Source organism: Zavarzinella sp., from assembly GCA_041399155.1.
In the GTDB taxonomy this organism is placed as follows: Bacteria; Planctomycetota; Planctomycetia; order Gemmatales; family Gemmataceae; genus JAWKTI01.
Genome location: JAWKTI010000004.1, coordinates 57,672 through 173,014, shown reverse-complemented (window position 1 = coordinate 173,014; position 115,343 = coordinate 57,672). Strand labels below are relative to the sequence as shown.

The following is a 115,343-nucleotide window of genomic DNA, read 5'->3' as shown; positions in this document are numbered from 1 at the left end:
ACCAGGCAAGCTTGCCCTGGTTGAAGCACACCAAGTTCTACGACGAGAAGAAAAAGAACGATCAGGTTGCCAGTGGAATGATGTACGACGGCACACCCACTAAAAAGGATGGGCCAGTGACCTTCCCGGAACTCACCCCACCGTGCATCTGGTTTCCGTATGGCCGCATGGGGCAATCAGTTACTGAACCACGCTGGGATACCACGGGTGGCAAGTTTGGGCCCTTTAGTGGCCAATGCCTGGTGGGCGACCAGACCAAATCGATGATCATGCGGGTCGACCTGCAAAAGATCGGCGATACCTATCAGGGCGCCTGTTTCCCATTCCGCAGTGGCTTCCAGTGTGGGGTAAACCGACTGGTGTTTGCACCCGATGGCAGCCTGTTTGCAGGCCAGACCAACCGTGGCTGGGGATCTCTAGGAGGTAAGCCATTTGGTTTGCAACGCCTGGAATATACGGGCGAACTGCCTTTCGAAATCCTGACGATGAAACTGACCAAAACTGGCTATGCACTGCGGTTTACCAAGCCGATTGACCCAACAATTGCCAAAGAACTGAAAGCCTACAGCATGCAGTCATACACGTACAAGTATTTCAGCAATTATGGTTGTCCCGAAATGGATCGCCGTGCGGAAAAGGTGACTGCTGTTACGGTGGATGCCGACAATCTGGGTGTGCAGATTACCGTGCCGGATCTGCACAAGGGCCGTGTACGAAATGCGTCTCGAAGGCATTACTACCAAAGAAGGAGAGCCACTGTTGCACGCAGAAGGTTACTACACCCTGAATGAGTTTGTGAAGTGACCTTCGATCTTGTTTCGGCGATGCAGGAATTGTTCACTCAGCCCGATCATCCCATCCATCGGTATGGGATGTCGATGGCACTGGAAGCAGCCCGCACGGCTTATGATCGCGACGAAGTCCCTGTGGGTGCAGCAATTATTTCCGGTGAACAGGGCCTGATCGCCACTGCCTACAATCAGCGGGAGGAATTACAGGACCCCACGGCACATGCGGAAATGATTGCTCTGACCCAGGCTTCGGCGGCACTGCATTCGTGGAGGCTGGAAAATTGCATTCTCTACGTAACGCTGGAACCATGCCCCATGTGTGCGGGTGCTATTGTGCAGGCACGCATTCCTTTTGTGGTGTATGGCACCACCGATTCGAAAGCAGGTGCGTGCCACACGCTTTACCAGATTACCAATGATGAACGCCTGAACCATCGCTGCACCGTGCTGGGTGGTGTCATGGCCGAAGAATCCAAATTTCTGCTTAGTTCATTCTTTCAGGCGAAACGCCGCATGGGCAAAAAGTAGCTTTCAATTCCATTTGGCAGTACTTTTTGCACCCACGTACAGTCGGGGTGATATCTATTTTGGAATTTTTCACAAAAAAGTTTTTGATGCCGTAAGTAATTAATTTGTAATAGTTTACGCAGATTCAATTTCTGGAATTCTTGCAGTTTTGTAAACAAAATTTCACTTTTGAAAAAGCACGTGGATATATTAATATATGTGAACTTAAAAACAGTATTTCTGTTCAGGGGAAATGTTCATGCGTATATACAATGAGCTGCTTTGGCAAAAACGTCCAAAACGACCATCTTTTCCGTTGAGCAGTTGTTACCAAACGATTCCGTGCTGCTGTTCGTCTTACGTCCATGCCCCACCACGAGCAAAAAATGGCTTTGCCAGGTACTGGGCGCGAACTTTGCCGCACCACCTGGGCGTAACTGCTTTACGGGAAACCACTTGAAGGGAAATGCATAGTCAGGTTAGGTGGTGTTTTCATAGGATAGCCATTGTTCTGTTGCATTGATGGGGAAACCAGATGGATCAGCCTGCGATTCGTGTCAGCCAGCTTTGCAAGTCGTACGGACAAGTGATGGCGGTGGACAATATTTCGTTTGAAATCCCCCACGGTCAGTTGGTGGGGTTTCTCGGCCCGAACGGTGCCGGCAAAACCACCACCATGCGGATGATCACCACCTTGCTGCCCGCCACTAGTGGCTATGCCTACGTCTGTGGGCACGATGTGATGATGGAATCGATGGCGGTTCGCAATCATATCGGTTATCTGCCGGAAAGTGTGCCACTGTACCCGGAAATGAAGGTCGAAGAATATCTGTCGTACCGTGCGAAGCTGAAAGGCGTTGAACGCAGCAAGCGTCCGGCACGCCTGGACTATTGCATTGAACTGTGCCGCGTGCAGGGTGTCCGCAGGCGACTGCTGGCCACACTATCGAAAGGTTATCGCCAACGTGTGGGCCTGGCAGATGCACTTCTGGCAGATCCCAAGGTGCTGATTCTGGATGAACCCACCAGCGGGCTGGATCCTATTCAGATTCGGGAAACCCTGTCGGCAATTAAACAACTCGCCGGGCAGCACACCATCATGCTTTCCACCCACATTCTGAGCGAAGTGGAAGCAGTTTGCGAGCGGGTGCTGATTATCAATCGCGGTCGCATCCGGTGGGATGCGACCATGAAGCAGGCAGCAGAAGACTTGTATTATGCTCTGCATGTGCGTGGGCCGGTCGATGCTATTCTGGAACACTTACAGCGGATCGATGGGATTCAAAGTGCCCGTGTACTGGAATCGAAAGACGATATCCATTCGATCGATCTGGTTCCCCACAACAAGCAGGATGTGCGAGAAGTGATTTCCCGCACCATTCTGGAACGGGGCTGGGGCCTGCTGGAACTTGCCAGCAAACGCCGCACCGTGGAAGCAGTGTATATGGACGTGGTAATGAGCGAAGAACCAGAACAGGCGGTTGCGTGAGGTACTATGGCTACTGAAATTCAACCACTACCGGATCAGGCACCTTCCCGTTTGCAGGAAGACGCGATGTCGTTCACCCGCACGGTGGGGCTGACTGGTTTTGTAATGACTGTTGTGGGTGTGGCGGTGCTGGTCTTTGCCCTGCGTGGCGTGTTCAGCCTCGATCCCCACATCGGCCTGATGGCGACGGTGTTAGGCACCGTGATGATGCTGTTCCATGCATCCCGCGATACTGATCCCACGGTAACAACGCTTTATGGTTACGGTGGCGGGATGGGCCTGCCTATTGTTGGCCTCGGCCTGGCAATTGCCTTCAGTATGATCAAGGCCAAGCCGGATGATATTGCGGCCGCCACACGAATCGAATCGGTGCGTTACCTTTATAGCTGGTTCGCCATCCTGCTGGGCCTGTTGTTCCTGGTGATATATTGCCGCAACGAACAGGATGCTGATTCCCGCAAAAACGGCCTGATGATGCTGGGTGGCTCCGGCATGATTCTGTTTCTGGTGGCAGTATTTGGTTCCCACTTTCGCCCAGCGTATTCGTTGGGCTTCGGCTTACCACTGGGCCTGCTGGGAGTAGGTTATCTTGCTGCGTTCCTGGTACAGTCGGGTGAAGATACCAAACTTGGTTACCGTGGTGCCTGGTTTGTGACACTACTGGGACTGGCAACAATGTCAAGCGCCATGTTGCGAGCGATCATTCCCCATACACTGCCCTTTTTTGTGCCTGCAGGTATGTTGGTGCTGGGAATTGGTTTGCTTGCGGCGTTGGTGGGGCTGTTTATGGCATCCGACCTGCAGGTTGTTGTGCTGGCACGACGCGAACTACTAACTTACTTTTATTCACCCATTGCCTATGCGGTGCTGCTGTTAATGGCGGTGATTGGCTGGCTGGCGTTTTACCTGTTTGCCCAACAACTGTTTCAGGAAGTACCAGAACCAATCGTCATGTATTACTTGGGCGATTACTTTGGTGTTGTTCCAGTACTGTTTATCATTCCCGCAATCACGATGCGATTGATCAGTGAAGAAAAACGCACGGGCACATTCGACATGATGATGTCCGCACCTGTCAAAGAATGGAATGTGGTACTTTCAAAACTGTTTGCCAGCTTTATTTTCTTCATGCTGACCATGTCGATCTATGCGATTTACCTTGTCGCGCTGGTGGCAGAAACCGGCACCGCATTTGAATTTCGCACCCTATTGAGCTTCTACCTGGCCGTGGCCGTAACTGGCCTGGCATTTTTATCGCTGGGACTGTTTCTATCATCGCTGACGAACAATCAGATGGTGGCCGCGGTATTAACATTTGGTGCAATGCTTTTTCTGTTTGCGATATTCTTCCTGGAAAGGCTGGTGCCACCCACATCGCCATTTAAGAACGTTTTCCTGCACACCAGTTATGTCCATTTCTGGTGGAGTAGTTTGCGGGGCCACCTGCATGTGCGGGACCTTTTGATTCAATTGACCCTGGCTGGGTTTTGGACATTTCTTTCGGTGCGTGTGTTAGAAGCACGCCGCTGGTGGTAAGGAGCCTCTGATGAATTCGGAAACCGTATCCCCCACCTCGTTGCTGGAAACAGTAGCCAAATTGATCATTCGCAACCGCACCTACGTGGGGATTGTGCTGTTGCTGTCCAGCCTGGGCTTGATTGCGCTGGGTGGAAACTACCTGGTAAAATCGTTCAAAAGCGATGCTGTCAAAGCGAAAGGGCCATTGGCAGAACAGCCCACAGCAGATGAGAAGCAGGTTGATGTGAAGGACCTGAAAGAGAACACCAACCACCAGCTTCCAGTGGGGGTATGTTGCGTGCTGCTTTCCCTGACGATGGGTGCCGCTGGTCTGACGCTGGCGATGCGTGATGCCAATGCGGACCCCAAACTACAGACCGTCATGAGTGGCTTTCTCGCAGTAGCATCAACCATTGGCCTGATTGTGGCGTTAATGGGATTTTCGCTGCTGATAGTCTGGCGAGATTAACTTTTTCAATGGATTCTGGAAGATAAATCGGGTGAATCCCGCCCCGTGCTGATTGCGGGCATTGTTTTTCTGTTGGGGATGCTGTGGTCTTTCCTGGTGCTGCAATTGGGCCGCGGTCAGGAACGAAGAAATGCCGTGATTCGACGGGTGATTTACGGATTCAACTCGTTATTTGTCAGCGTGTTACTGGCATTCGTCATTTTGGTGGTGAACACGATTTTCTTTTACCAATTCCCCACGCCGTTCGTAACCAATGAGACCGCCTTCCAGGGTCTGAGCGAACCCACACAGAAGTATCTGGAAAAGCTGGAAACGCCAATCCAGATATATATGATTCTGTCTTCAAATGAAGAAGTTGAAATTCAATCTCGGTATGGGCCCTATGTATACAGCAATCTCTATTCGGATATGCGGGGATTGCTAAGTCAATGTGCAGAACTCAACAAAAACATTAAAGTAGAATATCTTTCGCCGGGTATCGATGTTACTCGTGTAAATCTCGTATTGGAAGAATTTCGCCGTAGTAACGTTGAAAACGAGAAACAGTTAGGCATTTATCTTGCTGTAGGTGAAGGCGGTGCACGTAAAAGTATTGTTTCCATCCAGGATGTGATGAGTCTGGCACAACCACGACCAGGTTCCCAACCGTTTCCGGTGTTTGTGGGAGAGACCGTCTTAATGAGCGAAATCGCCTACCTGGTTGACGGCCGTGAAAACGAAAAAATCTATTTCACCCAGGCTCATGGCGAATTAGGCATGGAAGCAAAGCAGGACGATCCTCACACGATGGCCGAGGTGATCCGCGCCCTGCGGGCTGAAAAGATCCAGGTGGAGCCACTGAGACTGGATGAGAAAGATCCGAAAGTACCAGACGATGCTGCTGTCGTGGTAGTGGCAGGCCCCAGGCAAACAATTACCAATGATTCCCCCACCTATAAGGCGCTGGAAGATTATTTGAAACGCAGAAATGGTCGTTTATTGGCTTTTCTGCCAGCAATAAAGGGAGTTGATCAACGGGTCAGTCCAACTGGCCTGGAACCACTGCTGGGTGGCTTCGGCGTGGACCTATCGCCGGATACACGCTTGATCGTTTCCCCACCAGGGTACATTCTGGGAGAACGATTCAAGTTACCTGGAAACATGATTATTGCTGAATGGGACAAGCGTTTTCGGGAACCAGTCGCAGCGATTTATAATCAGATTCCGATCTTTGGGATCGATTCCCGCCGTGTGGCACCGATGTCTACTGAAGGGCCATTCTTGGTGCAGTCTGTTTACAATACCGTACCAATCTCCCGTGGCGGTATCTGGCAGGAAGCCTCCTATGAATCTTCTATCCAGACCGTCTGGGAACAAATGTTACAACAGGGGCAACCGATTCTGGAAGCGAAGCGCTTTACGATGGAACCAGTCAGTGTGGCAGTTGCGGTATCCGATCGACCCGCCACCCAGGAAGCGAAGCCGATCCCACGCATGGTAGTGTTTGGCAGTGACCTGATGCTGCTTGATAACAGCCAGATTGGCCGCTTCGTGGGTCCTGAGAAACAGGCAGCGTTGGTATCGCAATCGATCGACTGGTTACGCCAGCGAAACATCAATCTGGGGATTCCGCTGAAAAAGCCAAACAGCTATCAGTTGCCCACAGGCACTGAAAAATCCACTTATCTGTATCTGTTGTTGCTCGCAACAGTAATCATTGGAGGTGGGGGTTTATCCGTGTGGTACCTGCGACAGAAGTAACCACCTGAATCAACAATAAAACGGTGCATTGACCTGTCAGCACCACAAGAAATACAACAGAGTTTTTGAAGAATTACACCAGAGAAGGACACCAATGAACTTTCGAACAACCTACATCCTGGCAGGCGTTGTTGGCGTGGGCCTGCTGGTCTTACTGCTGGTCCTGCTTTTCAGTGGCGGTAATGGCGATGCCCCACCGGAAGTGGAAGGGTATTTGCTGCAATCGTTCCGCGCCGCCCGCATCGAACCAGAACAAATTCAATCGGTCGAAATCGAACGCCCAGGCGGCAAGCCGGCAAAGCTCACTTTTGCCCGATCTGCCACTGGCTGGCGTATCAGCGAACCTGCCAATTCCCGCGCAGATGCTGCACGGCTGGAAAAAATAATTCAATCGCTGCTCGAAGCGAAAACTGATAACTCTGCAGATATTTCGCCCGATCTTGGCAAACACGGTCTGAGCAGCCCCGGCCTGACAATAACCTTGAAAACCAAAGATAACCTGAAAACCAGTGTATCGTTGGGCAATGTGTCTATTGGTGGGGATCGATCCGTTGTGTATGTAACGGTTGCCGATGATGCCAAAAAAGCAAAAGCAGTCCGACGCTCCGCACTGGTGGCTTTGTTTCAGGATGAACTGCCGAAAACCGCCACCACTGCTGCTGAAATTCTCGCATCGATGGATAGTTTCCGCGAGCGTGAAATGCTGGGTGCCGGCATGATTGAACCATCAGCCGAAATAAAGTCGCTGCGTATTCGTCAGGATTCCCAGGAAGTAGCAATTTTCCGGGTTGCTCCCAGTACCTGGCAGTTTCGCTTACCTGCCAATTACGGTGCTGTGGAAATTGATGCCCCACTGGATGCCCGCCGTGGGGAAGCACAGGTCAACAGTCTGCGGGTGCTCCTCAACCAGATTCGAGCCATCCGCCCAGGTGATGGCAGTGCGTTTATTGATGATATTGCCAACCTGGGCAACTACGGCCTGGCAGTGGGCAAAGATTCGATGTTGCAGATCGATCTGACACGTGAAAATGGCGATCAGGAAACTCTGTACGTGGGTAAGCAGGTGGATAAGCCTGGCACCGATCGCTTTTATGCCCGCTTCGAAGGCGATTCCGTCATCGCTGAAGTCAATGCCAGTGCGGTGCGTGCTGTCAAATCGGTGCTGAAAGAACCCAACCTGATCCGGAATCGCACCTTTATTCGAATCAATCCGCTGCAAGTGGATGCGTTGGATATTACCCTGGGTGCTGAAACTTTTTCGCTGCGTCGTCTGAACGATATCTGGAAACTATACGATGCAGCAGGCCGGTCGCTGAATGCAGACAGCAGTGCAGTAACAAAACTGATTGATCGTTTGGCAAACAAAAGTCTGATTTCGGGTTTTCCAGCAGATGGACTTCCTGATGAAAAGAAAGGTTTTGCCGCACCAGCAGCACAGGTGAAAGTGTGGGAAATGGGCATTGCGACCTTTAAGCCCGATCCAATGAAGCCTGATGTGATGCCCACAACCAGCAAAGACCCCACCGCCACGGTGTTGTTGGGTGAAATTGACACTGGCGAAGTGGTGCACGCACGCAGATTGGTGGCTGGTGCCCAGCAGGATGTTTACCTGCCTGTAGATGTGCTGCGACTTGCGACCCGCCCACGCCTGGAATATATCCAGGCAACGATCCCCACGTTGAATGTCAACGATGTGGTGGGGATGAAAGTGTTTCAGGGTGCCGTACTGCAATCGGATGTCAGCCGGCAATCAAACGGTGAAGCTGCTTCCGTTACCAAATGGACGTTGAGTTTGCCCGAGAATGTGAAAGATCGCGTAGCAGACAGTATCACCATTGCGGAAACCCTGAACGCCCTTTCGGCACTCAAGCCTGCGAAAGTAGTTGCTGACCAACAAACCGATGAATTGCTGCAACAACTCAACCTGACCGCGGATAATCCTGCCACCCGAATTGTGGTTACGATGAAAGATATGACCGAACGGGAATATCTATTTGGCAAGGAAACCACCATGCCACCTGGGAATGTGTATTTCAAAAGCAACGATGGGGTATTACTGCTGGAAGTTAGTAAGGCAGCCATTGATATTCTTGGCACCAAACCACTGGTAAATAAAACGATTCATCGTTTTGAACCTGCAAAAGCCAAATCGTTGACGATTAAGGGCTGGGCATCATTCAGCGGTACACCCATCATGCAGGAACTAGTCAAAGATGGAGCAGATTGGAAATTCAAAACTCAGGGCAATTTCACCCTGGATAATGACAAAGTGAACCAACTGGTTGATTCGATCTGTGGACTGCGGGCATTGACCTTCGAAGTAATTGGAACTGGCCCCACTCCAGAGCAAAAGCTGGATGTGCAGAAAGATGCTTTGGAGTTCACTTTGGAGCTGGAGAGTGGTCCGGTGGTATTGACAATCAGCCCACCTGTTAAAGAAGGTAAACTCTACGCAACATCAAGCACCATCCCAGGCGACGTGGTGCTGATCTCGGATCGATTTGTGGAAATTCGCAAGGCCCCCGCTGCCTTGAAGAAAGATTAGGCATTGCTCAAAAGGATTATTCAAACAGACTGTTGCCCCATAATTGGGCAAGAAAGGCGCTATGTTGGAAATTACAATTAACGATCAGGTGAAGCAGCTTGAGCAGCCACTGACACTGGCCACATTGCTACAGCAGTTAAATATCGATCCGATGAAGACTGCAGTGGAACTGAACCGCCTGGTTATCCCCAGGCGGGAACATGAGCAAGTGACTTTGCAGCACCATGACCGTCTGGAGATTGTGACGCTTGTTGGTGGGGGAGCCGTCCCAGCAGATCAACCACTGAAAGTGGGGAAGTTCACTTTCAGCAGTCGATTGTTTACTGGAACGGGCAAATACGGCACATTCGAATTGATGCAGGAATCACTTGATGCCAGTGGCTGCGAGGTGACCACTGTGGCAGTGCGTCGCGAACGCCTGATTGATCGGGATGGGCGCAATCTCCTGGATGCACTCGACCTGAATCGCTACACCATCCTGCCCAACACGGCTGGGTGTTTCAGTGCGGAAGATGCCATTCGCCACGCACGTCTGGCCAGGGAACTGCTGACCAACATGGGCAACCCAGGGGCAGACTGGGTGAAACTGGAATGTCTGGGAGATCCAAAAACGCTGTTGCCCGATCCGATTGACACACTGAAGGCAACGGAAATACTGGTGGCTGAAGGTTTTCAGGTGCTGGTATACACCACGGATGATCCGATTCTGGCCCGTCGACTGAAACAGGCAGGTGCGGTCAGTGTGATGCCTGCAGGCAGTCCCATCGGCAGTGGGCAGGGCATTCAGAACCCCACCAACATTCGGATTATTCTGGAATATCTGAAAGATGGCGATCCTGATTATCCGGTGATTGTTGATGCCGGTGTGGGCACCGCAAGCGATGTGGCTATTGCCATGGAACTGGGATGCGATGGGGTATTGTTGAATACCGCAATCGCCAGTGCGAAAGATCCCGTGCGAATGGCCTTGGCAATGAAATACGCCTGCGAAGCGGGTCGGTTTGCTTACCTTGCAGGTCGCATTCCGAAGAAACTGTACGCAAATGCCAGCAGTCCGATGGAAGGCTTAATTCATCAGAGCATCACAACGAAATGATCAGCCAACTTGAGGCATTTTTTCGCCCATTAGTGCCCACCTTGTTCGTTGTGGCGATCATTGTGGTATTGTTCATCGGTCTTCGCTGGTTGTTTTTACGTAAAAGCCTGGTGCTGGAACAGGAAAAGCGACTTCCAAGACAACTGGGTCTGGCCGGATTTGCTTTTTTTGGCATAATTGCGACGATTCTGGCTCTTCCCATCACAAGCGAGATTCGTAATCAACTCTTTACGGTACTGGGATTGCTGGCATCAGGTATTATTGCTCTGGCCTCTACTACAATCGTATCTAATGCCATGGCTGGTCTGATGCTCCGCTCAACGCGATGCTTTCGAACGGGCGACTATATTCGGGTGAAAGAACATTTTGGCCGTGTGACCCAACGTGGTTTACTGGATACCGAAATTCAGACGGAAGACCGCGAACTGACGATGTTGCCCAATCTGTTTCTGATTACCAATCCGGTAACAGTAGTACGCACGTCTGGCACGCTGGTATCGACCAGTTTAACGCTGGGGTACGATACTCATCATGAGAAATTATGTAAACTGCTGGAGGATGCCGCACACGAAGCTGAATTGACCGATCCATTTGTACGAATTATGGAATTGGGTAACTTTGCGGTAACGTACCGTGTTTCTGGTTTTCTGGATGACATCAAAAATCTGCTGACCGCTCGTTCCAACCTGTGCAAGAAAATTCTGGATGTACTGCACGCAGCCGGAGTGGAAATTATGTCTCCCACAATCATGAACCAACGACAAACCACGATGGAAACGAAGTTTGTCCCTGCAGATGCCGTCGAACATCATGCTGAATCTGGCAAAAAACAGATTGAAGAAATGATGTTTGACAAAGCAGAACAGGCAGAGAAAATTGAAGCGACGCAACAATCATTGGAAAAAGAGATCAAAGAACTGGAGGAACAGATCAAAGAAGGTAGTAACGACGATCACACCGCACTGAAGGAACGGCTGAAATCGCAAAAGGCGAAGCTGAAAATTGTGATCGATGCCAAAGAGAAAAAAGATTGAAGTAGAGTACCTATTTACCCAGTACGGCATTCCCCTGGTCACATTGAAGCTCAATTTTTGCCAGCCGTTGTGTCCTGCTCAGTGTCGGAGGAGATAATTTCATTTCCTGCCCCTGCCGAAGCATATAAATCGATGCGTTGTCTTTTACAGTCGTGCGAACTCGACGTGCTGTATCTTCCACCGTGTAGATTACCAGAACATCGGTCAAATCAAAACTACTCCGATTGGTTAAAGTGTTCGTTGCCACCGGAGCAAACAAAAAGCGATTCTGATTGCGATTATAAAAACTCACTTCAAAAGTGACCCCCACCATCTGGGCAAACTTCGGCGACGATCGCAAGTTAAACAGATCTCTCGAATCCCGCAACACTTTCACGTGGGGATACTTCGCATCTTCTATGCAGGCTTTCACTGCATCCAGTGCTTTGGCAACATCTCCAGGCTGATTTCGAGAACCCAGCATCTGGCTATACCGCAACCAGAACTCGGCATTTTTGGGAAGAAGTGCTTTCAGTGTTTCAGCCTGATCAATTGCCGCATCAATCTGTCCAGCAAGGAAATGTGCCCACGTACTGTATAACCGCAGCCGAGTAGCAAAATCAGTGATCCCAGGAATCTCCAGGATCTGTTTAGCCAGCGATGCGGCATAGCCTGCATTGGGATTGTACATTTGCGACCACGGATCATCATCTGCCTGAACTTTTGCAATCAACAGTTTTAAGAAGACCAACTCACGCAAGGCCACCAGTCGCATGACCAGTCCAAGACCCTGGTTATCGATTTTTCGGTAAATTTTCTCAAACTCACCATCAATCTGCAAAGAGAGAGAATCCAGTTTTTCCACATTTTTCTCAGCCTGGATGGTGCTTCGCATCAGATCAGAAAGTAAAAACGGATTGGCTTCTTTACCGAACGATGCATACAAATTGCGTAAAGTCAAATGATCCTGACGGGACATCGCATTACTCAAATCGGTATACAATTTTTTCTGTGCCTCTGCATCAGGGCGTTTGTAATAGAGATTGCCAAAATCCCAGAATGATCCGAATGTCGTAGTCTTCAAATGGAACATTGAACTGGTTCTGCGTTTAATTTCCGCTTCATTTTCAGATTTCAATCGGGCCAGGGCACTATCCAATTCTGCCAGTTTCTTGTCGGCATTGGCATTCATCTTCAGCATACTGCTGGCAATATCAAACTGGTCACGGGTATTATCTGCATAATACAGACCAAGCAGACCACCAAGATTGCCGATTCCTCGTAAAGAATTGATATTCGCTTTATCGTTCTTGAAAGCAAGTTCATCCCGTTGTTCCTGGCTGTATTTATCCTGAATGAATTGATCGAGTTCATTGGCGGCATCAATATAGCGAGAAAGTGTGCGGATTAATGGGGCAGTACGTGCGTCAATTCCAGCGAGACTCTCCAGTGTTTTCAGTTCCCGTTGTACCGAATCTCGATTCCAGGGATTTGCCCACATTTCCAGATACAGTCGCTCCAGATACCAGAAAGCAAGATCAGAACTCTTCAGCCCATTTGAATCAGGTGGGGTACGGATGTCAATTATCTGCTGCGGGATGACTTCCTGCACTTCTTTGCCGTTTTTGAACAGTGCGAAACCTTTGTTGTCGCGATCGAATACCCAAGTCAGTTTTTTTCCGTCCTGTGTACCTTCGATCTCCAGAATATTCGGGCGAGCTTCGATAGTTTTGGTGCCAGGTTTTCCTGCTTCGCGATAGAAAAATTTCTTAGTGGTCAACATCCACAAGGTCACTTGCTTCGTTTCTGCCGGTTGGCCATCAAAAATCACCTGTTTCAACTTCACATTCAGTGGGCCGTGCATTAACACCGTGGCACCCTGAATTTTCAGTTCCTCGCCAGTGGAAACTGAAGGAAAGGTGCATGCAGCAAGAATCATGATTGCTTGCAATAGTGGTAACTTCTGTCGAAAACGGTGCATACGATTCTCCTATTTGTCAGGCAAACTCGGTTGATCACTGAACAATTCAACCGCAATTCAACAGGATAACGCAAAAAAATGGATTTGAGGACACCTTATCGTCGGGGTGCAGCGAAAGATATGATTTCCTCATCGAATCTTCATTTTTCAAGCCAGGTGGGTAAGTCGGATTTCGCGTAACTTCTCTAACGCAGGCTTTAATGCTCCGTGGGGGTCCACCAGTCCACTATTTGGGGTGCGGTGGAAATCAACATCGGAAAAATGGTCCCAACAGATATTTTCGATGTAGCCCTTGCAAAGCATCACATTTAAAAAGCTACTGGCCCAGTCTGCTTGAGCTTCCGGTGAAATATCTTTCCAGAAACCGGAAGCGTGCACCACTTCTCCAGGGCAGATCGGATCGGTTTTTCTGGAAGATGGGTAACTGCATGCCACCGAAATTGGCACTCCCAGCATCCCAAAGTGGTCTAACATGCGGGAGGTGGATAACAAATCCTGACAATAGCTACCACGCGGGGTGGTGCCCATCAGCAGTTCCACTTCTACTCCGTGAAAAGGCAGGCCAGCCCGTAACAGGGTATCGGCAATGATCAACCCGGAATATTCATAATCGGTGGTGGTGAGATACTCACTCCAAGGTTGAGCCACCCCAATCACCAGTTCCAATTCGCTGTCAATTTGCCAGGCCGCATCCGCAGCACTTGCTGTCAATTTAATCAGTTCGTCTTCGGGAAAACTGAATAGTGGCGTTCCATTAGACCCGGTTGTAATCAACCAACGTTTAATCCGATCACGATACCGCGTAACCACGGTTTCTACATAATCACACATTAAACTTCGCAGGGTTACAGGATCGTAATCGTTTTCCTGCACCCAGGCGGGCATTGCTGCGGGGGTAAAGTCAATGACAGGCCCGGCATAGACACGCAAATTTCGTTTGGTGGCCCACTCTAAAACCCGGTCAGCATCATCCCAGAAATAGGTTGATTCATCAGGCTCAATCAGATTCCAGGACAGCGGGATGGTAATCGTATTGAACGACAGGCGGTAAATATCCTGAAGTTCCTGTGAAGGAAGCTTTGGAATGCGACAGCCAAAAGCGGTATCGAACTTCCCTTGTCGTGCGTGCCGTAAGCCAAAAACCTGCTTGGTGTAGGCACGGGTCATCGTGTCTGCTGCATCAAAAGCACAGGCCAGAGCGTCTTCACCTCGCACAGCACTTTCCGGCAGTCCTGCATCCAGAATTGCTTCCCGTAGTTGGTTAGTGCCTTGTTTCAACAGAAATTCGACTTCAGGAATCGGTGTCAGGCCACCCATCAGCCAGTCGTTGTACTGGTTCCGCACCTGATTAATTTTGCCGCGGGCCAGTTCCACCATCAGATAGTAGGGTTGCGGGCGTTCCATTAACGTGGTGGTGGGGGTCATTAACCGACCAGTATCCGGAATATCCCATGGGATTGTCATGGGACCGCTTTCATTATTTTCCCGTTGAATTGTCAGCAGGCCGTTTTCAACAGTCACAATACCAGGAAACGGCAGTCGATCATGGCTGCTGAGCATGGCAGCATGCTGCAGTTCAATACCTGGCGGTATCTTGATGTTGTCCGGTAGATGAAACTTGATCACACCCATGCATGGGATACCGATACGAAGCGAATTACTTTCAGGCCCCAAATCTTCAAGATAGAAAATTTTCGGCCTGAAGAACCTGAGAAATCGAAAAAAGTATCTCTATGCCAGAATCTTCTCCACCACATTCCCTGCCACATCGGTCAAGCGGAAATCGCGACCGTTGAACCGAAATGTTAATTTTTTGTGATCCAGTCCCAGCAGGTGGAGGATTGTGGCGTGAAAATCATTAATACTCACCCGATCGGTCACGGCTTTAAATCCCACCTCATCGGTGGCACCGTGATGAACTCCCGGCTTGACACCCCCACCTGCAAACCAGGCAGTAAATGCGTGGGGATTATGATCTCGGCCTCCACTGCCTTTCTGCACAATCGGCAAACGGCCAAACTCACCTGCCCAGATCACTAACGTGGAATCCAGCAACCCTCGGCGTTCCAGATCGGAAAGCAGGCCAGCGATTGGCTGGTCTGTTTCTGCAGCAAAGCGGCCGTGGTTCTTCGCAATATTGCTGTGGCCATCCCAGCTCAGATCGTTTTCCATCCCACCACTGTAGATCTGCACGAATCGTACACCACGTTCCACCAGCCGGCGTGCCACCAGGCACTGCTTGGCGAAGTGCGTCGCCTTGGGATTATCCAGGCCATACAGCGATTGCGTTTCTTTGGTTTCTTTGGTTAAATCCAGGGCATCCGGTGCGGCCATCTGCATGCGGTAGCCAAGCTCAAAATTTTCAATCCGTGCCGCCAGTTCTGCATCCAGATTGCCACCCAGTTGCTGATTCTGGTTCAACTGTTTCAGCAGATCCAACTGAGCACGCTGGTGCTGATCAAGCATTTCTTTGGGCCGCTGCAGATTATCAATCGGTTGTCCCTGAGGCTTGAAGGCAGTGCCCTGGAAAATACTGGGAAGAAAACCTGCGCCCCAGTTCTGGGAATGGCCTTTCGGCACGCCACGTCCAAGCGTATCGTACATCACGCAGAAAGCTGGCAGATCACGCCCTTCACTGCCCAGGCCGTAAGTCACCCATGAACCCAGGCAGGGAAAACCCATGCGGGCCATGCCAGTGTTTACCTTAAAAAGTGCCGGGGAGTGGTTGTTTGAATCTGTCCAGCAGGAGTGGATAAACGCCATCTTGTCGACATGTTTTGCCATTTCCGGGAACAGACTGCTTACCCAGGTGCCTGACTTGCCATGTTGTTTGAACTCGAACGGCGATTTCATTAACGGCCCCACCTGACCGGTGAAGAAGCCCGTGTTCTTATCGAAGCCTGGCAGCTCCTGACCATCGCGTTTGGCCAGTTCCGGCTTGTAATCCCAGGTATCGACCTGAGAAGGCCCACCGTTCATGAACAGCCAGATCACCGACTTCGCCTTACCTGCAAAGTGGGGCTGTTTTGGTGCCAGCGGATCAACCGAAGTCGCGGGTGCGGCAAAGCCACTTTCCTGCAGTAATGTGGAAAGGGCCACCACACCCAGTCCGTTGCCAGCCGTGCGAAGAAAATCTCTTCGACTATGAAACTCGGGAGCAGGTGGGGCAAAGTAATGGGGAATATTCATCGTTGTTGCTCCTTCGCAATCAATCCACGTAAATTGTTTCGTTTAAGCACCACACCACCTGGCAAAAATCTGCCAGTGCCAGCACCGCGCTATTGCCCTGATTGGTGTATGCTTTGGTCTGGCGCTCCAGAAACTGCACCGCACGCGCCTGTTCTTCGGCTGTGGGCAGGCGCGATAATGTTTCCAGATAGACCGCCGATACCATGTTCGCAGGGTCGCTCGCTTTTTTCACAATTCGATCCGCAAATGCTTTTGCCCAGGTGCGAACGTCTGGATTGTTCATCAAAAACAGAGCCTGTGGGGCAATCGTCGTTGAAATTCGCTCTCCCACACCCACGGTGCCATCAGGGGCATCAAACACGATGAGCATCGGAATCAACCTGCTCCGTTTCACCGTGTAATAGATACTTCGGCGTTTCATACTTTCCTGTAATGTGCCCGGGCCAAACATCGTCGGATCCAGCGTCCCACTGAGCTTCAGCAGAGAATCCCGAATGGCTTCCGCCTCCAGGCGACGTGGGCGAAAATGCCAGCACAGTTCATTCTGTGGGTCCTGTTTACTGCGGGCCTCATCCACTTCTGAAGTCTGCCGATAGACAGCACTCATCATGATTGCTTTGTGCATTTTCTTCAATTGCCAGCCATTCTGAATGAGTTGATTGGCCAGATAATCAAGCAGTTCTGGATGGCTTGGTGGGGCACCACGCACGCCAAAATCGCTGGGTGTCGACACAATTCCCCGCCCCAGGTGGTGCTGCCACAATCGATTAACGATCACCCGTGCCAGTAAAGAACCAGCTCCCTGCTCAACATCAGTCATCCAATTGGCAAATGCTGTCCGGCGGTACGTCAATTTGGAACCGGAAGGTGGGGCAGCCTGCCATCGATTCTGTTTCTCCGAATGGACCAGAACCTGCAGAAAACCGGCTGGTGCAACCCCTTCTTTCTGATTTGGGTCCCCACGTCGCAAGAAGTGGGTTTCTTTCAGTACGTCTTCGCCCTGAGTATGCAGCCGCACCGCAGGCAATCCTTCAGAAGAAATCAGCACCTTCACTTTTTCCGGCACTGGTTCCTGTTTCTGCTTGGCGACCACAATATTATTCAGGCGTTTCCATTCCGGATCCAGTCGTTTGAAATACGTCAACAATGCCTGGCGTTGGGCGGGAGTGCGTTTGTCTGCTGGTGTTTGGAAGGCCAGCACCGCACTTTCCGGAATCGCTTCGGCCAGCAACTTGGGCAGCGCAGTCTGATCCGTAATGCCCAGGCGTGGGCGACCCATGCCGTGCTTCACATTATTGTGGAACTTCATCGTTACCACGATGGTAACCGGTTCATTACTGCTAATAGCCTGGTCAAACTCCAGAGCTGCAGCGTGGTCGTGGCCAAACTGTGGATCAACGGCCCAACCGGAAGTGACCGGGTCGGCATCGATGGCACCTTCAATGCCCAGCCCCTTCTGGTTGAAGGTGGCGATGGGGTTCTTTAATTTGACCGGCACTGCAGGTGCCTTACCCACCTGATAAGTGACTTGCAGATCAGTCAGGCAGAAGTTCCCATTTGCCGCACGACCCGGCCCTTTTTTCACCAGGCTGGCGTGCGTCAGTGCTTCAATTTGCAGGCCCGTGATGCGTTTCAGCGATGTCTGAAAGCGAAAACTCAGTGTTTCCAGCGTGGGGTTGTTCCCGGTAATCAAATAACTGCCATCACTTTGCAGTTCAAACTTCCCACCACCTGCTGCCTTGGTGGATTCCATCGTAGGAATGATCCAACCGTTAAATAAGGCTTGCTGCTGGGGTTGCTTTTCCCACCTGGCAAAGTTTTCTGCCAGCCCCTTCGCTTCATACTGTTCTAATGCTGTCTTCAGTGGTGCCAGTTCCTGGTCGAACTTCTGTTTGGCAGCCAGATAACGTTCCGGCTTAAGTTGTAATTCCTGTTCACTCCGCACCGTGGCTGTAAAAGTGGAAAGCATTCGGTAGTAATCTGCGGCGGGAATCGGATCGTATTTATGATCGTGACAACGTGCACAGCCCACCGTCAGGCCAAGCATGGCTGTTGTCGTAGTGCTCAGCATATCATCCATTTCATCGTAACGATGCTTTTCCACTTCGTTTTTGGTGATCTGTGTGGAATGAACCCCTGCCGCCAGAAAGCCGGTGGCCATCAGCGCCAGTGGATCTTTCGGTGCCAGTTCATCACCCGCAAGCTGCCAGCGAACGAACTGGTCATAGGGCATGCCCTGGTTCAGAGCTTTAATAACAAAATCACGATAGTGGTAGGCACTGGGCCGGTCGTAGTCGTGTTCAAAGCCATGGCTTTCGGCAAAACGCGCCAGATCAAGCCAATGTCTGCCCCACCGTTCGCCGTAGTGGGGCGAATCAAGCAGGCGATCGATTAATTCTGCATATGTCTGTTCAGAGAAGTTTTTGGTGAATTCTTCCACTTCTGCAGGTGTGGGTGGCATCCCGATTAAATCGAAGTACGCACGTCGGATGAGATGACGTGGGTCGGTTTGTGGGTTAGGAGCCAGCTTTGCCTGCTGCAGTTTTTGCAGAATAAAACGATCAATCTCCGTTTTTGCCCACGGTGCGTCTTTCAGATCGGGCAACTCCACAGGCTTTAACGGTTGAAACGACCAGTGTTTACGATCGTTTGCTTCAATTTTCTTTTCTGTCCACGCAGTGGCAGACGCCCGATCCAGCAGTGGCTTGTCATACGGTGCCCCAAGGGCAATCCATTCCCGCACATGCTGCAAGTCGGCTGCGGGCAGTTTGGGCAGTTTGTACGGCATCGTGGGCTTTTTGGCGTGCGTCATCATCAGGTAAAGCAGGCTTTTGTCTGGTTCACCGGGAACAATTGCCGGACCACGATCCCCACCTTCCAGCAGGTGAGCACGTTCAATGATTTCCAGTTCACCTTCGGTTTTTTCCCCACCGTGGCAGGCCAGACAGTGCTTGATGAGAATCGCGCGGACATGCTGGTTGAATAATTTCGTGCCCTGTACCATTTTCTGAGCATGATCGGCTGGCAGTGGTTGCTGGGCCGACCCCACAGAAAACGGCAACAGAACCAACAGAGAGCAGAGATATTTCATGTTCGGTTTCATCTTCACATCTTAAAGGTAGGACTGTTATTTTACACCAAACGACACGATAAATGGCAGCAGAATATCTGCATTACCACAAAATTTCTTTGTGGAAGGTAGTTTTTGTCCTGCTCTCCTTTCCCTGCGAGGAAAGGTGGGTAAAGGAACTCATTAAGATTCATTAAAAGATTCTCACACAAAGCCGCGAAGCTTCACGCTTTGACCTCACCCCGGCTACGCCACCCCTCTCCTCGCAGGGGAAATCGGCTTTCGCACATATTCCAACATCAATATCAGCAACAGGCCTGCCAGAGTTCCAGATGCACCCACCCAGATCAGTGTGAACCACGTGCCAATCGTGGTGGGGAGCAGTTGCCAGACCAGAAAACTGCCACTGCCAGCCAGCATGGGACGAATCGCCTGTTGCAGCAGTGCTTGCCAGCGGATAGCCAGCAGGTTGCGAACCACTGAAATTAAACCAACCGAAGCGATTAGATTCACCAGAGACATCGCAATGATGGCACCCGAAAGGTGGTAGCACCAACTGCCAAGCGGAACCAGCAGTATCACGCCAATCGCTTCATACCACGTCCACCGGGTCAGTGGGTGCAGCAATTCTGCCGAATACAGGTAACGTGTGGCCACCGTTTGCAACCCCGCAACCGGCAATACCACCGCCATGATCCGTAATGGCCAGAACGAGTTCCCTTCCAGAATGGTGGGCCCCAGCCAGAGTTGCAAAAACGGTTTTCCCAGGCAGATCAGCCCTGCGGCAATGATGACCAGCAGATAAAGCGACCAGCGACAGGAAACCAGAAATAACTCCCCCACTTGCTGTGGGGACTGTTTGCCCACCGCACTGAACCGTGGCAGTAGAACGGCACTGGCACTCCGCAGCAACAGGCGGGCATAATCGATCAGTCGGAAAAGAATCGCGTACCAGGTGACTGCGGCTAGTCCAATCAGGGCACCAATGATCATCGGAATCGTTTGCACCGCCATGCGGTTGCCAATCAGGATTGCCAGCGAGTGGGATGTGTAATTTCTGATCGACCGCCAGGCGTGGCGGCGGGCGAGATTTCTGCGAATCTGCATTTCCGGCAACACCCACCGACAGAGCAGATACATTCCCACATTTTCAAAGAGCATGGTGCCGATTTGAATCGCCGCAACTGCCTGCAGATTCGGATGTTGTGGCAGAAAAATCACCAGCAGAATCGCCCGCAGGCCGATGCCCAGCAGACGCACCAGACTTTTGCTGCCAAAACGTTCGAAGCCATCCAGGATTGACGAAAACAGGGTCAGTGGCAGGCTGATCCCCAATGCCAACACCATCGACCAGCCAATCGTGGCCAGTGGCACCCCCGGAGTGGTGGGTGCTGCCAACTCGTAAATTCCTACCGCAATCGAACCGGTAAGGATGATTCCCCCACCCAGAATCAGGTAGACAAACCACGCGGTGGAGATGGTTTCGTTCAATTCTGCCCACTGTTGGGTGGTGCGGCTACGGGCAACATGGCGCACGATGAAGGCGGCAATCCCAATGTCGAAGATCATCAGGTAGGCCAGAAACGATTCCACCATGACCCAGGCACCGTATTTGTCGGAGCCCAGCTGGCGAATCAGAAATGGCATTAAAAAGAAACTACTGGCAATGGTGGCAAAAAGCACCAGCCAGTTCGATAGCACACTGACAGCAATCCTGCTGCGGGGGGTGGGATGATCGTCCTTGCTCATAATACCCGATATAGAAAAAGCGGCGGGGTGCGGACGTGTTCGACTACTTTTTCTTCAGTGCGTCGCGGATTGGATCGTGGTGGCGGGAGAGATAATAAAACGATTTGGTAATCGCTTTTTCGCCCAGAACAAAGGTGAAGCCGATCCGATAGCCCCCACGTGGCCATTGCGGGCCGTCCAGTTCCAGTGCATTGACGGTAGTACTGACTTCTTCGCCCGCTTTCAACGTAAACAGGGTGTCTGTGGCTGCCACCTTCCCACAGCCGGGGATGGTATAGACTTTATCCTGACAGATAATCAGAAGGCTTTCTTTCCACAAGGGCTTGCCATCGCGTGCAAGTAAACAAGGCACATACAATTCGTCGGCAGTAGTATTTTTCAGACTCACTTTGTAGATCCCATCGCCATCCGGATTAGCAAATTTCACTTCTCTTGGCGGTGGGACTGGTTCACATGTGAACTGAAAAGATTTTCCCAGGTAGGCAATTGGTCGGCCACTGACACTGCATGCCAGTTGCTGGTTAGGATCTTTGGGCAAGTTCCAGAAATTGGCGATACCAGCCCAGGGGGAAATCAGTTTGTCTCCGTCCAGTTTCCAGCCCACTGGCAGTGCGGTACCATTGCGGGCCTGTGCCAGCAATTTGTCGTCCGCAGTTTCAATTTTGGTCAGAACCAGTTGGCGGGCGTTGTTGCCAGCGACCACCACTTTGGTGCCTTTCACAAATTCGGGCTTGTTTCGAGTGCGGATGGAATAGTAGCCCCGTACTTCGTTCCCTTTTGGATATCCACCACGCAGGCTTTCTTCGATCTGCAACCGCAGTTGAAAGCTATATAACGGCGGGTCTGAAAGCCCCACTGGACCTGCCAGTGCTTCCGTAATGGTGGCAACGAGCACCACATCTGCGTTGCCCCACACCTGAACGGCTTCGGGGTCCAGGTCCACTTTGGGTGCCGCAGGTGGCTTTACCGGTGCAGCAGAGATCTGTCCAACAAGAAACAACAGCACAATTTGTGAAAAAACCCTCATTTATCCGCGTCTCATTGCTCTTCAGGATGATTCGTTGAGAGTATTGTACCAGAACATTCGCCCGATTGTGCAAATTTTAACGGTGGTTTGTTTTGGGGGATATTGAGGTTACTTATATCTGATTGAAAATTTTGCTACTGACACGATCAACTTGTAAAAGTCGCTCTGATTTCCATAATCCGTTATTTGACTGGCAATAATTCAAACGAGTTGAAGAATTTTGCCACATCATTTGGAATCAGCACCAGGTTTTCAGTGGTGATGCCTACATAAACAACGCACTTGTTCTCCCTGTAAGCGCTGCTGTTAAATAAGTGATGCACCATGCTCGAGATTTGTAGCTAATTCCAGTAACTACCAGTAGGGGCTTTTCACAATATTTTCTGCCACTACGGTGGGGAAGCATAAAATCATGCTGTGGGCATCACTGTGCATTCTATGCTTGCTATATAATCAATCGGTAAATAATATGATCTTGCGAATGATTCTGGTTTCTGTGGTGTTGATGCTGAGCATCGGTTGTGGTTCCTCCGATCCGAACGATAAAAACAAGCTCAAGGATGTCCCACAATCGGAACTGGAAGTGGGGGAATAACTTCTTATTCTGACATTCTTAGTAATTTCAGATAAATTATTCTGAAACTTTTCTCAGATTTGCCAATGACCCGCGAATTTGATTCTCCCTGGAAAGAGACGCTGGAAAACTTCCTGCCCGATATTTTTGAGATTCTCTTCCCACAATGGTATCCCACCTTCGACTGGGATGCGGGTTTTCGTTCGCTCGATACCGAATTACGCACCTTGCTGCCCGATTCCGATGCGGGCATGGTGCGTGCCGATGCCCTCTTCGAAGTGGGAAGCCATTTATCACCCACGGAACCCATTGTGCTGTTCATTCACTTCGAAGTGCAGGCACAAAGGGATCCCATGTTGCCTGAGAGAATGTTTGATTACTACTGTCGGATTCGACAAAAATACGGCAAAAATGTCTGTAGTTTTGCCATTCTGGCCGACGATGACCCACGTTGGCGTTCTGAACCTTTTGACGTATCGATTTGCGGCACCCGTTCGTACTTTGAATTCAATCTCGTGAAATTGCTCGACTACGCCGAAAGACTGGATGAATTAACCAACCACAGCAGCCCCGTGGGGCTGGTCGTGGCTGCCAGCATTCACAGTTTGATCACCCACGGTAACGCAATTACGCTTTCAGGACAAATGCCGCTTACTACGGCAAATGATCCAGCGAAAATTATCGTCCGATGAGGTCTGGGAAATCATGCGTCTGCTCGATTGGCTGCTAAAATTACCTGATGAACTTGAAATAGATTTTAACAAAGTCCGATTTGAATTATTGACGGAGAACCAAATGCCATACGTAACTTCATTTGAAAGAATTGCGAAACAAGAAGGCTTGAAAGAAGGGATCATTATTGGCGAAGAGCGGGGCCGAGATGAAGGCCGAGATGAAGGGAAAGTACTCGGGTTACGGATCGGCCAAATTCAAACTTTAGAAGAAGTTCTTCGCTTGCCACTCACTCCTGAAGACGAATTGCTGGTGAAACCCCTTGATGAACTGGATCGGATTATCAGCGTACTTAAAGCTAAGCTGATCCGCTGAGAGCTATAAAGACAATTTTTGAAAAAAAACATTTTTAGTGAAACTTTTTCCATTTGAGTAGCGTCTGTATATTAAGGACATGGTGAACGGAATGCCACATCTGTGTTGAAAGGAAGCTTTTTCAGAGATTTTTGGGGCAAGAATATGAAAACGATCGAATTGAACGGGTTTTTGCTGATTTGGTTTGGAATTTTTCACACGCCCACTTGAAGTTGGTTACCCAGATTCGCATAATTCTACTCTTACCTTTAGAAAGGCTCTGCACACAATTGTGGGTGGGGCTTGCGTGTACTTGTTTGAAAATGAGTAGGTTGCCATGTCGGTATTGACGTTGAACAGCGAAGTGCGTACCAAGTTGGGTTCTCGTGATTCGGCTCGGTTGCGAGCCAATGGCAAAGTGCCGGCATCGGTTTATGGCCACAAAGAAGAGCCTTTTTCCATTGTGATCAGCAAGGAAGACCTGAATGCGGTGCTGAAAAGCCATAGCCGTACAGTGAACCTGACGATCGATGGCAAAACAGAAAGTGCCCTGATTCAAAGCATGCAGCACGACCACATGGGCATGGAAATCCTGCACGTGGATTTTCGCCGTGTTTATGCGAATGAACGAGTGCAGACGACTGTCGAATTGGAATTGCGAGGTATTGCTCCCGGCACCAATTCTGGTGGGACTATTGAACAGCCACTGCACCGCCTGCACATTGAATGTTCTGCAACAGCTGTGCCAGAAGTAATTCGCGTAAAGATTGATCATCTGATGCTGGACCAGGCAATTCATGTGAAAGAGCTGGTGTTGCCGGAAGGTGTGGTGGCACTGGATGATCCAGAAGCATTTGTGGTGATGTGTCGTGTCCCGGCAGCAATGGCGACCGATCTGACGGTGAACACTGGTGCCGAACCAGAAGTGATTGCAAAGAAGAAGGCCGAAGAAGCAGCGGAGTAGTGCTTGTTGGTGGTTTTGGCACCACGTATTGATGTTGTTTCGCGCGGGGGATGCTTCCCATGAAACTGGTTGTCGGGTTAGGTAATCCTGGACCCAAGTACGAACAGACCCGCCACAACGTCGGCTTCATGGTGCTGGATTATCTGGCAGCAGCTCCGGGTGTCAGTTCCTGGAAGAATCGTTTTCAGGGAGAAACTGCGGAGGCGCTGGAAAGTGACCATCAGGTGCTATACCTGAAGCCACAGACCTTCATGAATCTGAGTGGCCGTTCGGTAAGGCAGGCGGTAGATTTTTACAAAGTCAGCCTTGATCAGGTGTTGGTGATTTGCGACGACCTGACGTTGCCACTGGGTAAGATTCGTTTGCGAACGAAAGGCACCCACGGTGGGCAAAATGGCCTGAGAAATATTCAGGAAATGCTGGCTAGCACAGAGTACCCGCGATTGCGTCTGGGTATTGGCTCGCCTGGCGAATACGAAGATGCAGCAGATTATGTGCTGGGAAGGTTCCGTTCGGCGGAAAAAGCAGCCTGCGAAGAGATGATTTCGCTGGCAGCACAGGCAGCACTGCTGTGGGTTCGGGAAGGGATTGAACCGGCCATGAATCGTTATAATGGTGGTTCGGAGCCGGATGCGAATCCGAAAAAGAAAAAACCGCGGCCAGCGAATCGAGATTCAGCGCCCGCCAAGACGGAAGACCAAGCGGATCAATAAACCTGGGTTTTTACATAGTAGTTGAAGATGGCAATTAATAGTTACGAATGTTTGTTTTGCTCGACCCATCCAAGATCGACCTGGAAACGGCCGGGAATCTGATCAATGGTTTGCTGGAAAAGCACAATTCGGAAGTTTTGTGCAGCCGCAAGTGGGACGAAAGTCGCAAGTTGGCATACCCGGTGGATACCCACAAACGGGGTTTGTACTATTTGACTTTCTTCAAACTGGATACCCAGAAGATGGCCGATCTGGAACTGGACTTCCGACTGAACGAAGAAATTCTTCGTCATCAGATTTCGGTTGTTCATCCCAAGTGGCACGATGAATTGCTGGCAGTTGCCCAGGATGATCAACGGATGGGGCTGCAGATTTATCGTGAAGATGCAGAAGGTGGCGAAGGTGCCCCACCGGAAGATTTCCGACCAGGTCGCCGTGAAGTGATTGATGATGACATCCCGGATTTGAATTGATTGTCTACCGACATTTCACACGAACCACCCATGGGGTAAACTACTAGGCTGTGGCAACCAAACGAACAGTTTACTATTGTGGTGGACTGTGATCTGGGGGCCGGAATCGGAGTTCGTGAGATGGCTAACTTGAATCGCGTGATTTTGATTGGTCGACTAACCCGCGACCCGGAAGTCCGCACATTTGCGAATGGTGGCAAGGTAGCCAAATTTAGTTTTGCTGTTTCTGGTAGAAAGAAAACTGCTAGCGGCTGGGAAGATGATCCCATGTTTATTGATGTGGAAGTGTTCTCCCGTGGGGATTACACCACATTAGTGGACACCGTAGAGCAGAAATGCCAGAAAGGTACGCAGTTATGCCTGGAAGGAAAACTGCTGCTGGATAAGTGGGACGATAAGAAAACAGGCGAAAAACGCAGCAAGCACAAAGTGGTAGCAGAGAACATTCAGTTGTTCGACCCACGCAGTGCTGGTGGTGGGGGAAGCGGAGGTGGATACCGCTCCATGGATGAAGATGCCCCACCCCGAAGTGGTTCTGGATTCAGTGGTTCGGATCATGCCGACAGTGGTGGCGATTCCGACGACGATATACCGTTTTAGTATGTGTAACTTGGCACCTGAAAAGTGCCCTGGATGATGAGTTATGGCGAAAGCAAAGCAACCGCAACTTCCCAAACCAAAAAAGAAGCTGCGTAAACGTAATCAGGTTCAGAAAGGCAAAAACGGCGGCACCCTGCTGGTGCTTGTCGAAGATGTTCTGCACGTTGGCCGCCAGGGCGACCTGGTGGAAGTGCGTCCCGGCTATGCTCGGAACTACCTACTGCCGCAAGGTCTGGCAACGATTCCCACGGCACACAACCTGCAGCAGTTGGAACGTTACAAGATCCGTGTTACCCAGATGAAAGAAGCACGCATTGCCGACTTGAAAGCAATTGCCGAGCAGATCATCCGCACACGCTCCGTTACCATCGAATCGCACGCCAACGAAAACGGCCACTTGTACGGCTCTGTCGGTGCGGTGGAAATCACCAAGGCACTGCGTGGCAAGAACCTGCTGGTCGAAGCCGATATGATTCGATTGGAAACCCCAATCAAAGAGTGCGGTATCTATTCCAGCATTCGAATTGCACTTGGCTTCGATATTGAATCGAACATTGAAGTGGTTGTCATTCCGGAAACCGCTGCCCGTCGCTAATTTTCGTTTTACTAGCGCCGGTCACCATCGAAAGGATTTTACTTCATGGCCGGTACTGATCTTCGTCTCCCACCACAGAACCTGGAAGCAGAGCGATCCGTTCTTGGTTCCATGTTACGTGATAACCTGGTAATCAACGATGTGCTGCCGATTTTGCGGCACGACAATTTCTACACAGATGCCCACCAGAAAATCTTTCAGGTGGTCAGCGATGTCTACAGCGATGGTCATCCGGTCGACCTTGTGATTTTAGCCCACCACCTGCGGGAACGGAAATTCATCGAAGATATCGGTGGGGAACGTTATCTTGCAGAACTGTGGGATGCCGCACCGACTGCTGCAAATGCGGAATACTATGCCAAAATCGTCCGGGATGCGGCGATTGCCCGCAATCTCATCCATGCCAGCACCGAAATTCTTCGCGATGCCTACGAACAATCCCAGCCCATGGAAGAACTGCTCGGTGGGGCTGAACGCAAGATTCTGGACATTTCCGAAAAAGGCGTCACCGGTAATACGTCCACGTTGTATGAAGCACTCGATGAAGCCTACACTCGGATTGATCAGCGGGCGGGACGAAAAGACCCCAACGCGATCAGCGGGATCCCCACGGGGTTTGTGGATCTGGATCAACTGACGGCTGGGATGCAAAGTTCTGAACTGGTGATCATTGCTGCCCGCCCATCTGTGGGGAAAACGGCCTTCGCTCTGAATGTGGTGCGGCACTGCATTGTGGAAGAACAGATCCCCGTGTTCTTCGTCAGTCTCGAACAGTCGAAAGTGGAACTCGCTGAGCGTCTGCTTTCTGCTCAGGCCCGCGTCGACAGTCAGCGGTTGCGGAAAGGAATGTTGACTGCAGAGGATTCCCGTCGACTGCATACTGCGGGGGATATTCTGCGAAAGGCAAAGCTGTTTATTGACGATACGCCCGCCCAGACGATGCTACGGATTGCCGCCAACGCCAGACGATTGAAACTGCGACACGATATTCGGTTAGTAGTGATTGACTACCTGCAGTTGATTGATCCGGAAAATCGTCGCGACCCACGGCAGGAACAGGTGGCACAGATCAGCCGACGTTTAAAGTTTCTGGCGCGGGAACTGAAAATCCCTGTCATTGCACTGGCACAGGTGAATCGGTCTTCGGAAGATCGGCAGGACCATCGCCCACGTCTGGCAGACTTGCGGGAATCGGGCTCGATTGAGCAGGATGCGGATACCTGTATGATCCTGCACCGACCAGGCCGATTTGATGGTGCTCAGGAAGACAACACTATTGAGGTTCTGGTTGCCAAACAGCGAAACGGCCCCACCGGGGATATCACGCTGACCTTTGTGAAATCCCACATGCGTTTTGAGAATTACGCTGGCGGCGGCTTCGGCTCTGAAATTTAGCACTATCGAATCAGATGGTGTGAATCCTGTTCATGTCGGTTCCTCACGTGCGGGACGCACGTGTTACGAAGCAAACGATCTGATACCACTCTGGGTAATTTCGTAGCATGGGCGTCCCGCCCATGTCGGTTCCTCACGTGCGGGACGCACGTGCTACAAAGAAACAGATCAATTCTCAGGTCAGAATCACTGCGTAGCATGGGCGTCCCGCCCATGTCTGTTCCTCACGTGCGGAACGCACGTGTTACAAAGCAAACGATCTGATCCCACTCTGGGTAATTTCGTAGCATGGGCATCCTGCCCATGTCGGTTCTTCACGTGCGGGACGCACGTGTTACAAAGAAAGCATCGAGAACACAATTAAGATCACTGTAAAACTCTAAAATTGTCTATCGCAATCGATTTAGCAGGTGGAATAGCAAAAATGACGTGACATAAGAGATGATGATTGATTCAAAAGCATATCCACCGGGCGACTTCAGAGAATGCATTGTAAAGTAACTTGCGATATATTGAAGTGGAAACAAAATGAGAAAGCACATGATCAAATGGAGCTTCTGATTCTTTATGTAACTCGTGTATGTGTTATAGACGATAATTGCATTAAAAACTTCAAAAATTGTAATGGTCGTTATGGCTTCTTCAGTGGTATTACTGTAATACATTTAACACAAACTCCAATCTGCAAAGAGATCCACGACAATGCGTAGTTTATCGCTTTAATACTAATTATGGTGAAGCGAATAAGTTCGATGCCCGCAGCAGAGCTGGTAAAACATCTGCTGAACGTGCCTAATTGTTCCCGGCGGTAACAGGTGGGGGCAATTGAATTGCCTGGGTGTAACCAATCACTGCCTCTATCGCTGCCTGCCACACGCGGCGGTGGTGCGTGCGTTGTGGCGTGCTCCAGGTGGGTTCAATGACTGTTGACTGCCCCTGCTGAGCGGCAATTGTAGTCGATGTCGGGCACAGTCCCTGGGCGTATCCTGCCAACATGGCGGCACCCAGAGCCGTGGTTTCATGCGAGATCGCAGGCGTAATCGGAATTCCCAACAGATCGGCCTGGCGGGTCAGGAACCAGAGATTTCTAGCCATACCACCATCGACCGAAAGCCGTTGCAAAGCCGAACCGGTATCCTGTTCGCATGCCAGGCACAGATCGGCAACCTGGTGGGCGACACCTTCCAGTGTAGCACGGGTGAAATCGGCAATTGACGTGGAGCGTGTGATCCCAAAAATGGCCCCGTTGGTGTTTGCCTGCCAATAGGGTGCACCCAGTCCCACGAAAGCGGGAACATGCACAATCGGTTCGTCTGGGTTCGATTCCTGTGCCAGATTTTCCGTTTCGTCAGAGCGGGTATACAGGTGCAACGCATCGCGCAGCCATTGAATGGCCGCACCTGCAATGTAAATGTTCCCTTCCAGCGCGTAATTCAGTTCGCCATTGGCGGTGGCTGCAACGGTGGTTAGTAAACCTGTTTTCGAAATGGGACGCTGCTTACCAGTGTGCAACAGCATAAAGGCACCAGTGCCATAAGTGCATTTGGCAAAACCGGCCTGTTCCAGCCCATGACCATACAGGGCAGCCTGCTGGTCGCCCGCAATCCCAGAAATCGGAATACCTGCGGGCAGAAAACCCAGATTGGCTGTATTGCCAAAATGCCCCGCACTGGGGTGGATTGCTGGCAGGGCCTGCAGCGGAATGCCAAAATAATCGGCCAGTTCCTGATCCCACTGTCCAGTCTGGATGTTGCACAGTAACGTCCGACAAGCATTGGTGATATCGGTAGCGTGCACCTGGCCACCGGTCAATCGCCACAACAGAAAACTGTCGATTGTTCCCACCAGGCACTGCCGCCGTTCCAGTGTAGACCGCAGTTGGTATTGCCCGATCATCCATGCCAGTTTACTGGCACTGAAATAGGGATCGCTACGCAGGCCGGTTTTGGCTGTCAGCCAGGGGTCATCTTTTTGCCGTTCGGCACAGTAAGTGGTGGTTCGCCGATCCTGCCAGACCAGTGCCGGTCCCACCGGTTTGCCAGTGGTGGCATCCCAGATAACAATCGTTTCGCGTTGATTGGTGATGCCGATCGTTGTCAGATCGGTGGAGGAACACCCCGCACGGGCAATTGCTTCCCCCACGGTATGTGCCACCGATTGCCATATTTCTTCGGCATCGTGTTCTACCCAGCCAGGTGCGGGGTAGTACTGCTGGATTTCATTGGCAAACGTGCCCACCACCTGAAAGTCAGGCAATTGATAGACAATCGCCCGCGTGCTGGTGGTTCCTTGATCAATGGAGAGTATCATGCAGGCAATTGTAACAAAGTAGAAATTAGCTTGCCATTGCTTTGTGGTGCCAAAAAGCTGACTTTCCACACGCTGAGTTTGTTGGAACCGACGTTTCCTACATGAAGCCTCGTCTTGAAAGCAGAATTCATACAAACTTCTATGAGTCTTTGCAAAAAACGGACTTGTCGATTCAAATCAGGTGGTGCCATGCTGTTAGGTATCGAAATCGGTGGGACGAAATTACAATTGGCACTGGGTCAGGCGGATGGCCACTTGCACGCTTCCTGGCGTAGTACCATCGCACCCGAATTGGGGGCAGCAGGCATTCTGGCACAGCTTCGAACTCAGATTCCTAAGTTTTGTGGTGATCACAACCTTGATTTTCGCAAATTGCAGGCAATTGGCATTGGTTTTGGTGGGCCCGTGGATATTGCAACGGGAAATGTGATTGTTTCTCACCAGGTGGGCGGCTGGGAACATTTCACACTGATCGAGTGGGTGCAACAGCACTTTGAAGTACCAGCCAGCCTGGGCAACGATGCCGATGTGGCTGGGCTGGCGGAAGCGACGATCGGTGCGGGACGAGGCTGTGAATCTGTGTTTTACATAACAATGGGATCTGGTGTAGGTGGGGGTTACGTTCTGCAGCAGAAACTGGTTGCTGGAACTGGCAGGGGAGCTGCTGAAATCGGCCATCTGCAGGTACTAGATCCACGTTACGATGACTGCCGTGAAAGCACAATTGAAGGAATTGCTTCCGGCTGGGGTATTCAACGTTATCTGCGGGAACAGGTCAAGCGAGATCCCATGGCCGGGAATTGCCTGCTGTTACTGGCTGGTACTCCTGAGCAACTGGATACCAAAATATTAGCTCAGGCGTTGACACAGAGCGATCCTTTTGCCTGGCAGCTATGGAAAAAAACCTTACAGGGATTCTGCAAAGGGATCTGTACTGTGATTGCGTTATTGTGCCCCCATCGGATTGTGATTGGGGGTGGAGTTTCGCTGTTAGGGGAAGAATTACTGTTTGCCCCACTGCGGGTGGTCGTAGACAAGACGGTTTTTCCACCGTTTCGTGGTTTGACAGAAATCGTTCCGGCCCACCTGGGTGAAGAGGTGGTGCTGCATGGTGCGCTGGAACTGGCCAGCCAGGTGAGAAGTGCTGCGTGAAAACCCATGGGCGAGACGCCCATGCAATGAAAGCAGAAGTGTATGAACAACGTAGCACGGGCTTCCAGCCCGTGAAAACCCATGAGCGAGACGCCCATGCTAAGAACGCGGGAGTGCATGAACAACGTAGCACGGGCTTTCTGACAAATAAAAAGGCCGCACCAGATGTGGTACGGCCCCTAAGGTTGTTGAATTGTTCTTCGTAAGGATTACTTGTTCGACAGAGCGCGGAAGTAATCTTCAATCACCGTCTTGAAGTTCGGCGGGAGATCTTTGGTCAGATCCTGAATGGCTCGCTCACGCTCGCGTTGTGGCATCGTGCCCCACTTGTCCTGAAGTGCCTTCAGTGCTTTCGGATCAACCTTGCCCTGACCAGAACCCTGCATGATTCTGGATTCGTTTGCAGGTGAACTGGGATTCAGAGTGCCGGGGCCTGTACCAGAGCCAGCGCCACCGTCAGGTTTTCCACCACCACTTCCTTCACCACCGCCACCACCAGACTGATTTTCTTTTTCTTTGATCAGTTCATCCAGACGGAAAACGATTTTCTTCTGAATGTCCTGAGTCACTTTACCCGCACGTGCCTGACCGAGGCGGCGTTCTGAATTATCCATCAAGCGCTTAATGTTCGACAGATCTTTGGGATCAGACGACCATGAGCCAATGTCAACCAGCATCATTGCCGACAGCATGCGGTATCGTTCTGGCGAATTCGCTACATCATCCAGCAAGCTGACAATTGAACGCAGTGCCTGATCTTTCTTTATGAGAGCATGTTCTGCCACGGCACGGTGGAAGAAGTAGGCAGCGGGATCAACCGTCTGCTCTGCTTTCACCAGCGACAGTGCTTCCAGAGATTCTTCATAAACACGTCCATCGGTGCAGCCACGGGCAAAGCCAATGGCCAGATTGGCACGCAGGAAACTGTCTTGCTTTTCGTCTTTCAGAATTGCAGGAACTTCCTTGGGAGCAGTGTTCGCTGCATTGGCAGCGATTTCAATCGCCTGTTTCGCTTCGGGGCTGCCTAATGCCAGCGTATCCAGCACGCGATCCAGCACGGTTACTTCCGAGTTTGCCCAGATTTCGTTGAACTTCTTGGCATCATAAGCGACGCCGGTCTTTTTCAACCATTCTTCGGCTTTAGCAGCAGCAACCACGTCGGGTGTTGCCCGCAGGGTGCCAAAGGTATATTCGGTCATTGGTTCTTCTGCCAGACTGATTGCCTGAGAGCCGAACACAAAGCTGGCCGATACCACACTCGCTGCAAAGAATCGTTTCAGTTTCATCGCTAATCCTCCTATTTGGGATCCGTGGGATCGTTACTGATTCTTTTTGGTCACAATGTCATTAATCATCGATTCAATCCGCTGTTGACGGTTGCTGAGATCGATAATTTCCTTTTTAATCTGCTTATCTTCTGCCTGTTCACCACCAGCAGCTTCACCATGACGCTTGGTGCGACTGTTTACCTGAATCTGCAGTTGGCGAATCATTTTCAGTTCTGCCAGTTCGTCGAGCAATTTCTGATCCTGCTGACCACCGCCACCGCCACCACCTCCGGGAGGGGGTGGTTTCTGACCCAATTCCTGCTGAGCCTTCTTCAGGGCTTCCCGCATCAGGGTCAGTGCGTCAATAATGTCCTGTTCAATGCCCTGGGTATCTTTCCCAACGCGGACATCGTGCAGACGTTCTGCCACCCGCACCATATCGATGCGAACTTCTTCAAACACCTGTGGGAAAGCCACTGCGGAACCTTCGCTTTGCAGCACGCGGATCGCTTTGTCAGCTTCTTCGATGATTTCTTTTTCTTTATCTTCCTGAGCCTGTGAATTCTGGTAGTCGCCGGTGGTGGGCTTCATGTCCGGATTTTTTTCCACTTGTGCGGCAATCGCTTCAGTGGCTGCTTTCACTTCCATCTGCATGGTCAGCATCTTGTTGACGCGTTGTTCCAGATTGGCCAACAGGCGTTCCAGTTCTTTTTCGCGTAACTGACGCAGACGTTCTTCCAGTTCTTTCTTAGCTGTTTCCAGCTTCTTTTCGGCCTCGGTCTGATCCTTTGCTGCCTGATCGCGGTTGCCTTTTTCCAGGTTGCTGGCGGCGTTTTCTTCATCGGGAACAGCTTTGGCCACTTCTTCACCACCGGGTTGCTGCTCACTGCCACCACCTGGAGGTGGGGGAGAACCGCCACCACTGCTGGGTGGGCTTTGCGAAGGCGAGCCTTTCGAGCCCCCAGCCATTTCGCTGCCCATGCCGTCGCTCTTTTCACCGGCTTTTGGTTCGCCACCACCCATCATCGGGTCTTTTTTGGCTTGTTCGGATGCGGAACCTTTCTGTTCGCCTTTGTTGTCTTCTTTGTTGCGTTTTTCAGCGGGGTCTTTCTTGGCACTTTCTTTATCGCCACCCATCATTGGGTCGCCACCGCCCATTTTGGGATCTCCGCCACCCATCATCGGGTCGCCACCGCCCATTTTGGGTTCCCCCATGCCTTTCGAACCACCCATCATTGGGTCGCCCATGCCGTCCATTGGTTTGGAACCACCTTTGGGTTCGCCACCCATGCCTTCCATGGGGCCTTTGCTGTCACGTGGCTCACCAGCCATCGGATCGCCGGGCATTGGTTCGCCCATTCCAGGCTTGCCTTCTTTCTCTTCACCCTTATCTTGTGCGGTGTCTTCTTTCCCTTCGCCTGCGTTTTCCTTCCCTTCACCAGGTTTGGATTCGCCAGCGGGTTTGCCTTTGCTTTCTTTGGAAGGTTTGGCACCCGCTTTGGTTGCCAGAGCATCGGTGCGGTCTTTCAGGTCTTCCTGTTCTTTCGCCAGACGATCATTGTCCCCACGATTCGACTCGGTACGAGCCTTCAGGTTCCCCTGATCGCGGATAATGCCGTTCAGTTCTTTCAGCAACTGCTCAATCAGCTTTCGCTCTTCCTGAAGTTTGGTCAGCTCATCATCCTGGGTCAGGTAGCGAAGAATCGCTTCCATTGCCACAATGATTTCTTCATTCTTCGATTTAGCAGTGGTCAGTTCGCTGATCCCGAGTTCCCCAGGTACATTCAGCGTGCGGATCAGTGCGGCGAATCGGTTATCGATTGCTTCCTTATCCGCAACGGCAATTGCCTTTTCCAGAGTTTCGGCTTTCGCACGATCTTCCAACCGATCACTTTGAGCAAGTTTCTGCTTCAAAGCCACCAGGTTTTTAATGAATGCCTTGTACTGGGTTTCCAGTTGCTGTTGGCGGGCTGCCAAGTCTTTAGGACTTAACAAACCTGCTGGTTCCTGACCCTGTAAGGTCAGGCCGATTGCCAGCACGCAGATAGCAATTGCTCCGGCTGGCCAATGTCGACGAATCATGTGCAGTCCTCCATCCAGAAGAGGCGAAGAAGGTATACTTATTTTCAATTATTGTCGAACTTGCAGCAAGCCCAACAATTGTCTGTCATTTGTAAGACGATGCACCTGGCCGTTCGCAACCTAAATTGACCAGAATGTGCTGTAACATTCATCAGATGTTACAATCGCCCCAGATGATGCACGTGCGAGTGCGAATTTACGTAAGTTCTGTCAAGTTTAGCACTTAGCAACGGTTCCTGCACGAAAAATCTGCCGATTTTTGCCTGCGTTTGTAACAAGTGCCGTGCAGATATTTACACATAGCAAATTTTGTGCCGAAAATTGATCTCATCAAATTTTAATCTTGGTGCCTGATTCGACACCATTATTATCGTTGCAATTCGTTAAACCTGAACCAGTTTCCAACGTCCCAATAGGAATCGGTGCACAAATAACGCCCCACGAAGCAATAAATCGGCAAACATGGCCGACCACGCACCGATCAGGCCAAAATTGTAGCCTTCCAAAGTGCCCAGACTTCCCAGATCCAGGTGTGGGTGGGTCAGATAGTAGGCAAGCGGGATTCGCACCAGCAAAAAACCAATCCAGGTGATCAGGATGGGGTATCGAGTATCCCCCGCACCCCGCAGTGCTCCCTGCAGGATAATGATGGCTGCCAGTGGGGGCATCGCGAATGCGACTAGTCGCAAAATGGGCACGCCAGCAGCCACTGTAGCCTGCTGGTGGTCGTACGGATTGAAAAAGTGCATCATTTCATACGCAAATGAATAAAAGAGCACTCCCATCACAGACATCAGTAGTGCACCCATTCCCAGGGCAATCCAGGCAGAGCGGGCAGCCTGATCGGGTTTGTTTGCACCCAGATTCTGTCCTACCATGGCTGCGGCAGCCGTGGCGAACGCAATACCCGACATATAGCCCAGTCCTTCGCACCGAATGGCATTCCCGTGGGCAGCAGCAGCGACATCGCCCAGCGAATTGACAATCGACAGGAACCAGAACTGGCACAGGCCGATCGACGCACTGTCAATGGTGGCAGGAATGCTGATTCGCAGGATTCGATAGAGCAGATTTCGGTGGGGGGCCAGCAATTTGAGGGATAATTTCAGCCCGAAACGCCCACGGATCAACACCAGCAGAACAATGATGCACCCCAGCACATGGCTGAGTGCGGTGCCCAGGCCGATGCCAAAAAAGCCCATGGCAGGAATCGGTCCCCAGCCATGAAACGCTGCCCACGACAATGGGATGTTGGCCAGTGCCACCAGACTGAGTACGATCGGCCCGGTTCGAGTGTCCCCCGCACCGATCAGGCAGCCAATTCCTGCCTGGGCAATCAGTTGGCAGGTAATCAGCCAGATGATCGGCTTCAGATAGGCCACGGCACTTTGTGCTGCGGTGCCCTGTAAGGCCAAAAGACGCACCACCGTGGGCAGCAGCAGAAGCATGATCAGCGTACCCAATATGCCCGCCACCAGGGCAAGTATGAGAGATTGATGAGTGACTTTCTGTGCGGTGGCCATGTCTCTGGCACCGATAAAGCGGGCTACCATGGCAGTGGCACCCGCTACCACAATGGTGGAGCAGGATGAAATAAACCACGCAATGTAATTGGCCGTGGTCTGTGCTGCCTGAAATGGGATGTGTTGGCTGGGGTCTTTTGGTGCGTTGGTCCCCGCCAGATACTGATCGTACAGCGAGACAGCCAGGATAAGCAACTGTTGAACAAGTACAGGCCAGGCCAGGTAAAAGACAATTCGCCAACTGGTGGCTGTGCGGGTGATAAGGTGATCGTTGGTTGTGTCGGACATCCGAAGGTTCTAAGTTATCCCCCACATGAGATCAGGATAGCAATCTGGCTGCAGTAGTTCGATTTGCAGCACCTATTATTATGAGTACGGAATCGTGAGAAAAAAATGAGAAACAAGCCGCGATTCTTAAGTTGTTTGACGAAAGGAGTTTGCGAAATAACGATCAGTCTGTTCCCGCTGCAACGGCTTGTTTTTTACGTGCGGCTGAAGATTTGCGTTTCTTTCGCACGGTGCTGTTGAACCCGTGGGACGATTGTTCCTTTGCACAGGCCTCTGTGGGAATCAGTTCCGGGGACTGTTCAGACAGGTCTTCGGTTGCTCCATCGTGCCCACAGCAGTTGGCACTGGGTGCAGCGATACCCACCGGTTCTGCGGGACTGGCGGAAACATTGTCTACCAGCAATGGCAGCGATTGTTTCCGGCGACGGGTCATCCGTTTGTTGTTTTCAGGAATCAGCACCGTTTCGGATCCCTGCAGTAGCGAACTGACCCCCTGGGTGTTGGTTTGCCGCACGGTAGTCGGTTCGTCTTTGGCCTGATAGCGAACCATCTGCCCTTCGAAGTTTCGCAGCACCAGGGCATCATCGGATGCAGAGACAATGTAATTGGGCATGATCGGAATTTTGCCACCACCATGGGGGCTGTCGACCACGTATGTGGGGATGCCCAGACCAGACATATGGCCCCGCAGACCTTCCATAATTTCCATCCCTTTCCAGACGGACGTGCGGAAATGGCCCGCACCAATTACGGGATCGCAATGGAACATGTAGTATGGCCGTACCTTGATCCGCAACAGTCCACGCAGGAGGTTGCGGACTGTCGCCAGATCGTCGTTGACCCCTTTCAGCAACACCATGTGGTTGTTGACTGGCATTCCAGCACGGAGTAGGGCATTACAGACACGCTTTGCTTCGGGAGTGATTTCTGTCGGGTGGTTGAAGTGCGTCTGTATCCAAACTTTTTCGGCGGAAGCCAGCAGGTCGATCAATTCCTGGTCGTACAAGCGCATTGGTAAAGTGACGGGAACTCGCGTTCCAATGCGGATCACATCGACATGAGGAATGGCAGATAAACTATCCAGGAAGAATTTCAACTTAGGTGTCGGCAGGGTCAGTGGATCCCCGCCAGAGAGGATAACATCGCGAATTTCGGGATGTTTCGCAACATATTCAACCATCCGACGGTCGTTTCGATTGACGGCATCCCACCCACCACGCACCATGGTGGCACGCTTGCGGGTGCAGAAGCGACAATACATGCTGCAGACATGGGTGGTCACCAGCAGAGCACGATCCGGATAACGGTGGGTAAGCCCTGGTACCGGAGAATCCTGATCTTCTTCCAGTGGATCTTCCAGTTCGTAACCGGAAGGATTGTGCATTTCCAGTGGAGACGGCACCGATTGCAATCGAATCGGATCGTTTTGATCCGCAGGATTGATCAACGAAAAATAGTACGGGGGGATCGAGAGCTTATAATCGGCTTCCAGTTGACCAATCGCTTCCAGTTCTTCCGGGGTGAACGCCAACAGATGCCGCAGTTGCCGTACAGAACGGATCGCGTTCTGCATCTGCCATTGCCAATTATCCCATTTGTCCTGGGGCACATCGGCCCAGAAAGGATGTCGACGGGGCTGCCCGGGGACTTCTGCATCATTGGTCGTTCGTTCCATCGTCTCGATTCGAGGATGCTGCATTTCCAGGCTTGCTTCCGATAGACTCATACAGGTTCAATGACCTCCATCCAGAGACTGATCTGATTGCTGGGTTGGGTGATTCCATTCCCGGTTTTCAGACCCTTCGCCACATGTCACACAACATGTGCGATGACATTAATCGAATATAGTACCGTTGTTGTTTAAAAACACAAGTTCATCCTGTTGCCGGGACACGAGTTTCGCTAAATTTTTGATTTCAGCAGCAGAAAACAGCCAAAATTCATCCATCAACAAACGTTGATGGATGAATTTACTGCTTGAGAACGATCAAAAATCATACGAGCTTTGCCGATACAGTAAACAGTTGATTGTCAATTGGCAATTCGTCTGATGCTTGGATTGTGCCTGGGCAAAAATCATCCAGGCAAGAAAAAATTTTTTGCAATTTTCGCAAAATTTTTACCTTCGAACAGCCATGATTCTGTTGTCGGGTAACAAAATTGTCCCAGGACAAAGTCGTTTCGCATGACAAAGTTGCAAACAGTGATTCTAAAACCTGGTCTTGCAGCCCTTACCTTGTTAGAAATGAGTTGGCTTGGCTTCAGTAAGGGAGTATCTGGACGGCCTGTCTTGCTCCCCCTTCTCTGCGAGGGAAGGGGGCTGGTGGGTTAGGTTGACTTTCATGTCACCCCCGGCTTCGCCACTGCACTTTCGCTGGGAGAAAGGAAAGTCTGGTCTGAACAGGATGTCCGCGGTTCCAGGATCATTCTGTCTTACCCCCTTCCCTGCGAGGGAAGGGGGCTGGGGGGTTAGGTTTGCTTTTTGCTTTCATCGCCGCAGCGCAAGGGAATTTCTTTATTTTCTGCACGCAACGACGGTAAGAGGCAAAGAATTACTGAAAACCGTCATTCTCGCGAAGCTGGGAATCCATGAAGAAAACCCAACCTATCACCATTACCCGTTAGCAAACCTAGTAGCAGCCAATTTAGTTGCCGGAGCAGCCGGCATTTATTGGCAAAGCGAAGTTTTGCGATTCCGTGGGTGGGCAAACTTTGCCTGCTGGCTGCCACGACCACTCCCATGGTACTATGGTGGTTCTTAATTCATCCAGCCGATCAAAATAATCAAGCAGCTTGACAGAATGAAACACAAACTCATTGTGTTCCTTGACAGCACAAAACAGTACGATCAACGCGCCAAGTGGGGTTCATCGGCCAGAATGGTAAACTGGACACATTCTGGCCGGATTTCTGACGTATCCGCCAGTAATATTCTGCTATCCATGCGGGAATGTTCACCCTTGAAATGATTGAAATGGAACCGCCACGACGCCAAGACGCAAAGAAAAAATGAAGCTCTAAATCTAACCCAAAAACAACAAGCTAACCCCAATTTCACATGAAAATCGGTGTTTTAACGTCTATCAAGCGAACCGTGGCTAACGCCGTCGGCTCATAAAACATGATGTTGAGTTGCCAACTTAAGTGTTTAGTACTGGATTCCCGCCTTCGCAGGAATGACGGTTGTAGGCACAACCGTCTGAAACCCAACCTCGGTTGGGTTTGTGAGCCGACGGCGTTAGCCACGGTTGGATCGAAAAATACCAGAAACACCGAATTTCAAACTGATTTCGGTTTAATTGTATTTTTGCTTTCTTGGCGCTTTGGCGGTCAACACTCAAGATCTGTATTGGGGCAAAGTTTTCCAGGGGGAATCAAATTTGCGGGCCTGCAAGGCACAAGGATTGTCTGTAATTTATCTGAAATCAGTTTGAATTTGGGACCCAGATTAAAATAACCGTTCAACTCATTTGGGGTTCCCTGAATTTGAGATTCGGTACGTTTTAATCAGCTTGGAGAACTATTTTCCATGGTTCGCGGTAGGGTTTATGAAGCATCGCACTGGCTTCCATATCCCCACTGATCGTTTCGGCCTTGGGATCCCAGGCGATTTCTCGCCCAACGCGAATCGCAATATTACCCAAATGGCATACTGTGGCTGATCGGTGGCCGATTTCTACGTCGCAAATTGGCAATTTTCGGCTACGAATGCAGCTTAACCAGTCGTCATGGTGGTTCTTTGATACATACAAATGGACATCAGTATCCAATAGTGGCTCTTTCACAATTTCTGCCGGCGTGGAACTGATGGTACCACGATTGACATGGATGGTGCCTTTTTCCCCAATAAACGTGGTGCCACCTTTTTCCGACATGCCACATATCATTTTCACGCCATTGGCATAGGTGTAAAGAATTTCGCACCACTCGGGGGTTTCGTACCACATATCTTTGTGAAAACGGGCCTTCGCACTGACCTTTACCGGGCCAGATTCATCCATTCCCAGGCCCCACTGGGCGATATCCAGGTGGTGGGCACCAAAATTGGTGAGTTGCCCGCCGGAATAATCCCAGAAAAAGCGAAACAGGTAGTGCACCCGCTTTTCGTTATAAGGACGTTTCGGTGCTGGTCCCAACCAGAAATCGTAGTCCAGTTCTGCAGGTGGCATCTTGTCTGCTACGGGCGGGCCTTTGAAGTTTGGTCCGGGAATGCCCACCTTTACTTCTTTGATCTTGCCAATTCGCCCACTGCGGACCAATTCACAGGCTAAGCGGAAGCGATTATCGGAGCGTTGCTGGCTGCCAGTCTGCACGATCCGCTTGTTGCGGCGTGCGGCAATCACCATTGCTCGGCCTTCGGCGACGGTCAAAGTGAGAGGTTTCTCACAATAAACGTCCTTGCCCGCGTTACATGCATCCACGGTAATCTTGGCGTGCCAGTGATCCGGTGTGGTAACAATGACGGCGTCGACTTCCTTGGAATCCAGGATCCGGCGGTAGTCTCCTACGGTGAGCAGTGGTTTGACATTGGCGGCTTCCAGCACCTTTGCTGCGGCACCGAGCACGTTTTTATCAACATCGCACACACCCACAATGTTCTTGGTGTGCTTCTTCATATTTGGCAAACCCTGATTTTTCACGCCGATGGCGGCAATCCGGATCTGGTTCAGTTTCGATTCCTGTGCTGCCAGTTCTGGCTGGGCAAAGGGTGGCAGAAAATAAGTCACTGCACCTGCCGAAACGGATGCAGCCGAACGTCGAAGAAATGTTCTTCGATTGAGTGACATGGAGAGTCTCCTGTTAGGTAAACGTGTTTAGTCTAATTGAAATCAGGAAAAGTAGCTACAGAAAATCGAAAATGCCGTGTTGTAATATGGCAATATTGCCATATTTAAATATCACAATTGATTACTTTTGCTGGGCACCGACAGGTTTCCCACCTTCGAGCGTCGATAGCGGACTGTCCGATGCGGGGAAAAGAACTGCTTTAGTGTCGGCTACGTTTTCAGGTGGCAGGGCACCAGCATACTCTTTGGTGGGAACCAACGCACCTTTTTGGTCTGGAATTCCTTTCTGGCGATAATTTCCTGCTGCTTTAATAAAGCCGCTGCCACCATTGGCACCGATGAATGCAGTTGGCTTGGGCGTCTTTATAAACAGATTGTTATTTATCCCCAGCCGATTCTGTGGTTTTTGGAATGGTGGGCTGATTTGGGCAAACTGAATCCCCGCTGTTGAATTGCCCAGGAAACTGTTGTTTGTCAGGTCAAGGATGTAGATTGCTTCTGGCCGAGGTGCGGCAAATTCAATCCCGACCTTGGTATTGACAATCCGATTGTGGGTGATGGAAACATCTTTCATCGAACCATCGATCAACACACCGCTTTTGCTGAATGCGCCTACCAGAAGATTGTGTTCCAGATGCAGGTGCTGGCAGGTTAAGCCAATCTGATTCGGTCGTGGATTTTCCAGTTTCGTGGTTACAAGTTCGATGCCAACTTCGCTTGTGGAGCCTTTCGCACCATAAATGATGTTTTCCGTTACCTGGGCAGGGTTGCCTTCCGTTGCAATGCAATCTTTGAAGCTGATCGCCGAAAAACTCGCACCAGACAATTCCAGGTGGTGTATTTTCAGATCATCAACTCTGCCAGAAATTTTCACCAGGCTTTCGCAGAACCCTTCCCCATCAAAATGAATATTTTTTAATTCAAAGCGAACCGGATTAGAAAGTCCTAATAAATATTGCACTGAGCCACCCGCATTGGCAGGTTTTTTCCATACCACCTGCTTTCCGGGTGAAGCCTGCAGAGTAATCCCTCTGGGGCCATTCAGAATGATCGATTCCTGCAGTGTATCAACATCCAACGTAATGGTGTCTCCTTCTTTGGCATTGCCATACGCTTCCCGCAAGGTTGCATATTGTCTCTCACCTGCGGGTTGCCTGGTCACGATCAATTCTCTTGAAGTTGGGGTTCCATCTGGTGTACTCCCAGACTTATTGAAGAAGAAATAGTAACCCGCACCCGCCGCGCCTGCCAGAATGACTAGAAATCCCACCGCACTTAACAGAATGATCAGTTTGTTCGATTTGCCAGTTGGTTGTTGCTGGCGTGGGTGCTTTTTGCTGCTGGCTGTTGTGAGTCTCTTGCTCGATTTTGGCCGCACCGTCTCACTGGTCATGGATGGTGGGGTATCTGTAATTGCCGACCATAATTCCGGCGAAGGCTCTGGGACAACCTCAGTTGCTTTTTCGGCAGTTGGCTGGCGTTTTGGCTGCTGGGGTTTTTCCGTAATATCGCTGTTGATCGAGTTGGACGAAGTTGCAGCGTTGTAAATCGGGCTGCCGGACGGTGAGGTTAACGGAGTCCGTGGTGCTGGTGTCACGGTGCGAACACCTTCCATCGTGGAACTTCCCGCACCAGCATTGGCTGCCGCAGAAAGCGACGGCATTTCTTCCACCGGCGGGGCATTGATTGGCGTTTGGGTAAATGGCAGAAAGTCGTCTGCCACTTCCTGTAGTGTCTGGTACCGGTCATCCGGATTTTTGGCCATCATTTTCTTCAGAATCGCTTCAACAGCAGGCGGGACGTCTTTGCGCAATTCAGAAGCGGGCACTGGCTCTTTCGATTGATGCCAGAGCAGTTTTTGTGCCACGGTACCTTCCTTGAAGGGTGGCTGGCCTGTGAGCATGAAATAGAGCGTGGCACCAAGCGAGTAGATATCGGCCCGCGTATCAACGGTGTGGCTATCTAATGCCTGTTCGGGAGCAAGATAATCGGCTGTGCCCAGGACGGTTTCATCAAATTTGCGGGTCAGGTGGTCGTCGCTGTCGCGAAAAAAGCGGGCCAGACCCAGATCGAGGATTTTTACCACACCTGAACGATCAACCAGTATATTTCCAGGCTTGACGTCGCGATGGATTAAACCGTTCACATTCGCATAGTGCAACCCCACTGCCGACCAATACATGTAGTGGCAACAGCGATCAATTGACAGGGGGCCCGTTTTGCTGACAATGTCCTGCAAACTGGAACCATCGACATATTCCATTACCAGAAAGTGCAGATTGTCGTCCTGATCAATGTCGTAGGCGTGAACAATATTTTCATGGTCGAGAGCAGCAACTGCCCGACCTTCACGGTAAAATCGCTCTAAAGCAGAAGAGTCCGTTGCTTTTGAGGTGGGCAGCACTTTGACAGCAACCCGCCGGCGCAGGTGCTTGTGTTCGCACAGAAACACTTGACCCATGCCACCGGAACCAATTCGTTCCAACACGCGGTATTTGCCTATGCTGAACCGCTTCCAGCGACCCTGAAGAAATTGTTCTGCCTGAAAATAGGTGAGTAAGCCATCCCGAACAAAATAGCCAGCGATCTGATCGACAGGCCGACCTGCGTTGGAGCCAGCTTTCAACTTTTTCACGTATTCGTTCAGCCGTGGTTCTTCCAAAACGCCACTGCGTTTCACCAGGTCAACGAATTCGTCCAAGTTCTGTGGTGCAGGCATCAACGTACCTCAGCAAGAATTGTGGGGATACCTTCCGATTTCTGTTAATCTCTTAACTTATGTATTTGAATCAGGTTACCTAAGTTTGTTGAGAATTTCTACTGCAACAAACACCCAACGTACAATATAGATCACAACTTACCCAAGTGGAACCATTTCCGGTTTTTCGTGGGGAAGTATGCGAAAACAGCTAAAAATGAAAGAAAATTCATTTGCTGAAGGGTTCACGCCACAATCGCCATTTGAAAATGGAGTTTTTCGTTCAATCTTGCAAATTTTGTTCAGCGTATCACTTTTGTTTTCAGTTCGCTGATCAACAGATCCAGTTCTTCGAGTGATTTCTGCTGCAACTCGTCGATGGAGGTGCGAGGTAACTCCATCATTTCTTCTAAAAGTTGAATCTGGCCGATTCTTTGCCCACGCTCTTCCCCTTTTTTCAGGCCCCGCTCTTCGCCGAGTTTGATCCCTTCTTTGATCCCTTTTTCCATCGCAATTTCTTCAAATGATGTTACGAATGGCATTTGATTCTCCTGAAATAACTCAATTCGAAGTTCGTTAAACTCTTCGCGCAGTTCATCCGGTAATTTTAGCAGCCAGTCCAGCAAACGCATAATTCCCCAGACTTCCTGATCAGGTAATTTTCGATTAAAAAGTTGCCGAATCAGGCGGGCTTTATCCGCAAAGCGAAGATCTGCGTTGCCGTGGGTCAACAAACTCCGAATGCTGGCCGCCACAACCAGCCCCACAGGACTGCGGTGCGTCGTCAATTCGTCCAGTCTTTCAGCGTAGTCGAGCAGTTTCACCAAATTGAATTCAAAGTACGAACGGGTGCCGCAAATCGAAAGATCAAAAGGTTCTGATCGCCAGCGTGGGTCATCGTCGGCCAGAATGGCAAAACTGCAGACATTTTTGCCATATTTTTGTCGAAACCGGCAGTAGTAATCAAACATTCTCTCAGGCAACTGGGGATCCCGCTGTGCTTGGACTTCAAAGTGGACAAACAGCACCGCGGGTTCGGTGGGCGAAATGAGGCTCCCCACCTCAAACAATGCGTCGGCACGGACCATCCCAGCGTCGGAATCGGGCAGCAAGGTACGTAACTCGGTATCGAGCGAGCGAAAACCTGCCGCCCAGTCAAACGTGGGGTGCCATTGTGGGAAGAGAATCTCGAAAATATCGGGCAGGTAATTTTCAAGTGTCTCTTTCCAGGGAGAATCAAATTCGCGGGTCATCGTGTGGCCTGCAATAATATCATTTCAGATCATTCTATCTGTGATTTGATTGACTTGGGCACCGGATATGAAAGAATTCTCATTTGGATTCATCCGGAGTTTCAATTAACCAAAGGTCAGCATTCACGAAAGGGGTAAGGTAAAAAATACTATTTTCAGCAAAAATTAATTCTTTTTCAGATGAGCAATCAGTTTCCCAACTTGCTCGTATCCCTGCTGCATCAAAAAATTAGAACTGCGGCCCATGCTTTTCATTCCCAGCACAAAATAATTCGGCTCTGGCTGAAAAATTTTGCCGTCGGCAAATTTTTCAATGTGTAGTTCGCGGGTCATCACTTCATCTGCCAGATAACCCACGTTACCAATGACTCGGTCTACTTCCCACACCTGCGATTTCCCACCCGTGCGGGCACACACCCGGAAGCCTTTGTCCGCACCGTGGCAGTGGATTTCGTCGATCAGTGTATTCATGAAGAATTCGACATTCCCGTCCCCACGGGTGGCCAGATTGTTCACTTTTGCTGCCAGACGATCACGTTCGCGATAGGGATCGTTCGCAATCCGTTGCAGTGGGGTCGATTTTGCCGCACGCGTCAGCCAGATGGTCCAGGTGGCCGACTGATCTTCCGCTAATTCGGCCAGCCTGGCAACTGTCGTCGCTGCTGAATAACCACTGCCCACTACAATCACGGAGCGGCCGGCATAATGATTCTTTTTCGCACTTAGCACGTCTTCCAGAACATAGGGAATGTGCGTGCGGGCAGCAATTTCGCCCATTGCTGGCAGGCCGCCATCTCCCAGCCAGGCAGGTTTGGAAAATGTGCCCGTACAATCGCAGATCAGATCGGCCTGAGCCACGCTTTCGTGCCCTTTGCCATCCCGTAACAGCAATCGAAAAGGTGCCGTAGCCCGCTTCGGGTCGTCCATTGGGTCGGATTTAAAGAAACCACTTCGCCCCACACCGACAACGGTGGTATTTGATTGAATGCGATCGGCCAGATCGGTGGTCATTGCCAGTGGCAGCAGATATGAATTGCGAAAATCGTTCCCCGTAACAATATCCCCAGGTGCGGGCAACTCATGTCCCGAATGGTCCTGTCGGATGAGTTGCACACCCAAGTCAGAAGAATTCTGAGAAAATGGTGAGAACAGCCGAACGTGGCCCCACGATTTGATATGTTCGGCGATGTCGCCTTTTTCGTAAACCGTTACTGGCCAGCCAATTGCGCGAAATCGGATTGCTGCTTCCAGCCCCACCGGACCTGCACCGAGTATTGCTACCGAACGTGGTTCTCCGCGAGCCATCCTGGTTCCTGACAGTTTCCTGAAAACAGCTACTTCAAACTGGGACTAAAATTTCGCCTTGTCCCAGCGCTAACCAATCTCCACGATATCGCCAAACGGTCGCCGTGTCGAGTTCTGTGGGGATCGATAGCCCCCAATGCCGTAGTTTTTTGAAGTAAATAGAGAGAAAAGACGGGTTATAGCGACTCGTCTGGTGAAATGTCGGAGGCAGGGGACTGTTGACGGCGCTGAACAATGTGCCACGTTTCAAGTTAGCTCCCGCGTGCTCTCCCCAGCCAGAAAAGGCAAAAATGGAGCCGGCAATCATCTGCACACCCGCAAACTGGCCAATTGCTCCCTGCACCGCGATGGTACCACGACGCATTTTCGCCCCCACTTCACTGCCAGCGGTGCCGTGGATCAGGATGGTGCCGCCAGACATGCCTTTTGGATTGCCAAGGTATGCGGCCCCAACCAGATTTGCAGCACTGCCACGCACTTGAATGGTACCAGACTGCATCTCTGCACCCAGCCAGTCAGCGGCATTCCCTTCAATCTGAAGATTGCCACCACTCATGTGGGCACCCGCATGCATTCCCACATGGCTGTGGATGTGCAGCGTACCACCGGACATCGCTGCACCCAAACGTTTGATGCGGGCACAATCACCTTCGATTTCGATGTGGGGCACGCCAGATTCTGCCACCTGCACACGAAAAACTTCCCCCAGGTGGGTATCCAGATTGCCCACGCGGATTGGGAGGTGCTCGATTTCGCCCACCGATAAGGTGGCAAAGCGCACCGGACAACACTCTAACATTTCGACAGGTGTTGTGCTGTTCCAACGTGAAAAGAGTCGAATCATTCCGATATTTTACAGAGATTGATCGAAAAAATGAGTCCAGTAGGCAAGCGATACGATGTGTTTTAGAAAAAAACTCGAGTGGTCAAAAGCAGAAGTACTTCGAGGTTTTCAATTCAACACATTTGAACTGTTTGAAATCAAATGTGATCAACTCTTTCTGCCCCACTGCTCATTCTTTTAAGGTGTCTCAGTTGTAGTGCCAAAAACAGCAGCAAACAGTAGCACGGAATGTTAAGAAACACAAGTTGTTGAAAAGGAGTTGCGGGATTCGTAAGTACACCCAATGATTCAAACCATGGGAAAAGCTCGTTAGGACCGAGACAGAACAATACTAGGAGACATGTGCTTAGTATTGATGTGTCTTTCGGAAACATTCTCAATTTGATATCCTTCAAATAAACTAGCAGCGAAGGTATGAGTAGTACAAGAGAATGATCCCATGTTATCGGGCCCAGCAATAGCATGATGGTTATCAGCATCCAGAAAAAGCGATCCCAAGAACGAGCATCTTTGATTTCAAGAGATTTTTTGTAAATAATGACAACGAAAATACTGAAGGTAACAATTGTAGCCAACCAGGCTAGCCCAGTATGATAAATGATGGGGATCACACCTTGATTCTGGGATCCAATAAATAGTCTATGCCACACTCCTAAAATTGACTGATTCATCCAGCTATATCGAAATGTTTTGAGCGAAGGAATAACAACATCAATATACTTGTATACATTAGAGAAGCCGAATAGCAATCCGGAAATGATATTGCACATAACAAATATAATTACACCAAATATGAAAGCCTTATACCGGCAACGTAAAAGCAGATAAATCAATAAAAATCCGGGAAAAACCTTGCAAGCGGCAGCGATTCCAATGAACAATGCAAATGTGAAATATCTACCATATTTCGATGCACTCCATGCACAAACAATGAGTAATAATAACAATGCATTTAGTTGTCCTTGGCTAAATTGTTGTCTGATTGGATTGCAAAATGAAAGAATCGCCAGAATTGGTAGAGCCAGCCAATAATACTCGCTTTGCCACTTCCAGTTTGAAATTTTGGTTAGCAATATAATTGATAATCCAAGCATAACCGCTGAAGCAACGTGCCAAACTGCTAAAGCAGCATGATAATTCAGCAACCCCAGTGGGAGTAAAATTGCTATTGAAAACGGAGGGTGTGCGTTATACTGTATGTCATTGACTTGTAAATTACTATTTCCATATCTCTGAATATTTACAGACATATGATCATAAATACCATGGCCGTTCCACCAATTTCTGGCCGAAGACCACTCTTGAAAAAAATCGTTTGCCGTTTCATTCAATGGTGGCTGCAATTGATACAGCCAGCCAGTCTTCTTAATTTGTCCGTTTGAAACATGTTCTCTTACTGGGATTTGCATCCAAAGAACGAATATTGCAATTAGTTGCCACAAAATGCGAACGCTCAATGGCCACTGCTTGATTGACATCGATAATTCTCAGGAAAACTATAAGCTACAGGAAACAGATACGATATTCAGCAACGGGAATATTATCGCTGGACAATCTGTTCCAGAATGGTGGGATCCTGGATTTCGTCGTCGCGGGCCAGTAACAACACCTTGGATACTACTTCTGCCGTGCGTGGGTCGTTGTCGGCAAAGGGCAAAAACAGTCTCCCACGGTGCTGGGCCTGAATCGGGACCACACACAGCGAGCCACCCGGTTGTTTGTGAACCACCCCACTGCCCAGATGGATGGAATACTGGCCGTACTTGCCTTCGATCAGCACGTGACGGCCATCAATCCGCACGTTTTTCAGTTTCAGCAGGCTTGCCGTTTCCTTCACCAGTGCAGCACGCATTTCAACTGTGGATTGGGTGGCTTCAGGATCAACACCACCCACGTGGGCGACACTGACAACCAGATCCAGATCCCGCATCACTTCACTGAAAATAACTGGCGGGACATCTTTCAACAAAATCCGCTTCCAGTCCCCACGCTGATGGAACATCACAGCGGAAATCGAAGGTGATTCCGCCTCTCCGGGTGTCGTCCAGCCATAATCCTGTGCTAATTCCACCACCAGATTGTGGGTGCGGAACAGTTTGTCGATTCCTTCCCGCGTTGACCAGCCACGCCCAGCCAGCAAGGCATTTGCCTGATTCTGATTCACCTGCTGACCAGCATAGCGCTGTGACTTATCGCCATCCTGTTTCTCAGCCGGAGTCAAAGTATAAACTTCGCGGAAAACCTGCTTGAATGGCTGAATCCGTTCTCGTTTGAGGCATTCAGCCTGCCACAGGTGCCAGTCACCATTTGCCAGCAGATCCAGGGGGTGGGCCACCGTCCAGGTATCTTTCGCCTTCAATGCTACCGATTTATTCTGATGGTTAATCAACCCTTTCCCATTCGCCGAAGGGTAGCCAAGTGTGCCGCTGGATGCCCGCAGAACTAATCGACTGAGAATGGGCTTCACCAGTGCGTGCGCCATCAACTGGGGGAGTTCTTTGGCGGTGAAAGTATCCCCCGCACACATCGCCTGTTCCAGCGAACGCAACGCACTGGCCGCCATCCGCTTGATCGTGGTTTTTCGTTCGAGAAATTCTTTCACACGAGGCAGCTTTTTCACGGCAGGTGGGATCGATTTCAGTGCTTTGCCGTTACGCGATTGCTCTACTTCCGGCTCTGATTGGGCATTCAGCTTCATTTCGATGAGAAGATCGTCTTCTTCAATTGAAACCGGGCCATTCAGAAAATCAGCCACTTCGCTGGCAGTGACTGCCCACTCGAGACGAATGGGATCGGGATAATCAGCCGTGACTGCCAAATTCTGCAAACCCAGTCGAAATGCCTGCATTGCTGGTTCCTTAGAAAGGGAACTCAGGCCCTTGGCATAACGTTCGTAATTTTTCAGCACACGGTAGCGGTCCTGCATCTCCGCTTCTTTCTGCTCTGCATTGGTTGGCAGTGGCAGTAAGCCAAGCAGCTTGACCGATTCCTTCAAAAACTTCTTTTCAATATCATCAACCAACTGTTTTTTCGGCATGCGGCCCAGAAGCACATCGGCCAGGCGGGCGGCCTTCTTGTGGCTTTGGCCCCAGCCTAGATATTTGGCTGCTGCCTCAATGGCATCCCAGCGTTCGTCGCTTTTTACAGCTTTGTAGGCAAAGTGGAACCAGCCCACATCGATGATCCCTTCTTCCCGCTGCTCAATCGTCAGGTTGGTTCGTGCCTTGACAATTTTCGACCATGCTGATTCTTTCTGTTGAGGGTTTCCTTCTACAGGATTTTCATTTTCAATTTGATCCAGGTCCAATTCATCATCTTCGGTTGAATCGATCTGATTTTCCCACTGGCTACGTGAGTGGGCAATGAACCAGTAAACCGCTTCATTCAGTCCGGGCCATCCCAGCGTAGCCTGAACATGATCCACCCATCGAGGATTGAGCATTGCGAGTTCAAGAATCCGCTCTTCTGGCACCAGTTTCTGCTTGATTAGTTCCTTTGCCTGGCGCGAAAATTCTATCGGAGTGTCGTCTGGTCCTGGAGTACAAATGCGAATGAGATGGGTAAGCACGGCAGGTTTGCCCTCGCCCACCGAATAACTTTGTTTGGCAAAACCCTGTTTACCAAGTGCGGGTAACAATTGGAACAGGTAACTGCTGCCCACCAGTTGTGAAATCGCCTGTGCGGCACTAGTCGCGGCGGTGGCAGATTCCCCACGTTCTATTTCAATTGTGATAATCCTTGCAATCACATCAGAAACAGTTTGCTCCAACTCTGGAAAATCAGCAACTTTTTTCGACAAGTCGTTTACAGATGTCAATTCTGCTAACGATTGAAACTGGCTGTTCCAATAATTACCTGTAGACAAGCGCGGGCCGATGAGGTGGTCCAGAAAATCCCCACTGGTGGCTTCATCAATCTCATAAGCATCCAATAAATCTGTTATATATGGTCGTAATTGCCCATTGTGGGGCAGTGGCTGCTCAAACCAGCGCAGTAATTGCCAGAATTTGCTTCGATGGTTCTTTTTCCAGTTTTTCGGGTGGTGAGTGCGTATTTTTCGTACCAGTTGCAACCAGACAATTGCCCATTGCTGATCCCGCCAGTCCTGAAAACTGGATTCCCAATAGTAACGCACTTTCACAGTGGGATCAGGTGCCAGTTCCAGCAGTTTTTGTGGGACCATCGATAAACCGGTTTCAGTAGCCTGCAAGGCAAAATCGGCCCCACCTTTCGGCAGGTAACAGGCGACAAACCAGTTCAATAACTGCTCAATAATTGCCTGATAGCGCAGTCTTATCGGTGGCTCGGGAAATAACTTGGTCTGATAGGCTTTGAATAACGCCTTCTTCTGCTCGACACCATCTTTATTGCTGACCTCATCATCATCTTCATCGAAAAGGTCATCAATATCATCGTCCATGTCATCCGAATCCAGTTCATCCGGATCACCTTCACGAATAGTAACTTTGGGTGCTACAAACGCACGCAGGATTTCCATGCCATCCGTATCACGAGTGTTTTCTGGTCGCTTCTTTAGCCATTTTTCCCATACTCCTCGCAGTGGGAGCAGTTTCAGGTTATCAGCACTATCTTTCCTTTCGTCTGGTCCTGGAAAGCCCCACATATACGTGATGCTGCCCAGTACATGTTCATCCGATTGGCCGTTCCCATATTCCACTGTGAACGTGTCCTGCCGATGTTCGTGGATCATGTCATCCAGTGATTTCAGAAATGCGGCGGTGGAGGGGGTGAATAATTCCACCTCTTGATCTTCTGGAGCAATCACCTCACTGCGGTGGTGGCCTTCCAGCAGGCCCAGACAATCCTCCAGCGTGGCGGGCTTTGCTGCGGGATTCAGAATGACTTCAATGGCATCCGCATCCGATTTGGGCATGCGGGCACCACGCTTTTCGACATAGTCGCGTAGTTTTTCCCGCACCGGTTCTGGGGTGCGGTCACCATCCACCATTCTGCGTGCCAGTTCGATCCCGCCCGAGCGTTGATTGGCATCTTTTCCTGCCAGCAGCCGATCAATTGAATGCAGCACCGCCGGATCGCGACGATTCAGGATTAATTCAAAAATGGCCCGACGAAAATCGGCCGTTTTGCGGGTTAAATGGCCTTCCAGTGTCAGTACTTCATCTTCAGCCAGTTGGCACTTTTTCAGCCCTTCCAGTGCAGCCATCCGCACATCCCCGGATGGGTGGTTAGTAATTGCCAGCAATGTTTCCTTCACCTGATTCGTGAGCGTGCGTGGGGCACATAACTTGCCAATCGACTGTACCTGCACGTAAGTGCTCATAAAATTGAGGTATGGCAATAATTTTTCCGGTTGGCGTTTGCCCAGCGCTTCGATCAGGCGATCTGCTGCGTTAGTTTTGCAAAGTTCCAATTCGCCCCACTCGGGAACCAGCGGTTTGATCTTCTGTGGTTTATCCGCCAGTCGTGGGAGAAGATTTACTAACTGATCAAACAGCCGATCGGTGGGCTTGGTTTCGCCATCTTCATCGTCGTCTTCCCCATCCAGCGTGTGGCCTAACCGTACCAGTGCGTAACCTGCAATACGCAGATCCTCATCATTCAAAGCATTCTGGACCATTTCCTGGCCAGCCGGAGTGCCCGATTCATGCCCCAGGCGGATCGCAGCAAGCCGGCGTCCGGGGTCTTTGTCCTTAGCCAGCTTTTTTGCCGTGGTCAGTGCAGCAGAAATATCACTGAAGCCCATCGCCCACAGTCCGCGGTAGCATTCCAGGGTATCGCCAGATGAAATCGCTTTTTGAATTGCTTTGGGCTGATCGATCAACTGGATAATGGATTCCAGGTCTGCCTTCAGCTTTTTGGGATTATCAACAGTTTCGGCTTCTCCCAGCCAGACACCTGCGGCACGGGCAACGGACGCAAATCGCAGCAGATTCTGGTCAAGAATCAGCCGGACCATGCGTAAAAATGCCTGAATCTGGCCTTCATCCACCGATTCCAGGATGGTTTGCCGCAAGCCTTCCTGTCGCTGGGCGGCGATGAGAAGATTTTCAGCAAATTCCCACGCTTCGGGGCGTTTACTGCACACTAACGTGCGGATGGCGTGGCGACCCATGCCACCAATTTCATGTCTGCTGGCACAACTGTCTTTGATAATTCCAAAAACAGTTTCGCTCTCTTTCGTGCCTGCATCAATCACGCCAGCAAAAATGTAGCCCAGGCATTCCATTCCCCAGCCAAAATGGACCGCCCAGGTGGCAAGCCATTCAGCGGAAAGAGTATCATCGGGATAGTTGCCTAATAGTTGGATTAACTGCTGCAGATATGCCCCACGTACTTTGCGGTGCAGCTCCGGATTGTGGGGTGCCCGAAAACCACGTCGAAGGTAGCCTTCCCCGTACGGCAGGTTCGCAAAAACCTGCCAGCCCAGTTCCACTTCTTTGGCAAGCGTGGGGAACAACGCCTGCAGAATCTTTGCCCGCTCTTTGGGGTGCTCGTCAATATATTGGACCCCAAACGTGGGCAGAGTATACCTTTTCTGCCAATCTTTCGGTGGCTTGCCGTTTTCTTCCAGTTGCAGCAGTGCCAGACCCGCTTTCGCCTGGGCTTTTGGCAATTTCTGCAATCGGGCAATTCTGCCCTGCAGGTGCTGGGCAGACTGTAACTTGTTCAGTTCTTCACGTGCTTTTGCGGGATTCAGCATCGATCAGCCCCCTGCCAACATGGTTAAACGGATAAATGTCAGCCGACTTTCGGGTAAAAGAGTCACCGTCTGGTCAATTTCTTTCAGTTCTTCTTCATCCAGCACCACCATGTACAGGCCATCCTGAAACGCTTCCACGGCGGTGCGAATGGCTTCTTCCGCATCGACCTTCTGATCCAGGTCACTGCCACCACTGTCGACCTTGCCTGTCGCCAGTCCATCCGCAATCTGCTGTGGGGAGAGTGCTTTCAGCAATCGACGTTCCGCCTGGCGATCGTGAAAAGCAGCAATTTCCTGCCGCACCACGTGGGCAATGAGGTCCCGCAATGTCAGTGGGGTATTTGTGGCAGTTTCTGGTGGTGGAACCGAAAAATCGGCAAACAGTGGCTTTCTTTGCCCCAGTGCTTTTCCAGTGATGGTAACCATGGTAGTAACCCAAAAGATAGGAACAGTGGGAATGTTACCACATCACGAAACGGAAAAAAATGCTGGTAGTGGTTTTTTTCAGCAATTTCATGAAAGAAAACAGAGCAGTGTACATTTCATGAAAATATCTTCACATTTAGAGTTTTCGCACGCACATACTGAGTGGGGTGGTTGCGATTTTGGAAAAATTCACAAAAAAGTTTGTCTCGTCGCAAATTCTTTTCTCTAAAGAACTTACAGGAGATAATTTCTTCAGAAATTGGTCCTGGCGAGAAAAAAATTGTCAAAATCAAACGCCACAAGGATATATTATATGTATGTGTAAATGATTTCATTTTGAATATGGCAACATTTTCACTAAGTGAGGTTTGGTAGTTCCAGCGTTGTCCGTGCGATGAACTTCGAATTGGAACAATTGTTGAAACCGTCCCAGATGGGGGAACCAGAATCGGCCTGAAAAGCTATTGGAAAAGCTTTTCAACAGTTTTTGGTAATTTTCTTTGATTCGCACTTGTGTTGTGATAATGTAGGCCGTGGGTAATTTCGCGTACCACAGGAAAAGTGTGTGCGCCAGCCACCCTCCCGCTGGATATACCCTTAGGTGGTAGTTAATAAATTGTTGTCTGTCGTGTACTTTCGCTGCATTTTGTGCAGTAAAGGTACTGAAGACGGAGTTTGGTCTTTCCTTCCGAATTGAGTGATCTGAATGACTGCAACCGCAAACGATAATGAACTGTTGGAAAAAGTGCGAGATGCCCACAAGCGGCTGCGTGCTGAAGTTGGCAAAATCATCGTGGGACAGGAACAGGTGCTGGACCAACTGCTGATGGCGATTTTCTGCCGTAGTCACGCACTGCTGATGGGTGTTCCCGGGCTGGCAAAAACGTTGATGGTCAGCACATTGTCACAGGCACTGCACCTCTCGTTCAAGCGGATTCAGTTCACGCCAGACTTGATGCCTTCGGACATCACTGGTACGGAAGTAATTCAGGACGATCCTGTCACCAAACAACGGATTTTCAAATTCCTACCCGGTCCGATTTTCGCCAACATTGTACTTGCTGACGAAATCAACCGGACGCCGCCGAAAACGCAGGCCGCACTACTGGAGGCTATGCAGGAACGCAAAGCCTCTATCGGTGGGGTCGATCACCCCATGATGAACCCGTTCTTCGTGCTGGCAACCCAGAACCCGATTGAACAGGAAGGTACTTATCCTTTGCCGGAAGCCCAGCTCGACCGGTTTCTGTTCCTCATCAAAGTGGATTATCCCACGGACGATGAAGAAGAACAAATCATGCGGAATGGCACCAGCGATGTGAAACAGACGGTCAGTGCGGTGCTGGGTGCGGAAGATATTCTGGCACTGCAAGGTGTGGTGCGTCGGGTGCCTGTTTCGGACCTGGTCTTCAAGTTTGCGAAACGGATCACACGGCTTTCCCGCCCAGGCACGCCCGAAGCGGCAGACTTTGTCAGCAAGTGGCTGACATGGGGTGCAGGCCCACGTGCCAGTATGAACCTGATTCTGGCTGCTAAAGCCCACGCGGTGTTGCGTGGCAGTAACCATGTCTCTGGTGATGATGTGGTCGCAGTGGCCCCACCGATTCTGCGACACCGCCTGATGCTGAACTTCACCGCACAGAGTGAAGGAATTACGATTGATGAAGTGATCAAGAAGTTGATCAAAGCATCCGCACGCGAGTTTCAGGCGGCGTAGTGCCAAACGAGTCAGGAAAAGATGCCAACAAATTATCTGCAGCCACGGGCACTGACGCGTGCGGAAGCTCTGGGTTTAAAAGCACGCACCATCGTTGAAGGCCTGCGTGTGGGAGAGCACAAATCTCCTTACCGCGGCTTCTCCGTGGAGTTTGTGCAGCACCGCGAGTATGTGCCTGGGGATGATATCCGCCACATCGACTGGAAAAGCTACGGTCGATCTGAACGCTACACCATCAAGCAGTACGAGCAGGAAACCAATTTCACTGCCCACATTCTGCTGGATGCATCCAACTCCATGAAATACGGAGATGGGGATACCAACAAGCTGGAATACGCCAAATTACTGGCTGCGACACTTTCCTACGTGATTGTTCGCCAGGGCGACAGTGTGGCATTAAACACGTTCGACCAGCAATGGCGTACTCGCCTGCCTGCCAGCAGTTCTATGGCGAATGTCACCACGATTCTGCATACGCTGGAATCTCTGCAGCCGCAGGAAAAAACCAGCATCGGCCCGCTGTTGGAATCAATTGCCGATCAGGTGCGTCGCCGCGGGTTATTCTTCATTATTTCAGATTGTTTCGACGATGTGGAACCATTTTTGAAAGGGATCAAGCACCTGCGTTTTCAGGGACATGATGTCACCGTGTTTCACATCATGCACCCGGACGAGATTCACTTTTCGATGACTGGGAATGTGAAATTCGATGGCCTGGAAATACCCGAAGAACTGAAAACCCGCCCCCACCTGATCCGACCTGCCTACCTCAATGCCGTGCAGGCCTACCTGAAAGAACTTCAGGCGGGGTGCGATGCTTTTCGCGTTGATTATCAATTAATGGAAACCGACCAGCCATTGGAAAAAACACTCCCACCGTACCTGGTGCGCCGGCTGCAAATGGGTCGTTTGTAACAAGCGAGTCACAGGAGAAGAAACGCGAATGGGTTTTCTGGCACCACTCATGCTGATCGGTTCTGCTGCAGCAAGCATCCCCTTGATCCTGCACTTTTTTTATCGTGCACGGTACAAGCCGATTGATTGGGGGGCCATGAAATTCCTGAAGCTGGCGATGGAACAAACCAGTCGTCGTCTGAAGTTTCAGGAAATCGTGCTGTTGTTGTTGCGCATTCTGCTGCTGCTGTTACTGGCAATAGCACTGGCCCGCCCCACGAGTTGTACGTCGATGTCCGGCACCGGACGTGGCCAGTCGGTCGATGCCATTTTTGTGTTCGATCTGTCCTTCAGTATGAATACCCGCGAAGGCACCCGAACTCGGCTGGACATTGCCAAGGAACGTGCCCTGAAGGTAATTGATGAACTGCCCCCCAATTCCACTGTGCAGGTGATCGGTTGTGCCAATCAGGCGGTTGGCATGGGCCCACGTTCGCCTGGAAATCTCGATCAGGCCCGCCTGTTAATCCAGAATATGAAAGCCACCCAGCGTGCAACAGATTTTCTGCCGGGACTCGAAGAAGCTTTGATCGCGATGGATCGCACCCAGGGTGCTTCGAAAGAAATCTACCTGTTCAGCGATATGCAGCGAACCGGCTGGGAAAATCAATCAGCGGCTATCCGTGGGAAGTGCGAAGAAATTAAAGCACGTGGCACATTCTTCCTGATCCACACACAATCAGATGAGCTGCGGAATGTATCGATCATCGATCTCCGCACTCAGACCGATATCCCCAACACCCGACAACGCCTGCCATTTATTGTGACGCTGAAAAATACGGGCACCGTAGAGCTGCGAAACCTGACGGTCAGTCTGCGTGTCGATGGGGCCGAGACCACTGCCGATTCACAACCGGTGGAACGAATTGGCCCAGGGGAAGTGATGCCAGTGACATTGACTGCCAAAATTGATAAAGCGGGCTGGCGGGTATTAACAGCCACCATCGGCTCTGGCGGCAATGATGAAAGTAACAGCAAAGTAGTAGATTTAGTTGACTCGCTGGCAGACGATAATCGCCTGGACAAGGCGATCATGGTGCGTGATACCGTGAAAATTCTGGTGGTGGACGGCCGACCTGATGACCGCGATCCAGAAAAGGGTGCCAGTTATTTCATTGGGCACGCCCTGTTACCGATTCCGGAAGAATTGCGGCCCAATTACCACATTCAGCCAAAGATTATCAAGGCCACCAATGTTTCTGCAGGTGATCTGACCGGTATGGATGTCTGTGTGATGGTTGATTGCCCGTTGCAAGGCCCCACCGCAGTGCCGGAAGATTTTGTGAAATACCTGCCCGACTTTGTGGGTGAAGGTCATGGATTGCTGATTACCACTGGGGATAACACGGTACCAGAAATCTACAACCGTGTCCTTGGTTCTGGTGGTGCCAACTTATTGCCCGCAACGATGAAGGCAATATTTACCGCACCGGAAGATCAGCCAATCTTTCCAGACCCCAACAGCATTGCACTACAATCGTTCCTGGGCAAGTTCCGTTCGACCAGCAATGATCCCTTTTTGCAGATTCGAGACGCCCAGACAGCCAAAGCAGTGGAAGTGGAAGAACCAGCCGATGTGAATTCCGGACAGGTAATGTTGCGTTACAACAATAATATGCCTGCTTTGTTATCAAAACAACTGCGGCTGGGTGAGGTATTGTTGCTGACCACTTCTGCAGACCGACAGTGGGGTTATTTTGCAACCAACCTGACCTTCCAGCCGTTTGTGCATGGTGCCATGACCCACCTGATTGAACGATCGGCCCAGACATACAACCTGATTTGTGGCAAGCCGATTGCCTACCAGCCCAAAGTAGTGAATATTCCCTACGAAGTGATTCGACCGGATGGTGAGCGGCAACTGTTGGGCAAGCCGGAACCCAGCCTCACCGTGGGGGATACATCGCTGGCAGGTATCTATACGATATTGCCGCAGGATGATCAGCAAGGTGGGGCAAGATTTGCGGTAATTGCCGACCCGGAAGAGTACCAGGCACTTGACGCGATGCCGGAAGACCAGATTGATACGTTGCTTGGTTTTCGCCCACAGCACATCAAAGACAGTCTGGCACCGGATGTGGAAGTGGAATCGATACGCAACCGCAATGAGTGGACGGTGCTGGCGTTGGGTTTGTTATTGATACTGGCGGTTTTTGAAGCGGGCTGGGCATGGTTCTGTGGGAAAGCCTGGTAAGGAGTTTGTTGACCAATGCTATTTGCCGAGATCGTAACACGTGGTACGTTTCCTCTTTGGTTAGCGATCTTGCTGATCCCGGTGGCAATTGCCATTTCTGTGCTGGTATATCGCACAGAATCGATGAAAATCAGCCGAAACCGCCGGATACTTCTGGGAACCTTGCGTGCATTAACGTTGATCCTGTTGCTGCTGCTTTTGTTGAAGCCGGTATGGGTGGGAAATATTACCATCAAGAAAACCCGCCCGGTAGCAGTGCTGCTGGATAATTCCCAAAGTATGAGCCAGATTGATCCTTTACGGACCACGGAAGACCGTGTGCGAGTGGCAATTGCGGCTGGGAAATTAAAACCGGATCATGGTCTGGAATTGGCACCTGGGGAGTTATTGTCTTCCAGCAGTCTGCCACGAATCGAATTGCTGAAAAGCGCACTGGCCAATGAACAGTTAAAACTGCTGGAATCGATTCGCGCCAAAGCCCCACTGCAACCATATCTGTTTGGCAGCAGGCTGCGTGGCCTGCCAGACAATGCAAAAATTGCCTGGCTCTCGTCGCTGGATGCGAAAGACCCGAATACCAGCATGCTGGATACGGCCCGCCAATTGTTGGATCGGGATTCCATGGAATTACCATCCGCCATCGTCATTGCCACCGATGGCCGAGATAATTTCAGCAAAACCCAGTGGGAAGAACTTGCCCGCGAAGCAGCCCGCCTTCAGGTACCGCTGCACATTTATGGTGTGGGTGGTGCGGGTACAGGCTATCTGGAATTAAAAGATGCCCCAGTAAACGATACATTATTTTTTGATGACACGATTACAGTTCCCTTTCGCTATCGCGCCAAAGGGATCCAGGCCGGGGAACTGGAATTAACCGTTCAACTTGGCGACAAAGTGGTTGCCACCAAGCGTGTCCCGGTGAAAGATGGCGACGATATCAGCGAAACGCTTTCGTTTATCCTGTCGAAAGAACAGCACACCCTTGGGAAGCAGCAATACACCGCCAGCATTAAACTGGTGCAAGGCGATGAAGTCTACACCGACCAGGTTTCGAAACCGGTCAAGGTAATCGATCAAAAGGTGCGTGTACTGGTTATCGAAAGTGAACCCCGCTGGGAATTCAAGTTTCTGATGCAGTCTTTCCTGCGGGATCGACGGATCGAACCCACGTTCATCATTACCAGTGGCGACCGCCGTGCCCTGGAAGCGGGTGCTCCGTTCCGACCCAACTTCCCGGATGAACGAAAAGATTTGTTTTCTTACCACATGCTGGTGATTGGCGATGTGGATGCAAATTATTTCACCTCCGATCAACGTACCTGGATTCGCGATTTTGTGTCAGAAGGGCGTGGCCTGGTGGCGATTGCCGGCCTGAATGCCGCACCCGCCACCTGGGTGAACACAACACTGGCAGAATTGCTGCCCGTGGAAGTGGAAAGCGAACAGTTCAGTCTGGTGGATAAACGACCGATTGAATATCAGCCACAACTGACAGAAATTGGCAAGCGTGCATCGATGATGATGCTGGATGATGACCGGAAAATCAGTGAAAACACCTGGAATGAACTGCCCGGGTGGTACTGGTACTATCCTGTGAAAAAACTGCGGGCAGCGGCAATTGATCTCGTGGTCCATCCCAAAGATCAACTGGAAGATAAGTCCCCCATGCCACTGATGGCCACCCAATATTATGGTAAGGGTCTGGTGCTCTTTATCGGCACCGATGAAATCGCTGGCGTTACAACGAAGGGGAGAAGTACCTAGAGCGATTCTGGGGTCAGGTGGCCTATTCCATTGGCTTACCTGCTGCTGTGGGTGCCAGTTCCGCTCAACTTTCGGTTGCGGGCGGTGAGGCGATATTCGGCAAACCAGGTGCCATCTACGCCCGACTGTTCACCCCGGAATTTCGCCCACTGCCCGATGAACGGGTGGTTGGTAAGCTGGAAAAACTGGACGGACAAGGATTGCGGAATCAATCATTAGTCCTGAATGCGGTGCCCAATCAGCCTGGGGACTACATCGCCAACCTGCCCAACGACCAGCAAGGTCGTTACCGCCTCACGGTTCGAAGTGGGGGAGAGGATGCGGTGCTGGAATATCGCGTGACCCTGCCGCCTGATCATGAAATGGCACCAGGTCCGATGAATTATCGCGAATTAAGTGCCTTGGCGGAAAAATCTGCTGGAAGATTCTATCGAGAAGAAAGCCTGCATGAAATGGCTGGTGCAATCCAGATTCAGACAGTTCCCCAGTCCCGCCGACAGGAAATCCTGTTATGGTCCAATTGGCTGGTGTGGGGTATTATCGTGGGGCTGTTCACGATGGAGTGGATTATCCGCAAGTTTAGTAACATGAGTTAGCAGACCACCAACGCCAGGCAAGAGTTGTCATCGCAATGAATGTATTATTACCTACAGTTGGCCTCAGTAAACTTAAGGCTCTGCAACATCGGGAACGGTTGTGCCATGTGGCCTGGGGTGCAGCACGTTTCCTTGCATTAGTGGTGGCAGTGCTTGCCATTACCACTACCATTGACTGGATCGTCGACCGCTCGATGGAAACCCCACGTTTGTGGGTGCGCAATCCGCTGACAGTCTTGCAGATCATGTTGTTTGGCTATTTCGCCTATCGCTGGCTGGTATTACCCTGGTTGAAGGCACCTGATCTGATTCTGCTTGCACGCCGGGTAGAAGAACAAATTCCGGATTTTGGCCACCGTTTAGTGACCTCCATTCAATTATCGGAAGATAAGGCAGCCCGCGCAGGGATGTCGGTGGAACTGCTGGGACAATTGACCAATGAATCTGAGACTTTGGCCCAACAACACCGATTTTCACAATTTGCCGATATTCGGCGTTTTAAGTGGGCCGCCGCCTGTATCAGCATTCCACTGGTGCTGTTAGCTGCATTATTGATCTGGCACGGACCTGAAACATTAGAAATTCTGGTCAAACGACAGTTTTTTGGCTCACAGGACATCCCACGCACCAACCAACTGGAAAACCTGACGCCGGAATTGTGGGCCGCGGGCGATAAGGTCATTATTCGCTATCGTGTGACAGGCGAAATTTCCGATCAGGAAGTGGGTCGCCTGCGGGTGAAACCTGATGGGTTACCCGCGGATCGTTACCAGTTGACTTTCGAACGCGAGGAAGGTGGGGCAAAGATCTTCCGTGCCGAAATTCCGCATTCTTCCATTAATTTCACCCACCGTGCCTGGATTGGAGATGGGCGAACCAAATCGTACCATCAGGTGATTTTTGAACCTCGACCCGTGGTCAGCCAGATTGATGCCTGGGTGCAATTACCGGGCTTTCTGGGTGTCACCCCGTCCGGCAAGCCGTACGAATCTTATCAGACCCAAGGGGAAATTATCGGATTGCCTTCTTCGCAGGCCCGAATCCGGATTACCGCCCAGAAGAAACTATCTGAAGCCGTGCTGGTGCTCTATCGTCGCAGCGATGATGGCACTCGGGAAGTTCCGCTGGAAGAAGTATTGCTGAATATTGATGAAGTTGCTGAAGCGGTGGGGCAGACACAGTATACCGCATCTGGTCAGTTTTTGCTCCGCCCGGAACTGGTCCGCTACCGGGTGGTGGTGAAAGATGTTTACGGTTTTGACAACTCCACCCCACCTGCCCGTGGGATTCAGATTGCTGCCGATGACCCACCGGTGGTGAATTTGTTGCCGGAACGATATCTACTGGGCTTTGATCGTACTTCTGAAGAAGATATTATTGAAGGATTACCCATCCCACTGGGTGGGAAAATTCCGATTGCCTATCTGTGCCGGTCACCCAACGGTGTGGGCAAAGCACAACTTCGCTACCGCGTCAATGATGAGAGTAATTTCAGAATTTTCCCATTGAGCACCATCGCTGCCACGGAAAAGACTGGGTCGTTTAATCCCAACACAGGTGCGTTCATGAATACCAGCGAAGGAGAACAGGTCGAATTTCACCCGATCCCATCGCTCGATCCAGTGGCAATCCCCAGCTATTTGTCAGGTGGGGGCCGATTCGATTTCAATACTGGCGAAGTTACCAAACTGGTGAACGGTTCGGAACAGAAACTTCAGATCGGGGATCGTGTTGAATACTTTGTGGAAGTATTTGACCGGAATCCGGCCCTGGTTACCCTGCCAGGTGGGAGAAAAGTCTCTCGCCCACCTGGGCAGTCGGAAACCCGCATGAAAGAAATTCTCAGTGCCACCGATGTGTTACTTCGATTAGACCAGATTCGCCAGACGGAAGAGAAGATACGCGATCTGGAGAAAAAACAACGGGATATTTTCCACAGAGAATCGCTTCCATGAGAATATTTTCATCATTCAGAGTGGAATTGTAAAGAATTCGTAACAAGGCGGGTATTTTGCCATTGCAAATTCAGCGGGGACAAGCAACGATATATCTACAACAGTCAGAATTTTCTGGCTGGGTGTACTCGTGCGCATGGAAGAAACCCTCCTGGAACATGTGCCACGCCAATAACCGTGATCGTGCCGAGTCTTGTACTCTTTAATAAACGAGGTTGTTCATGTCTGTTCGTAGTAAATGGGCCAAACGTTCTGCCGCAGCTTTCCTGTTAGCCGCACTCGCACCGTTGGGATTCGCCCAGCAGCCAAATCAAGTCAGTGTGAACCAGCAGGCTGCAGAACAACGACGAATTAAAGAAGAGACAGAACAGGTGACTCGTCGTCTGCGTGCCATGACCCGCTTCATGAGCTACCACCAGCTCAGCAAACCTGACGAACAGAAGTTGCTCGCCGATGCCGTGACTACCCTGCGTGGGCTGAGTCAGCAGCAAATGAACGAAATCATCAAGCTGTTGGAGCAGTCGGTGACCGCACCGGATGAGAAGAATGCCAATGCTGCCAGTTTGCAGGCCTACAACAAGCACCGCGAAGTGATTGTGACTTTGAAGGACTTGCTGGCAAAGTACGACACGATCCGCACCCTCGATCAGGCGGCAGAGCGGTTCGAGAGGATGGGGCGAGCCCAGCACAATCTGCGGATTGCATCAATGGCACTGGATACCATTCGCCGATCCGGCAGTCGACGCACGGGTGTGGCTGTAGATAGCAACATCGAACTCGCCGATGAGCAGTCCGATCTGCAGCGGGATATTTCCTCGCTGGGTCAGCAGTTGAAAAAAGTTGCGGGCGAACTTTCGGAAGACCAGCAGGCACGATTGCTGAAAGCGAATGCGGAAAGCAAACTGCGGAAAATTGACGATCTGGAAGTGCTGGCACAGAAATTATTAAAAGAAAATGAGTTAAATGCTGCCGCCGTCAATCAGCACAAAGCAGCTGATTTACTGATGGAACTGGCCCACGATCTGCGTGGTCCGGTGGATGCCGCCGCCGCCCTGCGGGAAATAAAAGATCAACTGGATAAGCAGATTGAAGCTCAGAAGATTCTGAACGAAGAAACCCAGAAACAGCCCACACCGGACCGCCGGAGCTTTGGACTGACGGCGATGATTCAGCATGGTCGCTCGATGGCACGGGAGCAGGCAAAGCTGAACTTTGAAGCGAATAATACCAAAGATATTGCGAAAGATATTGCCGAAGAAATTGCGAAGAAGATCGAAGAATCGCAGCAAGAAATGGCAAAGGCTCAGGAAGCCCTGAATAATACCGTACGGGATACCACCGAAGCGCAGAAACCACAGGAATCTGCACTCGAAAAACTGGAAAATGCTCGCAAGTTAGTTGAAGAAGAACTTGCTAAAGAAGAGAAGAAAAAATCGGATCCCCTGGCTGCGGTTGAATCTGCTTTGAAGAAAGTGGAAGACCTGATCAAGGAACAAACCAAAACTCGTGAACAAACCGAGCAAACCAAGGGAACCAAAACAGAACAGATGCCACGATTGGCACTGGAACAGAAACAGCTGGCCCAGAAAACGGAAGAGCTGAAACAACAGCCTTTGCTTGATAATGCTCCCGCCAAAGATGCATTAGACAAAGCGAAGCAGGCCATGGAAAAAGCCACCGACGCCCTGAAAGATGAAAAGGGTCTTGATGCGGTGAAAAACCAGGATCAGGCGGTGAAAGATCTTCAACAGGCCAAGGCTGCCCTGGAGCAATTGGCCAAGGATTTGAAACAACGCAAAGAGGATATTGCTAAACTGGAAGCGGCCGCGGAAAAACTGGACGAGTTGGTCAAGCAGGAAAGCAAAATTGCTGATGAAGCTCAACTCGCCAAACAGGATCCGAAGAACGGCGAACCGATGCCTGGTGAAAAGACTGATCCCAAACCAGGTGAAAAAACCGATCCGAAGAACGGCGAACCGATGCCTGGTGAAAAGACTGATCCCAAACCAGGTGAAAAAACCGATCCGAAGAACGGCGAACCGATGCCTGGCGAAAAGACTGATCCCAAACCAGGTGAAAAAACCGATCCGATGCCTTCAGCGAAGGAACTTGCCAAGCAGCAGGGTGAAATCCAGCCCAAAGCAGTTGACCTGAGCAAAGAACTGGAAAAAGTGGCACCAGAAGCGGCTAAGAACATTGAAAATTCCAAGCCTAAAATGGAAGCCGCCAAGAATAATCTCGAACAGGCGAAACCACAGGAAGGTGCGAAGGATGCTGCGAAAGCTGCCGAAGATCTAAAGAAAGCTCAACAGGCAGTTCAGGATGAGTTAGCGAAGAAGAAGGCAGAAGAGGCCGCCGATCAGGCGAAACTCCAGCCGAATCAGGTCTCCCCCGAAAACGCAGCGGATCAATTGGCAAAAGCATTGGATCAGGCTCAACAGGCTCAAGAGTTGGCACGTCAGGCCCAGGAGCAACTCCAGCCGATGAAACCAATGGATGGTCAGCCAATGAATCCAATGCAGGGCCAACCGATGGAAGGCAAGCCGATGCAGGGTGAGCCGATGGAAGGCAAACCAATGCAGGGTGAGCCCATGGATCAATTGGCGAACGAACTGCAGAAGCTACAGGAACAAGTGGCACAGAAAGCTGCTGAATTGAATCAGGAACAAGCAAAAGAAGCTGCCAAACAAGCAGCAGAAGCATTGAAGCAAGGGGATTTGCAAAAGGCATTGGAAGCACAGGATAAAGCTGTTGAAGCATTGCAGGAAGCTGCCAAAAACATGCCAATGCAGGGTCAGCCGATGGAAGGCAAGCCAATGCAGGGTCAGCCGATGGAAGGCAAGCCGATGCAGGGTCAGCCGATGGAAGGTAAGCCAATGCAGGGTGAGCCGATGCAAGGTCAACCAATGGAAGGCAAGCCAATGCAAGGTCAACCTATGGGGATGAATCCAATGCAGGGGCAGCCCATGGAAGGCAAGCCAATGCAGGGTCAACCCATGGGGATGAATCCGATGCAGGGTCAGCCGATGGAAGGTAAGCCAATGCAGGGACAACCACAACCTGGGCAAGCTCAGAATGCTGGTGAATTAGCAAAAGCACAGGACCAGATTCGCCAGGCGACGCAGGCACTGCAGCAATCGCAGCAGGCCACTGCTGCTGCTCAGGCTGCATTGCAACAAGCTCAGGCACAGGCACCTGCAGCGGTTTCCCCACAACTCAGTCAAGCTGCTCAGCAGTTAGCTCAGGCTCAACAGTCGCTGCAGCAAGGTGCACCCGCTCAGGCACAGCAATCGCAACAACAGGCACAGCAATCGTTGCAACAAGCACTCAACACCTTACAGGCTGCTCAACAACTTGCTCAGGCCCAGCAGGGAATGGGGATGGGTGAAGGCCAAGGTATGGGCATGGGAATGGGGATGGGCGAAGGCCAAGGTATGGGCATGGGAATGGGGATGGGCGAAGGCCAAGGTATGGGCATGGGTGAAGGCCAAGGTATGGGCATGGGAATGGGGATGGGCGAAGGCATGGGTGAGGGCAAGGGCCAAGGTAAGGATGGTAAAGGCCAGGAAAACAATCAGAGCAAAGGCCAGGGCAACCGCGTCGCAGATGGCAGCGGGAAAAATGATCCTTCCCAGTTGAATAATGTCAAAGGCGATGGTGCCTTCATTAATCTTCCCCCACGTCAGCGTGAAATGATCATGCAGGCACTCAGTGGGTCTCTCCCACCGGAATATGGCACAATGATTCGCCAGTACTTCATGAATGTCGCTGGCGGTAAATCAGCCGTTCCCAGCGGTCCGATGAAAAAGTAATCTGGTTTCGATTTGGGATTCGCAGAGGATGAAATGGTGAGAATAGTAATCATCGGCATGATTTGTTTGCTTGTAAGTTCGGGTGCAGTGAGTGCCGACGACAAATTCGAGCATCCCAAAATTGAAAAGAAGACTCAGGAAGCAGTGGATAAAGCACTGGAGTGGCTGGCCAAGCGCCAAAACTCTGACGGTTCCTGGAGTGAACCCAGTTATCCAAACAACACCGCAATCACTGGGTATGCACTCATGGCTTTCATGTCCCAGGGACATGTGCCCAATAAAGGGAAATACGGACCTGAAGTTTCTAAAGGAATCCGTTTTCTGGTGGCATCCTCGCGTGATGGGGATGGTTACCTGGTGGGTGCCCGTGGTGGAAATATGTATTGCCATGGCATGGCGACACTGGCTCTCTCCCAAGCATGGGGAATGTCTGGCAGCAACAAAGGTGGCGATGAAGACCTCAAAAAAGTGCTGAAGAAGGCCGTTGATTTGATTGTTCGCAGCCAGAGTTCTAATGGTGGCTGGCGCTACTCCCCATCACCCAGTGGTGCGGATATTTCTGTCACCATCATGCAGGTGATGGCACTTCGTGGTGCCAAAGACAGTGGCTTGCACGTGCCCGACAAAACACTCGACAAAGCACTGGAGTATATCGATTCCTGTTATGACAGCCGCTCTGGCGGTTACCTCTACATGCCTCAAAGTGGGTCCGCTGGCTTTGCCCGTACTGCGGCTGGTATTTGTGTGCTGAAACTTTGTGGTCAGTATGAGAAAAATATCGGTAAATCGGTCACCTATTTGAAACAGAACATGAAAGACCCACGAGAACATTTCTGGTACGGCCACTACTATGCCTGCCACGCAATGCACCAGGTGGGCGGGAAAGACTGGCAGGATTATTATGCAACCATTACCGATAAGTTCCTGAAAATGCAGCAAAGTGACGGTCACTGGAGCAAAAGTGAGCCGCATTCCGCAGGTACCGTGTATCAAACAGCCATTGCTGTGATTGCCCTGTCCGTTCCAGCAGAATATCTGCCCATTTTTCAGCGATAGTGAAAATATTCTCATTTTTTCTTCCCAAGCCACTTTTTCTGCCTAATTTTTGCCACAAACTGCCTATCGTAATGTGTCAGTGATTGTTCCACTTGCTGGTGGGGGGTGTGCGATGCGAAAAATTGTGCTGCTGATCATTTTTCTTGGCTTGCTTCAGACTTCTCAAGCTGATGAACAAGTACTGGAAAATGCCAGCATGTCCCAATTTCAAGAATCGGTCGCCCCACTGCTGAAACAATTCTGTTATCAGTGCCACAACGATCAGAAGGCTTCGGGTGAATTGAATCTGGTGAAACTGGCCGCCAATATGAAAACCAGCGGCACAGCGGCACGCTGGGCCATGGTGGATCAAAAACTGAACAATGGTTCGATGCCGCCAAAATCGCAAGCCCAGCTATCTGCCCACCAGAAAAAACTGATCCTCGGCTGGTTAAAACAGGAAATGAAACGTGCGGGCATCTCCATTGCCAAACGGGAACAGCAGGTGAATGGCAATCTGGTGCCACATGAATTGCTGTTTGACCCGCAGCAGGCAGCCCCTTTTGAAGTCGCACCACGTGTTCGACGGCTCAGCCCGGAAATTTATGCCCGCTTCCTTGCAGAAGTGGGTAAAAATGTGCCCGGAGTAACTCAGCCGTTTACCGCTACTTCCAATCAGAATTTCCGCGATATGGGAGCACCACTTGTCGATGAACCTGTCACCGCGATGCTGATTCGGAATGCTCTGGCAATCGTCAACCGGCAGACCGCCTATCGACTGGAGGCGGGTGTGCCAAAAGGCGTTGGTTTCGTGGCCAAAGAAGTGCTGGCGTGCTTCGATCCACGCACACCGGTCAGCGATGCAACCTATGAAACGGCGATTCGATGGGAATTTCAGATGGTGTTGAAACGCCCCCCCCCAGTGGACGAGTTGGAGCGATTCCTGGCACTGATGCAGAAAAATGTCAAAGCTGCGGGGACAGATCTGGGTGTTCGCTATACGCTGGCCGCAGTTTTTCTGCTGCCAGAAGCAATTTTTCGCTATGAACTGGGTGCCACCGCCGAACTGAACGCAGAAAAAGTACGCCTTTCAGCAATGGAAATTGCCCACGCGATCAATTATGGCCTGACCGATTCCCGCCCACCCGCATGGTTACTGGCAGACGCTGCCGCAGGAAAACTGGCAACGCGTGAAGGTGTTCAGGCAGCGATTCAGAAATTGTGGGACGATCCGAAAGTGGAAAAATCTCGAATAATGAGATTTTTTCATGAATACTTCGGCTACCAGGCTGCTGATGAAGTATTCAAAGATCCCAAACAGAATAACCAGCACGATGCCCGTATTCTGGTGGCAGATACCGACCGGCTGATTGAACTGATTTTGAAAGAAGACAAAAATGTGCTGTTGGAACTGCTGACCACCAACCGCAGTTTTGTGGGGGCCTCTGTCGCTGAGGACACCCGCAAAAAACGCCTTGAGGCGATCCAGAAGTTTGAGGAAGAGAAAAAGAAAAATCCCGCCAAATTTGTGGGTAAGGAAGTCAAGTTACCCGGCAAAAGTATTTACGAATCGTACAACCTGACCGATTTTCCCACTTCGCAACCAGTGGAATTGCCCAAAGACCAGCGGGCGGGCATCCTGACCCAGCCTTCGTGGTTAGTGGCGATGTCCACAAGCGACGACAATCACGCGATTCATCGTGGGAAGTGGATTCGCGAACGCCTGTTAGGAGGCGTGGTGCCTGATATCCCCATTACGGTAGATGCTCAACTGCCACACGCACCAGAAAAGACGTTACGTGAGCGGATGATGGTTACCCAGCAGGAATATTGCTGGAAGTGCCACCAATTGATGAACCCCCTGGGACTGACTTTTGAAATGTACGACCATTATGGGCGCTACCGCACCACTGAACCAGTGGTCGATCTGCAAGCAACGGCTGCCAACAAAGATAAAAAAGGGAAGCCACTGGGTGAAATTTTCCGATCTGTTCCCGTCGCTGCCCATGGGCGAATCGATCTGATTTCTGGCGATCAGCCGACAATCAAGACAGTGTCTGGCGACGTTGATCACGGAATTGCATTAATCCATCGACTGGCGAAATCAGAGTATGTGGAACAGGTTTTCATTCGCCATGCATTTCGGTACTGGCTGGCCCGTAATGAAAACCTGGGCGATGGACCAAGCCTGCAGGCAGCCCACCGGGCATATCGAGCCAGTCAGGGAAGCATGAAGGCACTGGTGATCGAGTTGCTTTCCAGCGAAGCATTCCTGTACCGTACAAACGTCACGACAAAAACACCAACCAAACAGCTATCTACCAACAAGGACAAATAAGATGCATCTCTACCCGAATCGCCGAGAAATGCTGCATGGCATCGGCTTGTCATCCAGTGGCTTACTGTTAAGTCCGATTCTTACCAAGTTGACTGCCCAGGCTGCGGGTGCACCAATTACCCAAAAGCGATTTGTCTTTGTGGTGGAAAGTAATGGTGTGCCGCCCCAGCACCTGGCACCGTCGGGCATCACAAGAAAATCTCGCCCACAACAGGCCCACAATGGGCCGGAGCAATTGTTTCAAACAACATTGAAAGACCGCACGTTACCATTCTCTCTGGAGCCAGTCAAAAAGTGGCAGGACAAGTTGACCATCATTCAGGGACTTTCCGGCCGCATCAACGGTGGGGGCCATTCGAATAATTTTGGTGCACTGGGCTGTTTTGTTACCAAAGGCGAAAGCACCAAAATTGGTGGAGAAACGGTTGATGGTGCGTTAGCAAAGGCGATACCTGGCATTTTCCCACACGTGGGGCTGGGGATTTCCAAAAGCCTGCAGAACAACGTGGTCTACAGCATTTCGGCCTTAGCGGCAGACAAAGGCTTGCCGATTATCTGCAAACCAGACCAGGCATATTCCCACCTGTTTGGCAGTGTGGCCAGTGGTGCAGCAAAACAGGAGTTTACCGCACGCAATAATCTGCTCGATTTTATGAAGGACGATATTTCGCGAGCAGAAAAGCAACTTGCTGGTGAAGAAAGGCAGCAACTTTCTGCTTATCTGGAAACATTTGAATCACTGCGGGATCGTCAAAGTAAGCTCAATGCTATTGAGCATACCTTGCGGGAGAAAGCTCCGGTGACCAGCAACAAGTACACCAGCGAGGTAGAAACTGATCGGCTGGATGCCCAATTCGATATTGGTGCGGCAGCACTGATCTGTGGGCTGACTAATGTTCTCACAATTTCATCGGCAGCCGGTATCCGCGATTTCGACATCACCTTCAAAGGTCTCGGGATTCAACTGGGCAAGCATGGTATTGGCCATGGCGGAAGCTATCAGGGAAAAACCTGGTCTGAATTGTACGACATGATTCGCCGTTACCATTTTGAGCTGATCGCTGGCCTGATGAAAAAGCTCGATGCGATTCCTGAAGGGAATGGCACGATGCTGGATAACACGGTGATTGTGTATCTTTCTGATGGTGCGGAAGGCCACCACTCCCGCTGTTGGGAATGGCCGATTGTGGTGCTGGGCAATATTGGAAATCGCCTGAAAACCGGTCAGTACATTGATTACCCCGGTTATGGCTACCGTGGACACCGGACTACAGCGAACTTTTTCCTGACGTTACTTCATCTGGCAGGAGACCGTCGTGAAACATTTGGGATGAAAGATCCCGGCCTGAAAGATATTGATCAATCCGGCCCACTGACAGAACTGCTGGTGTAATCGAAAATCAGATCGCGAAGCATGTCTACAACTTATTGTTGGTCCAGTGGCAGTTGTTTTTCGTAACTGATGCCCGTATCCACCTGTTGAAAACCGACCGATTCGAATAGTTGTAATACGCCCGCATCGTTGGCAGGAACGTGCGTCTCGACTGCGCCGAAGTGCTGTTCCTGCAAGTACTTCAGAAACTGACACAACAGGTATTTGCCCACACCTTTGCGGCGGTGTTCGCTCCGCACCTGCACATCGACCAGACCTGCCGTGGGGACTCCGCGTCGCCAGCCAAATTCTTTCATTTCCCAGAAGATGATCCGTGCTGCAGAATGCAGCGAGGATTTGTCGTTCAGGCGAAATTCATTCAGATTCAGTAAGCTGTAGACGCACTCCCGCCACCAGCTTCCCAACCGGGGGTTAGGTAACGTCTGGGTTTCCATCTGTCGCATCAGTGGGACAAACCGCCGATCAAAAAGGGAAATCGGCTGACGTAAGCCCCGTTCCAAAACGATTACCCGATCTCGTTCTTCATATTGATGGGCACGCAGAAAGGGGTGGGCGTTTTCGTCGCTTAACAAAACCCCAGGAGCGTTACTGCCACCATAAAGGCCGTTGTAGAATGGCTTTGCTTCAATCGTCGAGCCACCAATCATTCGTTTGGCACCTGCCTTCAGCAGATACTGTTCCGCACGTTGCAGTAATTCGCTGCCGATTTTCCGGCGTTGGTATTCCGGATCGACTGCCACAATACACACCACACCCAGGTGGGGATCCAGGGTGTTTAATTCCGCATTGGGGCCGAAACCCGCATGGCTGAAACCGACAATCTGGTGGTTGTCTTCCGCAACGAAAAAGCCATTCGGGTCGAAATAGGGTTTATTCACCACAATGAGGTCGAAGTAGCTGTTGTTGTTCAGCTCTACAGCACCCCGATGCTGAAAACAACGGTTCCAGAGTGATGTCAGGCCAGGAGGATCCGAATTGCGAAAATTGCGGTATTGTATCACGATCGCAACTTACCCACGGTGCGGCAGAAAAAGTTATTCGCTGTCGTCTTTATGATAGGGTTTCTTCTGTTCATACAACTTTAATCTTGCCTGGGAATCAGCATCGTCCAATGGCGACTCTTTGGCTGTCTTCGCCTTGATCTGCATTTTCACCGCTTCGTCAAACTGTCCCGCTTCCGCATAGGCTGCTGCCAGCGTATCCAGATACGTGCCATTTTCGTACTTTGTCAGTTCGCATGCTTTCAGGGCATATTTCAGAGCCAGCTTGCCATCCCGCACCTTCGCTTCGGTGGTGGTGCATAAAAACCAGGCAATTTCATTGTTGTTGCCGGCATCTTCTGGTTCCAGCCGGATAATTTCTTCCAGGTCCTTGCGAGCCAGATCGAACTTTTTCATATCGCGATATGCCGAAGCTCGATTCCGGATCACCAGCACATAATCCGGGCTGAGCGTTAATGCCTGATTAAAATCGGCGAGAGCTTTGTCGTACTTTTTCTGCCGACGATAAATCAGACCGCGATTGTTGTACCACCCCACTGAGGTGGGGGAAAGTTCCAGTGCCTTGGAATAATCTTTCAGAGCTTCATCATACTTTTCCAGCCTGCTGTAAGCCCAGCCACGGAAAGCATAATGATTGGTTATTTCAGGCTCTTTGGCAATCATTTCGGTGAAGTGCCCGGGTGCATCACCCAACCGCACCATACTGTCCTTCATCACCCATACTTCATTGCCACTATTGTTTACCTTGATGTACGATACTCCGCTGAACTGGTCTTCGGCTGTCACTTTGTGTTCAATCGATTGAAGTTGCCCCGCCGGAACCAGTTTCCGGTTGGCTTCTTCGCGATAACAACGGATGCTGGTATGTTTGATCAGCACCGATTGCCCCACCCAGTCTTTGCGTGGGGGCAGTTTTGGTGCCGCAAGGAGTTCTGCGGTGGCAAGCAGCGGCAGAATGAGTGCAACAATTCGAACCATTGATTTCATTGTGAACAACTCCTTGAAGTAGTACTTTCAGGCGGGATGATCGTTGGGCTTTCAGCTTTGCATGGGACTACAAAATCTAGGCATTTCGATAACAAATTTGCCAAAGAAATTAACTAAATTCTTTAAATCGGTAATGTTAATACCTTTTTTGCCACCAAAATCATAATTTACGTCAAACGAGTACCTTGAAGCAACAAACAAGCCGTCATATTCATCTATGATACTCTCAAAGGTTGAAAAGAGTGAAAAACAACTCTCGTTTGAGTATGCTTCTCTTAAATTTGCCTTTAATTTCTCATCGATCGATTTGTATAACTTGGTTAATGAGTGTTCTTTTTTGGTAGGTGCAGCATTAACCTGATAAACCCCACACATACTCTCAGTTTCATCTTGTGAATATACATTCTTTGCGTTCAAGCTTTTCAAATACAATTCGATTGCAAATGCAGCGACCATACACAATGGACGCGCACAGTGATGTCCAGCAAGCAGCTTGTCGAATAGTAAGTTTGTTACATCCCTGAACTCATTAGCCGCATTCAATATCTGTCGATTTGGAATTTCTGATTCTGGCAATAATTCAGGGTACACTGTATTTCTAGTACTATTCATCGTTATTTACTTTAATAATTGCAAATTAGCCTTGCATGGCGGCTAGTTTTGTACGGGCATCTTCCAGTATCGCTTTGGTTGCGGTGGCACCCACGCGGGTAACGCCCAATTCCCGAACCTGCATCAGTGTTTCGAAGGTTCTTACCCCACCTGCGGCTTTCACCTGAACGTGGGCCGGAGAATGTTTTCGCATCAACGCCAGGTCTGCAGGTGTGGCACCACTATCGCCGTAACCGGTGGAGGTTTTCACCCAGTCCGCACTCACCTCGCCACATATTTCGCACAGCTTAATCTTTTGATCATCATTCAGAAAACAGTTTTCGAAGATCACTTTTACTCTGGCGTGGTTACTGTGGGCAGCCTGCACCACCGCCTGCACATCTTTTTTCACGTAATCGAAGTCGCCCGACAGCACCTTCCCAATATTCACCACCATGTCCAGTTCGACCGCACCGTGGGCAATTGCCTGCAATGCTTCTGCCACTTTGATTTCCGTGGTATGCCCACCGTGGGGGAAACCAATCACGGTGCTGACAGCCACGCCAGAACCTTCCAGCCACTCTTTGGCCAGATGCACGGCATACGGTTTAATGCACACACTTGCCACCTGGTATTCCCGCGCCAGTTTGCAGCCTTCTTCCAACTGTGCATCGGTAAGTACCGGTTGCAACAGAGAGTGATCAAACATCTTTGCCAGTTCAGCTAGTGTGGGAAAGCTCAAGGGTGGTACCTCAGAAGTTACGCTATTTTTCATTCATTGTAGGGCATTTCGCAGCAGGTGGGTATTTGTCTGCTGTTTGCGAATTGATCAGACGCTATTTTCAAGAAATGAAGGGCTGCAGCCGAACGAAACTTCCGCGGACCAGCACCTATCGACCGGTAACTACCTGAAACTTGGCGTCTTTTTTGATGGCAAACACCAGACCGTGGGGACGTAAATCCCTTGTCAGGCCGGGTTTGTATTGAAAGACCACCTCACCCTCTTTTTCGCTGGCGGTAATTTTGTCCTGACCAGACCCCGACCAGCGAAACACGACCACCTTCTCTTTGCTAAAATCAACCAGTTTGGCAATACTTTCTGCGGTTTCTTTATTCCCCACTGCCTTTTCGAGTTCTTCCTGCTTTTCAACCACTGTGGGCTGATTTGCACGCCCACGGGCGCCTTCTATTTTCACATCCAGCGACCGCACCAATTCGTCGGCACCATAAAGAGGCAGGGTAAACAGCATCAGTGCGACAACGCACACCATTCGGGAGTAATTTCTCATGACTTTCTCATCTCCGGTTGAAAAACAACGTCATCTTATTCGAAAGACGACCCACAGAGAAAATAGTTTGTCGAAAAACAAAAATAGTGAAATTTTTTATAGAAGGCACAATAGATTAAAATTAATTCATTATTGTTTGAGTTGGTCCAGGCTTCGAACTAATTGCTGCAGTTCTCGCTGAATCTGTTTGCTGATCTGCATTTCATCTTCATCCACCCACCGTTTGAGCTGGTTGTTCAGATTAAACTGTTCGTTTGTTACAGCAATTCAGTGGCTGCTTGATCATCAAAGTCGCTTTGATACCTTTTCGTTCAAATGATCTATTTCTACCCGCAGCCAGTGACGCCAGCATGTGCGGGTGGTTTCGGAAGTAATTAGTAGAAATAACCCTGCCCACAGATAGCCCCAGGAGCTATTACGAACCAGCCAACTACTCGCACCGATTGCGTGGAACAGAGTCATCACAAAGGCAATGACAAACGCCCAGCGTGAGGGCAATCGCAACAGCAGCAGGCACTGGATCATCAGCCAGCATGCTACAACACCTGTAAATACCCAGGGACCGTGGGCAAGTACGGGTTTCAGCAACGGATTGTGTTCTACGGCAAGGCCATAATTCCCCTGCCAGAATGGGGATGGCTGACCAGCAAGTGTCTGGCAGAAATCTGTCAGATACACCACCACGGGTGGGATCATCAGCCAGAAGCGAGAGCGGCAATTTGGCGACAGAAACAAACCCTCCCACACTACGCCAGTGGGCGGAGGAGGTTCTTCATGTGCTTACCCAGGCGGTGGATCAGCAGATAGTTCACCGTGGCGGTGCCTGCCTTCGCACCAATTTTCCCAAACACTTTCCCCAGAAGGACTTCCGTCACAGGCAGGTGGGGCTGCACCAACTGTGTAATTTGGTCGGCGGCCATATCTTCCATCCCCTGTAACTGTCCCGCCAGATACGAATTGAAGAATACGCGGGAGAGCAGCACCATCGTTTCCAATCGCCCGGCTCGCAGGTGGTAGATGCGGCACAGGTCGCTGGCCATGGCAAAGTTGAAATACATGATGGCAGCGGTATCCACCAGTGCGTTGGGTGAAGCGGCACTGACCACCCAGGCTCGCCTGGCCCAATAAGCAATCCGTTGGTCGGCGATGCGGTCCAGCGTGGTCTGAAAATCGCCCTGAAACGACCCGAACCATTGTTTGGGATCAGACCAGCGATCCGGATTCAACAAGTCATCGCGGCTGCTGACCATTTTCTGAAAATCGGGTGCGGCAAACCCCAGTTTTTCCAGTGCCTGACGGTCTTTGACATTGCGGACGGGATATTCATTCAGATACTGCACCAACTGTGTGCGTGCCTGGTTGGTTTTGGTGTTCACCAGCCAGCGAATCTGGATCCGTTCCTGCAATTCATCCAGACCACGAAGCTGTAACTGGCGGTTGCGACGTAATTTGATGTACATGGTGGCAAAGCGAATGATGCCATAGCCCACCAGAATGCTGAGCAGTGCGAAGACACCCCACGAGATCATCTGTGGGACACGGGGCATCGCCTGAATACTGGCTATGGCCAGCACCACCTGATTGAAAAGGTAAAAGCCCAGCAAGCCAGCAATGAAAATAAATACCAGTCCCGCCAGCGAATGACCGAAAATGCCTGTCATGCCCAGCAATGATCGCTGGGTATGGATCATCATTTCCGCTTCATCCACTCGGTGGTGCAAGGTGGTGTCTTCCCAATCCTGCAGATCCGGTGGGGCTACCGCAGCCTGATCCGGAATCTGTGGCAGGCGGGCCCCATCCTTTTCATCCGGATCACCGTCTCGTGGGGAAAATTCTGGCCCCGCAGGAATTGGTTCTGCGGTTGGCTTTTTCACTTCCCCACCAGTGCGTGCCACCTGGGGCAGAAAGCCATCTGGCCCCACGTGCGTATCCTCTTCGCCAGCAGGAGTTTGCGGCAAATTTGGTTCGCGTAATCGTTCGGACATGGCAATCCCCCTGTGCTTACCAGCACACAAATTGAAATAGGTCGTTCAGTCCTGCCTGTTCGGTGGGCACGTTTGCTAATGGCGATACCCGTGGGTAAACATCCGGATACACATAATCGCCCGGTTGCCAGCCATCGTGCGGCCAATCGTGCGGAACTTCCGATGGCGAAAAGGTTTGCGGCACGCCAGGTTCCAACGGTTTTCCCGAGGGGTCGTACAACAAACAGCCTTTCATGGTGCGTTGGCCTTCCGCAACCTGGGTGGCACCAATCATCGCAGCAATCTGCATCACTTCCACCTGAATGCCTTGTTCCCGCAGGTTCCGCACATGGTGGCCCACTAATCTTTCCAGTAATCCTTTCAGTTTCACGCGATCGTCCATCGGCACCCGATCCACTTTGGGCACTACAAAGGCAATACGCCGCACGGATGATCGACGTAACTCCTTTGGCAGTAACCACTCGCTGAGATTCTGCCACGCAGTATCCAGCACCCCCTGCTTTGGGTTCACGGCTTGCAGCACTGTGTCGATCATCGTCCGCACTCCATTATACATGGCCGGACCGTGGCCCAGGATCGACAATACATCCACCAGGATCACCAAACTATGACAGGTTTTTAATGATTGGAAGATCGGTGCGAGTAATTGTTCGCGATACAGACGAAAATTCTCCCGAAATGCCCCTAAGTGTGGGTGATTTTCAGGCAGAGGGGAAAATTCATGCTCCGCATCAATTCCCACGTGGCGTTCGTTCACAATCTGTTCTTCCGTCAGACCACGAACCACCTTACCGTGGGGATCGAGCAACAATGTCGAAGGTGTGAGAAAATGATGAAACGTATAACGGGCACGCACCATGCCATGTTTGTACGACTGCACAATCGTTTTGATATCAGATTGCTGATTTTCAAGTGCGGTCAAAAACTCATGAAAGTGGGGCCGCAGGTGCATATCACCACGAATATATTCCAGCGTGGTGCGTGACCAGTGCGAATAGGCCTCGCCCACTTCAGCGTGGGCCATCATTCCCAGATCGCTGATCCGTTCGCCGGGTAGATCAAAAAGACGCACCAGGCCTTTGCTGAATCTCCAATCGCTGCGAGAAAAAGAAAACGCATACTGCGAGGCGGCGTGAGTCTTTGCAGGCCACCTTTTGCCGGTAATCAGGCGATTTCGGTAGCCGGCATAGTCAAACCAGGGCAGGTTGTAGCCCAGTTCCCTTTCTTTTTCGGTAGTGATTGCCTGAAACTGGCTTAACTCCACCACGCTTTTGCCTTTGCCCAGCCGAAAACGCTGTGGTTCGTGGAATTGCAGGTGATTGATCAGGGAAGTCAGCAGCACGGTTTTGCCAGACCATTGTGGTCCGATCAGACCAATTCGCCTTTCCAGGGTTTTCCAACGCAGATTCGGCGAAGCAGCCATGAATTTTCTCCCACAGAGGAATATTCGCACCAAATGTGCCACAATTTGGCCACGTGGGAGAATTGTAACAGGAATTTAAAACTTTTTTACAAACGAAACCGGTTTTTGATTCGTCTACTACATTAATCAAAACTTCTGATCACCATTTTGGTGAGTAGGATGCATGAAGTTGCTGATTTCTTTTAGTTGTTGTGTGCTGTTGTCGTCTGTGGTTGTGGCACCACCCCAGGAAGCAAATACCGAAGCCCGCGCACGCATTCTAGTTCGGCAGTTGGGCAATGCGCAATTCAAACTTCGCGAAGTGGCGGCCGCAGAACTGACCAGCATGGGCCGAATTGCCAAAGCCGCACTGGAAGAAGGCCTGAACAGCGAAGATGCTGAAATTTCGGTACGCTGCTCCCAGCTTTTACCAAAGGCACTGGCCTATGATCTGCGTTCCCGCATTGACCGATTTGTAGCGGACAAAGAAGGTATACTGAGTCATGACCTGCCCTTTTGGAAGGAATTTAACAACTTGCTTGGATCAAGCATACCAGCACGTGAAGTATATCTGGAATTGTTGCAGAATCACACTGAATTTTTGTTCAAAGTGCAAGCCAACAACTCTAAACAAGTTATTTGTGATTATGCAAGGAAATTGCACATTCAAGCGTATGGTGATCCTTTGGTTGTTGCCGGGCTTCCAGATACTTCCTCTACATCAGTCAAACCTGACAAAGTTTTTGCTGTTCTATTCGTTGCTACTGCTGTAAAACTAAACATCGATCTTGAGAGACTATATTTTATTGGTCTTTCTGATCTTGATTCTTTTGTAGAATCCATGAAAAGTGCAAAAGTGGGCTTGATCTACCAGAAGGTCCTGTACAGTTTCCTGACTAATAATCTCGATGATTTTGCATTGCGAAATTTAAGCAAGTTGCTTGTTACTAATGGATATTCAGAAGGCGCAAATCTATTAGCAAAAGCACTCATAGCTAACAAAAAATTACGATCTGATACTGCTGCAGAAGTTATCTACGCGTTAGCATGTCTTGGAAATAAATCCCACATTTCTGCTTTGTATAAATACACAAAAGATAGCAGAATAGTCAATGAATATCGTGTAGTGGCGTTGTCTCAGGTACGTGATTTTGCACTTGCAAGCATTATACATTTGAGCGGGAAAGATCCTGCTAGTTATGGTTTTGCCAATTGGTCAACACCCAAAAAACTGCAATTCACATTTCCAACCTCACTTGGTTTGCAGGATGAGAAATCCCGAAGCGAGGCGTTTAAAAAATGGGCTTTCGATTCAAAATAGTTCAGCAATGAAATGATCTGAAACGAAGTGAGACCGATTGGACCAATTTGACTTTGCTGCTGTACGGTTTATTATGGTTGTCGTGATCAAATTTTCACTATCCGAGAGAATTGTAACAGGAATTTAAAACTTTTTTACAAACGAAACCGGTTTTTGATTCGTCTACTACAATAACGGGTAGTTCTGGACACCAAATTGGTGAGTGGGATACATGAAGTTGCTGATTTCTTTCAGTTGTTGTGTGCTGATGTCATCTGTGGTTGTTGCAGCACCTCAGGAAGCAAATACCGAAGCCCGCGCCCGCATTTTAGTGCAGCAGTTGGGCAATGCGCAATTCAAACTTCGCGAAGCGGCAGCCGCAGAACTGACCAGTATGGGCCGAATTGCCAAAGCCGCACTGGAAGAAGGCTTGAACAGCGAAGATGCCGAGATTTCGGTACGCTGCTCCCAGCTATTACCACAGGCACTGGCCTATGATCTGCGTTTCCGCATTGAAAAGTTCCTGGCCGACAAAGAAGGCAAGCAAAAACACGACCTGCCACTGTGGAAAGAGTTTACCGAACAGGTTGGTACGGATCTGGAATCGCGTGAAATTTATGCAGACATGCTGCGAACCCAATCTGATCTGCTGGATATGGTGCAAACCAAAAATGCCAAAGAAGCCATTCGAGCCCACGCACTGGAACTGTATACCAACGCGTTCGGCGATCCTTTTGGTGGGGGTTTTCGTGGGCGAATTACCAACCGGATTGAAGCGAAATCAGTATTTGCGTTACTCTTTGTTGCATCTGCAGTAAAGTTTGATGCCAGCGGTAATGATTGGTGGTTCCACAGCCTCTACCAGCAACAGCCGTTTATGCAGGCCATGAAAGACACTAAAACCGGCCCGTTGTATCGCAAAGTGTTCTTTAGCTATTTATCGAACAATATGAACGATAACACACTGAACAATTGCAGCTATATGCTGGTCAGCAATGAGATCGCTGAAGGTGCTGATCTGATGGCAAAAGCGTTAAAAGACAAAAAGCCACTTAACCAGTATACCAAAGCACAGGCAATCTGCACCATGGCCAGCCTGGGCAATAAATCCCATATTCCTGTGCTGCAGGAACTGATGAAAGACACGCAGTTGATACAACGGGTGTTCATTCAAGGGAGAGGGAAAAACGGCGAATGTCAGGTGCGTGATGTGGCACTGGCATGCACCATCTACCTGAGTGGGAAAAATCCGAAAGACTATGATTTTACCGGCTGGTTTCCCCCACAGAAGCGGAATATGATTCAGTACCATGCGCTGGGTTTTGTCGATGAAGATTCCCGCAAAAAAGCATTTGCAAAGTGGGAAACTGATTCAAAAAACCTGACGACTGAAAAGAAAGAAGATCCCAAAGCACCAGTGGCTCCGAAATCCAAATCGAAACCCGAACCACAATCGGAAGAGCCTCTGCCACCACCTGATGGACCAGTTGACCTGCCAGTACCAGAAAACGCAATTCTGCAGCAAGAAGTTCCCCCACCTGAGAAGAAGTAATTGTTCTTCGCTGTGGGGTCATCTGAACAACCCGCAGTTTATTTTGCTTTTGGCCATTTTCAATCTCATCCCATTGCGTTTTCCCGTGGCTATTTGATTTTTGGTGCGGGATAAGTTTAATGAACAACTAAGACAGGTGGCCCGGACCGCCGATAAATTTGCTTGTTTCAGGTGGAAAGGGCTATTTGCCGATGAAGGACAATTTTTCGCAGCAATCTTCCCCACCGGTGGGTGGGGTTTCCGCAGCAATCTGCCGACGTAACCTCTTACTCTTGTTGGGTCTATATCTGATTTATGGCCTGATTGTTGCGGGTTCGCTATCTTTCTTCTGGTCGCGTGAAAGCTGGGGCATTTCACTGGCATGGGATGTTCCGGTGGCACTTGTTGCCATGGTTCTGATTGCACCCATCCAGCACCGACTACTGCTGCTTGGGGAAGAAGCGGGTTTACGTTTGCTTTGCCGAAATCGGCTATGGAACGAAATCCTTGGCGATTGGCTGATCCATTTTCCTTTCAGTGGCAGCACGCACCACACAAGGATGTTGCAATTAACTCACTACCACCGTCCAAATGACGTAACTATTGATGGCGAAAGGATTTGCGCTGAAAAAGCTGGTTTCTTTCCACTCAAGGTGGGAAAACTGTTGCGGCTTTCCGCCCTGATCAACTGGATTGTGTCGCGAAATAATTACAGTTTTCTCACAAACACCAGAAATCCACTGCTCGATCCGCAGGTGCCACCAAATCGAACAGCACTAAACATTGGCACGGCCTTTGTGCTGATTATGTTTGCGTTTCTGATCACGATGTATCTGCTGAACGATCGCTGGTTTGTGCCTTACCTGCTGGCAACTGTCCCACCAGGCATGTGGGCGATCACGGCAACGATCTTCTGGTTACTCCCCGCCAGATACTATCATTATTCCCGCATGAACGCACCTTATTCGTCGCGTTCGATGACCATTCAGCGAATTACCTTTATTCTGTTTCTTAATCTGACCCTGGGCTGGGTGACCTATCTGACAGGTCGTTCTGCCGTACTGAACTATATTGTGCTGTGGGCGGGGCCGTATGTTACGACCACGGCTGCGTGCCAGATCATTCGTTACTGGCGGCAGCATGGCAATCTGGTGGATGGACAGGTTGCCCACGACCGAAAACCGCGATTGTTGGGAAAATTGTTCATTTTTCCACTGAACTCCCAGTACCATACAGTGAAACATCGCTTTCCACGCACCCCGTGGGCAGAATTACCCGCCTTGGCTGCCCGCACCGACTTGCCAGCGGAAACTGACGTGCTGAACGAAGAAACCCTGCTCCCACTGGTGGGAAATGGGATTCCTCCGGTAGAGAAGACTTAAAAGCACTTTCCGACAATAATTTAATGAACAGCTCCCAAAGTAGTGCTGTCAAAAATGATTTGGAGAAAAGTATTTCAAAACCGAATTTCCAGCATTTTGAGAGAGTTATCATCAAAGGGGATGCAAAACGTTGCAAAGATTTTGAAGGCAACCGTGGAACGATAATCTGGCTAGACTCTTCCGCCTTTCGATCGAACAAGAATTCAAAAATCCCAAACGATTGGCTCTACATTGTTAATGTCAGTAATTCTTCAACTTGGAAATCTTTTTTCGAATCAGATCTCGAATCCTTGGGTTGCATTGACTCAGAGTCTGATCACCTTGGTATCCGACCAGAAATTTCTTTTGATTTGGTGATGGAAGATGAGCATCAATATATGGAGGGAAGTTATCGACTTCCCGGTACCTTATGGAATGTCGTCATATTTAAAAAGAGTGAAGTTGATGAATTGGCTTATGAGTTCACAATCTGGGAGCCAGCTACAATATGGGAACGTGCAGCCAGTGGAGTGGTTATTCGATTCCCACTCAAAGCAAAAATGGGACTTGAAGAAATACTTAGCGCGATGACCAAGGTGTTCCAATTCAAGAATTGGACTGTCGTCAATGGTCCCGATTCAATGTTACTGCGGTAAAACTATTCATTCACCTACAAAGTAAAGCAATGAAATACCTTATTCGAGTCTGTTCGCTGTTTCTTCCGTGTTGCCTGCTGGGTGCCTCATCGATGCCCGCTTTTGCAACACAGCAGCCAAATATTTTGCTGATCATGACCGATGACATGGGCTGGATGGACCTGAACTGCCAGGGGAATCAGCGATTAAATACCCCACAGATCGATCAACTGGCAAAACAGGGCATCCGATTTACCAATGCCTATGCCGCAGCACCAGTCTGTTCACCCACACGTGGAGCAATTATTACCGGGCTGGCACCCGCACGACTGCAGATTACGCAGCATGGTAAGGATGGCCCCAATTTCTGGCCAAAAAATCGACCATTGCAGCCACCCAAAGCACAGCATGTGCTGCCACTGAAAACGGTGACGATTGCTGAACGGCTCAAAAAGGTGGGGTACCAGACGGGCTTTTTTGGCAAATGGCACCTCTCTGGCGAGAAGAATGAGAAAAATCTCACTGAAATTGGTGGGCCGGATTATTGGCCGGAGCACCAGGGATTTGATGTCAATGTCGGTGGTTGTGGGTTTGGAGGCCCACCCACGTATTTTGATCCCTATCGGATTCCTGCGATCAAACCACGCAAGGTGGGTGAATACCTGACGGATCGGCTGGCCGATGAGACGATTGCTTACCTTCGCACGAACAAGTCCAAGCCCATGTTCGTGTGCCTGTGGACGTACAATCCCCACTTTCCATTTGAGGCACCAGCAGAACTGGTGGCCAAATATGAGGGGAAGACCGGTCCCGGGCTGAAAAACCCCACCTACGGTGCCCAGATTGAAGCCACCGACCGGGCAGTAGGGCGAGTGCTGGATGAACTGGATCGCTTGAAATTAGCGGAAAACACCCTGGTGATTTTTACCAGCGATAACGGTGGCTGGGATGGTGCTACGGATAATCGCCCACTGCGATCCGGCAAAGGCGATCTTTATGAAGGTGGTCTGCGTGTCCCACTGATTGTTCGCTGGCCAGCCAGTATGAAATCAACAGAAGAATTGCAGCCCGGCACCACATCCGATACTCCAGTAATCAGCATGGACCTTTCGGCAACAATTCTGGAAGCTGCCAAGGTTCCAATGCCCACCACGGAAGTGATGGATGGTCAGTCGTTACTGCCAGTGATGGCCGGCAAAAAGCTGGCGCGTGAAAGCATTTACTTTCATTACCCCCACTATGCGTGGCACCGCAGCAATCGGCCGGGTGGTGCGGTGCGATCCGGCAACTTCAAACTGATCCGCCGTTACGATGATCAATCGCTGGAATTGTACGATCTTGCCAAAGATCCTGGCGAAAAGCAGAATCTGGCAGACACAATGCCCGCCCAGGCAAAAAAATTGAATCTGCAACTGGAAAACTGGCTGAAAACAACAGCAGCCCAGATGCCCACTGTGGTGAAAAGTGATTTACAGAAATAAAGTTCTTACCATAGGTGTTCTTAGAATTTCTTCTCGTGTATGCTGCTTCGCGGTCGATTTTGTGATTCCTTGCTTTAAGAGAGTCCCTGCGCGCCTGGATTGTCATTGCATCAATGTTAGATGCAGCACTTGTTTTGTATGAACAGTTTCTCATTTTTCATTTGGACAACATTTGGCCACAACCCGGTCAGTTTGGATGAAAAACAGCCCACAACTGTCATTAGAAACGACATTTTTCCAGCAAACACTTTCGATTTAAGCAATAATTTCCGCTTTTGGCATCATTGCTTGTTTTTGGCGCGCCTTTTGCTAGTTAATCGAACGGTATTTTACATCACGAGGAATTCATGAGTAGAAAAGCGTTTACGTTAATTGAACTGCTGGTGGTAATTGCCATCATTGCGATACTCATAGGACTGTTGCTGCCCGCTGTACAAAAAGTTCGCGAAGCAGCCAACCGTGCCAAGTGCCAGAATAATCTCAAGCAGTTGGGGCTCGCGCTGCACAACTTTGAATCTGCCCATGGCACCTATCCGGTCAGTATGAACGCACCGGTGGGGGGCATTTTCGGTGTCAACAACGGTTCCTGGTCGGTCCACGGCCGGATTCTGGAATACATAGAGCAGGGCAATGCCGGCCTGCGAGTCGACCTGGAAGTAGGCTACGATGCCCAGTTGGCGACAGGGGTGCCCCAAACCCGAATTCCCGTGTTCTTGTGCCCCAGCGAACCGAATGACACTGTGCGTCTGAAAAGTGGCGCTCCCTACATTTACCCCCACAACTATGGGTTTAATTTTGGCACCTGGACGGTATGGAACCCTGTCAACGGTTCAGGCGGTGATGGCGTCTTCTATCCCAACTCCCGCATGACGACCGGTGCAATTACCGACGGGATGAGCAATACATTAGCCATCGCCGAAGTAAAGACATTTACGCCCTACGTGCGGAATCCAGCAACCGATCCCGGCCCCACTCCTTTAGATATTGCCGGCATTCAGGCAATTGCACCAGCTAGTAGTCCGAAGTTAGGGCCCACGACAAACGACAATACGGGCCACACCGAATGGTGCGATGGCCGGGTCCACCATTCGGGCTTTACTACGGTATTTACACCAAATACACAGGTCCCATACACGGTAGGTGGCAAAACCTACGATATCGACTTCAATTCGATGCAGGAAGGCAATAGTGCTACGCTGCCCACCCGTGCCGCCATTACTTCCCGTAGTTGGCACACTGGTGTAGTGAACGTGGCAATGATGGACGGTTCCGTGAGGTCTGTGCGTAACAGTGTGCAATTGGCGATCTGGCGTGCAATGGGAACACGTGCCGGTGGCGAAGTAATTAACGAAAACTAATTTTCCATGCTGGTGAAATTTTGCCAAATGGCGGAAAAAAGCGGAAAATGGCGGATAGTTGACATGTCAGGCAGTTCAACACATCCCACTTGCGACATTCTTGAAGCTCAAGGCTTCTCCCCAGTGATTTCACTGAGCAGCTTGTAAAACCCTTTCTTTCGGGTGCTGTTACTTTTCCAATTCACTGGTACACTTTGGTAGCCTTCATTAAAGCTTTCGCCCTTCATGCGAAAATCAAAATAGCCCCACGATGCATATTCGCTGATCGCCGAAGTAAAGTTGTTGGTGGGTTTGTCGAAGTCGAAGTGGTCGTCTTCGTTAAACAGAATTGGCATTGGGCGATAACCTTCCACCTTACGAGTCAGTCGAACCATTTCAGCAATCCGTTTTGGCTCCTTGACACCGTTTCCGTGTAACAGCAAAAAGTCCGAAGCTTTGACAACATTCGATTTTGGGATGGTATTCCCACCATAGCTGGTACCAGCAAGCAGCCGGTGTTTCTTTTCCGTGCTCCGTTGTTTCACCCGTTCAATTAATTCGTGGACACGGTCCGGTCGAAGGATTGCATGGTCGTATCGAACATTGCACTCGTTGTTCACTTCGATCAGCACATTGGTGTACTTTTTCGCAATCAGCCAATCCACGGCCGCATCCACAGCCACAATGACAGCCGCTTCGTCCCTTACACGTTCATCCTGGCCGAAGTAAAAGAGCCCAAGGATTACCACCATTCCAAGTTCGTCCGCTTTATTAATTACGAGTTCCAGTCGTGCCATATATTTCTGATCCAGCGTACCATCAGAATTGATCGCTGAATTGTGCCAGGGCTGCAGCTTCGAATACCCCTCCGGGCTACCGCCCTGAAGATTTACTGTGAAAGCCAACAGGCCATGTTTACGCCAGTTGGGCATCATCTCAATGAACTCTTTCGTGTTCCGGTCTGGGTCCCACTTCTTTGTGTCCGGATACGCCCACCTGGCTACCGTTGCCGGGTTGCGGTCATCGAATATCGCCTGCACCATCCGACTGTTGAACAAGAGTCCTTCGATTGATTTTCCATTCCAGGTGAGTCCCTGATAAGTGGGTTGAACATTCAGCAAAAACTGCTCACCTTTAATGCTGACCCGGGTTGCAGGCTTGGGTGCTGCAAAATGTGTGTTCGAGGCAACGAACAGAACAAGAATTGAGAGGAGTCTGAAAAACACAGTTGTTCTCCTGGTGAATGAATTGTGCAAGTATTGTCAGCATACGTGGAAAAAGGCTGAAAATGAGCGTGGGAGGTATTTCTGGAAAAACACTTGACTATTTCATGGAATCATGAAATAATGAATCTATGGAACCACAACTGCCGATCAACGAATTACCGAAGCTTGGTGGTCCAGAGGCAGAAGTCTGTCCCAGTGGGGTTCATTCGCACGATCGCCTGCGGCACGTTGTTTGTGATCTTCGCCAGATCGAACGGGCTGCGGGGATGTTTCGTGCGATGGGTGATCCTGCCCGCATGCACATTCTGGTGCTGCTTATGGATCAGGAATGTTGTGTTTCTGAGTTGGTGGAACATCTGGGCGAAAAAAACTCCACCATCTCCCAACGCTTGAAGATTTTGCACACAGAAGGATTGCTTCGCCGACGGCGGGATAAATCCCACCTGTATTACTCGCTCGCAGACGACCACGTGCGTGATCTGGTTCGAAATATGATGGCACACGCCGCCGAATCGCACGCACATAACGATTGATTTATTAAGGAGAAATGAAAATGAGTCACACCCATCCTGATCACGATCACAAACACGGCCCCGCATGTGGGCACACCGGAATTAAGCACGGCGACCATGTGGATTACCTGCATGATGGTCACCTGCACCATATGAGTGGCAGCACGGTGGAAGAACATGTACTGCCTGTCAGTGGCACGAATCCTGCAGATTGCACCCCACAGCACGCCTGTGGTGGCCACGCACCTGACCATGTTCATGGACCTGGCTGTGGGCACGAAGCAGTACCACATGGCGACCATGTGGATTACCTGGTCGATGGCCACCTGCACCACCCCCACAACGGCCATTGCGACAACCACGGCCCAGTGGAAGTGGTGAAGTAACTCATTTTTTGCAGAAATCTTTCTGATCTGACCTTAATTTCATCCGTTTTCTGAGAACGGATTCCACTAAGACTGAATGGGTTCTTCTTTTTCGGGAAGGTTGATCAATTCGGAAGAAGACCGCTTTTGAACTGCCCAATATTGCTGCAGAGTATCCCAAAGTTCATAGCCACGGTGAAATGCATTGGTCCAGATCAGCACTTCCATCTTTTTGCCAGGCTTTACCGTTCCCCAGGCCCACGGTTCGTACTTTCCATGTTGCACGATTAGTCGGACTGGGTGTAGAATTTTTAGTGTTTTTCGAATATCCAGTACCACTGCCCACGGTACGGTGCGGTAACGCCAGCGTGGGTTCAGCAAGAACCAGGTAATTTCGGTGCTTGTAATCGTGATGCCGGTGTGGCTGACAATGCACCCAATTGCAATCAGCACGCAGATTGGCAGTGCAATCAATGCCGCACCCGGCTGATAATACGTGGTCATCAGCCCAACACCCAGGGCAAAAATTGCAGGTAAGATACTCCGGTGCCATTGGCGGCGGAAAGTGACGGAATTGGTCATCGGACGGCACCTGTAGTAATGGCAGAATCGTATCGAGAACTTTTCACCGAGAAGAATCTGTTCATAGTATTTCGTGCGTCTGGGAACTGGATTTTCTCATTTAATTCTCATCAATTTTGCCCACGTTGGGCCAGTAATCGGGCAAAGGTGCCACAATCACCAGTGGTTCCTGGCGAAAAGGATGAGAAAGCTCTAATTTTTGGGCGTGCAGTGCCACCAGTCGATCTTTATCGCTGGCTGCCGGTGGGCCAAATTCCGATGTGCTGCCGTATTGGAAATCCCCCACGATCGGCAGACCACGGGATGCCGCCTGTACTCGCAACTGGTGCATGCGACCGGTTTTCGGCTGCAATTGCAGCATCGTGTGATTGTCATCAAACTGTCGGATCACTTTCCAGTGGGTAATGGCCAGTTTGGCTTTCGGGGTTTCTTCCGTGCTGATCTCTGCTCTGGCTTCGTCTTCAATTTTCAACAGATAATCGGTCCAGGTGCCAGACTGTACCGTGGGGCAACCATGCACCAGCGCCCAATAGGTTTTCTGGACGGTATGTTGCTGAAACTGGGCATGAACCCGCTGGGCCGCTTTGGTGTTGCGTGCGAACAGCACCACCCCACTGACGGGACGGTCCAGTCGGTGCGGAATGCCCAGATAAACCCCAGCTGGTTTGTCGTATTTCAATTTGATGTATTGTTTGGCAATTGCCTCCAGAGAAGAAATCTCTGGTCGTGCCTGGGTTAGCAAAGGGGCCGGTTTGTTGAAAGCCAGCAGGTGGTAATCTTCAAAAATTACCAACTCCTGACCGGGGAATTGTTCGCTCATTGAGATGTTATAGAACGCACAAAACAGAACGCCCCAACGTAGAATCTGTACGACTGGAATTACCCAGAGTAACTTATATTGGTGTACAAGCACACAATCGGCTCGACCCACATTTAACCGATAAAATCGATACTTTTTCCGATGTTCCATTGACATCAAATTCCAGAACAGGTATATTTACAACCAACTTACATTGACTGTGAGTTGTGTTGAGCAGAACACCAAAATTTCGTGTCTCAAAAGCTTTCTCCCAGGATTGTTTTTGAATCAGATACGAAGTGAATTATCGTTCCCAGGGTAAGCCATGAAGGATTGTCTTCTTCGAATTCCTACTCTCCTATCCATGCAGTCCCATGTATTGGAATCTACTCTGACGAAATCAGCAGTGACACAAACACGGTATCCAACCGCGTTAGACTGCGTTCTGTAGCTTTGCCTCTTTAACTTCATTGAACAATTACTGGAAATGGAACAATGTTGAACCATTTCGTGGGCGAAATTTGTGAATTTCCTGTGCTGCAGCGATAGCAGTAACAGATTGCGTACCCAATTCGTTCGGCGGGTCGGGATTGACCCACCGAGAGCCAGGATGCTCTCGGCAAGTGCTATGGATGGCAGGGGCTGCCAGGTATTACCTGGCTCGGCTCGCCCGAATGATGGTAGGTCAGGAATGGATGCTTGGCCGAAGATGCCAGGGGGGTCAGGATGACCCCCTGAGGCGTCATTGAAGATAACACCCAGACGTACATCGAAATATGGGCTGCTGACTACAAGGATTCGTACGAGGCTCATCGGTACCTCTTCCAAGCAAGGACTCGCGAGGGAGAGCTACCACTTTTTCAGGCCAGGATACTCTGGCGATCACTTTGTGTTTTGACCACTTTTTCAGGCCAGGATACTCTGGCGATCGCTTTGTGTTTTGACCACATGAACGCGCGGAACAACGATAGCAAAAGGTTTTTCGTTGTGGTACGTGCAACTTTTGCTAAAAATCCGATTCCAATAAAAAACCGGAGTCAGGGAGGATTTGCCCGCATGATGGAAAATCAGGTAAGATGACCTGAAAATCGTTCCTGCAGGCCCACCCATGACCCGCGAATTTGATTCTCCTTGGAAAGAAACTTTAGAAAACTATCTGCCCGATATTTTCCAGATTCTCTTCCCACAGTGGCACCCCACGTTCGACTGGAGTGCTGGCTTTCGCTCCGCTCGATACCGAATTACGCACGTTGCTGCCCGATTCCGACGCTGGGATGGTGCGTGCCGATGCCCTGTTTGAGGTGTACGATTTAGAGCACCCCGGCCAGACCGTAACCATTTTTGTCCACTTTGAGGTTAAGGCACAAAGGGATCCCCAGTTGCCTGAGAGAATGTTTGATTACTACTGTCGGATTCGACAAAAATACGGCAAAAATGTTTGTAGTTTTGCCATTCTGGCCGACGATGACCCACGCTGGCGATCAGAACCTTTTGAAGTTTCGATTTGCGGCACCCGTTCGTACTTTGAATTCAATGAGGATGGCAAAGCAAAGTTTTTCTCCCACGACAACGTGCCCAAGTATGATTTCAGTTACGTGATCGAAGATACCCGCATCAAACTGACGATCTACAACGGGTATTCCTGGTTTGAAGGCGAGATTACAGAAAATACGATGCAGGGAACGGTTCAAAACAAAGCAGGCCGCTCAGAGCCACGCACGTTCAGTAGGAAGTAAAATCCAGATATTGCCCGCACTTTCTTTGTTGTTTGATTGCAAGTGGATACATCCAATTGGAACAAACGATTTCGTAACAAAATAGGCAATCTGCAGCGATTTTGTTGATTGTTTGGCTGGCACAATCTGCACTGCTGGAACTTTCAGAATATTTGGCAAATCACGATCAATCAAACGCCGATTCAATTATTCAACTCTGCCGCACCGTGCGGCTAACATTGTCCAAAGTCCCTATGGAACTCGCCATGCCTGTCCGACCAAATTTGTTGCCAAAGCTATTTATGTACGCGTCTTTGGCATTCTTAATGACTGTTTCTGTCGCGTGCCACTCCACTGATGTGGGGGATAAAATCCACGAATCCAAGCACTTGTTGCGGGTGTTTCACCACCCGGATGACCATCCCACGATAATCACGCCGCAGATGAGCAAAAAGCCCACGATGATGGCACTTGCCCACGATCTGGATACGTTGGAACAACAAATTGACCTCTACGGAAGTGTGACTGCGAAGAACCCCGATATCTGGGGTCAGGCTCGTTTAACCCGCTACCGGGAAGAAATTGAACAGCAGATGTCTTCCGAGTTGGGAAAGTTCAAGGAAATTATTTCAGGACAGGTATCCCGTACCGACCAGTCATTCTTGCAGGAAGCGACAGCATTATCGCTGGTTGCCACCCAGCCAACTGGCTTTTTCAGCAGACCAGAACGCCAACTGGTACAACCCACCACGCAGATTGGAAATTTTACCTCCGCACCTGATGCACCGAAGGTGGGTTCAGAGTTAGTCGGTGGCGATCCTGCTTTCAAACGCAACGATCCAAAACCTGCAGCTCAATTTAAGCAGGAGTTTGAAAAAATCGGCCTGGAACCAGTGGAGTATCTCAATCAGAAAAAACGCTATCTGGAATACCTTGCTCAACTGCGCAGAAACAATGAAGGTGATGACACCGCAGACAGCCCCGGGTATTCGCTGAATCTGTTACGAATCCCTGTTTCTTTACTGCCAGGCAAATTGACCGATAAAGGCCACGGTGCGGAAATCAACTTTACGATCAATCCCATTCTGAGCGACGAATTGCTACCCACCACCTTTCGGAACTTGATGATGAATGATATTATCGAGCAGATTAGTTTTCCCCTTGCCAAGTTTCTGGAAAGTCCTGCCTCTGAATTGGTGACAGATCCAATTCTTCGATTGGTTGTAAGAGACTTATATGATTTGCAAGATGTTGCTAATATGTTGCAAAACATAAAATTGGCCAAGAAAGAAGAAATATTAAAAAATCTGGAATCTGCAGAATTGTACGCAAAGGAAAAGCTTGCTACACAATTAGTTTCACAAATATTTGATCAAAACACTAATCAAATCAATGACTTAATCCAGCTTGCAAACGAAAATTTTGATTCATTAAAAGGAATCAGCGCGGAGAATTTTTATAATGCAGAGTTTAATTCCAAAATGAAAAATGGAAGATGGGATCTCAATGCTACAATCAATCGATTTGAGGATGTACAGAAGAAGTTAAAACAAAATAAGAATCAAAAAGAGAACAATGAAATTCAACCTCAGCTGCAACTGTCCACAGAAAATAAATGTATAGATCATTTGTGTAGTGTAATAGCTGCAAACATCAAGAAGCAAGTTGCTGCATCAATTGCAATGGTAAATACGCTTATAGAGAAACTTGCAAGTTTAAATGTGCCATATGCTACCGGCACTAAAAAGCAACAAACGTTTCCACTTTCTCAAGCACTTGAAGTCTATGGTGTAGCTTATCCATTTGAGATAGCCCACAGAATTAATTTCGCTTTGGGACAAAAATTCAAAATTCAAGGATTTGCTCATTTACCTGATGTCCAGTCCTTCCTCAAAGGGGAAGTTGATGCTGCTTATCGACTACTCAGCAATGACCAGAATCTTGATTTATGGAATCGATTTGTAACGCCGGATTTAGTTACAGCAATACGCACTCGTAATTCACAACAACTAAGTGATTTGCGAAAAGAATTCCGAGGGATGATTGTCAACCGAACTGGCTTTTCTGATAAAAACAATCCCGATAAACAAGCGGAATTCAGTTCCACTGCGGCAATAGCCTGGATGTTACTGGTGGAAGCAGCATTACTGACGGATCGCACAGTGATTGATATGAAAGAAGCCACTGCTGCCAGGCAGCTACCCTTGGGTAACCAGGCACAGTGGCTTGATTTTTACATGCCCAATCCATCTCCAGAGGCACGCCGAGTGTTCAACGAATATGTGAAGACTCGTTGGCCCATTCATGTATTTGCATTAGACCCTGTTACCGATGATCAGAATATTGCCAGTTCTTTCAGCATGCGGCGGGAAATGCAGTTTGCTGCCTCGCTGGCATTCATCTCCGGTCGGATGAATATGAACCAGTTTCGGAGATTTGCTCGTAGGTTGGAAGCCGATTTTGAAACGATTGACCTCAATCGCAAGCAGGTGGGCTTCACCCATGGCGAAAATATCTTTGGCTGGCGGTTCTATCCCCGCTTCCAGACGCCGGAACCTGCGGGCACTTTGACCACCATCATTCGCGACCACATTACCGGTGGGCCAACAACAGACGAGCTTTTGAAGCAACGCCGTATGGAACCGGGTGCTCGTGAATGCGTGGCATTGGTAGTCATGCCCAGTTTTGTCCCCACGGTGGAGATGGATGTCAGCAGCAACTGGTTTGATCTGGTGCACCCCAAACACAAAGTGTTTGATATGACCCAGACAATGCGGCTCAGCCATCGGGTACAGATGATTCGTACCAAGAATTGCGAAATTGCCGACGCAGACAACTTCCGTGCGGGCGACATGGAACTGATGGTGAAGCGAGCAGAGCAACTTTCAGCACGCTTGCCATTGGCTCATATGAACTCTCAGGTTCCGATTGAAGGTAACCTGGGTGGGTTCGAACTGTTTTCTAACAGCACCACCGATCTGGCCCCACAGTTGTATGGCTGGTACGGCGCCCCCGGTGTTGATTTGAATAAAGACACCACCTTGTATCTGGTGGGCGATCACTTTAGCGTCACTCAGACTCGGGTTCTTGCAGGCAATCAGGACGTGGACCCATTAGATGCTAAAAATGTCTATCTGCATGAAGAAGTAAACGGCGAGAAAAAAACAGCACAGTTAACTGTACCTACCAAGCGTATGATCAGTAGGCAGTTAATGCAGGTAACAATCCCGAAAACTGCAATCCCGACTGGTTCCAAAACGATTCAGATCAACGTGGCAACACCGTACGGCGTTAGCCAGGAACTGATGGTGCCTGTGGTGAATTTGAACGCACCCCCACCTGCGATTCTTCCTGCTGACACCACGATTGTGTATGCCAAGAAGTACTCTGGAGAAAGCAAATTTAAGACTGAAATTAAGGGGCTGAAAGAACAGGAGCCGATATGGGTGCGGTGGCCAGCCAGTGCGGGTGCACCTGCAGAATTGAAAGAAATTGTTTTTCAATTCGACTACGATGGTTGCCCTTACGAAATCAAACTTTCTCCAATGGCTACAAATTGTTTTGATGGCAAACCGATTATGAAGCACTACATGATCGATCCTTTGAGTATTAAGTTCATCGCTGAGGAAATAAATGCAAAATTGGCGTCTGTGGGGCCGTTTAACAACGAGAATAACCCATTCAAAGACCCAATTGTATCTGGCAAAATTACACTTGTACCAAAAGCGGGCCGTTCCGTTACTGCGGATATGCAGATCAAATTGAACTTCCAATGTTCGATCGAATAAGCCCCTATATATTTATCCTTGGTTATATTGCTAATTGTGCATATATCTGATCGTTGATATAATTGGCATCCCTGGAAATAATGAAATAATTCTCATTTATCTCCGACTTCTCGTTTCCCAAGCAAACTGACCGTTCACTGTGCCTCAGTCACCGTATAATTAGGAAAGGTGATTTGGTGGTTCCCATGGACGGTCCAGAGAAATTTTCCGATATTTTGGCCCAGCTTTTTACCAGTCGTGGCTGGGGGCGGCAGCAGGAAGCCAATCAGGTCGAATCGGCCTGGCTGGAGGTAATTACTGCATTGAATCCCGACTTTGCCCCACAAACTCGGTGCCTGGGGATCAAACGGAAAAAAATGGAAGTAGAAGTAAACAACGGGGTGCTCTTTCAGGAATTAACACAATTCCACGAACGGAACCTCTTACGGATGCTGCAAGAGCTACTTCCCAATAAAATAATTACAGGTTTCAAGTTCCGTCGTGGGAACTGGTAACAGGGTATTTTGCCTGCACCGGATGAGGTTTCTCTTCCGCTAGCAAGCAGCAGATTGGAAAAGGCGATTGAATGAGTACCGAGACACTGCCAGACGAAGAATACAGCGAAAAAAATACTCAGGTATTGAAGAATCGCGACCATATTCGCAAACGACCTGGAAACTACATTCCCGATGCAGGGAAACAAGGTTTGCACCACCTTGTATACGAACTCGTTTACAATGCCGTTGATGAACATTTGGCTGGGTATTGCAAAAACGTTCAGATCATTATTCATTTAGATGGAGGCCTGAGCGTAGCTGATGATGGCCGGGGCATCCCGGTGGGTATGATCGAACAGGAAGGAAAATCCAACCTCGAAGTGGTGATGACCATCGTGGGTGCCGGTGGAAAGTTCGATAACAAGGCATACAAGTCATCTGCTGGTTTGCACGGTATGGGTGCCAAGGCAGTGACCGCATTGAGTGAATTGACGCGGGCTGAAGTTCGTCGTGAAGGGAAAACCTACATGATGGAATTCGATCGCGGTCTAGCCTCCACGCCGTTAAAAGAACTGGGGCCAGCAGACCGTACCGGTACCAAAATTACCTTCTGGCCGGATGCAGAGATATTTGGAAATATTTCTTTCGAATTCGATGAGCTTGAAAGTAGGATGCGGGAACTCGCATTCCTGAACCGCGGGCTGTCGATTTTATTAAAAGACGAACGAGCAAATCGAGAAGTCACTTTTTACTATGAAGGCGGTGTTGCGGAATTCGTTAAATGGATGAACCGCAATGAAACCGGTCTCCACGAACCGATTCACATACTGAAAACAGTTGAACACGAGGACACCGCTGGAGAAAAAGAACAGATCAAAGTTGAAGTAGCACTGCAGTACACCAATGGCGAAGATGAAAAAGTAAGATGCTATGCCAACAATCAATATAACCCAGAAGGTGGTACTCACCTCACTGGTTTTCGACGTGCGTTGACCCGCGTGGTCAATACCTATGGCGAAAAAGAAAAACTGTTTAAAGACGATATGAAACCGGAAGGGCGCGATTTTGCCGAAGGTTTGACGGCAGTAGTGAATATCACTCTGGCAAAGCCACAATTTAAATCTCAGACCAAAGTACGACTGAATAATCCTGAAGTTGACGGTGTAGTTAATGCTGCTGTTTCTGAAATTTTAACCAAATATCTTGAAGAAAACCCCCAAGATGCCAAGCAGATCATCAAAAAGGTGATGCTCTCTGCCGAGGTACGTGCTGCAGAAGCCAAAGCCCGCAAGGCACTGATCGACCGCAAGAAAATCCTGGGTGGGGCTGGCTTACCCGGCAAACTGATGGACTGCACCTCCCGCAACCGCGATGAAACCGAACTGTTTCTGGTGGAAGGGGACTCTGCAGGTGGCTCTGCAGAAAGCGGCCGCGATCGCAATTATCAGGCGGTGCTGCCACTGCGGGGTAAAGTGCTGAACGTGGAAAAAGCCCGTCTGGAAAAGTTGCTGCAGAACAAAGAAATCAGCAGTCTGATCGGTGCGATTGGTGTCGACATTGGCAATCCCGAAGATACTGGCAAACTCCGCTATGGCAAAATTGTCATCCTGACTGATGCCGATGTGGATGGCCAGCACATCCGCACGTTGCTGCTGACGTTCTTCTTCCGGCAGATGCGGAAATTGATTGAAGACGGCCATATTTACGTGGCACGTCCCCCCTTGTTTAAGGTTACGGAAAAGAAGACCGCACGCTTTGTCCAGACCAGCGACGCCATGATGACCGAGCTGATCCGACGTGGGATGCAGGACACCCAGCTTCGCGTGGGGGAAAAACGGATCGAAACCACCGAACTGGAACGGCTGGCACTGGCATTAGATCGGATCGATCAATCGCTGATTATTCTGGAACGGCGGGGTACCGATCTGAACAGTTTCATCGCCGAAGCCAAAGAGGGCAGGCTGCCTGTATGGCACGTGCGGGTGGGGCCTTCGGAATACTGGTTCCACAATTCGGAAGAAGTGGATGCCTTCCGTCAGCAGGAATCGGCACGCCTGGGTCACGACATCATCATGGATGACGCCACCGAAAATGCGGGCGATGCGATTCATTTTCTTGCTGAAGAGTTTCACGAAATCCGCATGATCAATCGCCAGTTGGCGGTGCTGAACGAGTTCGGCTTCGGGCCAACCGATTTGATCCCTGCCCCACGGATTGCGGGACGCGAACCACCCGTCCGTTACACGTTAACCCACGGTGAACAAACGAAAGTATTGCCCCACCTGCGGGATTTGACACTGAATATCAGACGATATGGAGAATCGGGCATCAGCGTGACCCGCTTTAAAGGGTTAGGCGAAATGAACCCCGACGAACTGTGGGACACCACCCTCGATCCGGAAGCACGTACCCTCTTACGAGTGACACTGGTAGATGCCCAGAAAGCTCACGACCTGTTCCGCACATTGATGGGTGAAGAAGTGGAAGAACGCCGGAATTTCATCATTGAAAAGGGAATTAACGTTTCCGACGCCATCGACTACGGTTCTTAACTATCGCTTTTCGCGTTTCAATTGTGCGAACACCACTTCTCGTTTACTGCGGATAATGCCAACCAATCCACCAGTTTTCGGATCACGCGCGATGCCCTGGCCTTCCCACGGGCAGGTGTAAATAGCCTTTACTACCGCTGTGGTGCGGTTTGTGGGCAATTCCACATGGTAAATCAGTTTTTTATCGTGCCCCGTGGTCAACAGTTTGCCATCGTGCCAGATGCCACCGGAAAGGCTGGCTCCATCCCATTCCGCAACCAGTTCTGTGGGGTAGGTCCAGCGTTGGAGCTCTTTCCAAGCTTTGGAATATCGGATGACCACTGATTTCGCATTCTCTTCTTTGTAATGGGCGAAGTGACACCACCAACTGTCTTCGTGAAGTATCGCCCACGTCAGGCTGCCTGCGGGCTGTTCAAATCGATGAAAAATTGTTAATTTTTTCGTGCTGAGATCCCACACACGGATATCGCTTTCGTGCGGCACCGCAGGATAATTGGAGTGGGCACAATACACTTTCCCTTCCCACAGAAAGGCACTGTTCAGGTGCTTTGCTGGGCCATCGCTACGTGCCGTTTCTTTGCCAGTGGTGCGGTCGAATTGCACCACGCGGGTATTCGAAACCGCGTAAAAGTGTTTTTCGTCTGCTGCCGCTGCCTGCGTGGCATCTGGCACCGCAAACGTTTTCGTGGCAACATACCCCGCCTGCGGTTGTGGTAATTCCCCACCGTGGCTGGCGAGTTGCCCAGAACAGATCACCAATACGAGGAAAATTGAGTATCGAAGTTGAAACATGGTGCGTCTCATGCAGTGCATTCAGTCATACGTTAAACGCACGTTGGTGGTGCAGGCAAGTGAAATCAGCATGAAGAACTTAGTGCAACGGACTTATTCTGCTGTCGCAGCTCGAATCAGGCGGTTTCGAACTGCCGCCCAGGGTGGGGTATTTTCCGGCAACAACCACACCAGGTGGGGCAGATTTTTCGCATCCAGCTGGTGCAGTACGCTGTACAAAATTTTGGCGTAAGCTTCCGGCTTCTCTGGCATCAGCCACAGATGATCATCCCATTCTGGATCGATCAATTGGTGCGTCACCCCCAGGCTGCCTGGATGTACGACTAACATTTTCATGAATTCTTCATGATTGTGGGCCAGCAGTACGGGTGTACGTGGGGCATAGTGTCTGCTGAGCAGCCCAGGTGATTTCAACGTAACTTCTTTTCTAGCAGTATCTTGCAGCAATACTTCCTCGCCCAGCAGTGCGGCAATTTCTTTTGCCTGAATCGGTCCTGGACGCAGCACCACTGCGGGTGTGACAGTCAGGTCGAGCACCGTTGATTCAATCCCACATGACGTGGGGCCACCATCAATAATGAGGGGGCTATCATTCTCGAACGATTGATACACATGGTGGGCAAGGGAAGGCGAAATTTGTCCCGAACGATTCGCTGAAGGTGCCGCAATAGGCACACCTGCCGCCTGAATAATCTGCTGGGCAATCGGGTGTGCAGGCCAACGCACGCCAACCGTAGCCCCACCTGCGGTCACAATTGGAGGTATCTGTGGGCCTGCCGGCACAATGATTGTCAACGGGCCTGGCCAGAATTGTTCTGCTACGCGTTGCATCCTGTCATTCCACGTGGGGGTAATTTGTGGCAACATTTCCCACGAGGCGATATGGACAATCACCGGATTGGACGCGGGGCGACCTTTTCGCGCAAAAATTGACGTAACTGCTTGCTGGACAAGAGCATTCGCACCCAAACCGTACACAGTTTCCGTGGGAAAGGCAACTAATTCGCCCGCACGCAGTAGTTCACCTGCACGTGCGATATTTTCCGGTGTGGCAGGAACGATAAACCGATCATGTGGCAATTTTTGTATACTTTTGTCCACTTTTGGATAGCCGGTATGATTAAGTGCAGGATGTTGAACCGAAAAGTATGCGAACTTGGAGAATGATACGACTTTCGTCGATTATCTGCTTCCCAAATGTCCAGATCGGTGGTAGGATTTCGGTATAATAAATGTCGTCGGTGTTTTCACTATCCTTTCTGATCGAAAACAGCCCACGACATGTGCAACCTGATTAACAGCATGACTTGGGCGTACTGATGGCTACCTCTTCCCAAACGATACCCACCCTGACACCGGATAACCGGCGAGTTGCTGTCGAAAGCTACGAACGCGCCAATCAGGTGATTGCCAACAACGATTATGATTATGGCATTCGCCTGCTGCTGACGTGCTGCAAACTGGACCCGACGAACTTAACCTTTCGCAAAAAATTGCGTAAAACTCAAAAGTTAAAACACAATAACAACATGCGTGGCAGTCGACTGGCCACGATGAGCACCCTTCGCACGCGATCCAAGCTGAAATCGGCAAAAAATGCCAATGATTACCTGATGGTGCTGGAGCTGGCAGAAGAAATTCTGACCCACAATCCGTGGGATTCGGGCGTGCAACTGGATATGGCGTGGGCTTTCGAGGGGCTGGAACAGGTTGATCTGGCAATTTACATTATGGATCAGGCAAGAGAAAAAGATCCCCACGATGTAAACGTGAACCGTGCGTTAGCCAGACTTCTGGAAAAACGTGGTAACTTCCTCCAGGCAATGAAGTTATGGCAAATGGTGCTGGAAAAGCTGCCCCAGGATAAAGAAGCAGGAACCAAAGCCAAAGACCTGGCCGCCCGCGAGACGATTGCCAAAGGCAATTATGAAGGCGTGCTGTCCGATTCTCAACTGGATGTGGGCACCGCAAACCAAGCTGCACTTGCGGATACCGCAGTGGCTAATCCATCTCCCTCCCGTCTGGAACGGGAAGTGGCACCTTTATTAGAAAAAATTCATGAGAATCCGACAAATGCCCGCCTGTATCTGCAATTAGCCAGTATCTACCAACGCAGCAACGAAACGGAAAAGGCCCGCGAGATTCTGCAGCAGGGCCTGGCACCCACCGGGAATGATTTTTTGATCCAGATTGAACTGCTGGAAATGGATCTGGTGCCGCTGCGAAAAAATATTGAGTTGATTGAAAGCAAAATGGTGCAGCAGCGTGCCGCACCTGAGGAATCGAAATACACTGCAGAACAATTGGAAAACGCCCGCAACCGGCACGCGAAAGAACTGCGGGATCGGGAAATTGAACTGTACCGCCTGAAGGCAGATCGTTTCCCACAGGAAACAATTCATCGGATCCGTTTGGCTGAAAGCCTGATTGCTGCCGGAAAGCTGGATGAGGCGATTACAGAACTGCAGGTTGCCCGCAAAGATGTGCGAGTCCAGTGGCAGGCGAACATGCACCTGGGGATTGCTTTTGCCCGCCGCAACAATTGGCGGTTGGCATTACGAAATCTGGAAGAAGCCCTCGACCAGATGCCCAGTGAAATGGATGAAGAGCGAAAAGCAGTGCTGTTTGAACTGGCCAACGGCTACGCACAATCGAAAGACCTGCCCAAAGCAATCGAATTTGCTTCCGACCTGGCGAATCTGGACTTCAACTACCGTGGCATCAGTAAACTGCTGGATGAATGGTCCGCCCAGGAACAATCCGCCTGAGTTTCAGCAGTGGGTCAACCCATCCTGCCATCTTGTCAGGTTTCCTGCCAAATTCGGCATCAGTGGCTGGAAATCTCTAACAAAAATATCATCGCAACCGCTTATTCCACAATGACTTGCAAATAATTTTTTCGAAATCCCAGTTTGGGTATACAATTTGCTAGTAGTTTGTTAGGCTATCATCGATTCGGTGATGCACCGTGCCAAAAACCGGTACGCTGCCTCTTCAATAGTAACGCTCGATGGGTAGAGAAGTGACGATGGTCGAATCAGTACGATATTCGATTCTGATCACGGATGACGATACAGGCATCCGCGAAGCACTGGCTGAAATATGCGAAAGTCAGGGATTCCGCCCGATCCTGGCCGAGCATGGTGAGCAGGCAATAGATATTGTGCAGCACGAACCAATCCATTTGGCATTGCTGGACATGAACATGCCCCGGATGACAGGCCTGGAACTGCTGCAGATTGTGCGGCAAATCCATGCCTTGCTTCCTGCCATCCTGATTACTGCAGATGCCAACATGGAGCTGTTGCGGAAAGCCTTTGAAGCCCAGGTTTACAGCGTGGTGCCGAAACCATTCGAGCCCACGATAATTAAATCCACCGTCTTTCGGGCGTTGGCCAAAGTTTACGGTCAGCCGGAAGAACACGATAGTAACACTAACAACAAGACAGAGGAAAAAGAATGAAAGTCGCACCGCTGAACGACAAGATTCTGGTAGAACGCGTTGAAGCAGAACAAAAGACCGCTGGGGGTATTTTGCTGCCCGATAACGCCCGCGAAAAACCCAAGCAAGGCGTCATTCTGGAACTGGGTGAAGGCAAAGCTCTCGATTCCGGCAAACGATCTTCATTTCAAGTGAAAAAAGGCGACAAGGTGCTGTTCACCTCGTATGCTGGCTCTGAAATCACCGTGGATGGCAAAGAATACCTCATCATGACGGAAGACGATATTCTGGCAATTGTGGATTAATCTGCAGAGAACTGCCTCACACTTTGTAAATCAGCTTCCAGAACAAAAATACCCTCTACCGCCTGTGGGACAAAACGTCCGGATTGACCACTTTGTCTGTGGGCCAGCCACCACTGGCGACTTCCGCAATCGCTTCCGCTGCAATGCGGCCCATATCGTCGCGGGATTGCAGATCGACCCCCGCAGTGTGGGCAGTTAACAGCACATTCTGAAAACCCATCAGTGGGTAATCAGGTGGGAGGGGCTCCTGGTAATGCACATCGATGCCAGCACCGGACAATTTCCCAGCTTCCATTGCTTTCGCCAGTGCAAAGGAATCGAGCACCTCTCCCCGGGCACTGTTCAGCAGAATGGCACCGGGCTTCATCTGCTCTAACTGCTTACTGGAAAAGAAGTTACGTGTGGTTTCCGTCAGCGGCACGTGCAGCGTCACAATATCAGCAGTGGGCAGCATTTCATCCATCGTAACCAGCGGAATGGCGTGCTGTTTCACAAATGCGATATCGGGGAAAGGTTCTACCGCAAGTACCTTCAGGCCAAAGACTTGCGCTCGCAAGGCCATTGCTTTGCCAATCCGGCCCAGCCCCACGATGCCTAGCGTTTTGCCCCGCAGGGGTTTTGTAGGGTAACGTGGCCATTCACCCGCACGCAGGCGACGATCCTGGTCTGCCAGATTTTTCAGCAGATAAAGCATCATGCCAAAGCAGTGTTCTGCCACCGCTTCATGGTTGGCACCAGGGGTGTTGGTGACCACAATTCCCAATTCGGTGGCTGCGGCAATATCCACGCCATCGTAGCCCACACCTGCACGGGCAATCATTTTCAAATCGGGCAATTGTTCCAGGATTCGGCGGGGGTAACCTTCGGAACCTGCCAGAATATACGGAAAACCACCCGCACGTGCGAGCAGTTCTTCCGAAGTCAGTTGACGTGGCTTATCGTGGTAGTGCATTTCAAAGCCCGCCTTCGATAAGACATCGTAATACGGGCCCGATCGCTGCCCCAGGTGGGCAGGTGCAATTAATACTTTTTTCATTTTTCACCATCGGTGGGTGAGGTAACCGATTTCTATTTGCCGACTTCGAATTGATCCCTTTCTCGAATCAAAGCGAATGTACAGCGATCTAAGTTTAAGGTTCGTCACCCACGACAAATGAGTAGGTGAACCAGAAGGCATGCGGTTTGTCTTATGGACTAGTCTGGTGGCCCAGCCGGGTGAAAAAATGAAGTTTTGTCAGAAAATTGCAGAAACTTGCGGTTTTTGTTGACGAGACCCACTCCAGTGGCGATGATAGCAGATACGTTAGTTGGGATTTTTTTGCATCGTCGCTGCAAACGGCAGCAATCGGCAGTGGGATTCGTGTCCTGTTAAGTGGGACGCAAGCCGATGCTGAAGAACAGAAAGGAGAACCATTGAGCAACGCGACAATCACCAAAACGACTCTTCCAAGTCCATTGCAACGTGCCTGCCTGGCAGCACGCACCGCACGCGACCAGAAAGGGAAAAATATACTTGTACTGGATATGAAGGGTTTGCACCCCTTGTACGATTTCTTCATCCTTGCCACTGGTAGCAGTCGGCGGCAGTTGCACAACCTTGCAGAAGAGATCGACTCTCGATTACAGGCGGTGGGCGACCAGCGAATTGGCATCGAAGGTTATCAATCAAGCAAGTGGATTGTGCAGGACTACACCGATTTACTGGTGCATGTATTCGACCCAGCCACACGGGAATATTATGCTCTCGAAGAATTGTGGGCAGATGCACCCCGAATCGATTGGGAAAATCAGGAAGAAGACCCTGTCGATTAACCCACTTCAGGTATCATCCACTCCAACAGACTGATGGGGGAGTGGTTTTCAGGATATTCGTCGCCTTTTGGCCGACCATTTCCAGAACTGTTGGCGTTGGTGGAAGCGGCTACCAGGCGATTTTCATTTTCAATTCGACAAATACTGTGACAATTGGGCAACCGAAAATCAAATAGTGGGTCTTTCTGGCCCGATTTGACAATGCACACGCCACCGTTCCCTGGTTGGCCACTGTAGGCCAGAAAAATGGTATCACGCACCACAAACAGGTCGTGAAAATAGCCCAGACTGTCTTTGGGAAGCTGAAATTGCCAGATTTCCTTACCGGTCGACAGGTCAAACTGCACCAACGTGGGCATTCCCTGCACAAACCCGCCTGTTTTCGGCTGCGTGCCAGAAACCAGCACCGATTTCTGATCGTGGGAGAACACAATCGTTCTTACCCCACCAACGTCCTGCAGGCGGTGCTTCAAATAGAGCACGCTTGCATCCAGTGTGCGAAGGAGCTTGCCATTAATGAGAGAATATTCATGAAGTTTGCCGAAATCATCCCCCACCCACAAAGTCTGCTCGGTGGGAGAAAATTGCACACTCATCGGAATGTGCTCTAACTTCCATTGCTGCAACGGTTTATCGTCTGTCAGTGTCCGCACCGTCACTTCCCGCGTGCGGGCCGCCGTTGCCAGCATTTTGCCATTCGGGTGGGCTGCCACTGCAACAACCCAACCATTGTGTAATTGTTTGAATTCCTTTGCTTTTGTTGTCTGGTCCGCAGCCACGTTCCAAAGGATGGCATTGCCCCAACTGTCTACAGAAACGGCACTTGCGTCAGAAACTGCTTCAATGGCGGTGCACCACCCCTGATGTCCAGGTGTCGCCGGTTTGGGATGCAATTGTGAATCGTGGATATCCCACCGTAAGACCTCGCCATGAAAGCCCGCAGCCAGAATCGTTTTTCCCCCACAGAACGCACGCACGCGGGTGACTTGTTGGTTCGCTGGCACCGAATGCACTACAGCCAGAGGAGCTTTGGGCTTCGGTTTTGGTGCGGGTTTCTTGGTTTGCATCGGAACTCCAGTGCTTAAGCAGTACTCGTCTCAGGCGGTTGCTGTCGATTCAATTTGAATAGAACCCGGTTGATCAAAAGTGCACTTTTTTCATGATCCTTGAAGTAGATTACCACAGCCAAAATCGTTTTTCAAACTCGATTTTGTGAACCAATTGAAATGATTCTTTGAATAACATTCAGTCCGATGAATAACGCAGTTCCGGGATTTGTCGAAGATACACGTTTAGAACGAAATCCGATTTCATCGAAAATTTCTGGTCAATTACAGAAACTATTGCCGCAGGGCGATGAGATCGTGTTAAGCTGTGCGAAATCGGTTTGCAAACGCCCTTTCTTGGGTAAATAGTCCCCTCCCATTGGAAACAGACAATGACTGCTAAAAAGCCAAACTGGGTCCGTCGTCATCGACGCAGACTTATGATTGCATTTCTTCTGTGCGTGCTTGCCAGCGGTTATGGATTGATGGTCGCTGTAGAGATTGTCCGCAATAGAGCCCACAAATCGGCAGATAACTGAAACCTGAAACAATTGTCGGTGGCGGTCGCCACCTATTACGCCAATGAGGGGAGATACCCACCACCGTACGTGCTGGGGCCAGACGGCAAGCCATGGCACAGTTGGCGGGTGTTGCTGTTACCGTATATCGAGCAATCGAATGTGTACGAAGAATACCGCTTCGATGAACCATGGAATGGACCGAACAACCGGAAACTTGCTGATCAGATGCCGAGAATTTTCAGATTCCATGGTTCCGAACCTGCTGGGAATACCACGACAAACTATCTGGCTGTCGTGGGGCAAGAAACGGTATGGCAAACTGAGAGACACATTACTGCAGAAGATATCCAGGATGGGCTTGACCAGACAATTCTGCTGGTAGAAAACAATGGGGCAAAAATTCACTGGATGGAGCCACGGGATCTGAATCTGGCCGATATTGATTTGAAAGTAAACAGCCCCGCAGGGGTAAGCAGCCCATACCTGAATCCTGGAGTTGTGACGGTTAATGGCCAGGTGTTTTCACTTCGTCCCACGATTCAGCAGGATGTATTGCGAGCATTCTTTACCATCAACGGAAAGGAAAACCTGCAGCAGAACCAGAAAGGCGACTGGGAATTACTTTCGGATGGTCGCAATCGGCTTCGTCTGGAACCGTGACAGCATTTTGAAATCAGATAATTGTTCAGGAACGGGATCGGGCATTAACGGTAATAATCGTCTTCATCTTCCTGATAACCAGGTAAATCAAGTGCCTGCTTTCTGGCATGTTCACTCAGCGTCGCTTTCATTTTTACAAAACAGGCATTGCTCCAATTCTGAATCTCGCAGGTTTTTTTCAGATAGGTCGATAGTTTTGAACCAAGCAGTTCCTTTGTTTTTTTGGGTTCCATCGCATCGAAATACACCTTCATCCCCACGCCGATTCCGATTAGACTAAAAAAACTGAGTGCTCCCAGGGAGACATAAAAGTAGACTTCGTTGTCGGTAATGGCATAGGTGATTGCACCTGCCAACACGATCAGGATCGGCGAAAAAACGCAACCCAAGGTCACTCGCGTCCGCCAGCGATCGATCCTTTGCCATTTTTCGAAGCAGAGAGCACAGCATTGCAGGCGAAAGTACAGCCAGTCTTTCTCAGCTTGGCCAGTATAAACTCCAACGCCATCCACCCGCAGAAACATGGTTTTCACGGAATCGTCCTGTGCTTCACATAACAGACACTTTCTCAACTTAATTTCTCGCTAAGGAAAGTTGTGATGGAGAACAGAATAGAGATTATTTCATGAGAAATCCTTCATCTTTGTAGGTAAAATTAGTCCTTTTCTGCACGTTGGTGGTTCATTTTTCCACCAGTTTGTCCCACCGATTCGCGGGAATGATCTCATTTTTCTCAGAAAAGAGAAAATTCTCACCATTTATCTCTTGCTATTCTCTGGCGATTAGATCAGAATGGAGTGTCACGCCGTTAGAAACGACTAGAAATGGTCGCTGTTTACTTTATTCGTGGAGGTCCTACCCATGCCAACCTGTTCAATCCGTTGGCTTTTCCTCCTGTCTGTTGTGGCCTGTACTACAACGACAGCATTCGCAGACTTGTACAACAACAAGCCACAATCGAACGATGGCATTACGCTTCCAAAACCGGAAGAAGTTGCCTCCATTGCTGGCTATCCTGAAAAAGTGCACATCAAGGGCATGGACGATGCGGCCCAGTTGATTGTGACAGCTACCTTGAAAAACAGCCGCCTGCAGGATCTGTCAGGTGATGTCCAGTACAGCAGTTCCAACCCGAAAGCAGCCCGCGTGCTGCCAAGTGGACGGGTGCTGCCCGTTGGCAATGGTGCCACAGAAATTACTGCCACCTATGGCAATCAATCGGCCAAGGTACAGGTAACCGTTACCGATACGGATGTGGATCTGCCGATTAACTTCCCCAACCAGATCGTGCCGATCTTCACCAAACTGGGTTGCAACTCCGGTGGCTGCCACGGCAAAGCAAGTGGCCAAAACGGCTTCAAATTGTCGCTCTTGGGTTTCGAACCGGATACCGATTTTGAATCACTGGTGAAAGAGACCCGTGGTCGTCGCTTGATGCCCACCTCTCCCGATGCCAGCTTATTCCTGACCAAAGGAACCGGTTTGGTTCCCCACGGTGGGGGTAAGAAGATGGAAAAAGATTCCGACGAGTACAAACTGGTGCGTCGCTGGATTGCTTCTGGTATGCCATACGGTGCAGAAACCGATCCCACGGTGACGAAAATCTCCGTCTACCCACCGCACCGCATTCTTTCGCGAAATAACCGTCAGCAGTTTTCCGTTTATGCCCACTACTCAGATGGTTCTACAGAAGATATTACCCGCCGTGCTCAATACGAAAGTAACGATCAGGAAATTGCCACCGTGGATGAAACCGCAGTGGTACGCACCCTGGGTCTCAGTGGCGAAGCAGCAATCATGGCCCGCTATCAGGGGCAAGTGGCTGTTTTCCGTGCCACCGTGCCGCTTGATGTGAAAACTCCAGAATGGACTTTCCCTGTGCAAACGGTTGTTGATGAGCACACCACCAAAAAGTGGCGAGACCTGGGCCTGGTGCCTTCTGATCTGGCCACGGACACCGAATTTGTGCGTCGGGCTTATCTGGATATCTGTGGTACGCTGCCCACACCCGCACAAGTGACTGCTTATGTGGAAAACAAAGACCCCAACAAACGCAGTGCACTGGTTGATCAACTGGTGGACAGCGAAGAATATTCTTACTACTTCGCCAACAAGTGGGCCGATATCCTCCGCGTGAAACGGGGTGGCCAGAACGCTGCTCAGCGGGCTCAAGGCACTTTTGCCTTCCACGGCTGGATTCGCGATGCGATTGCCAAAGATAAACCATACGATGAGTTCGTGCGGGATATTCTCGGTGCAACCGGTGATGAAACCAAAGCACCACCCACCGTGTGGTACAAAGACCTGAATAATCCCGAACAATTCGTTGATGATACCGCTCAGGTGTTCCTGGGTCTGCGGATTGCCTGTGCCAACTGCCACCACCACCCATACGAAAAGTGGAGCCAGGACGACTACTGGGGACTGGCAGCATTCTTTGGACGCATTGGTAAGAAGAATATTCGCCTGCCAGGTGCCCCACAGAATGTGAATACCGAAGTAATTTTCACCCGCTCTAATGGAAGTGTGACTAACAAACGCACCAACAAGCCAGCAGAGATCAAACCGCTGGATGGTGAGCCGGTTGTGCTACAATCGGGTCAGGACCCTCGCCAGAAACTGGTCGACTGGATGGTGGAACCGAAGAATCCATTCTTTGCACGTGCAGTGGCGAATCGCTACTGGGCCCACTTCTTTGGGCGTGGTATTGTTGATCCGCTGGATGATATGCGGGTAACCAACCCACCCAGCAATCCAGAATTGCTTGATGCACTGGCAAAAAATCTGATTGACAACAAGTTCAGCCTGAAAGAACTGGTGAAAACCATCTGCAAGAGCCGTACCTACCAGATTTCGGCTAATCCCAATGAGTTCAACCAGCACGATAAGCAGGCTTACGCACGCTACTACCCCAAACGGATGAGTGCAGAAGTGCTGCTCGACGCAGTCAATCAGGTAACCAACAGTCCCACGGTGTTTAACAACCTGCCACGCGACCGCTTTGCACCGAACCGGGCAATCATGCTGCCGGATGAATCGTTCACCTCCTATTTCCTGGATGTGTTCGGTCGCCCACAACGGATCAGTGCGTGCGAGTGCGAACGAGTGTCAGAAGCCAACCTGGCTCAGGCACTGCACCTGCTGAACTCTTCAGAAATCCAGGGCAAACTGACTCAAGGTGGGAGCCGGGCATCGTTGCTGGCAGATGCCAAAGACACCCGCGCTGATGCTGAAAAGGTCACGGAACTGTTTATGTGGGCCTTTGGTCGCAAACCTTCGGAATCGGATATGGCCACCGCACTGGAACATATCACCAAGAACGAAAAGACCAAAAAAACTGCTTACGAAAACATCCTGTGGGCGCTGATCAACACCAAAGAATTCCAATTCAATCGCTAAGCAGTGTTTGGCCGATTTGTGAACGACGAGCAAGAACTCTCGAAGGTACAGCAGGAAGCAGGGATTCAATGGTTCCACGGCTACGTTGAGAGAATCAGCCGCTGAATCTCCCTTTGCGATGCCCCTGTTGCTTTTGTCGTACACTCGACGAACGAGGAAGATTTGACATTTGTCCCGTGTGCTTTTGGGAGGATGACGATCAGGACGACTACGACGCCGATGTTGTTCGTGGCGGGCCAAATGGTTCATTGAGCTTGACGCAGGCGAGAAAGAACTACCTAGATTTGGCGCTTGCGACGAAATGTTTATTCAGAACGTTCGAAATCCAATGCCTGAGGAACGAACGGGAATGTCGTAACCATCGGCTATAGTTCTTGGACGATCGCTTCGTTGAGGCGTATATTTTCGCCCACTCATTTTCCTTTCACTTTTCCACCTGTTCGATTACTGAAAACCACTTGTACTAAGACCCACCATTTGGCAAGGTGGGCGTCTTCCCATAGCCTGTAGATTGTCTGAACCTGCAGCTTCCTGAAGTAAGATCGTAGCACGGGCGTCCCGCCCGTGGAAGAACTAGAGCTTGAGATATTCCTCATGTCCGAACTGGTGCGTCATTTTGCCGAAATTACCGCAGAAGATCTCCCCCACGTGGGTGGGAAGGGGCTGAGCCTGGGTCTGCTCGCACAGGCGGGCTTACCTGTACCGACAGGCTTTGTGGTTACTACCAAGGCGTATCGCACAGCATCGGAAGGCACCGTGTCTGTCGCTCTGCGGGCAGAAATTCTAAGCGCCTACCACAAACTACCCCACACGGTGGTGGCAGTGCGAAGTTCTGCCATTGCGGAAGATGGTGCGGAAAGCAGCTTCGCTGGCTTGCAGGAAACCGTGCTGGATGTCCGCACGCCAGATGGATTAATTAAAGCCATCGAACAATGCTGGGAGTCGCTCCACAGTACACGGGCAACCGCCTATCGAAGTCGGACAGATTCCCAGGAAGCCCCCGCCATGGCCGTAGTGGTCCAGGTCATGGTGGATGCCACCGTCGCAGGCGTGATGTTCACGCGGGACCCACTTGATGAAAGTGGGCAATTAGTGCGGATCGAGGCAGCCTGGGGAGTGGGTGAAGCGGTGGTTTCCGGTCTGGTGACACCCGATCGACTCCAGGCAGACCGGGAAACCGGCACGATCCACACCCAGGAAATTGCACATAAGTACACACAGATCAAGAATAAACGTCAAATTCCGGTATCCACGGAACTTCAGGCGATTCCCTGTTTGAATGAGGATCAGGTGCGTCAGTTGGTGCTGCTTGCAAAGCGGGTGGAAGACTATTACGGTTCCCCACGGGATACTGAGTGGGCATTCGACACCAACCAGCTATGGTTGCTCCAGGCCAGGCCGATTACAGCGGTCACGGCAGCAGACCGTCAGCAGGCTCGCAGCAAGCAGCTCGAGGAATTACAGCAACTCGTTCCACCTGCGGGAACCGTGTGGGTAAAACGCACCCTGATTGAAGTGCTTTCCTTCCCCACGCCGATGACCTGGTCGCTGGTGAGTGGCAGATTAATGGCTGCCGACGGTGGGGTGGGTGCAATGTACCAGGATTTTGGTTTTCCGCCGAATACTGCCTTAGCTGGGTTGTCTGCCTACGATCTGATTGGCGGGCAGCCGTACCTGAATCTGACCCGCGAGCCGCTGCTGGAAGGCCCCACTCCCACCAGTGGCTATCCCATCAGGGAATTGCTCGCGAATCCTGAACAGGCACTGCAGGCAAGACGCACCACCCAGGGTTACTTGAAGTGGTGGCGAATTCCCAGTGCATTATTAGGTGGAATTCGCCAACTTTCCATGTTCAATCGGCTGGCAGCCACCTTCCCAAAACATTACCAGCATATTTCCGGTGTCTTTCGCCAGCAGGTCCAACTGGCAGCAACCGAAGATCTGGCAGCACTCCCCCTGCCCACGTTGCAGAAAAGACTGCAATTCTGGGTGCAGGCCACGTTGGTGCAGTTTGCCCGCGACAGCCTCAAGCCCACGGTAGTGGCAGATTTTCTTCGAGAATGCCTGAAAACGATGCTCGAAAAGGCATTTCCAGGCCAAACGGAAACCATCATTGGCCGATGGGTGGGAACGCAGACCGACACGGAACAGATAACGTTAGGGCAAGGATTGAAGTTACTGGCAGAGAACCGATTGACTCAGGCAGAGTTTTTGGCACAGTTTGGCCATCGTGGCCCCAAAGAAATGGAAATTTCTACCCCACGGTGGCAGGAAGCTCCCAGTACTCTGAACGATTTCCCCGTTTTCCGAAGCGTGTCTTCGCCAGAAAGTGCTGATGAAGAAGCCGATTTCTTGCAGATCGCCCAGCAGGCCCAATGGAACAGTCCTTTACAAAAAAAAGCGAAACTCTATCGGGATCAACTGCGCCAGATGTATCTGCTGCGGGAGGTGGCGAAAAATGATCTCCTGCTGGGCTATGCTGAAATCCGCCGCATGCTGGAACAGATTGCCCGCACGACCGGCCTGTTCAGTGACTTGTACTACTACACCATCGAAGAAGTGATCACCAGGGATGATCTGGTGGGTCATCATCCTGCCATCAAGGAAAGAAAACGATTATGGAAAGCAGCCCAAACGCTGGAAGTGCCCACGGTGCTGGGGAGTAACCAACTGGAACTGATTGGCCAGCCGATGCCAATGCCTGCGAACAGTAAAGAATTGGTGGGATTTCCATTATCCGCAGGCACCGCAGAAGGGCCGGCGTTAGTGCTGGAGAAACCGATTTCTGTGGCGAATGTTCCCGATGGCTATATTCTGGTCTGTCCCAGCACCGACCCGGCGTGGGTGCCACTATTTCTGGCTGCGGCAGGATTAGTCATGGAATCGGGTGGGGCGTTATCCCACGGTGCGATCGTGGCCAGGGAATTTGGCCTCCCTGCGGCTGGTGGCTTTCCCCAATTGCTGCGAACGATCCGCACCGGCCAGCGACTGCGGGTGGATGGAAGCCGTGGTCGGGTGATTCTGCTGGATTAAACTGCTTTGTTCTTTGCGTTCCCGATCGGTAAACACTTTCAGGCGGGCGTTGTTTTCCATCAGTGAACTGAGTGCCAACATTGTCAACGTGGGGATTAGTGCAATGCCCACGTGAAAAATATTTCGCAGGGCGGGATTGCCGTACATCTGCTGAAACAACAGGTAAGCCACCAGCACACCAGCGACTCCCCCACCTGCGTGGGCACCCGCACTGATGCGGGGCAGCATGCTGATCGATACGTTGAGGATCAGTGCCAGCACCAATTGCCGCATCCACCCCTGAATGACATCAGGTGGGAGATGTTTCCGCGACATAAACAGCCAGACAGCAAGCGAACACATCACCCCCCAGAGGGCTCCGGAGGCACCTGCCAGCACCACCATCGAATCGGGCAGACCTGGACGGATAAAAATACCCACGGCACTGCCGCACAGACCACTGATGAGATACAGCAACAAAAATCGTGCGGAACCCCATAGGAATTCCACGCGTCGGGCCACAAACAGGGTGGCACAAT

At 50.3% G+C, this 115,343-nt stretch carries 83 protein-coding genes and 1 pseudogene (2 of these 84 cut by a window edge); 48 read left to right on the top strand and 36 right to left on the bottom strand.

Annotated features, from left to right (window positions below; genetic code table 11):
- The 9 genes from R3B84_18360 to R3B84_18320 all read left to right on the top strand — a co-directional run.
- Positions 1-791 carry the final stretch of a hypothetical protein gene (locus tag R3B84_18360; protein ID MEZ6142527.1) on the top strand. Its footprint begins 1,294 nt before the window's first position, so the window shows 791 of its 2,085 coding nt (coding positions 1,295-2,085); its start codon lies beyond the left edge, outside the window; the stop codon is at positions 789-791.
- A gap of 9 nt (positions 792-800) precedes the next feature.
- On the top strand, positions 801-1,319 hold the full coding sequence (locus R3B84_18355; GenBank protein MEZ6142526.1) for a nucleoside deaminase: 519 nt from the start codon (positions 801-803) through the stop codon (positions 1,317-1,319).
- 514 nt (positions 1,320-1,833) lie between these two features.
- The gene (locus R3B84_18350) at positions 1,834-2,787 is read left to right on the top strand and encodes an ATP-binding cassette domain-containing protein (GenBank protein MEZ6142525.1); all 954 of its coding nucleotides are present in this window, start codon (positions 1,834-1,836) and stop codon (positions 2,785-2,787) included.
- A 6-nt stretch (positions 2,788-2,793) separates the two neighbouring features.
- Positions 2,794-4,323, top strand: coding sequence for an ABC transporter permease (locus R3B84_18345; protein ID MEZ6142524.1), 1,530 nt, complete (start codon positions 2,794-2,796; stop codon positions 4,321-4,323).
- Between the two features lie 10 nt (positions 4,324-4,333).
- Positions 4,334-4,774, top strand: a complete 441-nt coding sequence (locus tag R3B84_18340; GenBank protein MEZ6142523.1) for a hypothetical protein — start codon at positions 4,334-4,336, stop codon at positions 4,772-4,774.
- Positions 4,775-4,819: 45 nt separating this feature from the next.
- Positions 4,820-6,514, top strand: coding sequence for a Gldg family protein (locus R3B84_18335; GenBank protein ID MEZ6142522.1), 1,695 nt, complete (start codon positions 4,820-4,822; stop codon positions 6,512-6,514).
- 94 nt (positions 6,515-6,608) lie between these two features.
- Entirely contained in the window at positions 6,609-9,059 is a 2,451-nt protein-coding gene (locus R3B84_18330; protein MEZ6142521.1) for a DUF4340 domain-containing protein, read from the top strand.
- 61 nt (positions 9,060-9,120) lie between these two features.
- On the top strand, positions 9,121-10,155 hold the full coding sequence (gene thiS / locus R3B84_18325; GenBank protein ID MEZ6142520.1) for a sulfur carrier protein ThiS: 1,035 nt from the start codon (positions 9,121-9,123) through the stop codon (positions 10,153-10,155).
- Positions 10,152-11,189: a mechanosensitive ion channel gene (locus R3B84_18320; GenBank protein ID MEZ6142519.1), complete on the top strand. Its 1,038-nt coding sequence runs from the start codon at positions 10,152-10,154 to the stop codon at positions 11,187-11,189. Before thiS ends, R3B84_18320 begins: the two co-directional genes overlap by 4 nt.
- Positions 11,190-11,199: 10 nt before the next feature.
- Here R3B84_18320 and R3B84_18315 read toward each other — a convergent pair whose 3' ends face one another.
- From R3B84_18315 to R3B84_18290, 6 genes are all read right to left on the bottom strand, one after another.
- On the bottom strand, positions 11,200-13,149 hold the full coding sequence (locus R3B84_18315; protein MEZ6142518.1) for a hypothetical protein: 1,950 nt from the start codon (positions 13,147-13,149) through the stop codon (positions 11,200-11,202).
- Positions 13,150-13,296: 147 nt separating this feature from the next.
- Positions 13,297-14,781: an endo-1,4-beta-xylanase gene (locus R3B84_18310; protein MEZ6142517.1), complete on the bottom strand. Its 1,485-nt coding sequence runs from the start codon at positions 14,779-14,781 to the stop codon at positions 13,297-13,299.
- A 99-nt stretch (positions 14,782-14,880) separates the two neighbouring features.
- Positions 14,881-16,338, bottom strand: coding sequence for a DUF1501 domain-containing protein (locus R3B84_18305; GenBank protein ID MEZ6142516.1), 1,458 nt, complete (start codon positions 16,336-16,338; stop codon positions 14,881-14,883).
- 19 nt (positions 16,339-16,357) lie between these two features.
- Positions 16,358-19,429 carry a PSD1 and planctomycete cytochrome C domain-containing protein gene (locus R3B84_18300; protein MEZ6142515.1) on the bottom strand — a complete coding sequence of 1,024 codons (3,072 nt, stop codon included), beginning with the start codon at positions 19,427-19,429 and terminating at the stop codon, positions 16,358-16,360.
- A 225-nt stretch (positions 19,430-19,654) separates the two neighbouring features.
- Positions 19,655-21,157: a hypothetical protein gene (locus R3B84_18295; protein ID MEZ6142514.1), complete on the bottom strand. Its 1,503-nt coding sequence runs from the start codon at positions 21,155-21,157 to the stop codon at positions 19,655-19,657.
- A gap of 43 nt (positions 21,158-21,200) precedes the next feature.
- A complete protein-coding gene (locus R3B84_18290; GenBank protein MEZ6142513.1) occupies positions 21,201-22,184 on the bottom strand; it encodes a hypothetical protein in 984 nt (327 codons plus the stop codon).
- A gap of 469 nt (positions 22,185-22,653) precedes the next feature.
- Between R3B84_18290 and R3B84_18285 the strand changes: the two genes are divergently transcribed.
- The 9 genes from R3B84_18285 to dnaB all read left to right on the top strand — a co-directional run bounded on the left by R3B84_18285 (position 22,654) and on the right by dnaB (position 28,524).
- Complete coding sequence (locus R3B84_18285) at positions 22,654-22,779, top strand: hypothetical protein (GenBank protein MEZ6142512.1); 126 nt, start codon at positions 22,654-22,656, stop codon at positions 22,777-22,779.
- Positions 22,780-22,844: 65 nt separating this feature from the next.
- Entirely contained in the window at positions 22,845-23,450 is a 606-nt protein-coding gene (locus tag R3B84_18280; protein MEZ6142511.1) for a hypothetical protein, read from the top strand.
- 103 nt (positions 23,451-23,553) lie between these two features.
- Entirely contained in the window at positions 23,554-23,805 is a 252-nt protein-coding gene (locus tag R3B84_18275; protein MEZ6142510.1) for a hypothetical protein, read from the top strand.
- A gap of 316 nt (positions 23,806-24,121) precedes the next feature.
- Entirely contained in the window at positions 24,122-24,748 is a 627-nt protein-coding gene (locus tag R3B84_18270) for a 50S ribosomal protein L25 (GenBank protein MEZ6142509.1), read from the top strand.
- A 59-nt stretch (positions 24,749-24,807) separates the two neighbouring features.
- Positions 24,808-25,461, top strand: a complete 654-nt coding sequence (pth, locus tag R3B84_18265) for an aminoacyl-tRNA hydrolase (protein MEZ6142508.1) — start codon at positions 24,808-24,810, stop codon at positions 25,459-25,461.
- A gap of 56 nt (positions 25,462-25,517) precedes the next feature.
- On the top strand, positions 25,518-25,934 hold the full coding sequence (locus tag R3B84_18260; GenBank protein ID MEZ6142507.1) for a 30S ribosomal protein S6: 417 nt from the start codon (positions 25,518-25,520) through the stop codon (positions 25,932-25,934).
- Positions 25,935-26,054: 120 nt separating this feature from the next.
- Positions 26,055-26,534 carry a single-stranded DNA-binding protein gene (locus R3B84_18255; GenBank protein ID MEZ6142506.1) on the top strand — a complete coding sequence of 160 codons (480 nt, stop codon included), beginning with the start codon at positions 26,055-26,057 and terminating at the stop codon, positions 26,532-26,534.
- A gap of 43 nt (positions 26,535-26,577) precedes the next feature.
- Positions 26,578-27,129 (top strand): 50S ribosomal protein L9, encoded by a 552-nt coding sequence (rplI, locus tag R3B84_18250; GenBank protein MEZ6142505.1) that lies wholly within the window; start codon positions 26,578-26,580, stop codon positions 27,127-27,129.
- A gap of 45 nt (positions 27,130-27,174) precedes the next feature.
- Positions 27,175-28,524 (top strand): replicative DNA helicase, encoded by a 1,350-nt coding sequence (gene dnaB, locus R3B84_18245; GenBank protein ID MEZ6142504.1) that lies wholly within the window; start codon positions 27,175-27,177, stop codon positions 28,522-28,524.
- 792 nt (positions 28,525-29,316) lie between these two features.
- Here the strand turns inward: dnaB and glpK are convergent.
- Entirely contained in the window at positions 29,317-30,834 is a 1,518-nt protein-coding gene (glpK, locus tag R3B84_18240; GenBank protein MEZ6142503.1) for a glycerol kinase GlpK, read from the bottom strand.
- Between the two features lie 189 nt (positions 30,835-31,023).
- Between glpK and R3B84_18235 the strand changes: the two genes are divergently transcribed.
- Positions 31,024-31,986: an ROK family protein gene (locus R3B84_18235; protein MEZ6142502.1), complete on the top strand. Its 963-nt coding sequence runs from the start codon at positions 31,024-31,026 to the stop codon at positions 31,984-31,986.
- Between the two features lie 209 nt (positions 31,987-32,195).
- Here R3B84_18235 and R3B84_18230 read toward each other — a convergent pair whose 3' ends face one another.
- From R3B84_18230 to R3B84_18175, 12 genes are all read right to left on the bottom strand, one after another.
- Positions 32,196-33,272, bottom strand: coding sequence for a hypothetical protein (locus tag R3B84_18230; protein MEZ6142501.1), 1,077 nt, complete (start codon positions 33,270-33,272; stop codon positions 32,196-32,198).
- Positions 33,273-33,305: 33 nt separating this feature from the next.
- Complete coding sequence (locus R3B84_18225) at positions 33,306-35,336, bottom strand: hypothetical protein (protein MEZ6142500.1); 2,031 nt, start codon at positions 35,334-35,336, stop codon at positions 33,306-33,308.
- 383 nt (positions 35,337-35,719) lie between these two features.
- Positions 35,720-37,147 carry an MATE family efflux transporter gene (locus R3B84_18220; protein MEZ6142499.1) on the bottom strand — a complete coding sequence of 476 codons (1,428 nt, stop codon included), beginning with the start codon at positions 37,145-37,147 and terminating at the stop codon, positions 35,720-35,722.
- A gap of 163 nt (positions 37,148-37,310) precedes the next feature.
- Positions 37,311-38,846, bottom strand: a complete 1,536-nt coding sequence (locus R3B84_18215) for a KamA family radical SAM protein (protein MEZ6142498.1) — start codon at positions 38,844-38,846, stop codon at positions 37,311-37,313.
- Positions 38,847-40,650: 1,804 nt separating this feature from the next.
- On the bottom strand, positions 40,651-41,934 hold the full coding sequence (locus tag R3B84_18210; protein MEZ6142497.1) for a Gfo/Idh/MocA family oxidoreductase: 1,284 nt from the start codon (positions 41,932-41,934) through the stop codon (positions 40,651-40,653).
- A gap of 121 nt (positions 41,935-42,055) precedes the next feature.
- Entirely contained in the window at positions 42,056-44,653 is a 2,598-nt protein-coding gene (locus tag R3B84_18205) for a protein kinase (protein ID MEZ6142496.1), read from the bottom strand.
- A gap of 281 nt (positions 44,654-44,934) precedes the next feature.
- A complete protein-coding gene (locus R3B84_18200) occupies positions 44,935-45,885 on the bottom strand; it encodes a hypothetical protein (GenBank protein MEZ6142495.1) in 951 nt (316 codons plus the stop codon).
- 165 nt (positions 45,886-46,050) lie between these two features.
- Complete coding sequence (locus R3B84_18195; GenBank protein ID MEZ6142494.1) at positions 46,051-47,190, bottom strand: monooxygenase; 1,140 nt, start codon at positions 47,188-47,190, stop codon at positions 46,051-46,053.
- Between the two features lie 34 nt (positions 47,191-47,224).
- On the bottom strand, positions 47,225-48,034 hold the full coding sequence (locus tag R3B84_18190) for a formylmethanofuran dehydrogenase subunit C (protein ID MEZ6142493.1): 810 nt from the start codon (positions 48,032-48,034) through the stop codon (positions 47,225-47,227).
- Positions 48,035-48,171: 137 nt separating this feature from the next.
- Positions 48,172-49,512 (bottom strand): glycosyltransferase family 87 protein, encoded by a 1,341-nt coding sequence (locus tag R3B84_18185; protein MEZ6142492.1) that lies wholly within the window; start codon positions 49,510-49,512, stop codon positions 48,172-48,174.
- A gap of 62 nt (positions 49,513-49,574) precedes the next feature.
- The gene (locus R3B84_18180; GenBank protein ID MEZ6142491.1) at positions 49,575-54,716 is read right to left on the bottom strand and encodes a DUF5724 domain-containing protein; all 5,142 of its coding nucleotides are present in this window, start codon (positions 54,714-54,716) and stop codon (positions 49,575-49,577) included.
- A gap of 3 nt (positions 54,717-54,719) precedes the next feature.
- The gene (locus R3B84_18175) at positions 54,720-55,142 is read right to left on the bottom strand and encodes a hypothetical protein (protein ID MEZ6142490.1); all 423 of its coding nucleotides are present in this window, start codon (positions 55,140-55,142) and stop codon (positions 54,720-54,722) included.
- A gap of 706 nt (positions 55,143-55,848) precedes the next feature.
- Between R3B84_18175 and R3B84_18170 the strand changes: the two genes are divergently transcribed.
- The 10 genes from R3B84_18170 to R3B84_18125 all read left to right on the top strand — a co-directional run bounded on the left by R3B84_18170 (position 55,849) and on the right by R3B84_18125 (position 72,900).
- On the top strand, positions 55,849-56,859 hold the full coding sequence (locus R3B84_18170) for a MoxR family ATPase (protein MEZ6142489.1): 1,011 nt from the start codon (positions 55,849-55,851) through the stop codon (positions 56,857-56,859).
- Positions 56,860-56,880: 21 nt separating this feature from the next.
- The gene (locus R3B84_18165; GenBank protein MEZ6142488.1) at positions 56,881-57,774 is read left to right on the top strand and encodes a DUF58 domain-containing protein; all 894 of its coding nucleotides are present in this window, start codon (positions 56,881-56,883) and stop codon (positions 57,772-57,774) included.
- Positions 57,775-57,802: 28 nt separating this feature from the next.
- Entirely contained in the window at positions 57,803-60,007 is a 2,205-nt protein-coding gene (locus R3B84_18160; GenBank protein MEZ6142487.1) for a BatA domain-containing protein, read from the top strand.
- Positions 60,008-60,022: 15 nt separating this feature from the next.
- Positions 60,023-61,771, top strand: coding sequence for a hypothetical protein (locus tag R3B84_18155; protein MEZ6142486.1), 1,749 nt, complete (start codon positions 60,023-60,025; stop codon positions 61,769-61,771).
- A 17-nt stretch (positions 61,772-61,788) separates the two neighbouring features.
- The gene (locus R3B84_18150) at positions 61,789-62,367 is read left to right on the top strand and encodes a hypothetical protein (GenBank protein MEZ6142485.1); all 579 of its coding nucleotides are present in this window, start codon (positions 61,789-61,791) and stop codon (positions 62,365-62,367) included.
- A gap of 35 nt (positions 62,368-62,402) precedes the next feature.
- The gene (locus R3B84_18145; GenBank protein MEZ6142484.1) at positions 62,403-64,322 is read left to right on the top strand and encodes a hypothetical protein; all 1,920 of its coding nucleotides are present in this window, start codon (positions 62,403-62,405) and stop codon (positions 64,320-64,322) included.
- A 221-nt stretch (positions 64,323-64,543) separates the two neighbouring features.
- Positions 64,544-68,134: a hypothetical protein gene (locus tag R3B84_18140; protein MEZ6142483.1), complete on the top strand. Its 3,591-nt coding sequence runs from the start codon at positions 64,544-64,546 to the stop codon at positions 68,132-68,134.
- A 33-nt stretch (positions 68,135-68,167) separates the two neighbouring features.
- Positions 68,168-69,190 carry a prenyltransferase/squalene oxidase repeat-containing protein gene (locus R3B84_18135; GenBank protein MEZ6142482.1) on the top strand — a complete coding sequence of 341 codons (1,023 nt, stop codon included), beginning with the start codon at positions 68,168-68,170 and terminating at the stop codon, positions 69,188-69,190.
- A 112-nt stretch (positions 69,191-69,302) separates the two neighbouring features.
- Positions 69,303-71,507 carry a DUF1588 domain-containing protein gene (locus R3B84_18130; GenBank protein MEZ6142481.1) on the top strand — a complete coding sequence of 735 codons (2,205 nt, stop codon included), beginning with the start codon at positions 69,303-69,305 and terminating at the stop codon, positions 71,505-71,507.
- A 1-nt stretch (position 71,508) separates the two neighbouring features.
- Positions 71,509-72,900: a DUF1552 domain-containing protein gene (locus R3B84_18125; protein MEZ6142480.1), complete on the top strand. Its 1,392-nt coding sequence runs from the start codon at positions 71,509-71,511 to the stop codon at positions 72,898-72,900.
- 32 nt (positions 72,901-72,932) lie between these two features.
- Here R3B84_18125 and R3B84_18120 read toward each other — a convergent pair whose 3' ends face one another.
- The 8 genes from R3B84_18120 to R3B84_18085 all read right to left on the bottom strand — a co-directional run bounded on the left by R3B84_18120 (position 72,933) and on the right by R3B84_18085 (position 80,176).
- On the bottom strand, positions 72,933-73,901 hold the full coding sequence (locus R3B84_18120; protein MEZ6142479.1) for a GNAT family N-acetyltransferase: 969 nt from the start codon (positions 73,899-73,901) through the stop codon (positions 72,933-72,935).
- Positions 73,902-73,934: 33 nt separating this feature from the next.
- The gene (locus tag R3B84_18115) at positions 73,935-74,888 is read right to left on the bottom strand and encodes a tetratricopeptide repeat protein (GenBank protein MEZ6142478.1); all 954 of its coding nucleotides are present in this window, start codon (positions 74,886-74,888) and stop codon (positions 73,935-73,937) included.
- A gap of 51 nt (positions 74,889-74,939) precedes the next feature.
- Positions 74,940-75,479: a hypothetical protein gene (locus tag R3B84_18110; GenBank protein ID MEZ6142477.1), complete on the bottom strand. Its 540-nt coding sequence runs from the start codon at positions 75,477-75,479 to the stop codon at positions 74,940-74,942.
- 46 nt (positions 75,480-75,525) lie between these two features.
- The gene (deoC, locus tag R3B84_18105) at positions 75,526-76,188 is read right to left on the bottom strand and encodes a deoxyribose-phosphate aldolase (GenBank protein MEZ6142476.1); all 663 of its coding nucleotides are present in this window, start codon (positions 76,186-76,188) and stop codon (positions 75,526-75,528) included.
- A 181-nt stretch (positions 76,189-76,369) separates the two neighbouring features.
- A complete protein-coding gene (locus tag R3B84_18100; GenBank protein ID MEZ6142475.1) occupies positions 76,370-76,768 on the bottom strand; it encodes a hypothetical protein in 399 nt (132 codons plus the stop codon).
- A 285-nt stretch (positions 76,769-77,053) separates the two neighbouring features.
- Positions 77,054-77,503, bottom strand: coding sequence for a hypothetical protein (locus tag R3B84_18095; protein ID MEZ6142474.1), 450 nt, complete (start codon positions 77,501-77,503; stop codon positions 77,054-77,056).
- An 11-nt stretch (positions 77,504-77,514) separates the two neighbouring features.
- Positions 77,515-78,753 (bottom strand): YcjF family protein, encoded by a 1,239-nt coding sequence (locus R3B84_18090; GenBank protein ID MEZ6142473.1) that lies wholly within the window; start codon positions 78,751-78,753, stop codon positions 77,515-77,517.
- Between the two features lie 16 nt (positions 78,754-78,769).
- A complete protein-coding gene (locus R3B84_18085) occupies positions 78,770-80,176 on the bottom strand; it encodes a YcjX family protein (protein ID MEZ6142472.1) in 1,407 nt (468 codons plus the stop codon).
- 163 nt (positions 80,177-80,339) lie between these two features.
- On the opposite strand from R3B84_18085, the gene R3B84_18080 reads away from it, so the two are divergent.
- From R3B84_18080 to R3B84_18055, 6 genes are all read left to right on the top strand, one after another.
- The gene (locus R3B84_18080) at positions 80,340-81,476 is read left to right on the top strand and encodes a hypothetical protein (protein ID MEZ6142471.1); all 1,137 of its coding nucleotides are present in this window, start codon (positions 80,340-80,342) and stop codon (positions 81,474-81,476) included.
- Between the two features lie 211 nt (positions 81,477-81,687).
- Positions 81,688-83,007 (top strand): hypothetical protein, encoded by a 1,320-nt coding sequence (locus tag R3B84_18075; protein ID MEZ6142470.1) that lies wholly within the window; start codon positions 81,688-81,690, stop codon positions 83,005-83,007.
- A gap of 191 nt (positions 83,008-83,198) precedes the next feature.
- A complete protein-coding gene (locus R3B84_18070) occupies positions 83,199-84,368 on the top strand; it encodes a fatty acid desaturase (protein MEZ6142469.1) in 1,170 nt (389 codons plus the stop codon).
- 23 nt (positions 84,369-84,391) lie between these two features.
- Entirely contained in the window at positions 84,392-85,003 is a 612-nt protein-coding gene (locus tag R3B84_18065; GenBank protein ID MEZ6142468.1) for a hypothetical protein, read from the top strand.
- Positions 85,004-85,032: 29 nt separating this feature from the next.
- Positions 85,033-86,463: a sulfatase gene (locus tag R3B84_18060; GenBank protein ID MEZ6142467.1), complete on the top strand. Its 1,431-nt coding sequence runs from the start codon at positions 85,033-85,035 to the stop codon at positions 86,461-86,463.
- Between the two features lie 347 nt (positions 86,464-86,810).
- On the top strand, positions 86,811-87,821 hold the full coding sequence (locus tag R3B84_18055; GenBank protein MEZ6142466.1) for a DUF1559 domain-containing protein: 1,011 nt from the start codon (positions 86,811-86,813) through the stop codon (positions 87,819-87,821).
- A 107-nt stretch (positions 87,822-87,928) separates the two neighbouring features.
- Here R3B84_18055 and R3B84_18050 read toward each other — a convergent pair whose 3' ends face one another.
- On the bottom strand, positions 87,929-89,026 hold the full coding sequence (locus tag R3B84_18050; protein MEZ6142465.1) for a hypothetical protein: 1,098 nt from the start codon (positions 89,024-89,026) through the stop codon (positions 87,929-87,931).
- A gap of 128 nt (positions 89,027-89,154) precedes the next feature.
- Here R3B84_18050 and R3B84_18045 point away from each other — a divergent pair, with 128 nt between their 5' ends.
- Both R3B84_18045 and R3B84_18040 read left to right on the top strand, forming a co-directional pair.
- Complete coding sequence (locus tag R3B84_18045) at positions 89,155-89,559, top strand: metalloregulator ArsR/SmtB family transcription factor (GenBank protein MEZ6142464.1); 405 nt, start codon at positions 89,155-89,157, stop codon at positions 89,557-89,559.
- A gap of 20 nt (positions 89,560-89,579) precedes the next feature.
- Positions 89,580-89,924, top strand: coding sequence for a hypothetical protein (locus R3B84_18040; protein ID MEZ6142463.1), 345 nt, complete (start codon positions 89,580-89,582; stop codon positions 89,922-89,924).
- A 66-nt stretch (positions 89,925-89,990) separates the two neighbouring features.
- On the opposite strand, the gene R3B84_18035 is transcribed toward R3B84_18040, so the two are convergent.
- Together R3B84_18035 and R3B84_18030 are read right to left on the bottom strand one after the other, a co-directional pair.
- A complete protein-coding gene (locus R3B84_18035; protein ID MEZ6142462.1) occupies positions 89,991-90,485 on the bottom strand; it encodes a hypothetical protein in 495 nt (164 codons plus the stop codon).
- Between the two features lie 100 nt (positions 90,486-90,585).
- Positions 90,586-91,305, bottom strand: coding sequence for an RluA family pseudouridine synthase (locus tag R3B84_18030; protein MEZ6142461.1), 720 nt, complete (start codon positions 91,303-91,305; stop codon positions 90,586-90,588).
- 1,190 nt (positions 91,306-92,495) lie between these two features.
- Between R3B84_18030 and R3B84_18025 the strand changes: the two genes are divergently transcribed.
- The 4 genes from R3B84_18025 to R3B84_18010 all read left to right on the top strand — a co-directional run bounded on the left by R3B84_18025 (position 92,496) and on the right by R3B84_18010 (position 99,815).
- A complete protein-coding gene (locus tag R3B84_18025) occupies positions 92,496-93,020 on the top strand; it encodes a hypothetical protein (GenBank protein ID MEZ6142460.1) in 525 nt (174 codons plus the stop codon).
- 245 nt (positions 93,021-93,265) lie between these two features.
- On the top strand, positions 93,266-96,787 hold the full coding sequence (locus R3B84_18020; protein MEZ6142459.1) for a hypothetical protein: 3,522 nt from the start codon (positions 93,266-93,268) through the stop codon (positions 96,785-96,787).
- 185 nt (positions 96,788-96,972) lie between these two features.
- The gene (locus R3B84_18015) at positions 96,973-97,281 is read left to right on the top strand and encodes a DciA family protein (GenBank protein ID MEZ6142458.1); all 309 of its coding nucleotides are present in this window, start codon (positions 96,973-96,975) and stop codon (positions 97,279-97,281) included.
- 71 nt (positions 97,282-97,352) lie between these two features.
- A complete protein-coding gene (locus R3B84_18010) occupies positions 97,353-99,815 on the top strand; it encodes a DNA gyrase subunit B (protein MEZ6142457.1) in 2,463 nt (820 codons plus the stop codon).
- Here the strand turns inward: R3B84_18010 and R3B84_18005 are convergent, their stop codons facing one another.
- Complete coding sequence (locus tag R3B84_18005; protein ID MEZ6142456.1) at positions 99,816-100,607, bottom strand: endonuclease; 792 nt, start codon at positions 100,605-100,607, stop codon at positions 99,816-99,818.
- Between the two features lie 93 nt (positions 100,608-100,700).
- The gene (locus R3B84_18000; protein MEZ6142455.1) at positions 100,701-101,687 is read right to left on the bottom strand and encodes an L-threonylcarbamoyladenylate synthase; all 987 of its coding nucleotides are present in this window, start codon (positions 101,685-101,687) and stop codon (positions 100,701-100,703) included.
- A gap of 239 nt (positions 101,688-101,926) precedes the next feature.
- Between R3B84_18000 and R3B84_17995 the strand changes: the two genes are divergently transcribed.
- The 3 genes from R3B84_17995 to R3B84_17985 all read left to right on the top strand — a co-directional run bounded on the left by R3B84_17995 (position 101,927) and on the right by R3B84_17985 (position 104,354).
- Complete coding sequence (locus tag R3B84_17995; protein MEZ6142454.1) at positions 101,927-103,375, top strand: tetratricopeptide repeat protein; 1,449 nt, start codon at positions 101,927-101,929, stop codon at positions 103,373-103,375.
- A 260-nt stretch (positions 103,376-103,635) separates the two neighbouring features.
- Entirely contained in the window at positions 103,636-104,070 is a 435-nt protein-coding gene (locus tag R3B84_17990; GenBank protein ID MEZ6142453.1) for a response regulator, read from the top strand.
- Complete coding sequence (locus R3B84_17985) at positions 104,067-104,354, top strand: co-chaperone GroES (protein MEZ6142452.1); 288 nt, start codon at positions 104,067-104,069, stop codon at positions 104,352-104,354. The genes R3B84_17990 and R3B84_17985 overlap by 4 nt, the downstream gene beginning before the upstream one ends.
- A gap of 55 nt (positions 104,355-104,409) precedes the next feature.
- Here R3B84_17985 and R3B84_17980 read toward each other — a convergent pair whose 3' ends face one another.
- A complete protein-coding gene (locus tag R3B84_17980) occupies positions 104,410-105,390 on the bottom strand; it encodes a phosphoglycerate dehydrogenase (protein MEZ6142451.1) in 981 nt (326 codons plus the stop codon).
- Positions 105,391-105,596: 206 nt separating this feature from the next.
- On the opposite strand from R3B84_17980, the gene rsfS reads away from it, so the two are divergent.
- A complete protein-coding gene (rsfS, locus tag R3B84_17975; protein MEZ6142450.1) occupies positions 105,597-106,166 on the top strand; it encodes a ribosome silencing factor in 570 nt (189 codons plus the stop codon).
- Here rsfS and R3B84_17970 read toward each other — a convergent pair.
- Entirely contained in the window at positions 106,163-107,233 is a 1,071-nt protein-coding gene (locus R3B84_17970; protein ID MEZ6142449.1) for a hypothetical protein, read from the bottom strand. The two genes, rsfS and R3B84_17970, sit on opposite strands and share 4 nt — an antisense overlap.
- Before the next feature lie 530 nt (positions 107,234-107,763).
- Here R3B84_17970 and R3B84_17965 point away from each other — a divergent pair.
- Positions 107,764-108,393 carry a DUF1559 domain-containing protein gene (locus R3B84_17965; protein ID MEZ6142448.1) on the top strand — a complete coding sequence of 210 codons (630 nt, stop codon included), beginning with the start codon at positions 107,764-107,766 and terminating at the stop codon, positions 108,391-108,393.
- 44 nt (positions 108,394-108,437) lie between these two features.
- On the opposite strand, the gene R3B84_17960 is transcribed toward R3B84_17965, so the two are convergent.
- Positions 108,438-108,926, bottom strand: a complete 489-nt coding sequence (locus tag R3B84_17960) for a hypothetical protein (protein MEZ6142447.1) — start codon at positions 108,924-108,926, stop codon at positions 108,438-108,440.
- Positions 108,927-109,254: 328 nt separating this feature from the next.
- Here R3B84_17960 and R3B84_17955 point away from each other — a divergent pair, with 328 nt between their 5' ends.
- Both R3B84_17955 and R3B84_17950 read left to right on the top strand, forming a co-directional pair.
- On the top strand, positions 109,255-111,792 hold the full coding sequence (locus R3B84_17955) for a DUF1553 domain-containing protein (protein MEZ6142446.1): 2,538 nt from the start codon (positions 109,255-109,257) through the stop codon (positions 111,790-111,792).
- Positions 111,793-112,386: 594 nt separating this feature from the next.
- Positions 112,387-114,825 carry a PEP/pyruvate-binding domain-containing protein gene (locus R3B84_17950; protein ID MEZ6142445.1) on the top strand — a complete coding sequence of 813 codons (2,439 nt, stop codon included), beginning with the start codon at positions 112,387-112,389 and terminating at the stop codon, positions 114,823-114,825.
- Positions 114,826-114,981: 156 nt separating this feature from the next.
- Here R3B84_17950 and R3B84_17945 read toward each other — a convergent pair.
- A pseudogene (locus R3B84_17945) lies at positions 114,982-115,343 on the bottom strand (rhomboid family intramembrane serine protease); it runs 139 nt beyond the window's last position.

Excerpts from the sequence above, each read along its gene's own strand:
- R3B84_18350 (MEZ6142525.1), top strand. The coding sequence starts at position 1,834 with ATGGATCAGCCTGCGATTCGTGTCAGCCAGCTTTGCAAGTCGTACGGA.
- R3B84_18345 (MEZ6142524.1), top strand. The coding sequence starts at position 2,794 with ATGGCTACTGAAATTCAACCACTACCGGATCAGGCACCTTCCCGTTTG.
- R3B84_18340 (MEZ6142523.1), top strand. The coding sequence starts at position 4,334 with ATGAATTCGGAAACCGTATCCCCCACCTCGTTGCTGGAAACAGTAGCC.
- R3B84_18330 (MEZ6142521.1), top strand. The coding sequence starts at position 6,609 with ATGAACTTTCGAACAACCTACATCCTGGCAGGCGTTGTTGGCGTGGGC.
- thiS (MEZ6142520.1), top strand. The coding sequence starts at position 9,121 with ATGTTGGAAATTACAATTAACGATCAGGTGAAGCAGCTTGAGCAGCCA.
- R3B84_18320 (MEZ6142519.1), top strand. The coding sequence starts at position 10,152 with ATGATCAGCCAACTTGAGGCATTTTTTCGCCCATTAGTGCCCACCTTG.
- R3B84_18315 (MEZ6142518.1), bottom strand. The coding sequence starts at position 13,149 with ATGCACCGTTTTCGACAGAAGTTACCACTATTGCAAGCAATCATGATT.
- R3B84_18310 (MEZ6142517.1), bottom strand. The coding sequence starts at position 14,781 with ATGGGTGTGATCAAGTTTCATCTACCGGACAACATCAAGATACCGCCA.
- R3B84_18305 (MEZ6142516.1), bottom strand. The coding sequence starts at position 16,338 with ATGAATATTCCCCATTACTTTGCCCCACCTGCTCCCGAGTTTCATAGT.
- R3B84_18300 (MEZ6142515.1), bottom strand. The coding sequence starts at position 19,429 with ATGAAATATCTCTGCTCTCTGTTGGTTCTGTTGCCGTTTTCTGTGGGG.
- R3B84_18295 (MEZ6142514.1), bottom strand. The coding sequence starts at position 21,157 with ATGAGCAAGGACGATCATCCCACCCCCCGCAGCAGGATTGCTGTCAGT.
- R3B84_18290 (MEZ6142513.1), bottom strand. The coding sequence starts at position 22,184 with ATGAGGGTTTTTTCACAAATTGTGCTGTTGTTTCTTGTTGGACAGATC.
- R3B84_18285 (MEZ6142512.1), top strand. The coding sequence starts at position 22,654 with ATGATCTTGCGAATGATTCTGGTTTCTGTGGTGTTGATGCTGAGCATC.
- R3B84_18280 (MEZ6142511.1), top strand. The coding sequence starts at position 22,845 with ATGACCCGCGAATTTGATTCTCCCTGGAAAGAGACGCTGGAAAACTTC.
- R3B84_18275 (MEZ6142510.1), top strand. The coding sequence starts at position 23,554 with ATGCCATACGTAACTTCATTTGAAAGAATTGCGAAACAAGAAGGCTTG.
- R3B84_18270 (MEZ6142509.1), top strand. The coding sequence starts at position 24,122 with ATGTCGGTATTGACGTTGAACAGCGAAGTGCGTACCAAGTTGGGTTCT.
- pth (MEZ6142508.1), top strand. The coding sequence starts at position 24,808 with ATGAAACTGGTTGTCGGGTTAGGTAATCCTGGACCCAAGTACGAACAG.
- R3B84_18255 (MEZ6142506.1), top strand. The coding sequence starts at position 26,055 with ATGGCTAACTTGAATCGCGTGATTTTGATTGGTCGACTAACCCGCGAC.
- rplI (MEZ6142505.1), top strand. The coding sequence starts at position 26,578 with ATGGCGAAAGCAAAGCAACCGCAACTTCCCAAACCAAAAAAGAAGCTG.
- dnaB (MEZ6142504.1), top strand. The coding sequence starts at position 27,175 with ATGGCCGGTACTGATCTTCGTCTCCCACCACAGAACCTGGAAGCAGAG.
- glpK (MEZ6142503.1), bottom strand. The coding sequence starts at position 30,834 with ATGATACTCTCCATTGATCAAGGAACCACCAGCACGCGGGCGATTGTC.
- R3B84_18235 (MEZ6142502.1), top strand. The coding sequence starts at position 31,024 with ATGCTGTTAGGTATCGAAATCGGTGGGACGAAATTACAATTGGCACTG.
- R3B84_18230 (MEZ6142501.1), bottom strand. The coding sequence starts at position 33,272 with ATGAAACTGAAACGATTCTTTGCAGCGAGTGTGGTATCGGCCAGCTTT.
- R3B84_18225 (MEZ6142500.1), bottom strand. The coding sequence starts at position 35,336 with ATGATTCGTCGACATTGGCCAGCCGGAGCAATTGCTATCTGCGTGCTG.
- R3B84_18220 (MEZ6142499.1), bottom strand. The coding sequence starts at position 37,147 with ATGTCCGACACAACCAACGATCACCTTATCACCCGCACAGCCACCAGT.
- R3B84_18215 (MEZ6142498.1), bottom strand. The coding sequence starts at position 38,846 with ATGCAGCATCCTCGAATCGAGACGATGGAACGAACGACCAATGATGCA.
- R3B84_18210 (MEZ6142497.1), bottom strand. The coding sequence starts at position 41,934 with ATGTCACTCAATCGAAGAACATTTCTTCGACGTTCGGCTGCATCCGTT.
- R3B84_18205 (MEZ6142496.1), bottom strand. The coding sequence starts at position 44,653 with ATGCCTGCACCACAGAACTTGGACGAATTCGTTGACCTGGTGAAACGC.
- R3B84_18200 (MEZ6142495.1), bottom strand. The coding sequence starts at position 45,885 with ATGACCCGCGAATTTGATTCTCCCTGGAAAGAGACACTTGAAAATTAC.
- R3B84_18195 (MEZ6142494.1), bottom strand. The coding sequence starts at position 47,190 with ATGGCTCGCGGAGAACCACGTTCGGTAGCAATACTCGGTGCAGGTCCG.
- R3B84_18190 (MEZ6142493.1), bottom strand. The coding sequence starts at position 48,034 with ATGATTCGACTCTTTTCACGTTGGAACAGCACAACACCTGTCGAAATG.
- R3B84_18185 (MEZ6142492.1), bottom strand. The coding sequence starts at position 49,512 with ATGTCAATCAAGCAGTGGCCATTGAGCGTTCGCATTTTGTGGCAACTA.
- R3B84_18180 (MEZ6142491.1), bottom strand. The coding sequence starts at position 54,716 with ATGCTGAATCCCGCAAAAGCACGTGAAGAACTGAACAAGTTACAGTCT.
- R3B84_18175 (MEZ6142490.1), bottom strand. The coding sequence starts at position 55,142 with ATGGTTACCATCACTGGAAAAGCACTGGGGCAAAGAAAGCCACTGTTT.
- R3B84_18170 (MEZ6142489.1), top strand. The coding sequence starts at position 55,849 with ATGACTGCAACCGCAAACGATAATGAACTGTTGGAAAAAGTGCGAGAT.
- R3B84_18165 (MEZ6142488.1), top strand. The coding sequence starts at position 56,881 with ATGCCAACAAATTATCTGCAGCCACGGGCACTGACGCGTGCGGAAGCT.
- R3B84_18160 (MEZ6142487.1), top strand. The coding sequence starts at position 57,803 with ATGGGTTTTCTGGCACCACTCATGCTGATCGGTTCTGCTGCAGCAAGC.
- R3B84_18155 (MEZ6142486.1), top strand. The coding sequence starts at position 60,023 with ATGCTATTTGCCGAGATCGTAACACGTGGTACGTTTCCTCTTTGGTTA.
- R3B84_18145 (MEZ6142484.1), top strand. The coding sequence starts at position 62,403 with ATGAATGTATTATTACCTACAGTTGGCCTCAGTAAACTTAAGGCTCTG.
- R3B84_18140 (MEZ6142483.1), top strand. The coding sequence starts at position 64,544 with ATGTCTGTTCGTAGTAAATGGGCCAAACGTTCTGCCGCAGCTTTCCTG.
- R3B84_18135 (MEZ6142482.1), top strand. The coding sequence starts at position 68,168 with ATGGTGAGAATAGTAATCATCGGCATGATTTGTTTGCTTGTAAGTTCG.
- R3B84_18130 (MEZ6142481.1), top strand. The coding sequence starts at position 69,303 with ATGCGAAAAATTGTGCTGCTGATCATTTTTCTTGGCTTGCTTCAGACT.
- R3B84_18125 (MEZ6142480.1), top strand. The coding sequence starts at position 71,509 with ATGCATCTCTACCCGAATCGCCGAGAAATGCTGCATGGCATCGGCTTG.
- R3B84_18115 (MEZ6142478.1), bottom strand. The coding sequence starts at position 74,888 with ATGAAATCAATGGTTCGAATTGTTGCACTCATTCTGCCGCTGCTTGCC.
- deoC (MEZ6142476.1), bottom strand. The coding sequence starts at position 76,188 with ATGTTTGATCACTCTCTGTTGCAACCGGTACTTACCGATGCACAGTTG.
- R3B84_18100 (MEZ6142475.1), bottom strand. The coding sequence starts at position 76,768 with ATGAGAAATTACTCCCGAATGGTGTGCGTTGTCGCACTGATGCTGTTT.
- R3B84_18090 (MEZ6142473.1), bottom strand. The coding sequence starts at position 78,753 with ATGTCCGAACGATTACGCGAACCAAATTTGCCGCAAACTCCTGCTGGC.
- R3B84_18085 (MEZ6142472.1), bottom strand. The coding sequence starts at position 80,176 with ATGGCTGCTTCGCCGAATCTGCGTTGGAAAACCCTGGAAAGGCGAATT.
- R3B84_18080 (MEZ6142471.1), top strand. The coding sequence starts at position 80,340 with ATGAAGTTGCTGATTTCTTTTAGTTGTTGTGTGCTGTTGTCGTCTGTG.
- R3B84_18075 (MEZ6142470.1), top strand. The coding sequence starts at position 81,688 with ATGAAGTTGCTGATTTCTTTCAGTTGTTGTGTGCTGATGTCATCTGTG.
- R3B84_18070 (MEZ6142469.1), top strand. The coding sequence starts at position 83,199 with ATGAAGGACAATTTTTCGCAGCAATCTTCCCCACCGGTGGGTGGGGTT.
- R3B84_18065 (MEZ6142468.1), top strand. The coding sequence starts at position 84,392 with ATGAACAGCTCCCAAAGTAGTGCTGTCAAAAATGATTTGGAGAAAAGT.
- R3B84_18060 (MEZ6142467.1), top strand. The coding sequence starts at position 85,033 with ATGAAATACCTTATTCGAGTCTGTTCGCTGTTTCTTCCGTGTTGCCTG.
- R3B84_18055 (MEZ6142466.1), top strand. The coding sequence starts at position 86,811 with ATGAGTAGAAAAGCGTTTACGTTAATTGAACTGCTGGTGGTAATTGCC.
- R3B84_18045 (MEZ6142464.1), top strand. The coding sequence starts at position 89,155 with ATGGAACCACAACTGCCGATCAACGAATTACCGAAGCTTGGTGGTCCA.
- R3B84_18040 (MEZ6142463.1), top strand. The coding sequence starts at position 89,580 with ATGAGTCACACCCATCCTGATCACGATCACAAACACGGCCCCGCATGT.
- R3B84_18035 (MEZ6142462.1), bottom strand. The coding sequence starts at position 90,485 with ATGACCAATTCCGTCACTTTCCGCCGCCAATGGCACCGGAGTATCTTA.
- R3B84_18030 (MEZ6142461.1), bottom strand. The coding sequence starts at position 91,305 with ATGAGCGAACAATTCCCCGGTCAGGAGTTGGTAATTTTTGAAGATTAC.
- R3B84_18020 (MEZ6142459.1), top strand. The coding sequence starts at position 93,266 with ATGCCTGTCCGACCAAATTTGTTGCCAAAGCTATTTATGTACGCGTCT.
- R3B84_18015 (MEZ6142458.1), top strand. The coding sequence starts at position 96,973 with ATGGACGGTCCAGAGAAATTTTCCGATATTTTGGCCCAGCTTTTTACC.
- R3B84_18010 (MEZ6142457.1), top strand. The coding sequence starts at position 97,353 with ATGAGTACCGAGACACTGCCAGACGAAGAATACAGCGAAAAAAATACT.
- R3B84_18005 (MEZ6142456.1), bottom strand. The coding sequence starts at position 100,607 with ATGTTTCAACTTCGATACTCAATTTTCCTCGTATTGGTGATCTGTTCT.
- R3B84_17995 (MEZ6142454.1), top strand. The coding sequence starts at position 101,927 with ATGGCTACCTCTTCCCAAACGATACCCACCCTGACACCGGATAACCGG.
- R3B84_17990 (MEZ6142453.1), top strand. The coding sequence starts at position 103,636 with ATGGTCGAATCAGTACGATATTCGATTCTGATCACGGATGACGATACA.
- R3B84_17985 (MEZ6142452.1), top strand. The coding sequence starts at position 104,067 with ATGAAAGTCGCACCGCTGAACGACAAGATTCTGGTAGAACGCGTTGAA.
- R3B84_17980 (MEZ6142451.1), bottom strand. The coding sequence starts at position 105,390 with ATGAAAAAAGTATTAATTGCACCTGCCCACCTGGGGCAGCGATCGGGC.
- R3B84_17970 (MEZ6142449.1), bottom strand. The coding sequence starts at position 107,233 with ATGCAAACCAAGAAACCCGCACCAAAACCGAAGCCCAAAGCTCCTCTG.
- R3B84_17955 (MEZ6142446.1), top strand. The coding sequence starts at position 109,255 with ATGCCAACCTGTTCAATCCGTTGGCTTTTCCTCCTGTCTGTTGTGGCC.
- R3B84_17950 (MEZ6142445.1), top strand. The coding sequence starts at position 112,387 with ATGTCCGAACTGGTGCGTCATTTTGCCGAAATTACCGCAGAAGATCTC.